Genomic DNA, 113,950 nt, shown 5'->3' on the forward strand with positions numbered 1-113,950 from the left:
GGCGTCATGCTCGTCGGGTTCGCCGAAGGGCTCGGAGCCTCCAGCACCTACGCCGCCCGCGACGGCTACGACATCGACCCGAACCGCGAGCTCGTCGGGCTCGGTGCCGCCAACCTCGGTGCCGGCCTCTTCGGCGGGATGGTCGTCAACGGCAGCCTGTCCAAGACGGCCGTGAACGCTGGCGCGGGCGCCCGGACCCAGGTCTCCGGGCTGGCTGCCGCGGCCCTCACCGTACTGACCCTGCTGTTCCTGACCCGCCTGTTCGAGATGCTGCCCATGGCGACCCTCGCCGCCGTCGTCATCGCCGCCGTCGTCGAGCTGGTCGACCTCGCCGCGCTGCGGCGGCTGTGGCGGGTGCGGACCGGGCGCCTGGCGCGCGTCTACCAGGTGACGGCGCGGGCCGACTTCGCCGGGGCGCTCGCCGCGCTGCTAGGTGTGCTGCTGTTCGAGACCCTGGCAGGGCTCGTGATCGGCGTCGTGGTCTCGCTGCTGCTCCTGCTGGCGCGGGCGTCGCGGCCGCGGGTGACGCCCCTCGCGCCCGTCGGCGACGGGACGGACCGGGTCTGGGTGGACGCCGGCCACCACCCCGGGCTGCCGGTACCGTCCGGGGCGCTGGTCGTGCGCGTGGAGGCGTCGCTGATCTTCGCGAACGCCGACTACGTGCGCCGGCGCGTGCGGGCGCTGGCCCACGACGTGCCGGACCTGCGGCTCGTGGTGCTCGACGTGCGCGACACGCCGTCGATCGACGTGACGGCCGCGGCCATGCTCGCCCAGCTCCGGGCCGACGTGCGGCGCGCCGGGGCGGAGCTGGTGCTGGCGGAGGGGATCGGGCAGGTGCGCGACGTCCTGGCCCGCGCGGGCTCCGCGGACGAGCCGCGCCTGTACGCCTCGCCGGAGGACGCGCTCGCGCACGAGCCGGGCGAGCGGGACGAAGATGGTTCACCGGAAACGGGTGAGGCCGGATCCGCTCGCGCGGGGTGACATGACCTTGTCAGTACCTCCACACCGTCGAACAGGGAGTCCGTCATGGCCAAGGCCACTCTGACCGTCTGGAAGTTCACGAGCCCGGGTGGCGCCGAGGCCGCCTCGGCGACCCTGCAGGGCCTCGCCCGGCAGAACCTCGTCACCCTGCACGACGCGGCGACCGTGTCCTGGGCCGAGGGCGCCAAGAAGCCCAAGACCCGGCAGCTCGCCAACACGACCGCGGCCGGCGCCCTCGGCGGGACCTTCTGGGGCATGCTGTTCGGGCTGCTCTTCTTCGTCCCCCTGCTGGGCGCCGCGATCGGCGCCGCCACGGGTGCCCTCGGCGGCGCGCTGACCGACGTCGGCATCGACGACGACTTCATCAAGCGGGTCCGCGACGAGATCACCCCGGGCACCTCCGCGCTGTTCGTCATGACCTCCGAGGGCGTCGTGGACAAGATCCGCGAGGCGTTCGGCGGCCAGGAGGCGCCCGAGCTCCTCTTCACCAACCTGAGCGAGGACCAGGAGTCCGCGCTGCGCGAGGTCTTCGGCGAGCACTGACCGGCGGACCCGGGGGGACACGGCGGTCTCGCGGCCGGCTCGGCCGTCGGCATGCCGCTGTTCGAGCGCACCTGGGCGCGCACGCCCCCGGCGTCCTGTCCGACGCCGAGCTCGCCGCCGCGAAGGCCGAGCCGCTGACGTGACTCAGCCTTCCCCGCCCGCCGGAGCCGCGGCGCCGGGCACCTCCGCCGCGCCCGCGGGCCGCCGCAGCAGCTCGACGAGCAGGACGGCCACGAGGCTCCCGGCCACGACCCCGACCACCGTGGGCGTCTCCAGCGGCCGCGTCGCCAGCACGACCACCACCGCGACGACCCCGATCGCCGTGCGCACCACTCCGCGCCAGCGCTCGAGGACCACCCCGAACGTGCCCGTCGTCACTCCGTGACGGGCCGCCGCGTCGCGCACCGCCCCGATACCGCTGCCCGCGAGGCCGCGGAACGCGACGGCGCCCCGGGACGGGCCCGCGAACCAGGCCACCACCGCCGTGAGCAGACCGAGCACCACCCCCGCGACCGCCGTCGCCCGCAACGCCTCCACCACCTGCGTGTACAACGCCTCGGCCGCGTCCGCCGGCAGGACCGACGGGCTCACCGACCCGACCACGTACAGCCGCCCGACGCCGATCCCGGCCGCGAGCAGCCCCGTCATCACCGCGAACCCCACCGCGGTCACGACCAGCGCCCTCGAACGCTGCCGCGCCAGCAGGCACCCCGCCGTCGCCAGGGCCGCCAGCACCCAGGGCAGCCAGGTGCCCACCCCGACCGCCAGCGCGTACACCGAGCGTGCGAGCACCAGCCCGTCCGCGTCCGCCACCGGCACGCTCCGCTCCACCACCGGGATCGACGCCGCGAAGTCCAGCCCCTGGTCCACCATCCGCTCCCGCACCATCTCGATCACCGGGCCGAGCTGGACCGTCAGCTCACCCCCGGCCTCCAGCCGGAGCACGCCGTCCGGGTCCGCCTGGATCAGCGCCAGGGCCTCCCGGTGGCTGGCACGCAGCGCCGTCGCCCAGGCGTCCGCGAACTGCTCGCTCGTGACCACCCGCCGCACCGTCCGCTCCACCAGCGCCTCGAACCCCTGCGCCGCGGGACCCTCGAGCCGCTCGAGCGCCGCCGCCGCCCGCGGCGGCAGGTCCAGCGCCCGCATCCCGTCGAACACGTCGGACGTCAGCGCGGGGATGTCGGCCTGCTCCTCGATCGCCGCCGTGACCTGGTCCACCAGGTACTCCTGCACGGCCGGGTCCTGCGCCAGCGGCGCGAACGTCGACACGAACCGGTCCGTGTCGACCAGCTGCCCCCGCGCCCACGTGCTGATCGCCGCCACCGGCGTGAGCAGCAGGGCGACCACGATCAGGGACGCCACGAGCGCCGTGCGCCAGGCACGGCGGCGGCGGGTGGCCCCCGGGCGCTCGCGGAGCGTGCGGTTCTCCGCCTCCAGCTCGGCGATGCGTGCTTCGAGCCGCGATGTCGGAGTGCTCATGCGTCCACCCTCCGTGCGCGCTGCCGTGCGGCGGATCATCCGGAACGGGTGAGCGCCGGGCGCCTACGATGAGCGGGTGAGACCCGAGCGCCGTCTGCCCCGCCGCATCTACAGTTCCGGCACCGAGCCCGACGTCCGGTTCTCGCTCGCCAACGAGCGCACGTTCCTCGCGTGGATCCGTACGTCGCTGGCGTTCGTCGCCGGCGCGGTCGCGCTCGAGGCGCTGGCGTCGCCGCTGGACCCGGCGCTGCGCCTGACCGCTTCCCTGATCCTCGTCGCCACCGGTGTCGCGCTGGTCTGGCAGGCTTGGTTCGGATGGATGCGTACCGAGCGGGCGCTGCGGCACCACCGGCCGCTGCCGTCGCCCCTCTCGGCGCTCCCGGCCGTGATCGGCGTGTTCGTCGTCGCGGTGCTGATCGGCGCCGCGCTGATCGTCGGGCCGCCGCCGTGAGCGTCCCGTGGGACGCCGGGCTCCAGCCGGAGCGCGCGGAGCTGGCCTGGCGTCGCACCATCCTGACCGTCACCGCGGGGACGGTCATCGCGGCGCGCTACCTCGGCCAGAGCCACCCGGTGCTCGGCCTGGCGCTGCCCCTGCTGGCACTGGTCGGCGGGGCGGCGCTGCTGTGGGCCGGGACGCTCCGCTTCCGCGGGCTCGCCGCGCGGCTCCGTGCCGCGGGCCCGCGGCCGGACCGGCCGGTGATGCCCGGCGCCGGGATGCTCGCGGTCCTGACCGGGACATGTCTCGTCATCGGCGCGACGTCGACCGTGTTCGTCGTGGTGACGGCTTTGCGCCAGTAGGTGGTACCGGGGCGTCACGAGCGGCGCGGGCCCCTACAGTGAGCGATGTGAACCCGGCACCGGATCCGCGCGCTGCTGCGGCTGAGCCCCGCCTCGTCGCCGGGCTCTCGGACGCGTACGTGCTGTTCCACGAGTCGGTCGGCGTGCGGCGCGGGCTGTCGCCGGGGGACCACAAGGCCCTGAGCGCCATCGAGCGGAGCGGCCCGCTCACCGCGAGCGAGCTCGCCCGGCGCACGGGGCTCACGGCAGGGGCGGTCACGGGCCTGGTGAACCGCCTGGTCGAGGGCGGCTACGTACAGCGCGAGCCGTTCCCGACGGACGGTCGCCGCGTGCTGATCTCCGCCGTCGGCACGTCGGGGGACCGGGTGCTGTCCGACGCCCGCGCGATCCTGGAGCGCGAGTCGGACGCCCTGCTCGAGGCGTGCGACGAACACCAGCGGACCGCCGTCGTCCACTGGATCAGGACGATGACGGACCACCTGAACGCACAGTCTCGCCGGATCGCCAGATAACGCCGCTCAGGCGCGCTCGCGGTGCGGCAGCGTGTCCAGCCGCTCCAGGATCACGCCCTCGCGCAGGGCCCACGGGCAGATCTCCAGCTCGGTCAGGTCGAAGATGTCCATGCAGGCCTCGGCGACGAGCGCGCCCGGCACGATCTGGTGCGTGCGCTGCGGCGAGACGCCGGGCAGGCCGGCGAGCTGCTTGTGCGTCATCTCCACGAGCCGCGGGATGGTCTCCCGCAGGGTGTCCAGCGGCAGGGCACGGTGGGCGAGCGGCCCGTCCGCCGCGGGTGCCGCGCCGCAGATCCGGGCCAGGGAGCGGAAGGTCTTCGAGGTCGCCACGGCCCGGTCGGGGCTGCCCTCGCGCAGCAGGTTCCCGGCGTCGTGCGCGATCTCGACGCGGATCCGGCGGCGCAGCTCGCGCAGCTCGGCCTGGTCGGGGGGCTCCGTGAGCGTGCGGGCCAGCCGGGCGGCGCCCAGGGGCAGCGACCAGGCGACGTCGGGCAGCTCGTCCTTGCCCGCGGCGATCTCCAGCGAGCCGCCGCCGATGTCGAACACGGCCAGCCGCCCGGCGGACCAGCCGAACCACCGGCGCACCGCGAGGAACGTGAGCCGGGCCTCGTCCTCGCCGTGCAGCACGTCGATCCGCGCACCGGTGCGCTCGGCCACGGTGTCGAGCACCTGCTCGGAGTTCACGGCGTCGCGCACGGCCGACGTCGCGAACGCGAGCAGGTCGGCGCACCCCTTGTCGTCCGCGATCCGCATCGCCTCCGCGGTGAACTCCGCGAGCGCGTCGATCCCCGAGCGTGTCACCGCGCCGGCGTCGTCCAGGTGCTCCGCCAGCCGCAACGGCTGCTTGTACGACGACGCCGGCAGCGGGGCGGCCCCGCCGTGGGCGTCGACCACGAGGAGGTGTCCGGTGTTGGACCCGATGTCGAGGACTGCCAGTCGCATGGGTGCACGGTACAAGCCGGCGGGGCGCTCCTCGTCGCGCGATCAGGGACCATTGACACATTTCCTCCGAAATGCGAGGTTATGGCGACAAGAGATCGCTCTCCGAAGGGGATCATCACCGTGAGACGACGACGTCCGCCCGCGCTGCTCGCCGCGCTCAGCCTGACAGCGCTGGCACTGGCCGGCGCCACCACACCCGCGACCGCCGTCGCGCCCGCCGCCCCCGGCGCCCAGGAGCCCGCCGCCGTCCACGGGCTCCAGGGCGAGTACTTCGCCATGTCCGCGCCCGGCGAGCGCGACTTCGCCACCCTCGGGGGCACGACCCTCGACCCGAACGTCGACTTCGACGACCTGGTCGGCACCTTCACCTCGCTGACCGGCCAGGGCGAGCACACCACGGCCCGCTGGACCGGGACGCTGACCGCGCCCGAGACGGCGTCGTACACCTTCCACGCCATCGGCGACAACGGCTTCCGGATGTTCCTGGACGGCGAGCCGGTCATCGACCACTGGGTGGAGGACTGGGACAACGAGCAGCACAGCGACGTCGTCGAGCTGGTCGCGGGCGAGCCGCACGAGTTCCGCTTCGAGCTGTTCCAGGACTACGGCGGTGCGAACATGCACCTGCGCTGGTCGGCCGACGGCATCGCGAAGCAGGCGGTCCCCCTGGAGGCGTTCACGCCGCCCGAGGACTTCGAGGTCTACCCCCTCGACCTGGACGTCACCGCGGACGGCGGCACCCTCGTCGCCGACCTCGCCGGGGACGTCACCAGCCCCGCGGCACCCGAGAGCCTCACGGTCGAGGTCGACACGACGGACTACCCCGTCGCCTCCGCCACCGTCGACCCGGACGACCCGACCCGCCTCCTGGTCGCCCTGGAGGACACGATCCTCGCCGGCCAGCGCATCAAGGTCGAGTACGACGGCGCCGGCGGGCTGGCCGAGGACGGCGAGCCCGTGCCGCAGATCCTGCGCCACGCGGGCAACTCCTCGACCCAGCGCCTCACCACCACCTGGGGCGAGGACCTCGACCGCGAGCACCCGCTGCCCGAGTACCCGCGCCCGCAGCAGGAGCGCGAGGACTGGAAGAACCTCAACGGCCCCTGGCAGTTCGAGGGCGTCGCCGACGGCGCCGAGCCCGTGTTCGGCGAGGACCTCGACGAGGAGATCGTGGTGCCGTTCGCCGTCGAGTCCCAGCTCTCGGGCATCGAGCGGCACGAGGACCACATGCAGTACCGCCGCACCTTCACCGTCCCCGCCGGCTGGGACGTCGGGGACGGCTCGCGGCTGCGCCTGCATCTCGGCGCCGTCGACCACGAGGCCCGCGTCTACGTCAACGGCCGGCTCGTGGCCGAGCACACCGGCGGCTACACCGCTTTCTCCGCCGACGTGACGGACGCCCTGACCGGCACCGGCCCGCAGGAGCTCGTCGTCGCCGTCACCGACACCACCGGCGCCGAGCAGCCCGTGGGCAAGCAGTCGCGCGACCCGGGCGGCATCTTCTACACGCAGGTGTCCGGCATCTGGCAGACCGTCTGGATGGAGCCCGTCCCGGAGGTCGCCGTCGACGACGTCGTGCTCACCCCGCACGTCGTCGTCCCCGACGGCGGCGGTGCGGCGACGGCGACCCTGGACGTCGAGGTCGTCTCGGCCGACGCGTCGGACGGGGCCACCGCTGCCGCCGTCGTCCGCGACGCCGACGGGACGCAGGTGGGGCGGGCCGACGGGCCCGCGAACGAGACCCTCACGGTCGACGTCGCCGAGCCGCGGCTGTGGAGCCCGGACGACCCGTACCTGTACGACGTCGACGTCGAGCTCACGGACGGGGACGTCACGGACGAGGTCGCGAGCTACGCCGGGCTGCGCACCATCGCCGTCGAGCAGGTCGGCGGACACCCGAAGCTCGTCCTGAACGGTGCGCCGATCTTCTCCCTCGCCACTCTCGACCAGGGCTTTTTCCCCGACGGGCTGTACACGGCCCCCAGCGACGAGGCGCTCGCCTTCGACCTCGAGGCGCACAAGGAGCTCGGCTACAACTCGGTGCGCAAGCACATCAAGGCCGAGTCCGACCGGTGGTTCTACCACGCGGACCGGCTCGGGCTGCTGGTGTGGCAGGACTTCGTGTCCGGCACCTACGACACGGAGGCGGGCCGGGACGCGTTCGTCCGCGAGGGCGAGCGGATCATGGCGCAGCACGCCAGCTCACCCGCCACGATCGGCTGGATCGTGTTCAACGAGGGCTGGGGCGAGTGGGACCGGGACGCCACCGGCGCCCTCGCCGAGCAGGTCAAGGCGGCCGACCCCGACCGCATCGTCAGCGCCCACAGCGGCGTGAACTGCTGCGCGTCCCAGGGCGACTCCGGCGCGGGCGACGTCATCGACCACCACGACTACACCAACCAGGACCCGCCGTTCCCCGACGCGACGCGCATCGCGTTCGACGGCGAGCACGGCGGCTTCACCCTCCGCACGCCCGGCCACATGTGGCCGGGCACCCCGGCGGCCATCTACAGCGGGGTCGCGGACAAGGCCGCGCTGACGGCGAAGTACGTCGAGAACACCGAGGAGTTCTACCTGGCCGAGGCGGGCACGCACCTGTCGGGCTCCGTCTACACCCAGATCACCGACCTGGAGAACGAGCTCAACGGCCTGTACACCTACGACCGCAAGGAGCTGAAGGTCGACCCGGGCCCGGTCCGCGAGATCAACGAGCGTGTCGTCGAGGCGGGCGCGGACGCCGGGTGAGTCCCGTCGCCGGCGCTCACCGGGCCAGGCTGAGCTCGAACGAGGCGCCCCGCGCCCCCGAGAGGTCCGCGTCGATGGTGACGACGCCTCCGTCCGTGGCCGGCGTGAGGCGCGAGTTCGCCCACACGACCCTGTCGTACACCCGGGGCGTCACGATGCGGACCGAGGGGCGTGCGTCCGACTTGGTCGGGTCCGACACCGCGATCCGGGCGACGTCGGCCGTCCCCGTGGCCACGATCGCGCAGGGGGCGTCGGCCTGCACCACGCCGTCGTCGACCGGCTCGAACACGTGGGCGAAGAGGAACCACCGCTTCCCGCGCGTGGCGCGGACGACGTGCGCGCGCGGGTCGCCGCGCAGCACCCGCGTCGCGCTGCCCGTGGCGTGGGCGCGGGTCTTGGACACGGACGCACGGGGGAGGATCACGTAGGCGTACCGGTCTCCGCCCGTGCCGCGCGGGTGCGTGAGCGACAGGGTGGCGTAGGTGCGCGTGCGCGGGGTGGTGGAGCCCGCGGTGTCGCCGCCCCTGTTGATGTCCCACCACGCGCCGGTGCGCTCCCGGACCGACGCCCGCGCGGCGTAGGTCCCGAGGAAGACGTATCCGGCGACACCCTCCAGATGCGCCCACCGGGGCGCGTCGAGGCCGGTGACGTCGCCGACGCCGACCGGGTTCCCGTCCACCTGGAACCGGGGCGAGGCGCCCGCGGGGAACGACCGGTTCTCGACCGTGGTCTCCGCGCCGGGACCGGTGACCACGATCCCGGACCCGACGGCGATGACGGAGTTGCCGAGCAGGAACCACGACTTCTTGCCCCGGACGTCGCCGAGCTCGTTCGTGAGGTCCATCCCGGCGGTGCCCCAGCGGCGCGACAGCACCACTCCGCCGCCCCAGCGGTTGCGCGCGGCCGGGACGGGCGTCCCCCGGCTCGGGCCGGGGTCGCGCTCGCGGAGCGAGGCCGTGGTGCCCGGCAGACGGTAGGGGTCCACGGTGGGCCAGTAGTCGTCGGCGAACTGCCCCGGGTCGCTGTCGAGGTACAGGTAGGAGGCGCCGTCGCCCTGGTGCCAGCCGTACCGGTTCTCGCCGTTGCCCCAGCCGAACCGTCCGATCCGGGCCGACGACGTCGCCACGGTGAACGCCCAGCCCTTGCCCCGGTGCACCATCCGTTCCTGCACGCCGAACTGCACGTGCCCGGTGCCCTCCGGGGCCGGCTTCACGCCCGGGTCGTTCAGCAGCGCCTGGGCGCGCCGGAAGTCCGACAGGGTGGTCGGGCGGTACTCCGCCGAGGAGCGGGACAGCCAGCCCTTCGCCAGCGACCGGAACCGGGAGCGGTACGGCGCGCCGACGTACTCGGCGAGCAGCATCACCGCCTCCGCCGTGTCCGAGGCGTCGCGGTGGTCGGGCTCGTGCTCGCGCGCGACGGCGCGGCCGCGCACGGTCTCCATCATGCGTCCCTGCCAGACGAACGGCGCGAACGTGTGCTTCGGGGTGTCCAGGATCGGCCGCATGAGGTGTGTCGAGACGGCCCACCGGGTGCCGTCCAGCAGCATGACGGCCGGCGCGACGGCGGCCAGCGCCGCCTTGCCGTAGGTGCCGGCCTGGGGGAGCAGCAGGTGGTGGAGGTACGAGCCGTCCGCGTAGAAGCCGTCGCCCGACGTGACGTGGGAGAAGAGGCTGTCGGCCCCGTCGTGCGGCAGGTCGAGGAGCCCGGAGCGGGCGCGCGCCATGTCCGTGGCCGAGCCCGAGGCGATCCCGCGCAGCAGGGTGTGCAGGACCTTGTCGGCCCGGTTCGCGCCGGTGGACGTGAGCCGGCTCGCCTCGATCCGGCTCGGGTACGGCGTGAAGTACCGCATGGCGGCCGTCGCCCGGTCGACGTCGTTGTCGGAGAGCACGTCCTGGAGGATCAGCGTCAGGTCGCCGAGCACGCGCGGGATCCCGATCTCCCAGAACCACCAGTTCCCCACGGGCGTGCCGCCCGAGCGGTACCAGTACCGCGTCATGTGGCGGTACCAGGAGAGCAGGGCCTGCTCGACGGCCTTCTCGTCGTACTGCGCGGTGCCGGGGGTGGCCCAGGCGGTGGCGACCTTGAGGATCCGCCGGTACGTGGTGGTGATGTTCGCCGGGTCGGAGCCGGCCATCGGCAGGTTCGGCCAGATGTCCCCGCCGGGGTCCGGCCACGGGTCGGCGGTCTTGACGGCGCTCGCGGCCGACTTCGACAGGCGCGCGACCAGCTCGGTCAGCGGCGGCGGGGCGATCCCGGTGCCGATGTCGCCGACGATGTGCTTCAGCCAGCGGTCGCGCAGGTCGGTGAAGTCGTCCACCGGGGTGATGCCGCCGGCGGTCCGTGCCGCGGCCCAGGCGTCGGCCGGGGTGCTCACGGCGGCAGCCAGGGATGCCGCGCCGGCGAGGGTGAGGGCGCCACGCCGCGACAGCGGAATGCGGGCGAGGCTCGGCAGCCCGGTTCTCGAGGGGTTGCCGGTCTGTCTCTGCATACGATCTCCCACCTCTGACGTCGTCCGCCGGACGGGTCGGTGCCCCGGCCATCAGGCTGCTCGTGCCAAAGACTGGGGAAAACGTGCCCGTTCCCTTTCGATTTCTCCGGGAATGGCATGTTGCGGTGAATCCGCTTTACCATGAGTTTGCCACGTCCTGGTGCAGATGCACGTCGGAAAGGGCGGGTGGGGTGAGCTCCGGTCGACGCGCGGCGTTCCTGCCGGGCCTCAGCGCGAGAGGGTGGGGGCGTCGCCCGTCGGGGTGGGCGGCGTCGTCCGTTCGGGGGCTGTGCCGCCGACGGCGTCACGCACCGCGTCGTGCCTGCGGCGCAGCTCGGCGTCGTCCAGCGTGCCGGGGTCCGGGTCGCCGGACGTGCCGGTGACGGGGCGCAGCCGGTGCCCGGCCGCGCGGTCGACGGTCGTGGCGGTCCACTCCACACCCGTGACCCGGGCGGCACCGTCGGGACGCTCCTGCGTCACGGTGGCCGTCATCAGCACACCGTTCGACGTCCGCGGGTCGCAGCACTCCGCGCTCTGGTTGGAGATCATGTTCCCCAGCCCGTAGGCCACCCACATCCCCGCGCCGCCGGGCCCGCCGCGGACCCGCGCGACGGGCTGGGGGACGTGGGCGTGGTGCCCGACGACCAGGTCCACCTCGTGCGAGGCCGCCAGCTTGCGCACGGCGGCCCGCTGCTCGTCGGTGGGTGCGGCCTGGTACTCCGTGCCGGCGTGCATGCTCACCACCACGAGCTGCGCGCCGGCCTCGCGCGCCGCCGCCGCCCGGCGCGCGATCCGGTCCGCGTCCAGGAGGTTCACCGACCACGGCCGGTCCTCGGGGACGGAGAGCCCGTTGAGCCCGTAGGTGGCCGACAGGTGCGCGACGGTGAGCGAGCGCCCGCCGCGATCGAGGGTGTAGCGCTGCGGGGCGCTCTCCTTCGCGTCGCGGGCGGTGCCCGCGTGCCCCAGCCCGGCCTCGTCCAGCGCGTCCAGTGTTGCGGCGACGCCGTCCAGGCCCCGGTCCATCGAGTGGTTCGACGCCGTCGAGCAGCCGTCCCAGCCCTGCTCCGCGAGGTCCCGTACGAGCTGTCCGGGCGCCCCGAACGCCGGATACCCGCTCGGCGTGGTGCCCGCTGGCGCGACGGGCGCCTCCAGGTGGCACAGCGCCAGGTCGGCCCCCTGCACCCAGGGGTCGAGCCCGGCCAGGAGCGGGGTGTACTCGAACCGGCCGTCCTGCTCCGCACTCTGGTTCAGCGGGTCGTGCGGCAGGACGTCGCCGGCGGCCACGAGGGTGAACCGCGCCGGCTTCCCCGCGCGCCGGACCGCCCGGTCCGGCGCGGTCCGCGAGGACGGGCCGGCCTCGGAGGCCGCCGGCGGCGAGGAGGGGTCGGGTCCGGCCGGCGGCCGGACCGTCCCCGTGCAGCCCGCGCACGCGAGGAGCACCACGAGCGCCGTCGCGGCCCGGCGGGAACGCCGGGCGCGCGCCCGGCGCGTCCCCGGGGGTGCCTCACGGCCGGTCGGTGTCACGTCCGCGACCGTACCGCGCGGCGCCCCGGACGCATGACAGGCGCGGCTCAGCCGGCGCTGTCGTAGACGCGGACGTAGTCCACGACCATCTCCTGCGGGAACTGGGTCGTCCCGTCGGGCGGGCCCGGCCACTCGCCGCCGACCGCCACGTTGAGGATCATGAAGAACGACTGGTTGTAGACCCACTCGCCGGGGACGTCGGCGGGGGTACGGGTCTGGTAGACCTCGCCGTCGACCGACCAGACGATCTCGTCGGCGTTCCAGTCGATCGCGAAGGTGTGGAAGTCGTCCGCGAACGACCAGCCCTGCGGGTGCTGGTAGGACGCGCCGATGCCGCCGCCGCCCGAGTAGCCGGGGCCGTGCAGGGTGCCGTGCACGAGGTGGGGCTCGTGGCCCACGTTCTCCATGATGTCGATCTCGCCGGAGGAGGGCCACTCGGTGTCGGGGAACTCCGACCCGAGCATCCAGAAGGCCGGCCAGATGCCCTGGCCCCGGGGGATCTGGATGCGGGCCTCGATGCGGCCGTACCGGGGCTCCACCTTGTCCTGGGTGGTCATGCGGGCGGAGGTGTAGCCGCCGTCGGTCTGGCGGGCGGTGATGACGAGGTTGCCGTTGCCGTCGAGCGCGGAGTTCTCGCGGCTGTCGACGTAGTTCTGCAGCTCGCCGTTGCCCCAGCCGTGGTCGCCGAGCTCGTGGGTCCAGCTGTCGGGGTCCGGGGCGGTGCCGGCGGCGCCGTCGAACTCGTCGGACCAGACGAGGGCGAGCTGTCCGGCGCCGTCGTCGGCCGGTGCGTCGTCGGACGACGCCGCACCGGCCGCGGCCGCCGCGCCCGTGCCCAGCAGGGCGACGGCGGACACGCCGGCTGCGACGGCCAGGGTGGCTCGTGAACGGGGGGATCCTCGCATGGCTGCTCCCTTGCAGTGAGGTGTCACCGGCCGTGCGGACAGCGCCCGCCGGCGACACCGAGGCGATCGATGTGCGGTCCCGGAAAATGTCACTGTCCGGAAAGTAACTTCACCCTACGAGCGGGTGCCGCCAGGCACAAGGGGGTGAAATGCATAGTTGACCCCAGCCCGCATCGTGGCAGACCGCGGCCCCGGGACGGAAGGGCGCGAAGGCCCGTGGCGGTGGGTCGCCACGGGCCTTCGCGGAGGGGTGTGCGGTCAGGTGCCGTGTGGTCCGACGTCGTGTGGTCCGACCGGGGGAGCCGTCAGGACGGCAGGCTCCAGGTCTGGACGTTGCTGCCGTCGCAGCCCGCGATCTCGGTGCGGACGCCGTCGTTCTGCGCCCGGCCCACGGGCTGCAGGCAGAGGTCCGACTGCGGGTTGCGCAGCGCGCCGCCGGAGCCGGTCCACTGCTGGGCGCCCGTGCCGTTGCAGGTCCAGAGCTGGACGCGCGTGCCCGGTGCGGTGGCGCCGCCCGCGACGTCGAGGCACTTGCCGAGCGCGCGCACCGAACCGTCGGCGGCGAACGTCCAGCTCTGTGCCGCGTTGCCGTTGCACCACGCGAGCTGGACGGGTGTGCCGTCGGCCGTGCCCGCGCCCGCGACGTCGAGGCACATGCCGTTGCTCGTGGTGACCGTGCCGGTCTGGCCGTTGCCGCCACCGCCACCGCCGTCAGTGCTGTCGTAGACGCGGACGTAGTCGACGAGCATCCGCTGCGGGAACTGGGTGGTCCCGTCGGGGTAGCCGGGCCACTCGCCGCCGACCGCCACGTTGAGGATCATGAAGAACTGCTGGTTGTAGACCCAGCTGCCCGGGACGTCCGCGGGGGTCTTGGTCATGTAGGCGTTGCCGTCGACCGACCAGGTGATCCGGTCCGGCGCCCAGTCGATCGCGAAGGTGTGGAAGTCGTCCGCGAACGACCAGCCCTGCGGGTGCTGGTAGGCGCCGCCGACACCGCCGCCGCCCGAGTAGCCCGGGCCGTGCAGGGTGCCGTGCACGAGGTGGGGCTCGTAGCCGACGTTCTCCATGATGTCGATCTCGCCGGAGTCGGGCCACTGCACGTCCGGGAAGTTCCCGCCGAGCATCCAGAAGGCCGGCCAGATGCCCTGGCCTCGGGGGATCTGGATGCGCGCCTCGATGTGGCCGTACTGCGGCTGGACCTTGTTCTTCGTCACCAGGCGGGCCGAGGTGTAGCCGCCGCCGTTCTGGCGGGCGGTGATGACGAGGTTGCCGTTGCCGTCGAGCGCGGAGTTCTGGCGGTTGTCGACGTAGTTCTGCAGCTCGCCGTTGCCCCAGCCGTGGTCGCCGAGCTCGTGGGTCCAGTTGGCGGAGCTCGGCGCGGTCCCGTCGGGACCGTCGAACTCGTCGGACCAGACGAGCTGTTCGGCGGTGGGCTCGAACTCCGCGGCGGCGACGACGTCGTCGGCGGGATCGGGGGTGTCGGCCGCGTTGGCCGAGGTCACGATCGCCACCGCGCCCGTGGCGGCGAGGGCGACGGCGGACACGGAGGTGACGACGGTGGCTATGGCGCGATTGCGTGGGGTGACGCGCATCGGGCTCTCTCCCTTGGCAGGTGTCGGCATGGACGACGGTGGCCGTGCCGGCCGCACGGTGCTTCGGCCATGGTGGCCGGGGCCGCCTGCCGAGAGCAGGTGACCGGCCAGTAAGTGAAAGTCACCCTAGGGCGGGCCGTACCGCGTGCGCCATTGGGCGAATCCCTTACATCGGCACCGGCGGCGGGGTGACGAGCGTGACACCGGATCGGGGTTCTGCCGCGGTACGGCGCGACCTAGCATCGTAGGGGCCGCGGACCCGGCCGTTCCTGCGCCGAGAGGAGTGACCGTGACCTGGGTGGAGCTCGCCATGGACCTGGTGGGCGTCTTCTTCTTCGCGATGTCGGGCTCGCTGCTTGCCGCCCGCCGGCGCTTCGACATCGTCGGGTCCCTGATGCTCGGCACCTGCGTGGGCCTGGGCGGCGGGATCCTGCGCGACCTCATCATCTCCCAGGGCGTCCCTCTCGCCTTCGCGTCGCCGGTCTACCTGCTGCCGCCGGTGCTCGCGACGGTCCTCGTGTACCGGTTCGCCGCCAGCGAGCACCGCTACCGCAACGCGCTGACCGTGTTCGACGCCGCCGGCATGGCCCTGTTCTGCATCAGCGGCACGCGGATCGCGCTGGCGGCCGGGCTGAACCCGGTCGCGGCGGCGATCCTGGGGCTCATCAGTGCCGTCGGTGGCGGCGTCATCCGCGACGTCGTGGCCAACGAGGACCCCCAGCTGTTCCACCCGCGCGGCCTCTACGCCATCGCGGCGCTGCTCGGTGCGGGCCTGACCAGCGGGGCGGCGTCGCTCGGCTGGATGAATCCCGGCACGGGGCTGGGCATCGCGGTGCTGGTGTTCGCGCTGCGGATGCTGTCGCTGCGCTACCGCTGGGAGATCCCGCTGGCCGGGCGCCGGACCGCGCGGCGCGAGCCCGCCCCGTCGCCCTGAGCAATTCCGGCATTTCCTGGCTTCTGGACGCGGGTCTCGGCATCATGGGGTCGTTCGACGAGCCATGGGAGGACTCGACGTGCCGACCGAGAGCGTGCAGCACGAGAGAGCGGTGGCCCGCGGGAGGTTGCGCGGCTGGCGTCTCGGGGCGCTGATCGCCGGGATCGTCGTGGCGGTCATGGTGGTCCTGTACGGCGTCCTCCTGGTGCTGGCCGGGTGGTGGTTCGCCGACGCGGGCCGGCCGGAGCACGTGGACTGCACGGAGCTCGCGACGGCGGTGGGCCAGGACGCGCTGCCCGACGGCGCCACCGGGGGCCCGTGCGAGTTCGGCGGCTTCCAGGACTGGTTCGTCACGGGCGAGATCCGCACGTCGCGGGCGGCGCTCGAGGAGTGGCTGGCCGAGCTGCCCGGATCGCCGGAGCTCGCGGGCGGCTGCGGTGCCGAGGCGCTCTCCTGCGTCCAGGTCGACCTCACGCAGGAGAAGTCCGCGGACGCGCACTTCCTCGACGTGAACGTCCTCGAGGAGGACGGTGACGCGCTGGTCGTCCAGATGATGGCGGGCACGACCTGACGCCCTGACGCCGCGCCCGCGGGTCCGCGCGCCCGCACCTCACGCCGGTGGCAGCAGGACCCGTGCGAAGAGGCCCGCCAGCTCCGTCGTCGCGCCGAGCGGGAGCACGGCCGCGACGTACTGGTCGGGTCGGACGACGACGACGGCGCCGCCGCGGTCGATCCCGCGCGCGGCGAAGATGTCGTGCGCCGGGTCGGCGGCGTACGCCTTCTCGTAGTCGACCAGGCCGAACGGTCCCACGCGCGGCAGGAAGGCCGCGGGGACGTCGTCCACCTCCACCCGGGTGTGGTCCCGCTGGTAGATCACCTTGGCCTCGAGGACGGCGTCCGGGTCGGCCCCCGCGGGCGTGTACCGCACGAGCGGTGAGTCCGGCGCCGTCGACAGCCATCGCGCCCAGTCCTCGAGCACGGGGGCGTCCGCGCCGTCGCCCGCACCGCCGTCGTCGGCGAACGCGTACACGCGCCACCGGCCGTCGGCGCGGGCGTGGTGCCCGAGGTGCACCGGGTTCCCGTCGGCGACCCGCGTCACCGGCGCGGACCTGAACCGCTTCCCGACCGTGAACCCCGTCGCCAGCCCCTGGTGCTCCGCGGACCCCACGGCCATCGACTCCTCGTACTCCGTGCGGAACCCGAAGAGGAACTCCGTGGTCTGCACGTAGAAGTCCTCCAGGTACGACGGCTCCGGCAGGTCCTCCGGCCGGGCCGCCATGAGCGTGGACCACTCGCGGTCGAAATCGATGAGGTTCCGCGCCACCACCTGCCGCTCGGCCGAATAGGTGTCCAGCAGGGCGGCGGGCGCGCGCCCGGTCAGCACGTGCCCGAGCTTCCACGCGATGTTCCAGCCGTCCTGCATCGACACGTTCATGCCCTGCCCGGCCTTGGCGCTGTGCGTGTGGCAGGCGTCGCCGGCGATGAACACGCGCGGCGTGCGGGTGCCGGTGAGCTCGGCGGGCACGTCGTCGAACTTGTCGGTGAGGCGGTGGCCCACCTCGTAGACGCTGTGCCAGGGCACGTCCTTCACGTCGAGCGTGTAGGGGTGCAGGATGCGGTTCGCGTGCTCCACGATCTGCGCGACGGGCGTCGCGCGGACGGCGCCGTCGTCGTCCTCGGGCACGGCGCCGAGGTCCACGTACCACCGGCACAGGAACCCGCCCTCGCGGGGGATGAGGAGGATGCTGCCGCCGTCGTGCGACTGGATGGCGCACTTGGTCCGCACGTCGGGGAAGTCGGTCACCGCGAGGACGTCGATCACGCCCCAGGCGTGGTTGGCCTGGTCGCCGGAGAGCTCGCGGCCGATCGCCTCGCGCACGGCGCTGCGGGCGCCGTCGGCCCCGAGCACGAACCTGGCGCGCACGGCGCGCTCCGTGCCCTTCCCGGGTCCGGCCGTGCGGCGGAGCCGGACCGTGACGGGGTGCTCCGGGCCGACGGCGGTCCCCGGTGCGGGCCCGTCCCCGGCGTCGTCCACCGTGAGGTCCACGAGCTCCCAGCCGTGGTCCGGCGTGAGCCGGGCGGGGGAGCCGGCCGCGACCTCGGCGAAGTAGTCCAGGACGCGCGCCTGGTTCACGATGAGGTGGGGGAACTCGCTGATGCCGTGCGGGTCGTCGGGCACGCGGGCGGTGCGGACGATGTGCTCCGGGCGGTCCGGGTCCGGCTTCCAGAACGCCATCTCGGTGATGCGGTAGGCCTCGGCGGTGATCCGGTCCGCGAACCCGAACGCCTGGAAGGTCTCGACGCTGCGTGCCTGGATGCCGTCGGCCTGGCCCATCTCGAGGCGGCCCGGCCGCCGCTCGACGACGCGCGTCGTGATCCCGGGGAACTGCGCGAGCTGTGCGGCGGCGATCATCCCGGCCGGGCCGCTGCCCACGATCAGGACGTCCACCTCCGCGGGCAGCTCGTCCGGACGGTCGACCCCGGTGCCCGCCGCGGGGCTGGTCCGCGGGTCGGAGGTCACGTATCCGTGATGGTGGAACTGCATCAGGTCCCCTTCTCCGCTCGACGCCGGTGTCGGCCGGGGCATCGTTGCCGCCCACCACCGGAACATATACGATCTCAGATACGAACGAAAGAGAGCGTGGCGAGCGAAGGGGCTCATGAGCAGCGAAACGCAGCGGGCGGCCGGGGTGCGGCCCGGGAAAGTGATCGCGGTCCACCTGTCCTACGTGTCACGGGCCGAGCAGCGCGGGCGGCGGCCCGAGGCGCCGTCGTACTTCCTCAAGCCCGCCAGCTCGCTGGCGTCGTCCGGGGCCGACGTCGAGCGCCCCGCCGGGACCGAGCTGCTCGCCTTCGAGGGCGAGATCGCGCTCCTGATCGGCACCCCGGCGCGGCACGTGAGCGCCGCGCGGGCGTGGGACCACGTCGCGGGCGTGACCGCCGCGAACGACCTCGGCGTCTACGACCTGCGCTGGGCCGACAAGGGCTCCAACCTGCGGTCCAAGGGGCGTGACGGCTACACGCCGCTCGGCCCGGAGATCATCGACGCGCGCGACGTCGACCCCGCCGCCCTGCGCGTGCGGACCTGGGTCAACGGGGAGCTCGCGCAGGAGGACACCACCGCGCCGGGCCGGCTGCTGTTCCCGCTCCCGCAGCTCGTCGCCGACCTCTCGCAGCACCTCACCCTGGAGGTCGGGGACGTGATCCTCACCGGCACGCCGGCCGGGTCGAGCGTGATCGGGCCCGGCGACGTGGTCGAGGTGGAGGTCGACGTCGTGCCCGGCGGCGCGCCCGGGACCGCGCCCGCCGCACCGTCGTCGGGCCGCCTCGTCACCACCGTCGTGGCGGGCGACGTGCCGTTCGACGACGCGCTCGGCTCGGGACCCCGGGTCGACGACACGCAGCGAGCCGAGGCCTGGGGCAGCCGCACGGCAGCCGGCCTCGCACCTCAAGGAGAAGCGATGAGCACAGCACAGGAGAGCAGCCCGGCCGTGGCGCGGCGGCCGGCCCCGGCCGACCTGCCCGCACGGATCCAGCACTACATCGGCGGCAGGCTCGCCGACTCGGCGGACGGCGGCACGTTCGACGTCCTCGACCCTGTGACCAACCAGGTCTACCTGACCGCCGCGTCCGGGAAGCAGGCGGACGTCGACCTGGCCGTCGCCGCCGCCCGCGACGCCTTCACCGACGGGCCGTGGCCGCGCCTGGTGCCGCGCGAGCGGGCCCGGGTGCTGCACCGGATCGCCGACATCGTCGAGTCCCGCGACGAACGGCTCGCCGAGCTGGAGAGCTTCGACTCGGGGCTGCCGATCACGCAGGCACTCGGCCAGGCGCGACGGGCCGCCGAGAACTTCCGGTTCTTCGCGGACCTGATCGTCGCGCAGGCCGACGACGCCTACAAGGTGCCCGGCCGTCAGATCAACTACGTGAACCGCAAGCCGATCGGCGTGGCCGGGCTCATCACGCCGTGGAACACGCCGTTCATGCTGGAGTCCTGGAAGCTCGCGCCGGCGCTCGCGACCGGCAACACCGTCGTGCTCAAGCCGGCGGAGTTCACGCCGCTGTCGGCGTCGCTGTGGGCGGGGATCTTCGCGGGGGCCGGGCTGCCCGACGGCGTGTTCAACCTGGTCAACGGCCTCGGTGAGGAGGCGGGCGACGCGCTGGTGAAGCACCCGGACGTGCCGCTGATCTCGTTCACGGGGGAGTCACGCACGGGGCAGACGATCTTCGCCAACGCCGCGCCGCACCTCAAGGGGCTGTCGATGGAGCTGGGCGGCAAGTCGCCCGCGGTCGTGTTCGCCGACGCCGACCTGGACGCCGCGATCGACGCCTGCGTCTTCGGCGTGTTCTCCCTCAACGGGGAGCGCTGCACGGCCGGGAGCCGGATCCTCGTGGAGCGCGCCGTGTACGACGAGTTCGTCGAGCGGTACGCGGCGCAGGCCGGGCGCGTGGTGGTCGGGGACCCTGCCGACCCCGCGACCGAGGTCGGAGCGCTGGTGCACCCCGAGCACTACGAGAAGGTGATGTCGTACGTGGAGCTCGGGAGGTCCGAGGGGCGGCTCGTGGCGGGCGGGGGCCGGCCGGAAGGGCTGCCCGCGCGGCTGGCGGCGGGGAACTACGTGGCGCCGACGGTGTTCGCGGACGTGCCGCCCGACGCCCGGATCTTCACCGAGGAGATCTTCGGGCCGGTCGTGGCGATCACGCCGTTCGACACCGAGGACGAGGCGCTCGCCCTGGCCAACGGGGTGAAGTACGGCCTGGCCGCCTACGTGTGGACCAACGACCTGAAGCGCGCGCACAACTTCTCGCACGGCGTGGAGGCCGGGATGGTGTGGCTCAACTCGAACAACGTGCGAGACCTGCGCACCCCGTTCGGCGGGGTGAAGGCGTCCGGCCTCGGCCACGAGGGCGGCTACCGCTCGATCGACTTCTACACCCAGCAGCAGGCGGTGCACGTCGCGCTGGGCACCGCCCACACCCCGACGTTCGGCAAGGGAGCCTGACATGACCGACCCGACCACGGCCGCCGTCGCCGGCGAGATCCCGGCGCCCTCCGTGCCGCCGCCGGACATCGTGCGGTGCGCGTCCATGGAGCTGGTCGTGACGGACCTCGCCGCGTCGCGGGACTTCTACGTGAACGTGCTGGACCTCGTCGTGACCGAGGAGGACGGCGACGCTGTCTACCTGCGGACCCTCGACGAGTTCATCCACCACAACCTGGTGCTGCGACAGGGCGACGTGCCCGCGGCGGCAGCGTTCTCCTACCGGGTGCGCGGCCCCGAGGACCTCGACCGGGCGGTCGCGTTCTACCGGGAGCTCGGGTGCCGGGTGGAGCGGCGGGCGGAGGGCTTCGCGAAGGGGGTCGGGGACTCGGTGCGGGTGACGGACCCGCTGGGGTTCCCGTACGAGTTCTTCCACGACGTCACCCACGTCGAGCGGCTCACCTGGCGGTACGACCGGCACACGCCGGGCGCCCTCGCCCGGCTGGACCACTTCAACCAGGTGACGCCGGACGTGCCGCGCGCGGTGGGGTTCATGGAGAGCCTCGGGTTCCGTGTCACGGAGGACATCCAGGACGACGCCGGCACCCGGTACGCCGCGTGGCTGCGGCGCAAGCCGACCGTGCACGACACCGCCATGACCGGCGGCGACGGCCCCCGCATGCACCACGTCGCGTTCGCCGCGCACGAGAAGCACAACATCCTCGCCGTGTGCGACAAGCTCGGCGCGCTGCGCCTGTCGGACCACATCGAGCGCGGACCGGGCCGGCACGGGGTCTCGAACGCGTTCTACCTGTACCTGCGCGACCCGGACGGGCACCGCGTCGAGCTGTACACGCAGGACTACTGGACCGGCGACCCCGACAACCCCGTGGTCACCTGGGACGTGCACGACAACCAGCGCCGCGACTGGTGGGGCAACCCCGTCGTGCCGTCCTGGTACACGGAGGCGTCGCTCGTGCTGGACCTGGACGGCGTCCCGCAGCCCGTCGTGGCCCGCACCGACTCCTCGGAGATGGCGGTGACGATCGGCGCCGACGGCTTCTCCTACACCCGCGAGGGCGAGGACCTGCCCGCGTGGAAGCGGGGCGAGTACAAGCTGGGGCACCAGCTCTGAGCCCCGGGCGGCCCGGCCACGGCCGCCGAGGGAAGCGGCCCCGCCCCGGCCCGCTCCCTCGGCGGCCCCGGCGGCGTCAGCCGGCGGGCGCGTCGACCCAGTCGAACGTCTTCGTGACCGCCTTCTTCCAGCTCCGGTACAGGCGCTCGCGCTCGTCGTCGGCCATCGACGGGGACCAGCGGGCGCCCTCCGCCCAGTTGGCCGTGACGTCGCTCTCGCCGGACCAGAAGCCGACGGCGATCCCGGCGGCGTACGCGGCGCCGAGCGCCGTCGTCTCCGCGACCTGCGGACGGACGACGTCGACCCCGAGCTGGTCGGCCTGGAACTGCATGAGCAGCTCGTTGGCGACCATGCCGCCGTCGACCTTCAGCTCGGTGAGCTCGACGCCCGAGTCGGCACGCATCGCGTCCACCACCTCCCGGGTCTGGAAGGCCGTCGACTCCAGGGCGGCCCGGGCGATGTGGTTGCGGTTGACGTACCGGGTGAGCCCGACCAGCGCGCCGCGCGCGTCGGCCCGCCAGTACGGCGCGAACAGGCCGGAGAACGCGGGCACGAAATACGCCCCGCCGTTGTCCTCCACCTTGTGCGCGAGGTACTCCACGTCGGGGGCGTCGGCGAACAGCCCGAGGTTGTCGCGCAGCCACTGCACCAGGGAGCCGGTCACGGCGATCGATCCCTCCAGCGCGTACACCGCGTCCGCCTCGCCGATCTTGTAGCAGACGGTGGTCAGGAGGCCGTTCTTCGAGGGGATCTTCTCCGTGCCGGTGTTGAGCAGCATGAAGTTGCCCGTGCCGTACGTGTTCTTGGCGGTGCCCACCTCGAAGCACGCCTGGCCGAACGTCGCCGCCTGCTGGTCGCCGAGGATCCCGGCGATCGGCACGCCCGGCACCATGCCGTGCGGCCGCCCGTTGCCGTACACCTCGGACGACGACCGGATCTCGGGCAGCATCGACATCGGGATGCCCATGTCCGCGGCGATGTCCTCGCGCCAGGACAGGGTGTCCAGGTCCATGAGCATCGTGCGCGACGCGTTGGTGACGTCCGTGACGTGCACGCCGCCGTCGACCCCGCCGGTCATGTTCCACAGCACCCAGGCGTCCGTGTTGCCGAACAGGAGGTCGCCGCGCTCGGCGGCGGCCCGTGCGCCCTCGACGTTGTCGAGGATCCACTTCACCTTGGGGCCCGAGAAGTAGGTGGCCAGCGGCAGGCCGACGACGCTCTTGTACCGGTCCGCCCCGGCGGTGCCGCCGAGCTCGTCGACGATCGCCTGCGTGCGCGTGTCCTGCCAGACGATCGCGTTGTACACGGGCTTGCCGGTGTGCCTGTCCCACACGACGGTGGTCTCGCGCTGGTTGGTGATGCCCACCGCGGCGAGGTCCGTGTGGTTGACGTTCGCGCGGGTCAGCGCCATCCCCACCGCCTGGCGGGTGTTGTCCCAGATCTGCGCCGGGTTGTGCTCCACCCACCCGGGCTGCGGGAAGATCTGGTCGTGCTCCAGCTGGCCGGTCGAGACGATGGTTCCGGCGTGGTCGAACACGATGGCCCGTGTGCTCGTCGTGCCCTGGTCGATGGCGAGGACGTAGTCAGCCATGATTCTCCTTCTTCACTTCGTTGTGCGTGCGGTTCGTGCGGACTTCTCGGAGCGCTCAGCCGAACGCCACGACGGGGGCGAGCAGGCCGGCGAGGACACCGCCGACGATCGGGCCGACGACCGGGACCCAGGAGTAGGACCAGTCGCTACCGCCCTTGCCCTTGATGGGCAGGATCGCATGCGCGATGCGCGGACCGAGGTCGCGGGCGGGGTTGATGGCGTAGCCGGTCGGTCCGCCGAGGCTCGCCCCGATCCCGACCACCAGCAGGGCCACGGCGAGCGGCCCCAGGTCCCCGGGCCAGTTCGCGAACGACAGCACCACGAACACGAGCACGAACGTGCCGATGATCTCGGTCACGAGGTTCCAGCCGTACGAGCGGATCTCCGGGCCGGTGGAGAACACCGCCAGCTTGGTCGCGCCCGGGGCCTCCTGGTCGAAGTGCTTCTTGTAGGCGAGGTAGGTGAGCACGGCGCCGAGGACGCCGCCCGTCAGCTGCGCGGCGATGTAGACCACCGCGTTCCCGGCCGTCGCCGGGATGCCGGGGCCGAGCTCCTCGGCACCGCTGGCCATGAGGCCGATGGTCACCGCCGGATTGATGTGGGCACCGCTCTTGAACGCCACGAAGACGCCGGCGAACACGGCCAGGCCCCAGCCGAAGCTGATCAGGAGCCAGCCGGCCCCGGCCCCGGATCCCTTGGTCCCGGGCAGGATGGCGTTGGCGACGACGCTGCAGCCGAGCAGCAGGAGCATCGTGGTCCCGAGCATCTCGGTGACGAACAGCTGGGCGATCGACATGGGTCTGCTTCCTCTCGTCTGACTTCGTTGTCATCCGGTGCGCCGCGGCGCACCGGTGGTCCCGGGCGGGCCAGGTGGTCCCGGGGTCGGCGGGCCCGGGAGGTTCAGGCGGGCAGGGGCCGCATCGGTGCGACGCCGGCCGCGCGACGCCGGACGCCGGCGGCCGCGGCGTCGTCCCGCTCGCGGGCGGCGGCCGTCTCGGCCCGGACGGTCGACGCGTAGGACTCGATCTCCGCCGCCCGGGTGGCGTCGTCCCAGCCGAGCACCGGCGCGACGACGGCGGCGATCTCGTCGACGGCCGCCAGCCCGCCCTCGGGCACCTCGTAGACGAGACGGGTCCGGTGCGTCATGACGTCCTCCAGGTGGATCGCGCCCTCGTGGCTCGCGGCGTAGTGCACCTCGGCACGCAGGTAGGCGGGGGCGTGCTCGAGCGGCCGGGCGAGCGCGGGGTCCGCCTCGCACAGCGCGGCGATCTCGAACAGGCTCGCGCCGTACCGGTGCAGCAGGTGGTCCACCAGCGCCGCGGTCCACCCGTGGCGCCGTGCCCAGGTGGTGGCCTCGCTCCGGGCGGCGTCCAGCCCGTCCGCGCCCAGCAGCGGGATCTCGTGGGTGATGCTCGGCCGCGCCGCGGCGGCGTCGTCCCCGAGCGCGAAGTCGACGGCGTCCTTGGCCATGACGCGGTACGTGGTCAGCTTGCCGCCGGCGATCACGGTCAGGCCGGGGGTCGGCCGTGCGACGGTGTGCTCCCGCGAGACCTTCGCGGACCCGGTGCCCTCCTTCGTCCCCGGCTGCAGCAGGGGACGCAGCCCGGCGTACGTCCCGATGACGTCGTCGCGCGTGAGCGTGCAGGACAGCACGGCGTTGGCGTGGTCGAGCACGTAGTCGACGTCGTCCGCCGTGGCCACCACCTGCGCCGGGTCGAGGTCCCACGGGGTGTCGGTGGTGCCGATGATCCAGTAGCGGGACCACGGGATCACGAACAGCACCGACTTCTCGGTCTGCAGGATCAGCCCCACCTCGCCCCGGATCCTCTCCCGGGGCACCACCACGTGGACGCCCTTGGACGCCAGCACCCGCAGCCCGCCCGGGTCCCCGGCCAGCGCCTCGGTGTCCTCGGTCCAGACGCCGGTCGCGTTGATGACGCGCCGTGCGCGGACGGTGAGCTCGCGGCCGGCCTCCAGGTCGACGACGACGGCGCCGTCGACGGTGCCCGCGGCGTCCTTGGTGAGCCGGGTCACCTGGGTCCGCGAGGCCGCGTGCGCCCCGTGGCCGGCGGCGGTCCGCACCAGGGTGGTGACGAGCCGGGCGTCGTCGACCGACGCGTCCCAGTACTGGACCGCGCCGACCGCGGCCCCGTGGGCGAGGTCGGGGAACCGCTCCGCGAGGCGGCGGCGCGTCAGGTGCCGGTGCCACGGCATGGCGCGGCGGCCGCGGCCGATGGTGGCGAGGGTGTCGTAGAGCGCGATGCCTGCGCCGACGTAGGCCCGCTCCCAGACCCGGTGCTCCAGGGGGTAGAGAAAGGGCACCGGCCGCACGAGGTGGGGGGCGAGCTCCTTGAGGAGGAGGTCGCGCTCGGTGAGCGCCTCCCGCACGAGGTGGAAGTCGAGCATCTGCAGGTAGCGCAGACCGCCGTGCACCAGCTTGCTGCTCCGGCCCGACGTGCCCGAGGCCCAGTCCTGCGCCTCGACCACCGCGGTGGTCAGGCCGCGGGTCACGGCGTCGAGCGCGATGCCGGCGCCGGTCACGCCACCGCCGATGACGAGGACGTCCAGCGCGTCCGCGGCGTGCGCGGACCGCTCGAGCGCGGCGAGCGCCCGGGTCCGGGACTCCGGGGTGAGCCGGGTAGAGACCATGACCGTTCCTTCCGCTGGCATTCCGTGTTCTTGCTCGTCGTCCGGGCTGATCCTGGGGTGACGGACTGCTGGGTCAAGAGCACACCTGGATGGACGGACGTGCAAGCCATGTGCACGAACGTGCAAATATTGGCGGCGCCGTGCGGGGCGGCCGTCGAAATTACCGGGAGGAACGGGACATGCCGGACAGAGAGCGGGATCTGGTGAACGCCGCGACCATGTACTACCTGCAGGACGTGAAGATGGAGGCCATCGCCAAGCACCTGCACACCTCGCGGTCCACCGTGTCACGTCTGCTGAAGCGGGCGCGCGCGGAGGGGATCGTGGAGATCACGCTCCGCCCCGCGCACTCCCGGGCGCCGAGCCTGGGCCGGCACATCGCCACCACGTTCGGCGTCAGCGCCTACGTGGTCCCGGTCCCCGACTCCGCCGGCCAGGCGGACCGCCTGGACCAGGTGGCTCTCGCCACGGCGCGGCTGGTGGGGCGCTGGTTCGACTCCGAGATGGTGCTCGGGATCGCCTGGGGGACGACGCTCGCCGCCATCGCGGGCCATCTGCCGCACAAGCCCACGCGCGGGTCCGAGATCGTGCAGCTCAACGGCGCGGCGAACACACGCACCTCCGGCATCTCCTACGCGGGCGACCTGGTCGCCGGGTTCGGCTCGGCCTTCGACGCGCACGTGCACCACTTCCCCGTGCCGGCGTTCTTCGACTACGCCGCCACCAAGGAGGCGATGTGGCAGGAGCGGTCCGTGCGGCGGGTCCTCGACGTCCAGTCCCGGATCGACGTCGCCCTCTTCTCGGTGGGTGCCGTGGTTCCCGGCGGGCTGCCGTCGCACGTGTACGCGGCCGGCTACCTCGAGCCGCGGGACACGGCGGTGCTCGACGCCGAGGGGGTCGTCGGCGACGTCTGCACCGTGTTCCTCCGGGCCGACGGCAGCCACGAGGACATCCCGATCAACGCCCGGGCCACCGGGCCGACCCCACGCCAGCTGCGCCGGATCCCCCGGCGGCTGTGCGCCGTGGCGGGCGACAACAAGGTCCCGGCGCTGCGGGCCGCACTGGCGGCGGGCGTGGTCACCGACCTCGTGCTCGACGAGCGCACGGCCGCGCGCCTGGTGGGGGCGTAGAGAGTCCTGCGGGGGTTATGTTGCCCGCGTGAACACGACTCCCGCCGCTCCCCGGCCGGCCGCCACGGTGATCCTGCTGCGCGACCGTCCCGACCCCGCCGGCGTGCGCGCCCCGCTCCAGGTCTTCCTGCAGCGCAGGGTGCCGACGATGGCGTTCGCCGCCGGCATGACCGTCTTCCCCGGCGGCGCCGTCGACCCCGGTGACGCGACCGTGCCGGCCCGCGTCCGGGGCCTGTCGCCCGCCGGGTGGGCACGGCGGCTCTCCTGCACGCCCGGCGAGGCGACCGGTTTCGTGGGCGCCGCCGTGCGCGAGACGTTCGAGGAGTGCGGGGTGCTGCTCGCCGACGCCGGTGCCGGCGGCCCGCTGCCTGACACCGCCGCGCTCGGCGCGGCCCGCGCCGCCCTGCTCGACCGGAGGGCCGGCCTGGCCGAGGTGCTCGACGACGCCCGCCTCACCCTGCGCGCGGACCTCCTGCGCCCGTGGGCCCGCTGGATCACCCCCGAGCAGGAGCCCCGGCGCTACGACGCCGCGTTCTTCGTCGCGGCGCTCCCCGCCGGGCAGTCCGCCGACGCCCGCACCACGGAGGCGGTCGAGGCCGGCTGGTGGTACCCGGCCGACATCCTTGACGAGCACGCGACCGGTGCCGCGCGTCTCATGCCGCCCACCTGGCAGACGCTCACGGAACTCACCGCCTTCGAGCACGCCGCCGCGGTCGTCGCGGCCGCCGCGGACCGCCTCGTCGAGCCGGTCCGGCCCGCTCTGGTACGCAAGGACGGGCGCACGGTCGCCGTCGTCGGCGGCCGGGAGATCCCGCTGCCGTAGGACAGCCGTGACAATTCCGGCGGTGGACATCGTGACCGAATCGGGCAGGGCCGGTAACGGCAGGGTTTCGCCGGGAAACCTGCGCGGAAAAATTACGGCGAGTTCCTTGACCCGAAGGCCGCACGGCAACTAGATCTAGGCCATGGAGGTCTTCGAGAAGTGGGAGTCCGAGATCCGGGGCTACAGCAGGACGTGGCCCACGGTGTTCAACTCGGCGTCGAACGCACGTCAGGTCGACGAAGCCGGTAAGAGCTACATCGACTTCTTCGCTGGTGCGGGGGTGCTCAACTTCGGGCACAACAACGAGCGAATGAAAAGGGCGGTCATCGCTTTTCTCGAGGCGGACGGCATCGTCCACAGCCTCGACATGGCGACGACGGCCAAACGCGAGTTCCTCGAGGGGTTCGCCGACACGGTCCTGGCCCCGCGCGGCATGACCATGCGCATGCAGTTCATGGGACCCACGGGCAGCAACGCCGTGGAGGCCGCGCTCAAGCTGGCCCGCCGGGTCACGGGGCGGCGGGACGTCGTCGCGTTCACGCACGGGTTCCACGGCATGACGCTCGGTTCCCTCGCGCTGACCGCGAACGAGTACTTCCGGAACGCCGCCGGCGTCCCGCTCGAGAACGTGGTCCGGCTGCCGTTCGAGACCGCCCCCGGGGGCGGGACGGAGTCCCTCGACACGTATCGTGCCCTGCTCGCCGACGGCTCCAGCGGGCTCCGGCCCCCGGCGGCCTTCGTGGTGGAGACGATCCAGGCCGAGGGCGGGGTCAACGTCGCGAGCCGCGAGTGGCTGCAGGCGGTGCAGCAGCTGGCGCGCGACGTGGACGCGCTGTTCGTCATCGACGACATCCAGGTCGGCTGCGGCCGCACGGGCAGCTACTTCAGCTTCGACGGCATGGACCTGGACCCGGACATCGTGTGCCTCGCCAAGGGCATCGGCGGCTTCGGGACGCCGCTGGCGATGAACCTCGTCAAGCCCGAGCACGACGCGCGCTGGTCGCCCGGCGAGCACACGGGCACGTTCCGCGGCCAGGGCCTGTCGTTCGTGGCAGGCCGCGAGGCGCTGCGGTACTTCGACGACGACGTGCTCATGACGCAGGTGCGCACCAAGGGCGAGACCATGGTCAACGCGCTGCGGATGATCGCCCGCGACGCGGGCAAGGGGTTCGAGGTGCGCGGGCGCGGGATGGTCCAGGCGCTCGACCTGGGCGACGGTGCCCTCGCCAAGGCGGTCACCGCGGAGTGCTTCGAGAACGGCCTGCTGGTCTGCCCGTGCGGCACCGGCGGCCGGGTGCTCAAGGTGATCCCGCCGCTCACCATCGGTGACGACGACCTGGCCGACGGCCTGGAGATCCTCGCCGCGGCCGTGAAGCACACGATCTGAGCGCGGCACGACCGCGACGCCGTGAACCGACACCACCACGAGGGGAGGCCCTGAGATGAGACAGCGTGAAGACATGACGTTCCCGTTCGAGGAGTACCAGAGGCGTTTGGCGGAGCTGCGCACACGCATGGCGGACCGGCTGCTGGACGCGGTGGTGATCACCGACCCCGAGAACCTGATGTACCTGACGGACTACCAGACCACGGGCTACTCCTTCTTCCAGGCCCTGGTGGTGCCGCTGGAGCTCGAGCCCTTCATGATCACGCGCGCCATGGAGGAGTCCAACGTCATCGAGCGCACCTGGGTGGAGGTGACGCGGCCCTACCCGGACACCGGCGACGCCATCCAGAGCCTGATGCAGGCGCTGCGGGAGTTCGGGCTGCACACCAAGGACGTGGGGTACGAGCGCAACAGCTACTTCTTCCCGGCCTACCACCAGGACTACATCCACACGGCGTTCACCGAGGGACGCCTGCTGGACTGCTTCGGGATCGTGGAGGAGGGCCGCGTGCGCAAGTCCGCGGTCGAGATCGAGATCATGTCCCGGGCCGCCCTGGCGACCGAGGCCGGGATGCGCGCCGGGATCGAGGCGTGCGCGGCAGGGGTGACGGAGAACGAGATCGGCGCGGAGATCAGCGCCGGGATGTTCCGTGCCGGGGGCGAGCCGCCGGCCGTCATGCCGTACGTGGTCTCCGGCCCGCGCACGATGATCGGGCACGCGACCTGGGAGGGCCGGACGGTGCAGCCCGGCGAGCACGTGTTCATGGAGGTGGGCGGCTGCTTCCGGCGGTACCACACCGCCATGATGCGCACGGTGGTGCTCGACGAGGCGTCCGACTCGATGCTCGTCGCGCAGGAGCGGATGAAGCTCGCCCTGCGCGAGGTGAAGGCCGCGATCCGGCCGGGACTGACGGTGTCCGACGCCGACAACATCGTGCGCAACATCATCTCGGACAACACGGTGGGCGCGCGCCTCATCACCCGGTCGGGCTACTCGATCGGGATCGCCTTCCCGCCGAGCTGGGACGAGGGCTACATCGCGAGCCTCAACCAGGGGAACCCGATGATCCTGCGCGAGGGCATGACGTTCCACATCCTGCCGTGGATGTGGGGGGTCGACGGCGACAAGACGGTCGGCATCTCGGACACGATCCACGTGACTGCCAACGGCTGCGAGTCGTTCTTCACCCTGGACGAGGACTTCGTGTGCAAGCCGGAGCACGCGGCGGCGCCGGCGGCGCCGTCCGCCGTCCCCGAGCCCGCGGGCGTCGTCCCGCACGAGGACCCAGGACCAGGCGACGACGACGTCGAGGCCCCGACCCCCATCCGCCCCGGCGTCGCGGAGATCGCGTGAGCCCGGACCCTTTCGAGGAGGTACCTATGCTGACTGCCATCGATCCGAGCAACGGGCAGGTCGTGGCCGAGCAGGACCCGGCCGGCCCCGAGCAGGTCGACGCCGTGCTGGACGCCGCACGGGCGGCCTGGCCGGCGTGGCGCGACCGGGGTATCGCGGGGCGGGCCGAGGTGCTCGCGGCCGTGGGAGCCTACCTGCGCGAGCACACCGACGAGCTCGCGCCGCTGATGACCGCCGAGATGGGCAAGCCGATCACGGAGGCGCACGGGGAGGTCGCGAAGGCTGCCTGGTGCCTCGAGCACTACGCGGAGCACGCGGCGGAGTACCTGGCTCCGGAGGTGCTGGCGTCCGACGCGACGCGCAGCTACGTGCAGCACCTGCCGCTGGGCACGGTGCTGGGCGTGCTGCCGTGGAACGCGCCGTTCTGGCTGGCGGCGCGGTTCGCGGCGCCGGCGCTCATGGCGGGCAACACGTGCGTCATGAAGCACGACCCGCACGTGCCCGGGTGCGCGCAGGCGATCGCGGACGCGTTCGTGGCGGCCGGCGTGCCCGAGGGGGTGTTCGCGAACCTGCCGCTGGAGACCGCGGCGGTGGAGGGCGTGATCCGGGACCGGCGGGTGCAGGCGGTGTCGTTCACGGGGTCGGCGCGCGCGGGGTCGGCCGTGGCGGGTGTCGCGGGGAGCGAGATCAAGCCGGTCGTGCTGGAGCTCGGCGGCAGCGACCCGTGCCTGGTCCTGGCCGACGCCGACCTGGACGCGGCGGCCGAGGTCATCACGCTGTCGCGGATCATCAACGCGGGGCAGTCGTGCATCGCGGCGAAGCGGATCGTCGTCGAGGCGCCGGTGTACGACGTGATGGTCGAGAAGCTGCAGAGGCGGCTGGAGAAGCTGGTGGTGGGGGACCCGCGGGACGCGGGCACGCAGGTGGGGCCGATCGCCCGTGCCGACCTGCGCGACAACCTGCACCGCCAGGTGACCGAGACCGTGGACGCGGGGGCGCGGCTGCTGCTCGGCGGCGAGCTGCCCGAGGGAGCCGGGTTCTTCTACCCGGTCACCCTGCTCGCCGACGTGACCCCGGACATGACGGCCTGCCGCGAGGAGACGTTCGGGCCGGTCATGGTCGTGATGAAGGCCGACGACGCCGAGCAGGCCCTGGCCGTCGCGAACCACACCGACTTCGGGCTGGCGGCGAGCGTGTGGTCGACGCCGGAGCGCGGCGAGGCGCTGGCGGCCCGGATCGAGGCGGGACAGGTCGCGGTGAACGGCATCGTGAAGACCGACCCCCGCCTGCCGAGCGGTGGCATCAAGCGCTCGGGCCTGGGCCGCGAGCTGGGCCCGCACGGCATCCGGGAGTTCGTCAACGCGCAGCAGGTGTGGGTGGGCCCGAAGCAGGAGTAGCCTGCTGCGGACCTTGCTTGTCGGACATGCCTGGAGGGCTTCCCGTGACCGCCGATGACGACCTGACCGCCACGTTCCACGAGTTCGACGCCGACGACGACGGCCACATCACCGTGGACGAGTTCCGCCAGGCGATGGGCGGCCGGGGCGAGGAGGTCTCGAACGACGACCTCACCTCGATCTTCGTGCACGCCGACGCCGACGGCGACGGCAAGATCGACCTGGAGGAGTTCACGAAGGCCTGGAACGGCTGACCCCGCTGTTCCCGGTGAGGCGGCGGCGCAGGTGGGCCGCCGCCTCTTCCGGGTCGTCGGCCCGGGTGATGGCGCGCACGACGACGACCCGGGTGGCGCCCGCCGCCAGGACCTGGTCCAGGCGGGTGGTCCCCGGGCCGTCGTCGTCGATGCCGCCGATCGCGAACCAGGGGGTCACGGGCCGCGCCGCGGCGACCTCCCGCAGCAGGTCCAGCCCGACCGCCGGGCGGCCGGGCTTCGTGGGGGTGGACCAGAGGGGACCGACGCAGAAGTAGTCGACGCGGTCGTCGGCCTCGGCGGTCATGGCCTCCCCGAACGCATGGGTGGACCGCCCGAGGACCGGGCCGTCGCCCAGGAGCGTGCGTACGTCGGCCGGCGAGAGGTCGTCCTGCCCCATGTGCACGACGGGCGCGCCCGCGAGGCCGGCGACGTCGGCCCGGTCGTTGACCGCCCACAGCGCCCCGTGCTCCGCCGCCACCCGCGCCACCAGGGCGTGCAGCTCCAGCTCGCGCGCGGCGTCCAGCGACTTGTCCCGCAGCTGCACGACGTCGACCCCGCCGGAGAACACCCGGTGCAGGAACGGCTCGAGATCGCCCGAGGACTCCCGGGCGTCGGTGCACAGATAGAGCCGGGCGTCGGCGAGCCGCGTTCGAGGATCCACGGCACGCAGTGTAGGTGGGCGGTGCCGGCGGGGTTATGGTTGCTCACGACATGCACGGGAGCCCCCGCGGGGCTGAGAGGGCGCAGGAGCGCCGACCGTCGAACCTGATCCGGATCATGCCGGCGAAGGGAGCAACCATGGAGCACCGCCGTGCGCCCGCCGTCGTGGTCGTGGGCGCCGGGATCATCGGGCTGACCGCCGCCTGGTGCGCACTCGACGCCGGGGCGCAGGTCACCGTCCTCGACCCGGCCCCCGGTGACGGCGCCACCCACGCCGCGGCCGGCATGCTCGGACCCGCGATGGAGGCGGAGTTCGGCGAGGAACGCCTCGCACGGATCGGCGCGGAGTCCGCCCGGCGGTGGCCGTCGTTCGCCGCCGGCCTGGAGCGGGCGGCCGGGCTCCCGCCCGGGACGCTCGGCCTCGACACGACCGGCACCCTCGCCGTCGCGTACGACGCCGACGACGCCGCCCTGCTGCGCCGCCGCCTCGCGCTGCACCACGACCTGGGCCTGGATTCCCGGGAGATCACCCTGGCCGAGGCGCGGGACCGGGAACCGTCCCTCGGACCGCGCGTCTCCGCCGCCGCGTGGATCCCCGGCGACCACCAGGTCGACCCGCGCGCCGTGCACCGGGCCCTCCTCGGCCTGGTGCGCGGCCACCCGGCGGCGACCCTCGTCGCACGGCCCGTGACCTCCCTGGTCCGGTCCGGCACGGACCGTGCCGTGACCGGCGTGGTCGACGCCGCCGGGACCGAGCACCGGGGCGGGGTCGTGGTCCTCGCCGCCGGGCACGCGAGCGCCGCGCTGTACGGCGGAGCCCCGACGAGACCCGTGCCAGGCACCACCCTCCGGCTCGAAGCCGAGGCCGACGCCGGCCCCGCCACCGTCGTGCGCGGCACCGTCCAGGGCCGGCCCGTCTACGTGGTGCCCCGGCGCGCCCGGCCCGAGGGGCGCCGGGAGATCGTCGTCGGCGCCACGTCCGACGAGCGCGCCGCCACCACCCGCACCCGCGCGGGCGACGTGTTCGCCCTGCTGCGCGACGCGCGAGCCCTCCTGCCCGCCCTGGACGAGGCCGACCTCGCCGAGACGACGACCCGCTCCCGCCCGGGCACCCCGGACAACGCCCCGCTGCTCGGCGAGGCCGCCCCCGGCCTGGTCCTGGCCACGGGCCACTACCGCAGCGGCATCCTCCTGACCCCGCACGCCGCCACCATCCTCACCCCCCACCTTTCTCCCGCCCCCACCCCCCGAGGAGCATCCGCATGACTGCCGTACCGACCGACCGGACCGCCGTCGTGAACGGTGAGCCGTACCCGCTGGACGGGCCGCTGCCCGTGACGGAGCTCGTGGCACGCCTGCTGCCCGAGGTGGTGGTCGACGGCGTGCCGCAGGGCGTCGCCGTCGCCGTCGACGACGCCGTCGTGCCCCGCGGGGCCTGGGACCGCACCGAGATCCGCCCGGGGGCGCGCGTCGAGGTCGTCGCCGCCGTGCAGGGAGGATGACCATGACCCCCACCGACGGCACGGCCCCGGCCCTCGCCACGACCGCGCCCGCCGAGGCACCCCTGACCGTCGCCGGCGTCCCGCTCCGGTCGCGGCTCGTGATGGGCACCGGGGGAGCGGCGAGCCTGCTGGCGCTCGCGGACGCGCTGACCGCGTCGGGGACTGAGCTGACCACGGTCGCGATGCGGCGGGTGGCGCGGCCCGCGCCCCGGGGCGCCGCGGAGGGCCCGGCCGGCGGCCCCCGCGTCCCCGGCGACACCTCGATCTGGGGCATGCTGGACCGCCTGGGCATCCGTGCCCTGCCCAACACCGCCGGCTGCTTCACCGTCCGGGAGGCGGTGCTGACCGCGCGGCTCGCGCGCGAGGCGTGCGGCACGGACTGGGTCAAGCTCGAGGTCGTCGCCGACGACGTCACCCTCCTGCCCGACCCGATCGGGACCGTCGAGGCCGCGCGGATCCTGGTCGAGGACGGTTTCACCGTCCTGCCCTACACCAACGACGACCCGGTCACCGCCCGCCGCCTGGCCGACGCCGGCTGCGCGGCCGTGATGCCGCTCGGGTCGCCGATCGGCTCCGGGCTCGGGATCGCGAACCCGCGCAACATCGAGGCGATCGCCGCCGAGGCGCCCGTGCCGGTGATCCTCGACGCGGGGATCGGGACGGCGTCGGACGCGGCGCTGGCGATGGAGCTCGGGTGCGACGGCGTCCTGCTCGCCACGGCCGTGACCCGCGCGGCGGACCCGGAGCGCATGGCGCGCGCGATGCGCCTCGCGGTCGAGGCCGGGTACGACGCCGCCCGCGCGGGCCGCATGCCCCGGCGGGAGCGCGCGCTGGCGTCCTCGCCGGCCGAGGGCCGGGTGGCGGTCGGCGACCACCCTGCCTCCGGCGCCCGGGACAACCTGGACCTCGCCCTGTGACCGTCGCGGGAGCGCCGTCGCGCACCCGGCGGCAGGACGGGCTCGCGCCGGTCGTGGACACCGGGCAGGAGCTCGGGCGCGCCGAGCTCGCGCGGTACGCGCGGCATCTCTCGCTGCCCGGGATCGGCACGGACGGGCAGCGGCGGATCCGCGCCGCCCGGGTGCTCGTGGTGGGCGCGGGCGGGCTCGGGAGCCCCGCGCTGCTGTACCTCGCCGCGGCGGGCGTGGGCACGCTCGGCGTCGTCGACGACGACGCCGTGGAGGCCTCCAACCTGCAGCGGCAGGTGATCCACGGGCAGGAGGACCTGGGGCGGCCGAAGACGGCGTCGGCCCGCGAGACGCTGGCCGGGACCAACCCGCACGTCCGCGTCGTCGAGCACCGGGAGCGCCTCACGCGGGACAACGCGCTGGACGTGCTGGCCGGGTACGACCTGGTCCTGGACGGCTCGGACGCGTTCGCCACGCGCTACCTGGTCTCGGACGCCGCGGAGGTCCTGGGCCTGCCGTGCGTGTGGGGCGCGCTGCACCGGTTCACGGGGCAGGTCTCGACGTTCTGGGCGGCGCCGCGCGCAGCCGGCGACGCAGCCGGCGGCACCGGCGCGCCCGAGGGGATCACCTACCGCGACGTGTTCCCGGTCCCGCCGCCGCCCGGCGCCTCGCCGGACTGCGCGACCGCCGGCGTCCTGGGCGCCGTCTGCGGCACGATCGGCACGCTCATGGCGACCGAGGCGATCAAGCTGATCACGGGGGCCGGCCGGACGCTGCTCGGACGCCTCCTCGTGCATGACGCGCTCGACGTCACCTGGCGCACCCTCACGGTCCGGCCCGACCCGGACCGTGCGCCGGTCACGGCACTCCTGGGCGCCCCGGGGGGTGCGGCCGACCCGTACGCGGTGTTCTGCGGGGTCGGCGACGGTGCCGGCGGTGCCGGCCCGGCCGGGGTCTCGGTGGCGGACCTGGCCGCGGCGCGCGAGCGCGACGCCGGTGTCCTCGTGCTCGACGTGCGGGAGACCTGGGAGGCGGCGGCCGACCCGTTCCCGGGGGCCCGGGTGGTCCCGTCGGGGGCCTTCGCCGGCCAGGACGCCGGCCGGGTCGTGTCCGACGTCGCCGGATGGGCGAGCGGCGGCACGGTGCACGTGCTGTGCGCGTCGGGTGCCCGCTCCGCCCGCGTCGCGGGCACGCTCCGCGCGGCGGGCGTCACCGCCCGCTCGGTCGAGGGCGGCATGCGCGCCCGGGGCTAGGGTACGTCCCGCAGGGGTGGGAGCTGCGGGCCCGGGAGGAAGAACGCGGGGGCGAGCAGGTTGGGGTTCGAGAAGGTGACCAGGTCGTCGTCGTAGGCGATGCGGCAGCGCGGTGGCGTGTGGCGCACGCCCTCGCGTGCCAGGTCCTGCGAGGTGATCGCCGGGGCCGCCTGCACGCAGGCTTCCGCCAGCATCGTCGCCTCGTCCTTGTCGAGGGCCTGGCTGATCGTCACCCCGTGGTCCTGCACCAGCAGGAGCCGTCCATGGGCCGCGTGCACCGTGCCGGGGTCCGGCTCGTCGCCCCGCGCCCGCAGGCTGGTCCCGACCGTCCCGACGCGGCCGCCGGTCCGGATGTCGAACAGTGCCAGCCGGGTGCCTTCGTTCCGCACGACGAGCCCCGGCTCGGCCAGGACCGTCAGGACCTCGCCGTGGGTGCCCGGGGACAGCAGGGGCAGGAGCGGGGCCTTCTCGGCGACGACTCCCGCACGGACGGAACCGTCCTGCGCGAGGGCGACCAGCCGGGGCCGCCTGTCCTCGTCGTCCCACAGTGCCGGGACGAGGTGCACCTGTGCCATGGCGCCGCCCCGCACGTCCCAGCCGGGGCTCGGGCTCGTGAGGTCGAGCACGCGCAGCGCCCGCCCGCGCGGGGCGACGGCCAGCCAGTGGCCGTCGTCGTCCACCGAGACCCGGCCCGGCTCGTCCCACGGCGGGGCGATCGGCTCGCCGATCCCGAGCTCGTCGGGCACGTAGCGGGGTGTCCCGCTCAGGCCGGGGTCCATGAGGTAGACGCCGCCCGTGGAGTCCACGAGCACCAGGTGCTCCGCCGTCCGGTAGGCGCCCACCAGCACCGGGCAGACCCAGTCGGCGTCGTCGAGCCGGCGTGGGAGGCAGCCGTCCACCTCCAGCGTGGTGAACGCCGCGTGGGCGCTGCGCAGCAGGTCGCGCAGGTCCAGCGGCTGCGCGGGCGGGCCGAGCGTCCCGCGCACCCCCGGACGCAGCCCGTCGGTCCCGGTGATCCAGGCGCGGCCGTCCGGCGCCAGGAGCAGCAGGTCCCCGGTGTCGGGCTGCGCGGCGCCGTCCTGCGTGGACGGCGGCGTGAGCCACACCGGGAGCAGGCGCTCGCCGTCCGCGCCGGGGATCTCGAGGGGGCCCTTCTCGTGGACCTGGACGGTGCCGTCGGGCCAGGACAGCGCCGTCGTCGCCGCGTGCTCCGGCAGGCGGTCGCGTGAGCGGGAGGCCACGACCGGCGCGGCGGCCGGATCCTCGGCGGCGCCCGGCGGGAAGTCCAGGTCGCTGCTCTCCTGCGTGGTGCGCCACAGCGAGAGCTGCTCGCCGTCGGCGGCGACCACGCGGTCGTCGGGCGCGAGCACGGCCAGCGCGTGGCGCCGGGCGCCGGTCAGGTGCCAGGTGCGGGTCTGCGGCCAGAGCATGTCGCGGGGGGCCGTGCAGGCGACCAGCCCGTCGCCGGTGCGGACGAGCGCGCGCGTGGCGTCCTCGTCCACCCCCGCGACCTCGGGGTTCCGCCACTCGTGGGGCACGGGGCAGGGCATGGTGTCCGGCGTGGCGCCGCCCGTCCCGCTCAGGGGGTGCTGGAGCTCCACCTGCGTGGCGGTGCCCCGGCCGGTCAGGCCGGCCCACGTGGTCAGCGACGGCGCGGGGACGGTCCCGGCCGCGGCCCGCTGCGGCAGGCCGTCCGACGGCGGTGCGAGGGTGTCGGCGTCCAGCGTCCGGGACTCGCCGGTGCGCGGGTCGGCGACGATCACGCGGTTCGTCTCGTCCACCGACAGCGCGGTGACCGGGATGTCCACGGTGGCCGCCAGGACCGGGGCGGCCGGGTCCGAGCCGAAGGCGCACCGGGAGGCCGGGCTGTCGAAGAAGCCGTGCACCCGGTCGGCGACCGTCTCCAGGTCGAGGTCCCCGTCCGGGCCGCTCAGCGCGACGCGCAGCACCTGGTCGCGGTCACCCCCGGAGCAGGTGCCCCGCGTCTCGTAGCCGACGAACAGCACGTCGCCGGCCGGGGAGAGCGTGACGGCCGTCGCGTCCAGGCGTTCGGGCGCGCCGTTCTGGGCCAGGAGCACCGGACGGTAGAGGCGCGCCAGGTCGCCGTCGTCGGCGAGGGGTCCGGTGTCGTCGGAGAAGCGGCCGAGGACGACGCCCGCGGCGTCCACCGCGGCGACCACGCGGCCGTCGTCGCTGCCGACGACGGCGGTGGTCCCGTCGGGCAGGTCGGGTGCGGGGAGGCTCGAGCCCGCGCCGGGCAGGGCCTCCGGGTCGCCGTCCTGCGGGTTCCAGCGCAGGAGGCCGCCGGTCGCGGTCCGGCCGACGACGCCCGTCCCGGTGGCCGCGAGCGCGGTCACCCCGGGGGTGTCGACGGTGCGCATGAGGTGCTGGTCGTCGTGCGGGGTGTCGAGGGCGGCGGTGAGGAAGGCGTGCCGCGTCGGGGTCCCGGGTTCCCGGTGGTAGGCCTCGGCGGCGAGGTACTTGGCGAAGTCGGGGTCGTCGGCGCGGTGCGCGTGCGAGGCGGCGGCGAGCAGGTAGGCGTCGCTCTTGTACGACGCCGCGGCCTCCCGCTCGGCGGAGTAGCTCGCCAGGACGCCGTTGACCACCGAGATCGCCAGCAGCACGGACAGCGCCGAGGTCAGCGCGCGGGCGCGCCGGTTGACGAGGCGCTGCGCGGTGATGTGGGCGCTGAGCACGTCCTCCTTGGCGGCGTTGCGCAGCGGCGCCGCGAGCTCGGCGAGGGCGTTGGGCAGCTCTGGGTGGTTGCGGCGCGCGGGCTCGCGGCGAGGGCCGCGCAGGTCGACCCAGCGGGGCTCGCGATCGAGGTGCTCGATGAGGGCGGGGGGCAGGGCGTCGGTGGCGTCGGCGTCGATCCGGCCGGCGTCGTGGTCGAAGACGATCTCACCGCTGGTCAGGGCGATGTAGACGGTGTGGATGCTGCGTTCGGCCAGCCACCAGCGGACCTCCTTGTCGACCCACTCGGACGCGGCGGCGCCGGGGGAGGCGAACACGATGAGGCGGTCGGAGGCCTCGAGGCAGTTCTTGATCTCCAGCCACAGGTGGGGGTGCGCGGCCAGGCCGGAGCGGTCCACGAAGAGCCGCAGGTCGCGGTTGTCGGACGGGCCCGCGGCGCCCTTGCCGAAGCCGCGCAGCATGGCCTGCACCCGGGGGACGAAGTCGCCCTCGGCGCTGCGGCTGTAGGAGAAGAACGCGTCGTAGTGCCTGCGGCGAGATCGGTCCTGCCGCTCGTGCGGGGTGGGCTTGGGGGCGGGGTCCGGCATCGAGCTCCCTCGGTCGATCGCACGGAGGAGGATATCGGGGGAACCGGTCGCGGTGCTGGTGAAGGGGGTCGAGGAGGGTGGTGGGAGGGACGGTGGCGCGGCGTCCTGGCGCGGTGTGGTGGCGCGCGGGCGGGGTCGGGTCGCCGGGCGTGTCGTGGGTGGGGCGGGGGTGTGTGTCGGTGGGGGCGGCTACGGTGCGGCGGAGTCCGGGCGGAGGCTGCGGCGTCGCGGGCACCGGCCACGCCTACAGGGTGCTGCGGGCCGTCGGCGGCGTCCGGCCGGGCGCCGCCGTGCGGTGCGGCTCGGACGCGGGGCGCCGGTCATCAAGGTTATCCACAGATGCTAGTTTCGGGTCGCGTTATCTGCCTGGCGTTCGTAGGATCGAACGTATGAGCGAGTCGTAGCCGGCGGGCCGTCGGCCTCGCCAGGAGAGGGGGTGGTATCGATGCGCGACGCGATGTTCGGCGAGACAGGGCTGTGCGGCGAGGACGCCGAGCTGGTGGACGAGCGCGGGCTGCCGGTGCCCGTCCCGGACCACTCCGAGGCCGAGCTGGCGGCGATCTTGGCGACCGATCCGATGAACGATCCGGTGTTCGCCGCGGGGTTCGCGGCGCGGGACGTCGGTCCGGACGGGCTGCCGGGCCGGGTCGTGCCTGCTGCGGAGTGGCTGAGCGAGGACGTGCAGGTCCTGGGGCCGGGGACGGCGCTGGCCGGCTCGCTGGCGAGGCTGACGGGTGTGGAGCCGCCCTCCGGGCTCCCGGCCGCGGGGATCGACGCGACGGATGGTGATGCTTCTGGTCTCGAGGAGCTGGAGGCCGGTGAGCTGCGCCGGGTGGTGGCGGGCTGGGAGCGGGTGGTCTCGTGGGCGCGGGCCGCCCAGGCGCGGGTGGCGCGCGAGCTGATGGCGCGGACGGACGGTGTGCTGGAGCGGGACTCGGTGGCCGGGGAGGTCTCTGCGGAGCTCCACGTGACCGCGGGTGAGGGCTGGCAGGTCGCGGCGCGGGGCGAAGGGCTGGGCCGGTATCCGCTGCTCGGTGCGGACCTGGCCGGTGGCCGCGTCGATGCGAAGAAGGCCGACACGTTCCTGCGTGCCGGGGTCGGCCTGACACCTGCTGAGCGGGGCGAGGCGATCGAGGATCTGCTGCCGGCCGCGCGCACGCGGACGTGGAGGTGGGTCAGCGAGCAGCTGAACGCGCGTGCTGTCAGGTTGCACGGCAGGAGGGCACGTCGGGGTGACGTCATCGACCGGTGCGGCGTGTGGGCCGAGCAGGCGGGCCCCGGCACGGGCCGCATCGTGGCGGACCTGCCGGTCGTGGAGGCGGCTCGTACGTTCAACACGGTCCAGGCCGCGGCCAGGGCTCTGAAGGACGTCCCCGGGGAGAACCGGCCCCTGGGCGCGCTGCGCGCCGCGGCGTTCACCGCCCTGGTCACCGGCGACCTGGTGCTGCCCTGCGAGGACACTGCCGAGAGCGACGACCACGTCGACCCCGTCGACCCCGTCGGGCGGGGCGCCGGCGTGCACGTGAGCCTGCTCGAGCCGCCGCGGCTGGTCGAGCCCGTGCTGGACACCGACCTGATCCCCGTCCCGGACGACCCGCACGGGCCGGCGCTGACCCGGCCCGCGCCGACCGGTACCCGCCTGCGTGTCATCGAGGTCCCCTCGACCGTGCACGTGACGGTACCGGCCACCGTGCTGCTGGACCCCGACGAGCACGTGCCCGGAATCCTGGACGGCATCGGCCCGATCCCGGCCGACGCCGCCGCACGCGTCGCCGCGGACGGCACCTGGCGGCGCCTGCTGACCGACCCGGCCACCGGCGTCCTGACCGACTACTCCACCCGCACCTACAGCCCGGGCGCGGTCCTGCGCGCCGCGGTCACCACCCGTGACCGGTCCTGCCGGTTCCCCGGCTGCGACCGGCCCGCGTCCAGCGGTGGCAGCGCGAACCTCGACCTGGACCACATCGACCCGTTCGACCACGACAACCGTCACCGGCCCGGCCGGCCGGGACAGACGCGCGCGACGAACCTGCATCCGTTGTGCAGGAAGCACCACAACCTGAAGACCCACGCGAGCTGGCAGGTCACTCGTGACCCCGGGACCGGGGCCACCCGCTGGACCGCACCCACCGGCACGTCCACCGTCGTCGACCCCGCTGTCGTCGACCCCACCGTCCGCTACGCGCACACCCGCGGCATGACGCTCGCCAGACGGCCCGGCCCACCGGCAGCCGAGGCCTCGACACCCGGCACGCCACCAGGAACAGGCCCGCCGCCCTTCTGAGGGCCGTCCCGGCTGCGTGAGATCCGCGTAAGAACCGCATAACCAGGCTGTAAGGGTCATCCGGGCCTTCCGGGCCATAACGTCAGTGGCATGAAGATCACCCGGAGCCGCCGCGTCGCGGCCGTCGCCCTGTCCGCTCTCACGGCCGCCACTCTGCTGGCCGGCTGCAACGACTCCGAGCCTGTCGGGGACGACGCGTCCCCGACGAGCACGGAGATGTCGGACGAGGAGACGTCGGGCGAGCAGATGACCGACGAAGAGATGTCCGACGAGGAGATGTCGGACGAGGAGATGTCCGAGGACGAGATGTCCGACGAGGAGTCGATGGACGAGGAGTCGATGGACGACGACGAGCACATGGACGACGGGGAGTCGATGGACGACGACAGCTGAGTCGTCCCTCGCTCGCCGTCAGCGGACGGCTGCCGCCGGTCTCCGCGCCGTCACGGCGGCCGTCCGCGTTCCGCCGCGCGTGTCGCCACCCTGGCCGTCGTCGGGGGCGACATGGGACGATGCCGGCGTGAACCTCCCGCCGGAGCAAGGCCCGCCGATGTCGCCCGGCCCCGCGGTGCCGCCGGCAGGCACGGTGGGCGCAGGGCCCCGGATCCTCACGTTCTCGGGCGTGGCCGTGCTTCTGGTGGCGGTCGCCGCGGGCGTGCTGGCGGCGGTCCTGTTCGCCCGGGCGGTCCCGTTCGACCTCCTGACGCCGTCGGGCGAGCCGGGGCCGGGAGCGCTGGGCGTCGCGGACGTGCCGGGCTCGACGGACGCGGTCCTCCCCGAGACCGGGACGTACGCGATCTGGGAGGTCGGCCCGGACCCGGAGGCCCGTGCGGTCTCCGCCGCCGACATCACGGTCGCCGACCAGGCAGGCACGACGCTCCCGGTCGGCCGTGCCGCGTTCTCGGGCGACGTCAGCGCGGGCGGCGCCCACGGCCGGCTGGTGGCACAGTTCCGGGCCGACGCCGGGCCTGCCACCGTCGAGGTGTCGAGCGCCGGCGCGCCCGACGGCACCTACGTCGTCGTCGCCGAGAGCCAGGACTTCGGCGGTTTCTTCGCGACGCTCGGCGGGTCGGTCGTCGCCTGGTTCGTCGCCCTAGGCGGCGGGATGCTCGGTCTCCTCGTGACGGCCGGTGGCATCGTCTGGTGGGTCCTGCGCCGCAACGCCGGCCGCCCTGCGGGCGCGGCTCCCCGTAACCTGGACGGATGAACTCACCCGAGGCCCTGGCGGCGGCGCTGGGGGAGGCGGGCTACCTCGCCGACGAGGACCTCGCCACCGTCGCGCACCTCGCCCGGGCCATGGAGCGGCCGCTGCTCCTGGAGGGCGAGCCGGGCACCGGCAAGACGGCGCTCGCCGAGGCGCTGGCCCAGGTCACGCACGCGCCCCTGATCCGGCTGCAGTGCTACGAGGGCATCGACGCCACCCAGGCCCTGTACGACTGGGACTTCGGCCGGCAGATCCTGCACCTGCGGACGCTGGAGGCGGCCGCGGCGTCGTCGGACGCGGACGCCCTCGACCCGGAGACCACCGAGCGCTCCCTGTTCGACGAGCGCTTCCTCCTGGCCCGCCCCGTCCTCCAGGCGCTGCGGACCACGCCGTCCGTCCTGCTCGTGGACGAGATCGACCGCGCCGACGACGAGTTCGAGGCCTTCCTCCTGGAGGTGCTGTCCGGCTGGACGGTCACCGTCCCGGAGCTCGGCACGATCCGCGCGGCGACGCCGCCCATGGTCGTCCTCACGTCGAACCGGACGCGAGAGCTGCACGACGCGCTCAAGCGCCGCTGCCTCTACCACTGGATCGACCACCCGGGCCTGGAGCGCGAGGTCGCGATCGTGCGGTCGCGCCTGCCCGAGGTCGCCGAGACCCTGGCCCGCCAGGTCGCCGGCTGCGTGCAGCGCCTGCGCGGCGAGCCCCTGCTGAAGCCGCCGGGCGTCGCCGAGACCCTGGACTGGGCCCGCGCCCTGGAGCGCCTCGGCGCCGCGTCGCTCGACCTCGACGCGGCCTCCCGCACGCTCGGCGCGGTCGTCAAGTACCGCGAGGACACGATCCGCGCCCGCGAGGCCCTCGCCCGGATCCTGGGGGAGTGACGTGCCCGCCGTGCTGCTCGGGTTCGCGCGTGCGCTGCGCGCGGCCGGGGTCGGCGTGACGCACGACCGTGCCACCGCGTTCCTGCGGGCCACCGCCGTGCTCGGGGCGGGTAGCCCCGTCGCCGCCTACCGCGCCGGGCGGGCCACGCTGTGCGGGGGGCCCGACGATCTGGCCCGGTTCGACCAGGTGTTCGCCGCCTGGTTCGGGGCCTCGACCGTCGGGCTGCCGGTGCCGCGCGCAGGACGTGCCGGGAGCTCCGCGGGGCCCTCGGCGGACACCGTCGCCGCGTCGCGCACGGACCGGGCCGACGTCGGCGTGCCCACCGCCGTCCTTCCCTCCGGCCGCGACACCACGCCTCCCGTCCCCGGCGAGCCGCCCCGCCCCGAGCCCGCGCGGCCCGACGTCGTCCCCGTGCTCGCCGACGACCGCGAGGTCCTCCGCCACCGCGACGTCGCCGGGCTCACCGAGGCGGAGCGCCGCGTGCTCGCCGTGCAGATCGCCGCCCTCCGCCCCCGCCCGCCGCTGCGCCGTGCCGCTCGCGCCCAGCCGTGGCGGCGCGGGCGCCCGGACCTGCACCGCACGCTGCGTGCCTCGCTGCGCCGGGCGGGCGAGCCGGCCCGGGTCGAGCGCCGCCGCCGCGCCCGCACGCCCCGCCGCGTGGTGGTGCTGCTGGACGTGTCGGGCTCGATGCGGCCCTACGCGGAGGCGCTGCTGCGGCTCGCGCACGCCGTCGTGCGGCCGGCCGGCCCCGGGGCGCGTCCCGCCCGCCCGCGCGCGGAGGCGTTCACCCTGGGCACCCGGCTGACCCGCGTCACCGACGCCCTGCGCACCACCGACCCGGAGCGCGCGCTGGCCCGTGCCGGCGACCTCGTCCCGGACTGGGCCGGCGGCACGCGGCTCGCCGAAGCGCTCGGCACGCTGACGGACCACCACGGCGCGCGGCTGCGCGGGGCCGTCGTCGTGGTCTGCAGCGACGGCTGGGAACGCGGCGACGCCGCGGACCTGGCCGACCGCGCTGCCCGCCTGCACCGCCTGGCCCGTACCGTGGTGTGGGTCAACCCGCACCGCGGCAAGAGCGGCTACCGGCCGGTGCAGTCGGGGATCACGGCCGTGCTGCCGTGGGTGGACCACTTCCTCGCGGGGCACTCCCTGGCGACGTTCGAAGAGGCGCTGGAGGTGATCGCTCGTGCGTGACGTGCTGGACGAGCTGCTGGCGTGGTGGCGTGAGGGCCACCCCGTCGCCATGGGCACGGTCGTGGCCACGTTCCGGTCGGCGCCGCGTCCGCCGGGCGCGGCGATGCTGGTCGGGCCGGGGGACGCCGGCGCGCTGCCCGTCGCGGTGGGCTCGGTCTCGGGCGGCTGCGTGGAGGGTGCGGTGTTCGAGCTCGCGAGCGAGGTGGCCACGACCGGCAGGCCGGTGCTGCAGCGGTACGGCATCTCCGACGACGACGCGTTCGCCGTCGGCCTGACCTGCGGCGGGATCCTGGACGTGTTCGTGGAGCGGATCGACCGCGGGACCTTCCCCGACCTGGACGAGATCGCCGCCGACATCTCCGCGGGCCGCCCCGTGGCCGTCGCCACGGTCGTCGAGCACCCCGACGAGCAGGTCCTCGGCCGCCGCCTGGTCGTCCGGCCCCCCGCCGCCCTCGCCCCCGGCGCGGCCCCCGCTCTCGCGAGCGCCCGCATGGACGACGCCGTCACCGACGACGCCCTCGGCCTGCTCGCCGCCGGCCTCAGCGAGACCCTCACCTACGGCCCGGACGGCGAGCGGCGCGGCGAGGGCTGCCGCGTGTTCGTCTCCTCCCACGCGCCGCGTCCGCGGATGCTCGTGTTCGGTGCGATCGACTTCGCGGCGGCCACGGCGCGCGTCGGCTCGTTCCTGGGCTACCGCGTCACGGTGTGCGACGCCCGGCCGGTGTTCGCGACCGCGACGCGCTTCCCGGACGCGGACGAGGTGGTGACCGGCTGGCCCCACCGCTATCTCCGGGCCGAGGCGGACGCGGGCCGGATCGACGGCCGCACGGTGGTCTGCGTGCTCACCCACGACCCGAAGTTCGACGTCCCGGTCCTGGAGCTGGCGCTGCGCCTCGACCTGGCGTACGTCGGTGCCATGGGCTCGCGCCGTACCCACGACGACCGCCTCGCCCGGCTCCGTGCGGCCGGCACGCCCGACGACGTCCTGGCGCGCCTCCGCAGCCCCATCGGCCTCGACCTGGGCTCGCGCACGCCCGAGGAGACGGCGGTGAGCATCGCCGCGGAGATCGTCGCGACCCGCTGGGGTGGCTCGGGCCGCGCCCTGACGGCGACGGACGGGCGGATCCACCACTCCGGAGCCCACCCTGACTAGGGTCCGCACCATGACGTCGTCCCTCTTCCGGCCGCCTGCCACGCACCGGCCCGACCCCTCGTTCGCCCACCGGCGCGCGGACGCCCGCCTGACCCTGCACGGCCCCGGCGGGGATCCGCTGGCCGGGACGGACGTCCTGGTCCGCCAGACCCGGCACGCGTTCTGGTTCGGCTGCATCGGGTTCGACCTGGTGGACCTCGCGAACGGCGACTCCCGTGACCAGGATCACGACCAGCGCCTCGCCGACGCCTGGCTGGGTGTCTTCAACCAGACCACGCTCCCGTTCTACTGGGGCACCTTCGAGCCGGAGCGGGGCGCGCCGCGGACCGCGCGGCTGCGCCGGGCCGCCGAGTGGTTCGCGGAGCGTGGCGTCACGGTCAAGGGGCACCCGCTGGTGTGGCACACGGTCCAGCCGGGATGGCTGCTCGACGTCGCCCGCGAGTCCGGCCCGGACGAGGTGGAGCGGCTGCTGCGCGAGCGCGTCCGGCGGGACGTCGCGGACCTGGCGGGCGTCGTCGACACCTGGGACGCGATCAACGAGGTGGTGATCATGCCGGTCTTCGCGGCCGAGGACAACGCGGTCACGCCGCTCGCCCGTGCGCGCGGCCGGGTGAAGATGGTCCGGATGGCCATGGACGAGGCGCGGGCCGTCAACCCGTCCGCGACGCTCCTGCTGAACGACTTCGACATGTCCACGGCGTACGAGTGCCTCGTCGAGGCGGTGCTGGAGGCGGGCATCCGGATCGACCGCCTCGGCCTGCAGTCCCACATGCACCAGGGATGGTGGGGCGAGGAGAAGACGCTCCGCGTCCTGGAACGGTTCGGCCGCTACGGCATACCGATCCACCTCACCGAGACGACGCTGCTGTCGGGCGACCTCATGCCGGAGCACGTCGTGGACCTCAACGACTGGCAGGTCGACGAGTGGCCCAGCACCGCCGAGGGCGAGGCCCGCCAGGCCGAGGAGCTGGAGGCCCACCTGCGGCTGCTGCTCGCCGACCCGGGCGTGGAGGCGTTCACCTACTGGGGGCTGAGCGACCGCGGCATGTGGCTGAACGCGCCCGGCGGGCTGCTGCGCGCGGACGGCTCGCCCAAGCCGGCCTACGAGCGCCTCCGCGACCTGGTCCGGGGCGAGTGGTGGCTGGAGCCCACCCTCCTGCGCACGGACGACGGCGGCCGCGTGGACGTGTCGGGCTTCCTCGGCGACTACGAGGTCTCGCTCCCCGGGACGCGGGGCGGGACGCCGGTCCCCTTCTCCCTGGACACCCCCGGACGCACGGAGCGCACGCTGCGGTTCGCGTGAGGCGTCATCGCTGCCCATCTGTGGCGCGGGACGGTCCCCGCGGCGTACCGTGATCCGTGTCACACCGCAGTGGCTACGTGAGGAGCGTCCATGACCAGGATCGAGCTCACCGTCGACGGCGTACGAGTGGCCGACGACGTCGAACCCCGCGTGCTGCTCGTGCAGTACCTGCGCGAGCACCTCGGCAAGACCGGCACCGTGATCGGCTGCGACACCGCGAGCTGCGGCGCCTGCACCGTCCACCTGGACGGGCACAGCGTGAAGTCGTGCAACGTGCTCGCGGTGCAGGCCGACGGCGCCGAGGTCACCACCGTCGAAGGACTCGCCCCCGCCGGCGCGACCGACGGCGAGCTGCACCCCGTCCAGGAGGCGTTCCACGAGTGCCACGCCCTGCAGTGCGGGTTCTGCACGCCCGGCATGATCATGCAGACCGCGGACCTGCTCGCGCAGAACCCCCACCCGACGGAGGACCAGATCCGCCAGGGCCTGGAGGGCAACCTCTGCCGGTGCACCGGTTACCACAACATCGTGCGCGCGGTCCAGCACGCGGCCGACGGAGGTGCCGCATGACCGCCACCGAGGAGGCCCCGGCCACCGAGATCGGCCGCGACCGGCGCCGCAAGGAGGACCGGCGGCTCCTCACCGGACGCACCCGCTGGACCGACAACATCGCGCCGCCCGGCACGCTCCACCTCGCCATGGTGCGCAGCCCGTTCGCCCACGCGAACATCACCGGCATCGACACCCGGGCCGCCGCGGGGTCCGCGAACGTCGTCGCCGTGCTCACCGGCAGCGACCTCGCCGGCACGCAAGGCGTCCTCGCCAACGCCTGGCCCATCACGCCCGACCAGGTCACGCCCGAGCACAAGCCCGTCGCCGTCGACCGCGTCGCGTTCGCCGGGGAGATCGTCGCCGTCGTCGTCGCCCGCAGCGCCGCCGCGGCCGTCGACGCCGCCGAGCTGGTCGACGTCGACTACGACGAGCTGCCGCCCGCCCTCGACCTCAAGGCCGCCGCCGCGGCCACCCCCGAGAACGGCGGTGCCATCGCGCACCCCGACCTGGGCACCAACGGCTCCGCCCGGTGGATCTTCGACTCCGCGGACGCCGGCACCGGCGGCGACGTCGAGGACGCCGTCGCCGCCGCCCGCACCGACGGCATCGTCATCGAGCGGGAGTACCGCCAGCAGCGGCTCATCCCCGCCTTCATGGAGCCGCGCTCCGTCGTCGTCGACCCCACCGGCGAGCAGATCACCCTCTGGTCCGCCACCCAGATCCCGCACATCACCCGCTTCCTCCTGGCCGCCACCACCGGCGTTCCCGAGTCGAAGATCCGGGTCATCGCGCCCGACGTCGGCGGCGGGTTCGGGGGCAAGCTGCAGACCACGCCCGAGGAGTGGACCGCCTTCGCCGTCGCACGCCGCCTCGGCAAGCCCGTCAAGTACACCGAGACCCGGTCCGAGTCCCTCCAGTCCGGCCACCACGGCCGCGACCAGTGGCAGAAGCTCACCCTTGCCGCGCAGCGCGACGGCACCGTCACCGGCCTCAAGGTGGAGCTCCTCGCCGACCTGGGGGCCTACGTCGCGCTCGTCGGCGGCGGCGTGCCCGTGCTCGGCGCCTTCATGTTCAACGCCATCTACAAGTTCCCCGCCTACCGGTTCGACTGCCGCACCGTCCTGACCAACAAGACCTGGACGGACGCCTACCGCGGCGCCGGACGCCCCGAGGCCACCTTCGCCATCGAGCGCCTCATGGACGAGCTCGCCGCCGAGCTCGGCCGCGACCCCCTCGAGGTGCGCCGGCAGAACTGGATCACCCACGACGAGTTCCCGTTCACCACCGTCGCCGGACTCACCTACGACTCCGGCGACTACGAGTCCGCCACCGCCCAGGCCGTCGACACCTTCGGCTACGAGGACCTCCGCGCCGAGCAGACCCGGCGCCGCGAGGAGGGCGACCCCGTCCAGCTCGGCCTCGGCATCTCCACCTTCACCGAGATGTGCGGCCTCGCCCCGTCCCGCGTGCTCGGCAGCCTCGACTACGGCGCCGGAGGCTGGGAGCACGCCGCGATCCGCATGCTCCCCACCGGCAAGGTCGAGGTCGTCACCGGCGCCAGCGGTCACGGCCAGGGCCACGAGACCGCGTTCAGCCAGATCGTCGCCGACCGCCTCGGCGTCCCGTTCGAGGACGTCGAGGTGCTGCACGGCGACACCCAGGTCGCTCCCCGCGGACTGGACACCTACGGGTCACGCTCGCTCACCGTCGGCGGCGAGGCGCTGGCGCTCGCGGCGGACAAGGTGGTGGCCAAGGCCCGGCCGTGGGCCGCCCACCTGCTGGAGGCGAACCCCGACGACGTCGAGTTCTCCCGCGGGAAGTTCGCCGTGGCCGGCACGAGCGAGGGCAGGACCATCCAGGAGATCGCCCTGGCCGCCTTCGCCGCCCACGACTACCCCGAGGGCATCGAGCCCAGCATCGACGCCGAGGTCACGTTCGACCCCGTGAACTTCTCCTTCCCGCACGGCACGCACCTGTGCGCCGTCGAGGTGGACACGGAGACCGGTGCCGTGCGGTTGCGCAAGTACGTGTGCGTCGACGACGTCGGAACCGTCATCAACCCCCTCATCGTCGCCGGGCAGGTGCACGGGGGGCTCGTGCAGGGCATCGCCCAGGCCCTGTGGGAGGAGGCCGTGCACGACGACACCGGCACCCTGCTCACCGGCACCCTCGCCGACTACCTCGTGCCGAGCGCCGCGGACCTCATCAGCTTCGACACCGCGCACCGCAGCACCGCCGCGACCTCGAACTCGCTGGGCGCCAAGGGCGTCGGCGAGGCCGGGACCATCGCGTCCACGCCCGCCGTGGTCAACGCCGTCGTCGACGCGCTGCGGCCGTACGGCGTGCACGACGTCGAGATGCCCTGCACGCCCGCGCGCGTCTGGCACGCCATCCAGGAAGGGGGCGCGGCATGATCCCCGCACCGTTCGAGTACGCCCGGCCCACGAGCGTCGACGAGGCGCTCGGCCTGATCGCCGGGTCCGACGACGTCAAGGTCCTCGCCGGCGGCCAGTCCCTCCTGCCCGTGCTGCGCATGCGGCTCAACGCGCCGGAGCTCGTGGTCGACATCGGCCGCATCGACGCGCTGCGCGGCATCCGCGAGATCGCGGGCGGCGGTGCCGTCGCCGGGGGCGGGGGCGCCCTCGAGATCGGCGCCATGACGCCTTACCACGAGCTCCTCGCCTCCTCGCGGGTCCGCGCCGAGCTCGGCCTCCTGCACGACGCCGTCGCCGAGGTGGGCGACCCGCAGATCCGGCACCGCGGCACCCTGGGCGGCTCCCTCGCCCACGCCGACCCCGCCGGGGACTGCGGGGCGGTGGCGCTGGCCCTCGAGGCCGAGATGGTCGTCGCCGGTCCGGCGGGGCAGCGGGTGGTCCCCGCCGCCGACTTCTTCCAGGACCTGTTCACCACCGCCGTCGGGGAGGACGAGCTGCTCGTCGCGATCCGGTTCCCCGTGCACCCCGGCTGGGGCTCCCGCTACGAGAAGTTCGTGCGCACCTCCCAGCAGTGGCCCATCGTGGCCGTCGGCGCGGCCGTGCACCTGGCGGACGGCAGGACCATCTCCGCCGCGCGGATCGGCCTGACCAACATGGGCCCGACCCCGCTGCGGGCACGTGCCGTGGAGGAGGCGCTCGTCGGCCTGGAGCCGACGGCGGAGGCGGTGGGCGCGGCCTGCGCCGCCGTGGCCGACGGCACCAGCCCGCCGTCGGACCTCAACGGGGACGCCGACTACCGGCGGCACCTCGTGACCGTGCTCGCCCGCCGGGCCGTGCTCGCGGCTGCGGGGGCCGCCTGATGGAGCTGACCCACGAGTTCACCGTCCCGGCGGACGTGGCGACCACGTTCGCCGCGTTCGCCCAGGTCGAGTCCATGGCCGAATGCTTCCCCGGCGCGCAGGTGACGTCGGTGGACGGCGACGCGTTCACGGGGTCGGTGAAGGTCAGGCTCGGCCCGATCGCGCTCACCTTCAACGGCGCCGGGGAGTTCACCGAGAAGGAGCTCGCCGAGGACGGCGGCTCCGGTCGCATGGTGCTGTCCGCGAAGGGCAAGGACAGGCGGGGCAACGGGACGGCCGGCGCGGAGGCCGTCGTCGTGCTGCGCCCCGCGCCCGGCGGGGTCGGCGGGGTCGGCGGCGGCCCGGCCACCGAGGTCGAGGTGACGACGGACCTCCAGATCGGTGGCAAGGTCGCGAGCATGGGCCGCGGCCTGGTCCAGGACGTCTCCGACAAGATGCTGGGCCGCTTCACCGACTGCCTGGAGCAGAAGCTGACCGGGTGAACCGCTACGCCGGCGTCGTCGGGAAGGCCCGGCGTGCGGCGAGCACGATGCCGAGCGCCACCACGACCAGCAGCCCGCCGGCGAACGGCACGGCCCGCAGGCCGGCGCCGTCGAGCACGAGCGCGCCGAGCGCCGCGCCCACCGCGATGCCGACGTTCGCGGTGGCGTTCACGAGCGCGCCGACGACGTCGGGAGACGCCCCGCGCGTCTTGATGGCCCCGGTCTGGAAGACCGCGGCGACGGCGCCGAACCCCACGCTCCACAGGGCGGCGGCCACGAGGGTCCCCGCGGCGCCGGGGAACGCCAGGCCGAGGAGCAGGACGGCGCCGGAGACCACGACGAGGGTCGTGATCGCCGTGCGCCGGGGCCTCCGGTCGAGCCGCGCGGCCGCGTACGCGGTGCCCACGAGCCCGAGGCCGCCGAGCACCAGGAGGACGGGCCCGAGCGTCGCCGGCGCCAGCCCCGTGGCGAGCAGCAGCACGGCGACGTACGTGTACACGGTGTAGTGGCCCAGGTAGACGAGCGCGTTCGTGCCGACCACGGTGGCCAGTGCGGTGCGGCGGGCGCCGCGGGCGCCGTCGGCCGGGGGAGCACCGCCGCCGGGCACGGCGGGCAGCAGGACCACGGTGAGCACGCCGGCCACGGCGCACGCGACCGCCAGGCCCAGGAACGCCGCGCGCCAGCCGACGGCTGTGCCCAGCGTCGTCGACAACGGCACGCCCAGCACGAAGCCGGCCGAGGCGCCGAGCGTGACCAGCGACAGGGCGCGCCCCGCGAGACTCGGGCGCACGAGGCGCGACGCGTACCCGATGCTCACCGAGAAGAAGACGGCGTGCGCGAGGCCGCCCAGCGCCCGGGCGCCCGCCACGAGCGCGAACGTCGGCGCGAGCGCGACCACCGCGTTGCTCAGCGTGTAGAGCGCCAGGGTACCCAGCAGCAGACCCTTGCGGGGCAGCCGCCGTGTCCCGTACGTCAGCGGGACGGCGAGCGCCGCCACCATGACGGCGTACGTCGTGACGAGCAGCCCCGCGCGCGACTCGGAGACGGCCAGGTCCGCGCTGATCAGCGGCAGGAGCCCCACCGGCGCGAGCTCGGTGGTGATCGCGGCGAACGTCGCGAGGCTGAGCGAGACGAGGCCGCCGGCGGCCTGGCGGACGTCTCCGGGCTGCCAGGTCATGCGAGGGAGACGAGCTCCGCGTAGCTCTCGTTCCAGAGGTCCTCGTCGCCGTCGGGCAGGAGCAGGACACGCTCGGGCTCCAGGGCGTCCACGGCGCCGTCGTCGTGCGTGACCATCACGACCGCGCCCTCGTACGTCTTCAGGGCGCCGAGGATCTCCGCGCGGGAGGCGGGGTCGAGGTTGTTCGTGGGCTCGTCGAGGAGGAGCACGTTGGCGCTGGAGACGACGAGCGTCGCCAGGGCGAGCCGCGTCTTCTCGCCGCCGGACAGGACGTGGGTGGGCTTGTCGGCGTCGTCCCCGGAGAAGAGGAACGAGCCGAGCGTGTTGCGCACCTGCGTGTCGGTCAGGTCGGGGGCGGCGTGCCGCAGGTTCTCCACGACGGTCACGTTCATGTCGAGGGTGTCGTGCTCCTGGGCGTAGTAGCCGAGCTTGAGCCCGTGACCGGCGTCGACGGTCCCGGAGTCGGGCGTCTCGACGCCACCCAGCAGGCGCAGCAGCGTCGTCTTGCCGGCGCCGTTCAGCCCCAGGATGACGACGCGCGACCCGCGGTCGATCGCCAGGTCCACGCCCGTGAAGACCTCGAGCGACCCGTACGACTTCGACAGGCCCGTCGCGGTGATCGGTGTCTTCCCGCAGGGGGCCGGCGTCGGGAACCGCAGCTTGGCGACGCGGTCGGCCTGCCGCACGCCCTCGGCGCCGTCGAGCATCGACTCGGCGCGGCGGATCATGTTCTGCGCGGCGGTCGCCTTGGTGGCCTTCGCCCGCATCTTGTTCGCCTGGGCCATGAGCGTGGCCGCCTTCTTCTCGGCGTTGTCCCGCTCCCGGCGGCGGCGGCGCTCGTCCGTCTCCCGCTGCTTCTGGTAGTTGTCCCAGCCCATGGCGTACTGGTCGAGCTCGCCGCGGTTGGCGTCGAGGTGGAACACCTTGTTGACGCAGGCGCGCAGGAGCTCGACGTCGTGCGAGATCACCACGAAGCCGCCGGAGTACGCCTTGAGGTAGTCGCGCAGCCAGGAGATGGAGTCGGCGTCGAGGTGGTTGGTCGGCTCGTCGAGCAGCAGGGTCTCGACGCCGGAGAACAGGATGCGCGCCAGCTCGATGCGGCGGCGCTGACCGCCCGACAGGGTGTGCAGCGGCTGGGCGAGGACGCGCTCGTCGAGGCCGAGGTTCGCGGTGATGACCTGCGCCTCCGACTCGGCGGAGTAGCCGCCGGCGGCGAGGAAGCGCGCCTCCAGCCGGGGGTAGCGCTCCAGGGCGGCGGTCATGGTGTCCGGGTCGGCCGACGCCATCGCGCCCTCGGTCTCGCGCATCTGGGTGACCAGACGGTCCAGCCCGCGGGCGGACAGGACGCGGTGCATCGCGATGACGTCGAGGTCGCCGGTGCGGGGGTCCTGGGGCAGGTAGCCGATCTCGTTGCCGCGGCTGACCTGACCGGCGGCGGGGAGGGACTCGCCCGCGAGGGTCTTGGTGAGCGTCGTCTTGCCGGCACCGTTGCGGCCCACCAGCCCGATGCGATCGCCCGGGCCGACGCGGAACGTCGCGGGGTTCAGCAGTGCGCGGGCGCCGAAGCGCAGCTCCACGCCATGGGCGGTGATCACGGGATGAGGGTCCTTCGAGCTCGGGGGAGTGCAGGCCCATGGCGCTGGGCCGATCGGGGCCGGGCCAGTCTACGCAGTCGACGCGGCCGGGCACAGTGAGATGCGTCGCGGCGCGGGGCTCGGCGGAGCTGGGGGTCGATCAGCGGAGCTGGGAGTCGATGAGCGCGTCCTCGTCGTCGGAGTCGGCGGTCGGCCGCGCGAGGAGGCCGCGGCGGCCGCCGGCGGAGCCCTCGCGCCGCGCCCGCGACGTCGTCCCGCCGGTGGCGGCGTCGACGTCGGGCGCGGCGAGCAGCAGGTCCCCGGCCGACACCGTCTCGCCCCGCAGCGCCCCGCGCTCGCGCCGCCACAGCAGCACGTACCCGGCGAGCGCGCCCACCGAGAACACCCCCCACTGGAAGGCGTAGCTCAGGTGCGAGCCGGGGTCCGTGGAGGGCTCGGGGAGCGCGGCCGGCGCCGTCGCCGGCCGCGGCGTCTCGGTGCGCAGCGCCCCGTAGGCGGCGACGGTGCGGCCGTCGGCCCAGGCGGCACCGTCGGGCCCGGCGGCCAGCACCTGCTGCGTCGAGATCGCCTGCACCTGCCCGTCGGGGGCACCGCGGGACGAGGACGGCTCGTCCGCGCGCAGCGACACCGTCACCTCCACCTCGCCCGCCGGGGCGTCCGGCACGGCGGCCGGGGCGCTCCCGTCGGTGCCGAGCGGCACGAACCCGCGGTCGACGACCATGACGACCCCGTCCGGGGCGTCCGGGTGCTCCGCCACGAACGGCACGAGCACGTGGAAGCCGGGCGTGGAGCGCACGGGCCGGTTGCGCAGCAGGGCGGTCGCCTCGGGCGCGTAGCGGCCGCGGAGCGTGACGGGCTGCCAGACCGCGTCGCCCGGCAGGGTCGCTCCCGGCCCGTCCAGGACGTCGCCGAGCGGGAGCGGCGCGGCCGACCAGTTCGCCTCGATCAGGTCGATCTGCGCGCTGCGGTCCTCGTACCGGTTCCACTGCCAGCGGCCCGCGACCAGGCACAGCGCCGCGAGCAGCACGGCCGCGACCCCGAGGATCACCCACTGCCTCGCCGTGCGGGGGGCGCGCGCCTGGCCGGCAGCGCTCATGCGGGCTCCTGGTGGTCCAGCTCGCCGGCGGGGACCGTCTGCCTCCAGAAGCTCCGGGCGGACAGGAACTGCTCCAGGTGCTCGCGGTGGTCGTCGCAGGCGAGCCACACCTTGCGGCGTTCCGGGGTGTGCAGGCGCGGGTTGTTCCAGAGCAGGCCCCACGTCGCGGTGGCGCGGCAGCCCTTGGCGCTGCAGATCAGCTCGCCGACGGCGTCGGGCGCGCCGCCGAGTCCGAGGACGTCCATCAGCTCTTCTTCTCCACCGGTTCGTCGTGCACGTCGTCGAGCAGGGCGTCGCCGTCGATCACGGTGCGGGCCCTGCCCGGTGGCGGGGCCGGGTCGTCGTCCGCGTCGCTGGCGGCCGCGCCGAGCGCCGCGGGCGGGGCCGGGACGTAGGCCTGCGCGTCGTGCGGCGTGCGGTCCGGTCCCGCGTTGGCGAAGACGACCGCCGTGTACGGCAGCACGACCGCGCCGGCGGCGAGCGTCCAGCCCAGCCAGGCGGGCCCCGTGGTGAGGCAGAAGATCGCGCCGGCGAAGCACGCCAGCCGGATGGCCATCTGGATCAGGTACACCTTCGCGCGCCGGGCCTGGTCGACGTCGAGCGACTCGGAGACCGACGTGATCGACTGCACCCCGGGCTCGTCGGAGCGGGAAGCCTTGCTCATCGCTCCAGTCTACGAGCCCTCGCCGGCGCCCCGGTCTCAGCCCTGCGGGCGGCCCACGTGGGTCAGCACGGCCGAGGACCGTTCCCACGCCGACCACGGCGCGCCCGCCGCGGACTCCAGCAGGGAGTACGTCGCGGTCGGCACGCCGGCGCGCACCTGGGCGAGCGCGGCGTCGTCGGACCCGGGGCCGGCGAGGAAGGACGCGGTGGCGGCCATCGTGGGCTCGTGGCCGATCACGAGGACCGTGCGGACACCGTCGTCGAGCTCGCCGACGAGCGAGAGGACGTCGCCCACGCGGGCGTTGTACAGGTCGTCGGTGACGACGACGCGCGGGCCCTCGTCGCGCCGGCCGTTGAACCCGCTCCTGGCGAGGTCCCACGTCTGACGCGTGCGGAGCGCGGAGGAGACGAGGACGACGTCGGGCAGGGCGCCCAGCGCGACGAGCGCCGCGCCCAGCCCGGCCGCCTGCGTCCGCCCGCGCAGGGCGAGCGGACGCAGGGCGTCGTCGGAGGTCGTGGCCGGCTCAGCCTTGGCGTGGCGCAGCAGGACGAGCCGACGGATCGGCGCTGTCGCCGCCACCTCCTCGCGATGCCTGGTCACGATAGTTCCCCTTCCGGTGCGTGCGGACGACTACTGCCCCATGGCGTGCACGCCGCCGTCGACGTGCACGATCTCGGCCGTGGTGGCCGGGAACCAGTCGCTGAGCAGGGCCGCGACGGTCCGTGCGGTCGGCTCCGCGGTGGTCTGGTCCCAGCCGAGCGGCGCGCGCTGCGGCCAGTTGGCCTCCATCTGCTCGAAGCCGGGGATCGACTTCGCGGCGGTCGTCTTGATCGGGCCGGCCGACACCAGGTTGCAGCGGATGCCGTGCGGGCCCAGGTCGCGCGCCAGGTAGCGGTTCGCGGCCTCCAGGCCGGCCTTCGCCACGCCCATCCAGTCGTAGACCGGCCAGGCGAACTCGCCGTCGAACGTCAGCCCCACGACGGCGCCGCCGTCGGTCATCAGCGGCTGGGCGGCCACGGCGAGGGCCTTGTACGAGTACGTGGAGATCTGCAGCGCGGTGGCGACGTCCTCCCAGCTCGCCGAGAGGAAGTTGCCGCCCATGACGCTCTGCGGCGCGAAGCCGATCGAGTGCACGACGCCGTCGAGCCGGTCGAGGCCGGCCTCGCGCACGGCGTCGGCGAGGTTGTCGAGGTCCTCCTGGCTCGTGACGTCGAGCTGGACCACGGGGGGAGGTGTGTCACCGGGCAGACGCTTCGCGAACGCGCTCGTCAGCCTCATCTGGCGGCCGAACGACGAGAGGACCACCTCGGCGCCCTCCTCGATCGCCAGGCGCGCCGTGTGGAACGCGATCGACGAGTCGGTGAGAACTCCGGTGATGAGAAGCTTCTTGCCTTCGAGGAGACCCATGTTGTCCTTCCGGTGATCGTGCGCGGGCGCGACATGCCGTGCCCCGCACTGGGTGTGAGCGTAACCGTGCGACCGGCGCGGAGGAAAACTCCGGACCGGCGCGGGTGGTGGAGAGATGTTCGTCAGTGTGCGGCGGGCGGGTGGCCCGCGGAGCGGAACGGCGGGTCAGCGCCTCGTCAGTGCCCCATGCCCATGCCGCCGTCGACGGGGAGGACGGTGCCGGTCACGTACGCGGCGGCGTCGGATGCGAGGAACGTCACGACGGCCGAGACCTCGTCCGGGCGGGCGAACCGTCCGGCGGGGATCGACTGGAGGTAGAAGTCCCGCCGGGCCTCGGGCAGCTCGGCGGTCATGTCGGTCTCGACGAAGCCGGGGGCGACGACGTTGGCGGTGATGCCGCGCGAGCCGAGCTCGCGGGAGATCGAGCGGGCCATGCCCACGAGCCCCGCCTTCGACGCGCCGTAGTTCACCTGGCCCTGGCCGCCGTAGAGGCCCACCAGGGAACCGACCAGCACGATGCGGCCGTAGCGCTTGCGGATCATGCCCTTGCTGGCCCGCCGCACGCAGCGGAAGGTGCCCGTCAGGTTCACGTCCACCACCTGCTCGAACTCCTCGTCGGACATGCGCATGAGGAGCTGGTCCCGCGTCACGCCGGCGTTGGCGACGAGTACCTGGACAGGGCCCAGGTCGTGCTCGATCTGCGTGAAGGCGTCGTTCACGGCCTCGGTATCGGTGATGTCGGCCTTGTAGCCGTGCACGCCGTCGGGCAGGTCGCCTCCGCGGTAGAGCGTGGCGACGCGGTCGCCGTCGGCGACGAAGCGCTCGGCGATCGAGCGGCCGATGCCGCGGGCAGCCCCGGTCACGACGACGACGCGGCCGGAGGCGTTGTCCTGGTTCTCGGTCATGGTTCGACGCTACCGGTGCGGCCCGCGGCGGGGCGCGCGCGACGTGCTACGCGCGGTGCGTCCCACCTTGTGGGGTTCCGACAACCGGCTATCGGGCGGCGGTCACGCGCCGGTAGACGTCCAGCGTGCGGTCCGCGATCGCCGTCCAGGAGAAGTGTTCCTGCGCGCGACGGCGGCCCGCCTCGCCCATCGCGGCGGCGCGCGCGGGGTCGGCCACGACCCGGTTCAGCGCCTCGGCCAGCGTCGCGACGAAGCCGTCGGGGTCGAGCGGAGTCCCGGTGCCGTCGTCGGCCTGCTCGATCGGGACGAGCGCGCCCGTCACGCCGTCGGCCACCACCTCCGGGATGCCGCCCGTCGCGGTGCCGACCACCGGGAGCCCGACGGCCATCGCCTCCAGGTTCACGATGCCGAGCGGCTCGTACACGCTCGGGCAGACGAACGCGGTGCCCGCCGCGAGCACGGCGACGAGCTCCTCGCGCGGCAGCATCTCCTCGATCCACACGATGCCGCCGCTCGCGCCCGACGCCGCACCCCGCGCCGTGCGCAGCCCGTCGACCAGGGACTTCACCTCGCCCAGCAGCTCGGGGGTGTCAGCCGCCCCGGCGCACAGCACGAGCTGGACCTCGTGCGGCAGCTCGGCGGCGGCCCGCAGCAGGTAGGGCAGCCCCTTCTGCCGCGTGATCCGGCCCACGAACACGACGGCCGGCCGGTCCGGGTCGATCCCGAGCCGCCGCACGGTCTCCTCGGCGCGGGCGAGCGCGGCGCCGCCGGCGGGCCGCTGCCAGCCGGCCAGGTCGATCCCGTTGTGCACCACGTGCACCCGGTCGGGGTCGAGCTCGGGGTAGCAGCGCACGATGTCGTCCCGCATCCCGGCCGAGACCGCGATGACCGCGGACGCGCCCAGGTACGCCGTGCGCTCCGCCCAGGACGACACGGCGTACCCGCCGCCGAGCTGCTCCGCCTTCCACGGCCGCAGCGGCTCCAGCGAGTGCGCGGTCACGACGTGCGGCACGTCGTGCAGCAGCCCCGCCAGGTGTCCGGCCAGGTTCGCGTACCAGGTGTGGGAGTGCACGACGTCGGCCCCGGCGCAGTCCTGCGCGATCGCCAGGTCCGTGCCGAGGGTGGCCAGGGCCGCGTTCGCGCCGCTCAGCTCCGCGGGCGGCGCGTAGCCGGTCACGGCCGGAGCACCGGCGCCACCGTCCTCCCGCCCGGCGCGCGGCGGCACCTCGGCCGCGGGGCGGAAGCACCGCACCCGCACGTCGGCGAGCGGCGCGAGCACGCGGCCGAGCTCGGTGACGTGCACCCCCGCACCGCCGTACACGTGGGGCGGGTACTCGCGGGTCAGGAGATCGACGGTGGGACGGGACGACGACGGCTGCGGTTCCGGTGCGCTCACCGCCCCGACGTTACCGAGGATCCGGCGCCGGCATTTCCCCGGCCCGGGTTCCGTCGGAGCAGCCCGAGGCCATATCGTCTGAGCCATGGCCGCCCCCCGTGTTCTCGCGATCGTCCTCGCCGGAGGCGAGGGAAAGCGCCTCATGCCCCTGACGGCCGCTCGCGCGAAGCCGGCCGTCCCGTTCGGCGGGATCTACCGCCTGGTGGACTTCGCCCTCTCCAACATCGTCAACTCCCGCTACCTGCACGTCATCGTGCTGACCCAGTACAAGTCGCACTCGCTGGACCGGCACATCTCCAAGACGTGGCGCATGTCGCCCCTGCTGGGGAACTTCGTGGCGCCGGTCCCCGCGCAGCAGCGCGTCGGCAAGCACTGGTACCTCGGCAGCGCCGACGCGATCTACCAGTGCCTCAACATCATCGACGACGAGCGGCCCGACATCGTCGTCGTCGCCGGCGCGGACCACGTGTACCGCATGGACTTCTCCCAGATGGTGGACTCGCACATCGAGTCCGGCGCCCGTGCGACGGTCGCGGCGATCCGCCAGCCCGTCTCCATGGCGGACCAGTTCGGCGTCATCGACGTGCAGCCCGACGACCCGACCCGGATCCGGGAGTTCCTCGAGAAGCCGACCGACCCCGTGGGCCTGGCGGACGCGCCCGACAAGGTGCTGGCGTCCATGGGCAACTACGTGTTCGACGCCGACGCCCTGGTCGAGGCCGTCACCCGGGACGCGTCGGACAGCGGCTCCCGGCACGACATGGGCGGGGACATCATCCCGGCGTTCGTCGAGCGGGGCGAGGCCGGCGTCTACGACTTCATCCACAACGACGTGCCCGGCTCCACCGACCGGGACCGCGACTACTGGCGCGACGTCGGGACCATCGACTCGTTCTTCGAGGCGAACATGGACCTCATCTCGGTGCGGCCCGTGTTCAACCTGTACAACGACGAGTGGCCGCTGCTGACCGGCTACACGGGTCTGCCGCCCGCGAAGTTCGTGCACGCGGGCCCGGGGCGGATGGGGCACGCCGTCGAGTCGATCGTGTCGCCGGGCGTGCTGATCTCCGGCGCGCAGGCGGCGGGCTCCGTGCTCTCCCCGGGCACGCACCTGCACTCGTGGTCGTCGGTGGGGAACTCCGTGATCATGGACGGCGTGCAGGTGAACCGGTACGCCCAGGTGCACCGGGCGATCCTGGACAAGAACGTGGTCGTCTCCGAGAGCGCCCGCATCGGCGTCGACCACGAGGAGGACCGGGCCCGCGGGTTCACGGTCACCGAGTCCGGCCTGACGGTGGTGCCGAAGGGCAGCGTCGTCAAGTAGGGCACCTCACGGGTAGGGCACACTGTTGCGCGTGAAGCGCCTGATCGTGACCGACGTCGACTCCACCTTCTTCCAGCAGGAGGTCATCGAGCTCATCGCCGACCACGCCGGCACCCGCGACGAGGTCGCCGCGGTGACCCGGCGCGCGATGCGCGGCGAGCTGGACTTCGCGGGGTCGCTGCGCGCGCGGGTCGCGACCCTCGCCGGGGTCCCGGCCGGCGCCCTGGACGCGGTGCGCGACGCCGTCGAGCTCATGCCCGGCGCGGCCTCGCTCGTGGCGGGGTGCCGCGCGCGCGGCTGGGCGTTCGGGCTGGTCTCGGGGGGCTTCGAGGAGATCGTGCGGCCCGTCGCGGACGGCCTCGGGATCCGCCTGGTCCGCGCGAACCGCCTCGAGGTGTCCGACGGCGTCCTGACCGGGCGCACCCTCGGCCCCGTGATCGACCGGGCGGCGAAGGCCGCGACGCTGCGCGAGTGGGCGGCCGCCGAGGGCGTCGGGATGAGCGCGACGGTCGCGGTGGGCGACGGCGCGAACGACCTCGACATGATCGCCGCGGCGGGCGTCGGGGTGGCGTTCCGGGCGAAGCAGGTCGTCCGGGACCAGGCGCCGCACCACCTGGACGGCGACCTCGACGAGGTGCTGACGCTCCTGGACGCCTGAGTCAGGGGATCTGGCCGTAGGTGGCCGCGCTCATCGCGTGCCGGGCCGTGCGGTCCACCTCGCGCAGGGCCGTGCTGCGCTGGTCCGCCTGCCAGAGGTTGACCGCGCCGCCGTCGTCCACCGCCCCGAGCGCCACGATCGCGCGGAGCCGTGCGGCGAGCTGCAGGACGCGGGCGCGGCGCCCGTCGAGCCGGGGGACCGGCCACTCGTCGGTGCTGGTCGAGCGGAGGCGCTCGATGGCGTCGGCGGCGTCGTCGCGCCAGCGGGCGACGTCGAGCGAGTCCAGGGCGTCGGTCGCGGTCATGAGGCTCGTGCGCAGCGCACGCTCGGCGTCGGACACGGAACCGATGGTGCCGAACAGGCTCGTGCTCCAGTCCGTGACCGGCTGCACCTGCCACTCGACCAGGTAGCCGGGCTCGAGGTGGCTGCCGAAGCCGGTGACGGTCGGCACGGCCGCCCAGCTGCCCTCGTGCGTCGTGACCACGACGCACTCGCCGGACTCCGTCGCGCCGTGGTTCACCGCCGCCGGGACGCCGGCGGGGTCGCCGGGCACCGGGAGCAGGGCGGCGACCGTGCGCGGCCCGCGGGTCCACAGGGCCAGCAGCGTCCCCAGGTCCGTGCTGTCCCACACCCCGGGCAGGCCGTGGACCCGGTGCGGCTCGTCGTCGCCCTGCACCGCCCCCGCGGCGTCGGACGTGTCGCCGACGCCCTGCAACCACAGGGCGAGGACGACGCTGCGCGGCAGGTCCGGCGGGTTGTTCATCGACCACACTGTAGAAGATCCGTCGGTTAGTGTTGTGGACCATGAGCACGGTTCTCGACCTTTCGGACGTCACTGTCCGGCGCGGCACCACGACCATCCTCGACGCCGTGGGCTGGCGGGTGAACGAAGGCGAGCGCTGGATCGTCCTGGGGCCGAACGGCGCGGGCAAGACGACGCTCCTGCAGATCGTCGCGACCCGCATGCACCCCACCGCGGGCCGCGCCGAGGTGCTCGGCGAGGTGCTCGGCCGCACCGACGTGTTCGAGCTGCGCCCGCGCGTCGGGCTGTCCTCGGCGTCGCTCGCCGACAGCATCCCGCGCGGCGAGACCGTGCGCGACGTCGTCCTGACCGCCGCGTACGGCGTCACGGGCCGCTGGCAGGAGGCGTACGACGACGTCGACGAGCAGCGGGCCGGCGACCTCCTCGCGGCGTTCGGTGTCGCGAAGCTGGCCGACAGGCACTACGGCACCCTGTCCGAGGGCGAGCGCAAGCGCGTGCAGATCGCCCGCGCCCTCATGACCGACCCCGAGCTGCTGCTGCTCGACGAGCCCGCCGCCGGGCTGGACCTCGGCGGGCGCGAGGAGCTGGTCGAGGCGCTGCGCGAGCTCGCCGACGACCCGGCGTCCCCGGTGCTGATCCTGGTCACGCACCACGTGGAGGAGATCCCGCCGGGCTTCACGCACGTGCTGCTCATGGGGCGCGGCCGCATCCACGCGGCCGGACCGATCGACGAGGTGCTCACCGCGGACAACCTCTCGGCCGCTTTCGGGCTGCCGCTCGTCGTCGCGCACGGCGGCGGACGCTGGCTGGCCCGGGCCGCACGCTAGGCGCACGGCGGAGCCCGGCCGGGGGCGTTACCGAACCGACGTGAGATCTCGGGCGATTTTACTGGCCCGGAGGGTGTGCCATTGGTAATCTTCGGGCAAAGGCGCCAGGTGGCGCCAAGCCTCGGGAAGGGGATTCCGATGGAGTGGTTGTGGTGGGTCGGTGCGGCCCTGATTCTCGGACTGATCGAGATCACGACTCTCGACTTCGTCTTCATCATGTTCGCCGGCGGCGCGCTCGCGGCCGCCGGGGCCAACGCGGCGGGACAGCCCCTGTGGGTCCAGGTGATCGTGTTCGCGGTCGTCGCGACGATCCTGCTGGTGACCCTGCGTCCGCCGCTCAAGCGCTACCTGTCCAAGGGCGGCGCGGAGAGCCTGACCAACGCCGAGGCCCACGTCGGCCGGACGGCGTCCGTGATCGAGGAGGTCACCCAGGTGGGCGGCCTGGTCAAGCTCATGGGTGAGGTATGGACGGCGCGCGCGGCGGACGGCTCGCCACCGCTGTCGGTGGGGGCTACCGTGCAGGTGGTGCGCATCGACGGTGCGACTGCCGTGGTCGGCCCGAAGGGCGCCGACCAGTCCGCCTGACCGTCGGCACCGCCGTATCCCGGCTACGTACACACACATATCGCTCGAGCGGGTGCACCCGCGGTAGGAGAAGCACGTGGAACAGATCGGACTATGGATAGTCCTCCTCATACTCCTCATCGTCGTCGTCGTGGCGCTGTCGCGCGCCGTGCGGATCGTGCCGCAGTCGGTCGCCCTGGTCATCGAGCGGCTCGGTAAGTACCACGACACGTTGACGCCAGGATTCCACCTGCTGGTCCCGTTCATCGACAAGGTGCGTGCCGGCGTCGACATGCGCGAGCAGGTCGTCTCCTTCCCGCCGCAGCCGGTGATCACGAGCGACAACCTGGTGGTCGAGATCGACACGGTCATCTACTTCCAGGTGACCGACGCCCGGTCGGCCGTCTACGAGATCGCGAACTACATCACGGCGATCGAGCAGCTGACCGTCACCACGCTGCGTAACGTCATCGGCTCGATGGACCTGGAGCAGACGCTCACCAGCCGTGACCAGATCAACGGCCAGCTCCGCGGCGTGCTGGACGAGGCGACCGGCCGCTGGGGCATCCGCGTCAACCGCGTCGAGCTGAAGTCGATCGAGCCGCCGCAGTCCGTGCAGGGCGCGATGGAGCAGCAGATGCGCGCCGAGCGCGACCGCCGCGCCGCGATCCTCACCGCCGAAGGTGTCAAGCAGTCGGCGATCCTCACCGCCGAGGGTGAGAAGCAGTCGGCGATCCTGCGGGCCGAGGGTTCGGCGCAGTCCCAGATCCTCGAGGCCGAGGGTGAGGCGCGCGCGATCCTCCAGGTCTTCGAGGCCATCCACCGCGGCAACGCGGACCCGAAGCTGCTGAGCTACCAGTACATCCAGATGCTGCCGCAGCTCGCGAACGGCACCTCGAACACCAACTGGGTCATCCCCACCGAGTTCACTGCCGCGATGTCGAGCATCGCCAAGGGCTTCGGTGGTGGTGGCGGCGCGGCGTCGGGCGACGACGGCTCGAACCCGCCCCCGGTCACGCCGACCACGGACCTTCTCACCGGGGGCGGCATCCTGCCGAGCCCCGGCGAGGCCCTGGCCGAGGCGCAGCGCCAGGCGGAGGCCGCCACCGCCGACGCGACCGAGTCCGGCACGCGCTCCGGCGACCCGTTCGACCCGGGCGCCGAGCGGGGCCAGCGGCCCACCGGCTCGACGCCGTCGCGCCGGTCGCGGACGCAGCCGCCGCCCCGCCCGGTCGACGGCGGGCAGGGCGAGGTCCCGCCGCCCCCGCCGCCGCAGCAGTAGCAGGTCGGTACGGAGCCGCCGGGGCGGCCACTCCTTCGGGAGCGGTCGCCCCGGCGGCTCCGTGCTGTCCGGCCGGCCCGCGCTGCTCTGAGCGAAACGCGTTGCCGAGTGAGTGCTCACTCATTTATCGTCCCGAGTATGTCTTCGGAGCCAGAGGGAGCGCGCACGGACCGTCGCCGGGCGGCGCCGATGTCCCCGGACGATCGCCGGGCGGCGATCGTCGAGGCCGTCATGCCGCTGGTCGCCGAGCGCGGCGTGGAGGCGACGTCCCGGGAGCTGGCCGACGCCGCCGGCGTCGCCGAGGGGACCCTGTTCCGCGCGTTCGGCGACAAGGTGTGCCTGATCGGCGAGGTCGCCCTGACGGGGCTGCTGCGCGCGTCGGACCCGATGGTCACCCGCACCGACCTCGAGTCCGTCGACGCGCGGCTCCCGCTCGTGGAGCGGGTGCAGCAGGTCATCGAGCGCGGGCAGCAGCGCTCCGAGGAGGCGGTCGCGTGGGTCACGGTGCTGCGCGCCGTGCACGCCCGCAACGCCCTGGACGAGCAGCACCACGCCCACCGCGAGCGCGCCGAGGACATGCGGTCGCGGCTCGTGGCGCAGCACGAGATGCGCCGCACGGTGGTGGAGGAGAGTCTGGGGCGCGTGCTGGCACAGGACCTGGGCCGCCTGCGCGTCCCGATCGCGGTGGCCGTCTCGCTGATCGAGGCGGCCACGGCCCACCGCCGGCCCGGCCCGGAGCAGCTGGAGCCGCCCCTCCCGGCCCGGGTCCTGGCCGACGCCCTGGTGAACGGGATCGTCGGCGAAAATCCTTCGCCCGGCCCGCAGGTTCCTGATACCCACTACTCACCCCCGGCCGACGCCCCCGGTGCCGAGGCGGCCCACCATCACAGCGAGGAACACTGAATGCTCGTCACGCTCATGCGCAGATATCTGCGCCCGTACGGAGCGGCCGTCGCCCTGCTGCTCCTGCTCCAGCTCTTCCAGACGCTGGCCAACCTCTACCTGCCGTCGCTGAACGCGGACATCATCGACTCCGGGGTGACCCAGGGCGACATCGCCTACATCTGGCGCACCGGCGGCTGGATGCTCGGCGTGAGCCTGCTGCAGGCCGTGGCTGCGATCGGCGCCGTGTACCTCGGCGCGAAGGCGGCCACCGCGTTCGGGCGTGACGTGCGCCGCGAGCTGTTCTCCACGGTGCAGACGTTCAGCGCCCGCGAGGTGGGGCAGTTCGGCGCGCCGACCCTCATCACCCGCACCACCAACGACGTGCAGCAGGTCCAGCAGGTGCTGATCATGATGTTCACCATCATGGTGATGGCGCCGATCATGCTGGTGGGCGGCGTGTTCATGGCGCTGCGGGAGGACGTGGAGCTGTCCGGGCTGCTGCTGGTCGTGGTGCCGGTGCTCGGGGTGTGCGTGGGCCTGCTGATGTGGCGCATGGTGCCGTACTTCAAGGCCATGCAGGGCCGCATCGACGTGATCAACGGCGTGCTGCGCGAGCAGATCACCGGCCTGCGTGTGGTGCGCGCGTTCGTGCGGGAGCAGCGCGAGGCCGAGCGGTTCGACGAGGCCAACACGGCCCTCTACGACACGTCGCTCGGGGCGGGCAAGCTCATGGCGATGGCGTTCCCGGTGGTCATGCTCATCATGAACCTGTCGAGCGTGGCCGTGCTCTGGTTCGGCGCCGGGCGCATCGACTCGGGCGAGATGCAGGTCGGGGCGCTGACGGCGTTTCTCGCGTACCTGATGTTCATCCTCATGGCCGTGATGATGTCGACGATGATGGTCATGATGGTGCCGCGCGCCGCCGTCGCCGCCGACCGCATCCTGGAGGTGCTCGGCACGGAGACGTCGGTGGTGGAGCCGTCCGTCCCGGCTCCGCTGAGCAGCCTGTCCGGCGGCGCCGGCCCGCGCGGGCTCGTCACGTTCGACGACGTCACCTACGGGTACCCGGGAGCCGAGGAGCCGGTGCTGCACGGGCTGAGCTTCACGGCCCGCCCGGGCGAGACGACGGCGATCATCGGGTCCACCGGTTCCGGCAAGACCACGCTGCTCAACCTGGTGCCGCGGCTGTTCGACGTCACGGGCGGCCGCGTGCTGGTCGACGGCGTGGACGTGCGGGACCTGAGCACCGACGACCTCGGCTCGCTGCTCGGCGTGGTGCCGCAGAAGGCGTTCCTGTTCAGCGGGACGGTCGCCACCAACCTGCGGTACGGCAAGCCGGACGCGAGCGAGGACGACATGTGGCAGGCGCTCGAGGTCGCGCAGGCGCGCGGCTTCGTCGAGGCGCTGCCCGAAGGGCTCGAGGCCCCGGTGGGCCAGGGCGGCAGCACGTTCTCCGGCGGGCAGCGGCAGCGCCTGGCGATGGCGCGCGCCGTGGTGCGCGACCCGCTGGTGTACCTGTTCGACGACTCGTTCTCCGCGCTGGACTACGCCACCGACGCCCGGCTGCGGGCGGCCCTCGCGCCACGCACCGGGGACGCCACCGTGATCGTCGTCGCGCAGCGCGTGGCGACCATCCGGGACGCCGACCAGATCCTCGTGCTGGAGCACGGGCGGATCGTCGGCCGCGGGCGGCACCACGAACTGCTGATGCGGGACCACCCGGACTACAGCGAGACATACGAGGAGATCGTGACCAGCCAGATGACCCTGGAGGAGGCGGCATGAGCGCGCAGAGCGACCAGGAGACGACGCGCGAGGCGGCGCGCAGCGGTGCGCGCCGCGGGCCGGGCCCGACGGGCAGCATGGGGATGCCGGCCGAGAAGGCCCTCGACTTCTCCGGGTCGCTGAGGCGGTTCGCCGAGGTCATGCGGCCGGAGCGGGCACGCGTCATCATCCTGACGCTGTGCGGCGTCGTCTCGGTCGCGCTCACCGTCGCCGGCCCGAAGCTCCTGGGCGAGGCGACGAACATCATCTTCGACGGCGTGATCGGCAGGATGCTCGCCGGCCAGGTGCCGGCGGGCACGCCGGCCGACGAGGTCGTGGCGGGGCTGCGGGCCCGGGGCGACGACCAGCTGGCGGACCTGCTCTCGGGCATGCCCGAGGTGGTGGTCGGCCAGGGGGTCGACACGGGCCGGCTGGTCATGGTGCTGGCGTGGGCGGTGAGCGTGTACGTGGCCGCGTTCGTGTTCGGCTGGGTGCAGGCGCGGATCACGGCGGTCGCCGTGCAGAACACCATGCGCCGGCTGCGGGACGACGTCGAGGCCAAGCTGCACCGGATCCCGCTGTCGTACGTCGACAGGCAGCGGCGCGGCGAGATCCTGTCCCGCGTCACCAACGACATCGACAACGCGTCCCAGACGGCCACCCAGACCCTGGCGCAGCTGGTCACGTCCCTGCTGACGGTGGTGGGCGTGCTGGCGATGATGTTCTGGATCTCGTGGATCCTGGCGCTGGTGGCGCTCGTGACGGTGCCGCTGTCGGTGCTGGTCACGATGCAGATCGCCAAGCGCAGCCAGCCGCAGTTCATCAAGCAGTGGAGCAGCACCGGGAAGCTGAACGCGCACATCGAGGAGATGTTCACCGGCCACGCGCTCGTCAAGGTGTACGGGCGGCAGCGGGCGGCGTCGGCCACGTTCGCCGAGGAGAACGAGCGGCTGCACGATGCGACGCGCAAGGCGCAGTTCATCTCGGGCACCATGCAGCCGTCGATGGGCTTCATCGGGAACCTCAACTACGTGGTGATCGCCGTGGTAGGTGGCCTGAGGGTGGCGTCGGGCCAGCTGAGCATCGGTGACGTGCAGGCGTTCATCCAGTACTCGCGCCAGTTCACGCAGCCGCTGACGCAGATCGCCGCGATGATGAACCTGCTGCAGTCCGGCGTGGCGTCGATCGAGCGGGTCTTCGACCTGCTCGACGCCCCGGAGCAGGAGCCGGACCCGGCGGACCCGGTCACGCCGGGTGACGGCGGCCCGGTGCGGGGCCGTGTGGAGTTCGAGGACGTCGAGTTCGCGTACAGCCCGGACGAGCCGCTGATCACGGGCCTGGACCTGACGGCGGAGCCGGGGCAGACGATCGCGATCGTCGGGCCGACGGGTGCGGGCAAGACGACGCTCGTGAACCTCCTGATGCGGTTCTACGAGGTGAACGCCGGGCGCATCCTGCTCGACGGCGTCGACGTGCGCACCATGACCCGCGACACCCTGCGCGGCAGCATCGGGATGGTGCTGCAGGACACGTGGCTGTTCCAGGGGACCATCGAGGAGAACCTGCGCTATGGCGTGCGGCGCGAGATCACCCACGAGGAGTTTCTCCGGTCCGTGCGTGCCACGCACGTGGACCCGTTCGTGCGGACGCTCCCGGACGGCTACGACACCCAGCTCGACGACGAGGGCTCGAGCCTCTCGGCGGGGGAGAAACAGCTCCTGACGATCGCCCGGGCGTTCCTCGCCGACCCGGAGATCCTCGTGCTCGACGAGGCGACGAGCTCCGTCGACACCCGCACCGAGGTGCTGGTCCAGGAGGCGATGCACCGCTTGCGGCAGGGCCGTACGGCGTTCGTCATCGCCCACCGGCTGTCCACCATCCGTGACGCGGACGTGATCCTCGTGATGGAGCACGGTGACATCGTGGAGCAGGGCTCCCACGCGCAGCTCCTGGCGGCGGGCGGCCCGTACGCACGGCTCTACGACAGCCAGTTCGCGGCCCCGCTCGCGCACGACGAGGAAGAGGAGGCCCCGGCTCCCGCCTGACGGCTCCGCCCGGCCTTCCGTGCCGGGGCGTGGAACTGGCGCACTTGTGTTGTCTGTCCTAGTTTGGCTCTGTTCCACTGTCCTGACCCCGTCACGGAAGGCACGCATGAGCCACGTGCACGAGCCGGAGCCCGCCGGGCAGCAGCCCGCGCAGGAGCCCGCGGTCCTCGCGCAGTCCGCCCCCGCGGAGTCGCAGTCCTACCGCCGCCGCGAGCCGCGGGGCCGGCACATCCCCGCCGTGCCCGGGCAGGACGTCCTGGAGTTGCGCATCCACGGCGTGGCGAACACGCCGCCGCACGGCATCCTCGACCTGGCCGCCGACGAGGTGGTGCAGACCGACGGCGACGGCCTCGGCAGCTTCTGGGTGCCGACCCCGGAGGCCGACGCCCGCGACCGCGCGCCGGCCCCGGGCGACGTGCGGGACCGCGAGGTCCCGCCGGGCGACCCGCACGAGATCCCGAACGACGTGCGCCGGGAGGCCTACTCGTGGGGCGCGATGTCGCGCCTGGGCCGCCTGCCGTTCGGCGGGCTGCTCGGGCTGGTCGGCACGCTGGCCACGCGGGTGATGTGGGTGGCGATGGTGCCGTTCGGCCTGGCGAACGCGGCGTACTGGGCCCGCCGCATCCCCGAGGCACCGGCGGCGACCCCGGCGGGCGCGCGGCTCCTGCCCGACGCGTCCGCAGCGCTGACCAGGGTCTTCGCCCTGTTCCTCACGCTCCTGTTCACGACGACGACGGCCACCGTCGCGTTGTCCACCATCGGCACCCGGTGCATGGGACTGATCACGGACGGCACCGTCCCGGTCTGCGCACGCGTCCCGGACGGGCTGTACTGGCTGGCCCGCACGGACCACGGCGACCGGCTCGGCTGGCTGTCGCTCGTACCCGTGGTCGCCGTCGTCGTCCTCGTGCTCATCGCGCACGGCGGCAGCGTGAAGTTCGAGTCCCGCGTGTCCTCGCTGCGCGCCGGGGAGACGGTCGCGCCGAGCGGCGGGCCGGCGCTGCGCCGCGCGGGCTTCTGGTCCCGCCGCACCGGCACCGGGGCGCTGTACAACCACCTCGCGGCCGCGCTCGGGCTGCTCTCGGCGCTCCTGCTGTGGACCTCGGAGCGCACGGCCTGGGCCGCCGCGCCCGGCTTCGCCGTGACCCTGGCCGCGACATGGCTCGTCACCCTGCGCACCGACGACGACGGCGTGCAGGAGGGCGTGCCGCGCTGGAAGCCGCGCGCCGCGTTCGCCCTGCTCCTGGCCGGCCTGGCGGCCTGGGCCGGGGCATGGGTCACGCTGGCCCGCTCCGGGACGCCGACGGCCCTGCCCTGGATGATCGGCATCGAGGCGGCGCCGGGCCTGCTCGTGGTCGCGCTCACGGGCATCGCGTCCACGGCGCTCGTGTGGCGCCGTGCCCGGCGTACCGGGCCGGCGCAGGCCCTGCTCTGGTCCCTCGTGCCGCTCACCGCGACGGCCTGCACCGCCGTGGCCACGCTCGCCGCGCCGCAGGGCCGTCCGCTCCCGCTCACCGTCCGCGTGGTGCTCCTCGGGCTCGCGGTCGTGGTGCTGGCGGTCCCGGCGTGCTGGGCGGTGGCGCGCCGCCGGGCCGGCGGCTCCCGGGCCGAGGGCTGGGGAGGGGCCGGGCCCGGGGTCTTCCTGCTGCTGTCCACGGCCGCCGCGGCCGTGTTCTCGAGCCTCGTCGTGGTGGGCGTCCAGTGGTACCTGCGCTCCGCGCCGCCGCCCGTCGTCGCCCCGGGGGCCGGCGGCGGGCTGTTCGTCGAGGTCGTGGCGAACGTCCCGCCCCGCGAGATCGTGCCCGTCCCGCCCGTCTACACCGAGTTCGGCGCGAGCGTCGCGGTGATCGTCGTGATGTTCCTGCTCCTCCTGGGGACCCTGGTGGCGCCGTCGGTGGTGGACGCCGTGCGCCGGGGCACGCTCTGGATCCCGCCCGCGCCCGACACCTCGGGCCCTCGCCGCGGCCCCGGGGCGCTCGCCGCGCGCGCCGCCGGCCGGAGCCTGCCCGGGGCGCGCACCGGCGACCTCGTCGACCCCGACACGCTTCCCCAGGCCGCCCGCCGCGCGCTCGGGGCACGCCAGCTCGCCGCGATGAGCCACCGCTCCGAGCTCGTGGTCTCGGCGCTGGCCGTCGCGTCCTGGATCGCGCTGGTCGCCACGATCCCGCTCGCGGTGCCGTCGGACGACTCCGACGCCCCCGGCACCGTCGGGCTGCCGACGTTCCTCGGCGACCCGTCGGGACTGTTCGCCGTGCCCGCCTGGCTCACCGACCTCGCGGTGCCGATGCTCGGCACGCTGGCCGTCGCGCTGGTCGTCAGCGCGCTGACCGGGACTGTCGACAACGCCACCCGGCCGTGGGGTCTGCTGTGGGACGTCATGTGCTTCCTGCCCCGCAGCGCCCACCCGTTCGGCCCGCCGAGCTACGCCGAGCGTGCCGTCCCGGAGGTGCGCAGCCGCGTGGACTCGTGGCTCCAGGCACTGGACGTCGACGACGAGGCGTACCGCGCCGCCGTCGCCCGGCGCCGGCGCGTCGTGCTGTCCGCGCACTCGATCGGTGGGGTCATCGCCGCCGCGGTGGTGCTCATCAGGTCCGGCAACCCGGTGGTGCGGCAGGTCCCCGTGGCGGGCCGGGTCGGCCTGCTCACCTACGGCGTGCAGCTGCGCCCCTACTTCGGACGGTTCTTCCCGGAGCTGTTCGGTCCGCGCGCGCTGGGCGTCCCGCCGGTCGGCCCGCCGTCGTGGACGGGCGACCCGTGGAGCGGGGGCGACGTCGAGCGGCCGCCCGTCCGCGCGCACGACAAGAGCCTGCGCGACCTGCTCGTGGCAGAACGGGACGGCGCGGGGCAGGACGACGACGTGCCGGCGTGGATCAACCTGTGGCGGCGCACGGACTTCCTGGGGTTCCCGGTGCTGGGGTACGGGCCGAACGAGATCGACCGCGGCGCCGAGGAGGTCGACCGCTCGGCCTACCTGTTCCAGCTGGGCCTGCACGGGGGATACCCGCGCACGACGGCCTACCAGGAGGCGTTCGACGAGGTCCTGCGTCGGCTGGACCGCGAGTAGCCCGGCCGGGGCAGAGGGTCACGGATCCTCGCGGGCCGGCGGCGCGACCCCGTTGTCGGGTCGCCGGCCCGCGAGGGTTCGCGCACCGGAGTGCGCCCTCGGGGGAGTCTGGGATCTTGCGGGGCGGTCGCGGCCGCCGTTCAGGCCACGGCCGGCAGGGGCGCCACGACGCCGCGGAGGTGGAGCAGGGCCTCGTTGAGGATCTGCTGCACGCGCTCCCGGGTCACGCCGAGCCGGCGGCTGATCTCGTCGAGCGTCCTGCTGGTGCCGTCCACGAGCCCGAACCGCATCTCGAGGACCTTGGTCTCGACGGCGTCCAGGTGGGCGAGCGCCTGGCGGACACGGCGGCGCAGGAGGGACTGCTCGGCGCTGGGCGTGCCCGGGCCGGACGACCCGCTGTCCTGCCCCTCGGACCGTGCCCCGGCGGCGATCGCCCGGACCACGGAGCGACGCACCCAGCGCGCGGCGAAGGCGGCGAACGTGCCGTGGGCCGGGTCGTAGTTCTCTGCGGCGCGCACGAGGCCGACGTTGCCCTCCTGCACGAGGTCCATGAACGGCAGGCGCCCGGTGTACGCCGTCACGACGTCGGGCACGATGCGGAGGTGGGCGAGGACGAGCCGCTCCTTCGCGTATTGCCCGGCCTTGACCCGGCTTTCGAGCTCGGTGCGCAGCGTGGGCGAGACCGCAGTCTTCGCGAGGGTGCGTGCGGCGGCCGTTCCGAGGGCCGCGCGCTCCAGGAGCGCTCCTTCCTCTGCCGGCTCGAGCAACGGCGTACGCTCGATGATCTCCTGGTAGGAGGGCGGGAGCGCGGGATGCGCGCCGGAACTCCGGGAACGACGGGTCCGAGACGGTCTGGCGGTTCTCATCACTGATCTCCTTCGTCGTGTACGAAGTTGCCTTGGTGGGGACATTAGCGAACCATTGGTCTCCATGGGAAGACCCAGACGTTCGCTGTGAGTGATCACGGCGAGATCACGCGCTCGGGCCCCGGGGCGGGCGGGAGAGAATCGGAGACGTGATCACCTCCGACGTCGTCCACCTCGACGACCCGGCCGACGAACGGCTCGCCGACTACACGCGCCTGACCGAGGTCGCCCTGCGCAGCAAGCACGAACCGGCCAAGGGCCTCTACATCGCCGAGAGCACCCAGGTGATCCACCGGGCGCTCGAGGCCGGCCACCGCCCCCGGTCCTTCCTCATGGCGCCCAGGTGGCTCGACACGATGGCGGACGCGCTCGCGGCCTGCCCCGGCGTGCCCGTCTACGTGGCCGACGAGCCCGTGCTCCAGGAGATCACCGGCTTCCACCTGCACCGGGGCGCCCTCGCCGCGATGCACCGCCCGCCGCTCGCCCCGGCGGCCGAGGTCCTGGCCGCCGCGCGCGGGGGCGCGAGGGACCGGCGGTCGCGGGTCGCGGTGTTCGAGGACCTGGTCGACCACACCAATCTCGGAGCCGCCTTCCGCAGCGCCGCGGCGCTCGGTGTCGACGCCGTGCTGGTGACGCCGCGCTGCGCGGACCCGCTGTACCGGCGGTCGGTGCGGGTGTCGATGGGGACGGTGTTCCAGGTGCCGTGGACGCGCGCCGAGTCGTGGCCCGGTGATATCGAGGTGCTGCGGGAGGCGGGCTATGTCGTGGCGGGCATGACGCTGGGGGAGGGGGCGATCACGCTGGACGAGCTGGTCGCCCGCGACCATCAGGACCTGGCGCTGGTCTTCGGGACCGAGGGGCACGGGCTGAGGGCGGCGACCGACCGGCTGCTCGACGCGCGGGTCACGATCCCCATGCTGAACGGCGTCGACTCGCTCAACGTCGCGATGTCCGCGGCGGTGGCGTTCTACGCGACGCGGTAGTCGGCCGACGCCCCCGGCCCCTCAGCGTGCCGGTGGCATCGGTGGCATCGGTGGCGGCATCAGCGGAACGGGGCGCGCCGGCCCTCTCCCCGTTCCGGCTGCTGAGGCTGTCCCTTGACCTGCTGCCGCTCGGTCCAGGCGTGGAACTCGGCCTGGACCACCATCTCCGAGGCGCTCGGCCAGGCGGCCGCCACGATCAGCAGCGCCAGCGTGCTGGCCACGATCCCGGTCACCAGCGGGACCAGGAGCTGCGTGGCGGGCATCCCGATCGCGGGGGTCTCGATCGACATGCCCGGGCCGCCCGGGACCACGCTCATCGCGGCCATGCCCGTGTAGTGCATGCCGGACACGGCGATGCCCATCACGATCGTCGCCGCCGTGCTCGCGCCGATGCCGTGCACCCGGGTGGAGAGCCAGAGCGCCGCGGTGCCGGCCACCACGGCGATGATCACGGAGGTGATGACGAGCAGCGGGTTGTAGGCGAAGTCGACGCCGGCGTGCATGGCCGCCATGCCCATGTAGTGCATGGCGGCGACGCCGAGGCCGGCGATGGCCCCGCCGGTCAGGAGCGTGCGGTAGCCACCCTGCCTGCGGTGCACGAGGAAGATGCCGATCGAGACGACGACCACGGCCAGGAGCATGGACGCGATCGTGGTGAGCATGTCGTAGTGGATCTCGGCGCCCGTGACGGAGAAGCCGAGCATCGCGACGAAGTGCATGACCCAGATCCCGGTGCCGCCGATGGCGACGGACCCGAGCAGCAGCCAGATCGTGCGGGCGAGCCCGGAGGCCACGCGGGCGCGCGCGGTACAGGACAGGCCCACGCCGCAGCCGGCGCAGGACAGGATGAAGGACAGCACCGGCGTCAGGGCGCCGTAGGTGAAGTGGTCGATCATGGCGTTGCCTTACCTCTGCCGCTCCGGGTCTCGGCCTCTGGGTGGCCGATCTGGGGTGCCCCGGAAGGGTATTCACTCAGAGGTTAGGGGTGCTGCGTGAACAAAGCAGGGTAAAAAGTTCGCTACGTCTGATATGCGCCCCAGAGTTCACCCAGGATCAGGGGCAGATTCATCCATTTCATCCACGGCGCTCTACCAAGGGCGTGACCGGGGGAGGTCCTGCCGTCCCCCGCTTCCCGCCTGCCGGTCCCGCAGCTCCCGCTGCCGCTCGGCCCAGGCGTCGAACTCCGCCTGGACCTCCATCTCCGAGGCGCTCGGCCACGCGCCGGCCACGATGACGAGCGCGACCGTGCTCGCGACGATCCCGATCACCAGGGGGACCAGGAGCTGCGTGGCGGGCATCCCGATCGCGGGGGTCTCGATCGGGTTTCCCGCCTGGTACGCGGTCACGCTCATCGCGGCCATGCCCGTGTAGTGCATGCCCGACACGGCGATGCCCATCACGGCCGTCGCCACCGCCCCGGCGCCGAGGCCTCGCACCCGCGCGGCGAGCCAGAGGCCCGTCGTCGCGGCGACCACCGCGACCGCGACGGACATCCCGACCAGCACCGGGTCGTAGGCGATGTCGACGCCCACGTGCATGGCGGCCATGCCCATGTAGTGCATGGCGGCGATGCCCAGGCCCGCGATGACCCCGCCGGTCAGGAGGGCGCCGGTACCGTCCTTCCTGCTGTGCACGAGGAAGAGCCCGACGGCGACCACGGCCACCGCGAGGATCATGGAGGACACCGTGGTGAACACGTCGTAGTGGATCTGCGCGCCGGCGATCGAGAAGCCGAGCATCGCGACGAAGTGCATGACCCAGACGCCGGTGCCGCCGATGGCGACGGCCCCGAGGAGCATCCAGATCGTGCGCGCGACACCGGTGGCCACGCGGGCGCGCGCCGTGCAGGACAGGCCCACCGCGCACCCGGCGCAGGACAGGACGATGGACAGCAGCGGCGTCAGGGCACCGTAGGCGAAGTGATCGATCATGAAATTGTTGAACCCCCCGGCCTGTTGTGGCCCTCGGCCCTGGGTGGCCGAGTTGGTCGGTCGTCCATAACAGGCGCTCTCGCGAAGGAAAGGCTAGAGGCCATGAGGGGTTCTTGCCCGATGAATGGAGATTTGTGCGACACATGTCCCAAATTTTGAGACGCCAGATGTGCCATGTCCCACAACGGGCGGTGGCGAGAAGCCTTCGAAGTTAGGCTAGGCTCACCAACGTGACGACCCAGAACGTTCCGACGGCACGGCAGCGCGAGCGCGAGAGCACGTCGACGACCCCGTGGCGGATGTTCGACGTCGAGGTGTCCCGGGTGACGCGGCTGTGTCCCTCCTTCGTGCGGGTGACCTTCACCGGCGCCGAGCTCGACCGGTTCGCGGACAACGGGCACGACCAGCGCATCAAGCTGCTGCTCCCGGCCCCCACGGGCGGCTGGGACCACCTGCTGCGGGACGACCCGGACTGGTTCACCGCCTGGCGCGAGCTCCCGCCCGAGCGGCGCAACCCGCTGCGCACCTACACGGTCCGCGCGGTGCGGCAGGACCTGCGCGAGGTCGACGTCGACATGGTGCTCCACGGCGACTCCGGGCCGGCGTCGCGCTGGGCCACCGCGGCCCGCAAGGGCGAGCCCCTGGTGATCATGGGGCCGGACGCGCGCCACGACGGGCCGCACGGCGGGCGCGAGTTCACGCCGCCGTCGCGCAGCCACGCCCTGCTGCTGGCGGGCGACGAGACCGCCGTGCCGGCGATCGCGTCCATCTGCGAGGCGCTGCCCGCGGACGCGGTCGGCGAGGTCTTCCTCGAGGTGCCGCACCCCGAGGACGGCTGGGTGATCGCCGCGCCGCAGGGCGTGCGCGTGCACTGGCTCGCGCGGGACGGTGCCGAGCACGGCGACCTGCTGGTCCCCGAGGTGCGGGCCGCCGCGGACCGGATGCTCGCGATGGGCGTGCGCCCCTCGTCGGAGCCCGGGCACGTCCCGGCCGAGCCGGCGGACGTCGACGTGGACTCCGAGATCCTCTGGGAGGTCCCCGTCGACGCCGCCGGCAACCCCCTGACGCAGGAGACCGTGCTGTACGCGTGGCTCGCGGGCGAGGCCGGCGTCATCAAGACGCTGCGGCGCTACCTGGTGGGCGAGCGCGGGGTGGACCGCAAGGCGGTCGCGTTCATGGGGTACTGGCGCAAGGGCCGCAGCGAGATCTGAGCCCGGCCCGGGCGTGCCCCGGCCCCGTCACCTGCTGTAGGTGGCCGTGAGGGTCGCCCGGCCCAGCAGGTGGAAGTAGACGGTGAAGTGCACCTGCGCGTTCGTGCTGTCGGGGCCGAGGCCGAGCTCGCCCGGGGCGGCGTCCAGCGCGTGCACCGCGAAGACGTAGCGGTGGTCGTGGTCGCCGGGCGGCGGGCCCGCGCCCTCGAAGCCCGGCTCGCCGCCGTCGCTGCGGACCTGGAACGCGCCGGCGGGCACGCCCGAGCCGCCGGCGCCGCGCGACAGGGAGGTGACCTCGGCGGGGACGTCCACCAGGTTCCAGTGCCAGTAGCCCGACGGCGTCGGCGCGTCCGGGTCGTAGCAGCTGACGACGAACGAGCGGGTGCCCTCCGGGGCGCCCGACCAGGCGAGGGCGGGGGAGACGTTCTCGCCGTCGGCGGCGTGCGTGGCGGGGAGCCGCTCGCCGTCGGTGACGTCGGCGCTGGCCAGAGTGAAGGTCGCGGGGGCCGGGAGCAGGGAGTACGGGTCCGCGGGGACCGGTCGGGTGAAGTCCATGGGCCCACTCTGCCGAATCGTCCCGGCAGGTGCCAGAGCCGCCCGCGCGCGTCTTTGACATCGCCTCGCGCGTCGGCGAATCTTGGGGCGCACGTCGTGAATACCGCCACATGTCCGGCCGGATGATCCTGCCTGGGGTCGCGACGGAGGGAGTCCTGGAGGACATCATGGAGCTGCTCGCGCCGGCGGACCCGCGGGTCGTCGGTCCTTATCGTCCCCGCGCCGTGCTCGGCGAAGGCGGCATGGGCAGGGTCTATCTCGCGACGGGGCCGTCCGGCGAGCGCGTCGCCGTCAAGCTGGTCCGGGACACGTACTCCGTGCACGACGCCGGGTTCCGCAGCCGGCTGCGCCGCGAGGCCGACGCCGCGCGCCGGGTGCGCAGCCCCCGCACCGCCCAGGTGGTCGCCGCGGACACCGAGGCACCCATCCCCTGGCTGGCCTACGAGTTCCACCACGGGCCCGCGCTGTCCCAGGCCCTGCGGTCCACCGGCCCGCTGCCCGAGGACGCCGTGCTGTACCTGGCCCGCGGGCTCGCCGAGGCCCTGCGCGACATCCACGCCGCCGAGCTCGTGCACCGCGACCTGTCGACGGGGAACATCCTGCTCGGCCCGGACGGCCCCGTGGTGATCGACTTCGGGATCGTCCGCAACGCCGCGACCGGCGGCGACGCCGGCGAGATCACGACGGTGACCCGCCCGGGCACGCTCGTGGGCGCCCCCGGCTTCATGTCGCCCGAGCAGGCGGCGGGCATGGACCTGACGCCGGTGAGCGACGTCTTCTCGCTCGGCACGATCCTCCTGACCGCCGCCACCGGCCAGAACCCGTTCCGCGACTCGTCGCCGAGCGAGACCCGCCGGCGCGTCATCGAGACGACGCCGCGGCTGCCCCTGCACGACGAGCGCCTGCGGTCGGTCGTCGGGGCCTGCCTCGCCAAGGACCCGGCGGCCCGGCCCACCGCCGACACGCTGCTCGCCTCGCTCGCGGACGTCCCGGCCGGGGCGGCGCCGCCCCCGTGGCCCGAGGCGGTCCGCCGGATCGCCACCGAGCAGCAGGAGCAGGTCTACTGGCTCACCCACGGCGACCCGAACGCGCCGCTGCCGGGCCCGCAGGAGCTGGACCCGGCGGCGGTCTTCGGGCAGCCGGCACCGCCCGCGACCGGCGCCACGCCCGCGGTGATCGACGCCGTGCCCCCGGCGGGCCCGGCCTTCGAGCCCGTCCCTCCGGGCGGCCCGGCGGCGGACGCCCGCCACGCCGAGGGCCGCGTGGACATCACGCCCGTCGCGGACGACGGGCGGCGGCGCCGGATCGGGCTGTGGGTCGGTGCCGGGGCGGCCGTCGTCCTGGCCGTGGTCGTCGCGCTGGGCCTGACCGTGTTCCGTGGTCTGCTCCCGGCCCCGCCGCCGGCGACGCCCGTCGCGGCGCCCTCGTCGTCGGCGGCACCGGCGTCGGCGGCACCGGCGTCCGGCACGCCGTCGCCCTCGGGGAGCGTGGGCGGGAACCCGATGTCGGACCAGCCGGCGTTCGTGGCGCAGAAGGGCGAGTGCGTCGACGGCGACCCGCAGGAGGAGGCGGTCTGGAACCTCGCCGACGACTGCGGCGCCGGGTCCTTCGAGGTCGGGGCGCGGGCCGAGGGGGAGGATGCCGCGGACGCGTGCCCCGGCAGGTACCACTACGAGCGCTACTTCGGGCCCGCGGACGACCCGGCCCACGACGTGCGCCTGTGCCTGACGATGAACTTCCCGGGCGACGCGTGGGAGGCGTCCAAGGGTGACTGCGTGTACCGGCCGGGCCCCGTCGACTCGACGACGTTCACGATCGTCGGCTGCGGACAGAAGCGCGCGAACGGGCGCGTCACGAAGCTCATCCACGAGTTCGACGTCCCGGAGGACTGCCCGCCGGGCGGCTTCTACACGACGTGGCGCCCCTTCGGCTTCGACGAGCTGGCGTACACGATGTGCTACCGGAAGGCCTGACGGCACCCTCTCCTGCCTCCACGGGGCCCCTGGCCAGCGCGGTTGACAGGGGGGTCCGCGGGGCGCTGTACTGAAACAGTGATCGAACACGTGTTCGACACGTGTCACCGTCTTCGCCCGGCCCGTTCCGGCAGGCACCATCGCTGGAGGGCAGATGACCGCCATCCCCGAGACCGCCCACGAGCGGGCGCTCAGCGCCCTGCGGGCCGTCGAGACCCGTACCGGCGTCGGCTCGCGGGGTCCCGTCGCACCGGGGACGGGACAGGGCGTCGCGGTCCGCCCGGTGCGGCCCGAGGTGGCCGGCCTGCTGCCCGACGGCGGCCTCGCCGCCGGCACCACGGTGGTGGTCGCCGGGTCGACCACGCTGCTGCTGGCCCTGCTCGCCGCGCCGTCGCGCGCCGGGGCGTGGACCGTGTTCGTGGGGCATCCCGAGGTGGGGCTGGCCGCCGCCGTGGACGCGGGCTGCGACCTGGGCCGCACGGTGTGCGTCCCGGACCCCGGCCCGGACGCCCCCGCCGTGCTCGCGGCGCTGCTGGACGGGATGGACCTCGTGGTCGCCGGGCCCCGCGCCGCGCTCCTGGACGCGGACCGTCGCCGGCTCACCGCGCGCGCCCGGGAACGGGGCGCGGTGCTCGTCGTCGCGCAGGAGAGCACCGTGCGGCAGGAGAGCACCGTGCGCGCGGTCCCGGCCTGGCCCGGTGCCCAGGTGGTGCTCACCGCGGGCCCGGGTGGCTGGGAGGGTCTCGACCACGGTGCCGGCCGGCTGCGCCGTCGCACCCTCACGGTGCGCCGTACCGGCCGGGGGAAGGCCGCACGGCAGGCCGACCTGCGGTGCGTGGTGGCGGCATGAGGACCGCCGCCACCCGCACCGCCGTTCTCTGGGTCCCGGACTGGCCGGTCGTCGCGGCGATGGCGGCGTCGGGCACGGACGCCCACGCGCCCGCGGCCGTGCTGCGCGGCTCGTCGGTCGTCGCGGTCAGCGCGCCGGCCCGCGCGGCCGGGGTGCGGCGCGGCATGCGGCGCCGCACGGCGCAGCAGCACTGCGCCGGTCTCGTGCTCCTGCCCGCCGACGACGCCCGCGACGCCGCGCTGTTCGAGCCCGTCGCCGCCGCGGCCGAGACCGTCGTGGCGGGGATCGAGATCGCCCGCCCGGGGCTGCTGCTGCTCGGGGCGGACGGCGCTGCTCGTTACCACGGCTCCGAGCCGGACCTGGCGCGCGAGCTCGCCGAGGCGACGGCGCGCGACTCCGGCCACGAGTGCCAGGTGGGCGTCGCCGACGGCTTCCTCGCGGCGGTGCTCGCCGCGCGGGACGAGACGGTGGTGCCGGCGGGAGCCTCGGCCGCGTACCTCGCGCCCCGGCCCGCGGCGCACCTGCGGCACGCCCGCCCGGACGGTCCGGAGCTGGCCGACCTCCTCGACCTGTGGCACCGCCTCGGCCTGCACACCCTCGGGGACGTGGCACGCCTGCCCGCCGGCAGCGTGCAGGCACGGTTCGGGCCGCTCGGCGTGTGGGCGCGGCGGCTGGCCCGCGCCGACGACGTGCGCCCGCCCGCCCGCCGCCGCGCGGAGCACGACCTCACGGCGACCGCCGAGCTCGACCCGCCCGCCGCACGGGTCGACGTCGCCGCTTTCGCCGCCCGCCGTGTCGCCGAGGACCTGCACGGGCAGCTCACCGCCCGCGGGGTGGCGTGCGGACGCGTCGTGGTGACCGCCGACGCCGTCGACCCCGTCACCGGCGAGCACCGCACGTGCGAGCGGACCTGGCGCACGGACGACGCCGGAGGGATGTCCGCCGCGCGGATCACCGACCGCGTGCGGTGGCAGCTCGCGGGCTGGCTCACGCACGCCCGGCCGGAGCCCGCGCCGATCACCCGGCTGACGCTGCGCGCCGACGAGGTCGCGCCCGCCGGCGCCACCCAGCCCGGCCTGTGGGGCCCCTCGGCGGGCGAGGGGCTGCGCGCCCGCCGCGCCGTCGAGCGCGTGCAGGCCCTGCTCGGCGCCTCGCGGGTGCTGGCGCCACGCCTGCAGGGCGGCCGCGACCCGCGCTCCCGGATACAGCTCGTGCCGTTCGGCGAGGACGTCCCGCTCGAGCGCGACCCGGACCGGCCGTGGCCGGGCGCGCTCCCGCCGCCCGCGCCGTCCGTCGTGCTGGCCGAGCCCGTCCCCGCGCGGGTGCTGGACGCGGCCGGTGCCGACGTCGTCGTCGACGTACGCCTCGCGATGAACGCGCCGCCCGCGCTCGTGCGCAGCGAGCGCGGCACCGTGCGCGTGACCGACTGGGCCGGGCCCTGGCCCGTCGCCGAACGCTGGTGGCGGCCCGACGGCTCCCGCCGCGTCTACCTGCAGGTGCTGACCGACGACGGTGCCGGTCTGCTGCTCGCCCAGACCACGGGCACCTGGCGGCTGGAAGCGCTGTATGACTGACTACGCCGAGCTGCACGCGCACTCCGCCTACAGCTTCCTCGACGGGGCCTCGCACCCCGAGGAGCTGGCGGCCGAGGCGGCACGGCTCGGGCTGGCGGCGCTCGCCCTCACCGACCACGACGGGCTGTACGGCGTGGTGCGGTTCTCCGAGGCCGCCAAGCGGGTGGGGCTGGCGACCGCGTTCGGCGCGGAGCTGCACCTGCCGGCCCCCGGGGCCGCCGGCCCGGTGCTCGACCCGCCCACCGGCGTCCCCGACCCGCGGGCCACGCACCTGCTCGTCCTGGCCCGGGGAGCCGGCGGCTACCGGCGCCTGTCCTCCGCCATCGGCACCGCCCACCTGGACGCGGGCACCAAGGGCGCCGCGCACTACACCCTCGGCGACCTCGGGGAGCGGGCGGGCGGCGAGTGGCTCGTGCTCACCGGCTGCCGCAAGGGGGCGACCCGCCGCGCGCTCGCCGGGCCCGGCACGCGCGCCGCCCGCCTGGACGCCGCCCGCCGCGAGCTCGGCGCGCTGACCGACGCGTTCGGCCACGACAACGTCGCCGTCGAGGTCACCGCCACCGGCGACCCCCGCGACGCCGGCCTGCACGACGCGCTGGCCCTGCTCGCCGCCGAGGCCCGGCTGCCCCTGGTCGCGACCACCGCCGCGCACTACGCCCGCCCGTCGGACGCCGACCTCGCCGGGGCGCTCGCGGCGGTGCGGGCCCGCTCGTCGCTCGACGACCTGGACGGCTTCCTGCCGGGCGCGCCCGTGGCCCACCTGCGCTCGGGTGCCGAGATGACGCGCCTGCACGCCCGCCACCCCGAGGCCGTGGCGCACGCCGCTCGTCTCGGCGCCGAGTGCGCGTTCGACCTGGACCTCATCGCCCCGGACCTGCCGCCCCACCCCGTCCCCGACGGCCACGACGAGGCGAGCTGGCTGCGCGAGCTCACCTACCGCGGGGCCGAGGAACGCTACGGCGGGCGGCCGGGGACGGCGGCGGGCGACGACCTCGTCACGCGCGCCTGGGACAAGATCGACCACGAGCTGAGGATCATCACCGCGCTGCACTTCCCCGGGTACTTCCTCGTCGTCCACGACCTGGTGGAGTTCTGCCGCCGCCGCGGCATCCTGTGCCAGGGGCGGGGGAGCGCGGCGAACTCGGCGGTCTGCTACGCGCTGGGCATCACCGCCGTCGACGCCGTCCGGCACGGCCTGCTGTTCGAGCGGTTCCTCGCGCCGGAGCGGGACGGCCCGCCGGACATCGACCTGGACATCGAGTCGGTGCGCCGCGAGGAGGTCATCCAGCACGTGTACGAGAAGTTCGGCCGCACGCACGCCGCGCAGGTCGCGAACGTCATCACGTACCGGTCCCGGTCCGCGGTCCGCGACGCGTCCCGTGCGCTCGGGTACGACGCCGGGCAGGCCGACGCCTGGTCCCGGAGCATCGAGCGGTGGGGCAGCCTGAAGCCGCAGGACGCCCCGGCGCCGTCGTCGGGCAGGTTCGTGGACGTCCTCGCGGACGAGCCGCGCGGGCCGGGGCAGCCGCGGTCCGACGACGCGCACGACGTCGTGCCGTTCCGCACGCCGCCCTCGGCCGCCGAGGACGGCGAGATCCCGGCCGACGTGATCGACCTCGCCGACCGCATGGTCCGCCTGCCCCGCCACCTCGGCATCCACTCCGGCGGCATGGTGATGTGCGACCGGCCCGTCATCGAGGTGTGCCCCGTGGAGTGGGCCCGCATGCCCGGGCGCACCGTGCTGCAGTGGGACAAAGAGGACTGCGCCGACGCCGGGCTGGTGAAGTTCGACCTGCTCGGGCTCGGGATGCTCACCGCCATCCGTTACGCGTTCGAGTCGGTCGAGGAGCACGGCGGGCCACGGCTGTCCCTGCACGGGCTGCCCGACGACGACCCGGCCGTCTACGACCTGCTGTGCGCCGCCGACACCGTCGGCGTGTTCCAGGTGGAGTCCCGCGCCCAGATGGCGACCCTGCCGCGGCTGCGGCCCCGGACGTTCTACGACATCGTCGTCGAGGTCGCGCTCATCCGGCCCGGGCCCATCCAGGGCGGGTCCGTGCACCCGTACATCGAGCGGGTGCGCGGCCGGCAGCCGGTCACGTTCCTGCACCCCCTGCTGGAGAAGTCGCTGGGCCGCACCTACGGCGTGCCGCTGTTCCAGGAACAGCTCATGCAGATGGCGATCGACGTCGCGGGCTTCACCCCGCAGGACGCCGACCAGCTCCGCCGCGCCATGGGCTCCAAGCGGTCCGCCGAGCGGATGGCGGCGCTGCGCGAGCGCCTGGACGCCGGGATGACGCGCAACGGCGTCCCGGCGGACGCCCGGCACGAGATCTACGAGAAGCTCAAGGCCTTCGCCGACTTCGGCTTCCCCGAGTCGCACGCCTACTCCTTCGCCTACCTCGTGTACGCCAGCGCCTGGCTCAAGGCGCACCACCCCGCCGCCTTCTACGCCGGGCTGCTCGCCGCCCAGCCGATGGGGTTCTACTCGCCGCAGTCGCTGGTCGCCGACGCCCGCCGGCACGGCGTGCGGGCGCTGCGCCCCGACGTGACCGCGTCGCGGGCGCTCGCCGGCGTGGAGCGGACCCGCGAGGGGGCGCTCGCGGTGCGGATGGGGCTTGCCGAGGTGACGGGGATCGGGAAGGACCTCGCCGCGGAGGTCGTGGCGGCCCGGGGCGCCGGGGGCGCCTTCGGTGACCTGCGGGACCTGGTGCGGCGCGTGGGTCTGACGACCGCCCAGCTCGAGGCGCTGGCGACCGCGGGCGCGCTGGGGTCGCTGGGCGTCACGCGCCGCGAGGCGCTGTGGGCGGCGGGCGCCCTGGGGCAGGAGGGGCCGGGGACGCTGCCGGGAGTGAGCGTGGGAGCGGACGCCCCCGGGCTGCCGGACATGACCGGGACGGAGACGGCCCGGGCGGACGCGTGGGCGACGGGCGTCACGCCCGACTCCTACCCGACGCAGCACGTGCGCGAGGGGCTGCGGGCGGCCGGGGTGCTCACCGTGGCGGAGGTGGTGGCGACGGAGTCGGGGCGGCGGGTCGCCGTCGGCGGCGTGGTGACGCACCGGCAGCGGCCCGGCACCGCGGGCGGCGTGACGTTCCTGTCGCTCGAGGACGAGACGGGGCTGCTCAACGTGATCTGCACGGCCGGGCTGTGGCGGCGGTTCCGGCGGGTGGCGCGGTCGGCGCCGGCGATGGTGGTGCGGGGACGCGTGGAGTCTGCCGACGGCGCGGTGAACCTCCTGGCGGAGCACCTGGCGCCGCTGAGCCTGGCGACCCCGGGACGGTCGCGGGACTTCCGGTGAAGGTCGGACCAGCCCGAACTACCGGATCACGCGTTCATCTCACAGAATGCCGGGTTGACCGCTATTGTGCCCGTCATGGACGAGCAGACAGGGGGCCGGCGTCGTCGCCAGGGACTGGCGATCGCGATCGTGGCGAGCGTGGTGCTGGGGGTCGTCGTCTGCAGCGTCGGCCTCGTGCTCGCGAACCGCGGCGAGGACCCCGAGCGGACCCCGTCCCTCGCGGTCGTCAGCCCGCTGCCGATCCCGATGATCGTCTCCTCCGACGACCTGGACGTGGCGGGCGCCGACCTGCCCGCCCGGGTCGCGAAGGCGGCCGAGCGCCTCGCCGAGACCGTCGAGGCCGGCGAGAAGGTCTACGAGGCGGCCCGCCCGACGGCGCCGCGGCCCGCGCTGCGCCGGCTGCGCACCGCGCTCGACGAGGCGACCGACGCGCTGGGGCACGAGGGCGTCGGGGACACGCCCACGAAGCGGCTGAAGGCGCTGAAGACGCTGCGCACGAACATCCTCGACGCCGCGAGCGAGATCACCGACGTGCGGGACGTCCCGGGCTCCGAGCTCCCGGAGGGGAAGACGACGGCGACCGTCACGCCCGGGGGGACCGGTGCCACCCCGTCGCCGGACGACACGTCCGACAGCACCGGCCCGAGCATCTCGCACGGCGGCACGTCCGGCGGGAGCGGTGACGGGAAGACCGGCGGGACGGGCGACGGCGACGACGATGGCGGGAACGACGACGGCGACGACAACGATGGCGGGAAAGACGGCGGCGAGAACGGCGAGGACGAGCCCCAGCCGACCACGCCGGCGCCCGGACCGACCGTGACCGTCTCGCCGTCGCCGTCCCGCTCCGCGACGTCGGACCCTTCGCCGCCGGCTCCCGCGGCGTCGGTGTCGTCGCCGGGCTCGTCGCTGAACCCCGCGCCGCCCCCGGCGGCGTCGCCCGCGGTCTCCTAGCTAGCCCCCGCCGCCGGCCGGCGTGACCGGGCCGCCGGGCCAGGAGGCGAAGACGAGGTCGGTCTGGACGCGGCCCACCTCGCGCCGGGCGGTCAGGTCGAGCACGAGGTGCTGGAGGTCGTCGGTGTCGGCGCAGGCGACGTGCACCAGGAAGTCGTCGGGCCCGGTGACGTGGTGCACCGCCCGGGTCTGCGGGAGCTGCCGCGCCCACTCGACGAACGGCCCCAGGAGCGGGCGGGAGTGCGCGGCGAGCCGGATCGCCAGCACCGCCTGCAGCCCGCGCCCGACGGCCGCCGGGTCGATCTGGGCGTGGTAGCCGCGGATCACGCCGGCGTCCTGCAGCCGCTGGGTCCGGGCGAGGCAGGTCGACGGCGCGACGCCGACCCGCTGCGCGAGCGCCTTGTTCGCCAGGCGCCCGTCGTTCTGCAGCTCCGTCAGGATCGCCAGGTCCACCGAATCCAGGCGCACGTCTTGGGTCATGGACCGAATCTCTACCAGACGGCGGCCGGGAAGCCCGCATCCTGTGCGGACAGTACGCCATGGATTCGCACACCGGGCCCGCGGCACCCCACGCGCTGAGCACGCGCGCCGTGCACGCCGGCAAGGACGACCTGACCGACCTCGGCCTGCACGCCCCGCCCCTGGACCTGTCCACCACGTACCCGTCCCGGGACGTCGTCGCGGAGGCGGCGCGGCTGGACGCGTACGCGCGCGGCGAGGACGACGGCGGCCCGCCCATCTACGCCCGTGCCGCCAACACGACGGTGCGCCGGTTCGAGCGGGCGCTGGCCGAGCTGGAGGGCGCGGAGGCGTCCGTCGCGTTCGCCAGCGGGATGGCGGCGCTCGCGGCGGTCCTGCTGGCGGGGGTGTCGGCGGGCCGCCCGCACGTCGTCGCCGTGCGTCCGCTGTACGGCACGAGCGACCACCTGCTGAGCTCCGGGCTGCTGGGCAGCACGGTCACGTTCACGTCGGCGGCCGAGGCGCCGTCGGCCGTCACCGCCGACACGGGGCTGGTCGTCGTGGAGACGCCGGCCAACCCGACGCTGTCGGAGGTCGGGATCCGGGAGCTGGCCGAGGCCTGCGCGCCCGTGCCGGTGCTGGTGGACAACACGTTCGCGACGCCGGCGCTGCAGCGGCCGCTCGCGCACGGTGCGGCGCTGACGCTGCACAGCGCCACCAAGTACCTGGGCGGCCACGGCGACGTGATGGGCGGCGTGGTCGCGTGCTCCGAGGAGCTCGCCCGCACGCTGCGCCAGGTGCGGTTCGTCACCGGGGGAGTGCTGGACCCGCACGCCGGCTACCAGCTGCACCGCGGGCTGTCGACGCTGCCGCTGCGGATGGGCGCGCAGTCGGCGAGCGCGGCGGAGCTCGCGCGCCGGCTGGCGCGGCACCCGGGCGTGCCGCGCGTGCACTACCCGGGGCTGCACGGCGCCGCCCGCCCGGCGGACCAGATGACGGGCGGCGGCGCGATGGTGGCGTTCGAGACGGCGGGCGACGCCGCCGGCCTGATCGGGGCGGTGCGGCTGATCACCCCGGCGGTCAGCCTCGGCAGCGTCGACAGCCTCGTCCAGCATCCCGCGTCGATCAGCCACCACATCATGGACCCGGGGTCCCGCGAGGACGCGGGCATTCCGGACAGCCTGGTCCGCCTGTCGGTGGGGCTGGAGGACGTCGAGGACCTGTGGGCGGACCTGGACCAGGCGCTCGGGAAAAGTGTGCCAAGCGCGTAGCGCGACGTCAGCCCGCCGTGCGGTCCTGCCCCCGGCGGGGCTCCCGCGCCGTCCGGCGCCGCTCCCGCTTCCCGCGGGCGAGCTCCGTGGCGAGGGCGTCCAGCGGCTGGGCGAACGTGTCCTCGAAGCGGGCGAGCCAGGCCCGCGCGGCGGCGGTGCCGTCGTCGTCCACCGTGTAGAGGCGGCGCGTGCCCTCGGCGCGGACGCGGACCAGGCCGGCGTCCCGCAGCACGCGGAGGTGCTGCGAGACGGCCGGCTGGGAGATCCGCACGCGCGTCCGCAGCGCGTCGACGAGCGCCCCGGCGGGCTGCTCGCCGTGGGCGAGGAGCTCGAGGAGGCGCCGGCGCACCGGGTCGCCGAGAGCCTCGAAGACGCCCGCGCGGGCGGAGTCGGGGGAGCGCCCCTGGCTCATCAGGCCTCCGGCGGCGCGGCCGGTGTGGTGAAGAAGGCGAAGGCGCCGTCGGAGGCCTGGCGCATCGTGTCCGCGTCGTCGCCGGAGGCGATCGCGGCGTCCGCCCAGCCGTCGGCGGCCGCGCGGAAGAACTCCTTGCCCTCCGGGCCGACGGACCAGGCCTCGAACGCGGCCTGCTCCACGCCGGGGGAGGCGCCCGTGCTCAGGTGGAGCCCCAGTCCCATGAGCGAGGCGTCCCAGCCGAGGCCGACCGCGCCCGGCCCGAACTGTGTCCAGAAGTCCGGGTCGACGCCCGACTCGTGCGTGAGCTCCAGCACGGTGCCGCCGTCGCCGGCCTCGGTGAGGCGGACCGTGACCCAGGACGTCCCGCCGCCGAACTCCCACGTGATCCCGAAGGACTCGGGCGCCGTGCAGCTCTCGACCGTCCCCTCCGCGTTGCCCTCGATCTGGTAGCGCCCGCCGAGGCTGAGCTCGCCGCTGACCGGCGCGAACCAGCGGGGGAGGCGCTCCGCGCTGGTGACGGCGTCCCAGACGTCCGCGCGCGCGGCGTCGTACGTGCGGCGGGCGACGGCGACCTTCGTCGGCGTGCCGCCCCGCTCGCCGTCGCGGACCTCGCGCGTGACGAGCCCCGCGGTCCCGGCGGGGTCGATGATGATGGTCATGGCGCATCCTTCCTGGGGAAATATAAGACGCAGCTTATATTACTCCCCGGGCGCTAAAATGTCGCCCGATGAGCAACTGGGGACCGGTCCGCGAGTGGGCCCATCGACGGGGCTCCGCCGCCGTCGTGGCGGTGGGCGCCTGCGCGCTCGCGGTGACGATGCTGAGCGTCGGCGGGGCGTGGGCCCTGATGTCCGGGGAGCGCCCCGGCGACGAGGTCGTCTCCGAGCCCGACGTCGAGACCGTGACGATCCCCGCCATCCTGACCTCGGACTCCGCCCTCGGCACGCACGACGGGGCGACCGGCTCCATCGACCGGCTGCTCGGCGAGTCACGCACCCGCTCCGTGGAGACCATCGAGGCCGGTGAGGTCGTCTACGCGGCGGCCGGCCCGTCCGCCGACCTGCTCGTGCTGCATCGGCTGCGCGGCGCGATCGACCAGGCGGCGGCCGGGCTGGACGACGACCTGCCCGACCACGCGAGCACTGCCCGGCGCGAGCGGCGCCTCGCGGAGCTCGCGGCGCAGCGCACGTCCATCCTCGACGCCGCGTCCGTGATCACCGAGGTGCGCCGCGTCCCGGCCGAGGAGCTCCCCGCGGGGACGACGACCACCACCGAGCCGGTCGTCGACCCGACCTCCGGCCCCCCGGACGCGCCGACGGCCGACCCGACCACCGACCCGACGCGGGAGCCGACCGACGGCCCCACCCCCGGGCCCTCCGCCGACCCCACCGCGGACCCGGACACGCCGACGTCCGACCCCTCCGGGGAACCCAGCGGCGAGCCGACCGGGACCCCGTCCCCCGAGCCCACCGGGGACCCCACGACCGACCCCACGACCGACCCGACGCAGGACCCGGGGGGCACCCCGACGGACACCCCGGCCGCCAAGGGCTCCGGCGGCCTGCTGCCCGGCGACCCGGTCCTGCCGCCGAGCGACGCCCCGACGGACTGACCGGCCGGCGGGCCGCCCGGCTCACCAGGCCTGCGCCAGCAGGTCCGCGAACAGGACGTCCGGGTCCCGGTCGAGGCCGCGCGAGGCGAACCAGGCGCACATGTTGCGGCAGTCGCGCAGCAGCATCTCGGACGCGAACGGGTTCGACGCCAGGTCCACCACCTGCGGCAGGTCGATGATCACGAGACGCTCACCGTGCGCCAGCACGTTGTACGGCGACAGGTCGCCGTGCGCGTACCCGAGCCGGGCCAGCACCGACATGCCGTCGGCGAGCTGCTCCCAGTACGACTCCAGCAGGGCCGCGGCCGGGCGCTCGCGGGTGAGGCGGGGTGCCGCGACCAGCTCGCCGGTGTCGGGGTCTGCGTCGCCGACGAACTCCATGAGGATCTCGGTGCCGTCGACCTGCGCCGGGTAGGGGACCGGCGCGCCCGCCTCCCAGGCGCGAGTCATGGCGCCGAACTCGGCGTCGGCCCACTGGGTGGCCGCCACGGCGCGGCCCCAGCGGGACTTGCGGTCCTCGACGGCGCGCTGGTCGCGGGTGCGCCGGGAGCGGCGGCCCTCGGTGTAGTCGCCGTCGCGGTGGAACGTGGTGTGCTCGTGGCCGCGGTAGCGCTTGGCGACCAGCAGGCAGGAGCGCGCCGGTCCGGCGTCGTCGGGCAACGGGTCGTCGGGCAGGGCGACGCCGGCCGGGACGGCGCGCTCGATCAGGAACGCGTCCGCCTCCTTGCCGGTCTTCAGGACGCCGAGCTCGGTGTCGAGCGCGGCGTCGGAGGTGACGAGCCAGCCGGGGCGAGGCTCGGGACCGCGCCGGCCCTTGGCGACGGACCGCCAGGTGGACCAGCGCTGGTCGGGACCGGGCTCGACGACGACGGGCGCGTCCACGCCGGACCGCGCACCACGGGTGCGGCGCTCGGTGAGGTAGCGGGACTCGGGTACTGCGGGAAAGCGGGACAAGGGTGCTCCTCGGAAGGACGGAGCACTGCGCCCGGCAGGTCAGCCGATCGGCGCGTGCTCCGGGTGTGCGGTGGCGTCTGCCGCAGCCCCGTCCGGGGACCGTGACGCCTACCCTGGTACCCGCCCCGGGGCGGGCGCCAGCGTTTTTCCGCTCACGTGCTCAGCGTGAGCCACACCGCGAAGGCTGTCACCAGCAGCGCGCCGAGCACGTAGAACCACACGCGCATCCGGTGTCCCGCGGACCGCAGCATGATGGCGACGATCAGCGCGACCACCGCGATCAGCGGCCCGTCGGCGTACGCGACCATCCTGATCGGCAGGTCCGTCACGTAGGCCAGCCAGGGCACGATCCTGGTCGGCCCGACGGAGAACGGCGCCCAGGGCGTCTCGCCGGCCGCGAGGACCACGGCCGCGAGCAGCAGCAGGCGCGGTACCCACCGCAGCAGCGCGCCGACGGCCCCCGGCCGCTGCCGGGGCACGGCGGGAGCGGGCGGAGCCACCTGTCGTGGCGGCGGCGCTGCTTGTCGTGGCGGCGCCGGCTGTGGCGCGGCCGGCTGCACGGGGGGCAGCGGGCGGGTCGAGCCGATGTCGGTCGCCGCGGGTGCGGGTGCGGGTGCCGCCGGCCGCGGCCGGAGCGACGGCGGCTTCGAGCGCGGCGGCGTGACGGCGGTCGGCGCCGGCCCGAGGTGCTGCACCGGGCTGGGGCGCTTCGCCGGGCCGGGGTGCTTCGCCGTGCCGGGGCGCGGCGTCGGCCCGAGGTGCTGCACGGGGCTCTTGCGCGGCGCGTACGACGGCGGGGTGGGCTCGTTCGGCGCCCGCGCCGGGGCCTGCTGCTGGGTGGGCGCGGGATCCGGCTTGCGGAACCTGCGCCAGCCGCGCAGGGTGTCCGCGTGCCCGTCCGGGGGCGTCGCGGCCCGCCACAGCATCGCCTGCCAGATCCAGTCCTTGATCTCGGCGGGGGTGCGGCCCTCGGCGGCGTCGGCGCCGAGCTGCGCGACGTGGTCGGCGATCACCTGGGACGCGGCGCCGTCGAAACCGTCGGCGTGCACCTCGGACAGCACGTTCATGAGCTCCCGGTCGTACACGAGGGCGTGCCACGGCTCCGGGGCGCGCAGCGCGCCGCTGTCGGCGGAGTCGTCGCCGACAGCGTGGCCGAACATCTTCGTCGGCCGTTCGAAGGGCGCTGCCAGCCGCATCGTCGCCGGGAGCACGGCGCGCTCGGCCTCGGTGACGCCGTCGGCGACCACCTGTTCCGCGATCATGAGTGTCGGGTCGGCGTCCTCGCCCCCGAGCCTGGCCCGCACCACGCCCGCGATGTTCGTCAGCGGCGGGCGGTGCGCCGGCTGGTAGCGCGTCATCGCCAGGATCAGGGGGAGCAGGTGGCGGTCGATCTCGGGCGGCTCGTCGCGGCCTGGCGCGGCCTCGACCAGGTCGGCGGCGGTGAGGTCCCGCCCGAGGAAGTTCAGGTCCGGCGGGAGCGTGCCCGTCGTCGCGTACACGAGCAGCAGGCCCAGGCTGTACACGTCCGACCGGGGGTGCACGCGGCGCCCGAACAGCTCCGGCGCCATGTACGACACCGTCCCGGCGGGCTGCGTCGACGTGGCGGCGTCGAAGATCTTGGCGATGCCGAGGTCGATGAGGACGGCGCGGTCGCCGTCGACCATGATGTTCGCCGGCTTGAGGTCGCGGTGCAGGCAGCGCTCGTCCTGGAGCACGAGCAGCGCGTCGACCACCTGCTCGGCGAGACGCAGCGCCTCCCGGCCGGACAGCGGCCCCTCCGCCCGGACCCGCTCCAGCAGGGTGCTGCCCGGCACGAGCTCCATCGCGAACCAGGGCTGCGCCGCTCTCATGTCCGACGCGGCGAAGCGGGGGAAGCCGCGCCCGTCGAGCCGTTCGAGGAGCTGCGCCTCCTGCTCGAATCGCTCCCGGGCGTCGTCGGGCAGGCCGGTCAGGATCTTGACGGCGACCTCGTCGCCGTCGTTCGCCTCCGCCCGGTACACGTGCGCGAACCCGCCGTGGCCGAGCGACTCGCCGAGCGTGTAGCCCCCGACCTGCTCTCCGCTCGCGGGGATGCGCCGCACCGGTCGCACGGGCAGCGGCGGGTGCTCGGGTTCTTCTTCCTGGTCAGGCGGCGGTCCAGCGAAACCCTCAACCACTGGTGGAGAGTCGGTCTCAACCAATGGTCGAGACTTGGCGCCGGGCTCGGCCGGGCCGGGATCCGCACCCTCGACCTGAGGTTCAACGTCTGGAACGTCAGGTTCGACTGGTTCGTCCGTGGCGTCGGGCTTGGCAGGCTCGGGCTCGGGCTCGGGCTCGGGCTCGGGCTCGGGCTCGGCGGGCTCGGCCGCGGGATCCGCGGCGAGACCCGCCTCGGGACCGGCACCCACCTCGGTCTGCGGCCTCTGCACGGCTCGGGGAAGGGTCTCCGCGTCCTCTGCGTCGCCCGGCCGGAGGTCGGCGTCGGGCCGAGCTTCCGCGACTGCTTCCGGCACCGCCTGACCCGCCGTCTCCGCCTCGTCCGCCACCTCGGCCCCGTCCTGCGGTGGATCTACCGCGGGGGGCGGTGGCGGTGGAGGCGGCGGTACCGGCCCGGGGCCGACGGCGGACGCGGGCACGACGGCGTCGACGTCCGGTTCTTGGGGAATCTGATCGGCCCGGGGCATGTGCGCAAGGTACCAAGAGGGCGCACAGGTTTCGGGATAAATCGCTGCGGGGGCCCGATCCGCGACCGTCCGCCCGGCAGGGTCAGAACGGCCAGACCGAGTCGAGGAAGTCCTCACCCGAGTCCTGGATGCTGTCCTGCTGCTCCCGGATAGTCTCGTCGACCTGGTCCTGGAGGTAGCCCTGCTGGTCGTCGATGCCCTGCTCGACGCTCCGGCTGAGGTCCTGCCGGGCGTTCTCCACGCCCTCGTTCACCGCCGCGACGATGCCCTGCACCCCGAGGACGATCACCCAGACGGTGATCGTCAGGAAGTACGGCCACAGGCGCCGGCGGCGCTCCCCGGCCTTGCCCGCGAACCGCGCCACCATGTTCAGGACCCCTGCCAGCACGAGCCCGAGCAGCGGGATCGCGAGGTTCGCCGTCGTGCCGGACCATTCCAGCGGCAGGTTGAGCGTGAGCAGGAGCCAGTCGCCGAGCGCGCGGAAGATCGGCGCCTGCGACATGTCCGGCATGTTGTCGAAGCCGGGGATGAGCCGGATCACCTGGTACACCGCGATCCCCAGCAGGACGGCGGGGATCACTCCCAGCAGCGTGCTGACGATCTTCCAGCCCGCGCCGTCGTCCTGCTCCCGCTCGCTGCGCCGCGACTGCTGAGGCTCGGGGTACGACGACGGTTGCGGGCGGGCCGGCTGCTGCGGCTGCACGGGCTGCTGCGGCGGGAACGGCTGCTGCTGCGCCGGAGGCTGCGGGTACACGGGCCGCTGCGGCTGCGTCGGATAGCCCTGCTGCGTCCCATAGCCCTGCTGGACCGGAGGCTGCTGCTGGGTGGGGGCGTGCTGCTGACCGGGCGGCTGCGGGCGGATGGACGCCGGCGGCGGGCCGGCCGGTGCCGGAGCGGCCGCCTGCTGGGTCGCGCCGAGAACCGCGGTCTGCGCGGCGGCAGGACCCGCCCCGGCCGCGGCTCCTGCGGCGAGGCTGCCCGCCGTGACCATCTCGGTGACCACGTCGCGCTCGGTGCGCGTGGTCTCGGCGGCGTGCAGCAGGCCCGGCTCGGGCGACTGCTGGGCGGCGACCGACATCACCGCGCGGGCGATGTTGTGCAGGGGCGGTCGTTCGGTCGGGTCCTGCCGGGTCATGGCGAGCACGAGCGGCAGGATTGCCGGGTCGACCGGCCCGACGTCCTCGGCGGTGAGGTCGCGGCCCGCGAAGTTCAGGTCCGCCGGGAGCGAGCCGGTGGCACAGAAGATGAGCAGCAGCCCGAGGCTGTACACGTCGGAGCGCGGGTGCGGCTTGCGCACGAAGAGCTCGGGTGCCATGTAGGAGATGGTGCCGGCGGCGTGGGTGGACGTCTGCGAGCCGTGGCCCTTGACGATGCCGAGGTCGATGAGCACGCAGTGCCCGTCGGACACGATGATGTTGGCCGGCTTCACGTCGCGGTGCAGGTAGTGCTCCTCCTGGAGCACCGACAGGGCGCCGGCGACGTCGTCGGCCACGCGGAGCAGGTCCTGGCGGGGGAGGGGGCCGTGCTCGTGCACCACCTGCGCGAGCGTGCGGCCCGGGACGAGCTCCATGGCGAACCACGGCGTGGAGTCCTCGAGCCCCGCGCGGACGAACCGCGGGAACCCGCGGCCCCCGAGCTGCTCCAGGAGGCCGGCCTCGGTGACGAAACGCTCGCGGGAACCCGCCTCGGAGTTCGTCAGGACCTTGAGCGCCACGACGCCCTCGGCTGCGGACTCGGCCCGGTAGACGTGGGCGAACCCGCCGTGCCCGAGCGACTCGTGCAGCACGAACCCGCCGAGCACCTCGCCCGTCGCGGGGACGTGGCCCGAGGTCCGGGAACCGGGGCTCTGGGTCGCCTGGGCCCGAGTCGCCGGAGCCTGGGGTGGGGCCTGCGGGACCGACGGCCGGACCTGCGTGGCGTACGGGTCGCCGGTGGTCGCAGCGGCCGAGGTCTGCGGGAGCACCCGGGTTCCGTACGGGTCCGGCACGGTCCCGGGCGGGGGTGGCGGGACATGCGCGATCGGGGGCTGCACGCGGGTCTCGTCCGGGTCCGGCGGGACCGCGCCATGAGTCGGGCGGTACGGCTCGTCGGACATGAGAACTCCTCGGTGCGGGACAGAAAACGCAGGTCAGCCCATGGAGCAACTTACCAGCGCGGAAAGGCTGCCAGATGGATCATCCGCAAACAACTTCAAGGCTCTCGCGGAACGTTCACCCGCCGGCGCCCTGGCCGTCCTCGACCTTCTCCTTCGCCGCGTCGCTCGCGTCGTCGGTCAGCTGGTCGACCTGCTCGTCGAGGGTCTCGTCGACCTGGTCCTGGATGCTCTGGTTCAGGTTCTCGGTCGTGTCGGAGGCGAACGCCGCGAGGCCCGACGCCGCGAAGACCGCGACCCATGCCCCGATGACGAGCGTGTACGGCCAGGCGCGCAGCCGGCGGTCGCGCCGCAGCGGCGTGATGACGTTGAGGAGCGTCACGAGCACGACGCCGAGCACCGGGATCGTGAGGTTCGCGGCCTGGTCGCTCCAGTCCGGGTCGAGGTTGAGCACCCCCAGCACGGCGTCGCCGATACCGTGGAACGGTCCCCACGCGGCGGCGTCGGGCATCTGCTCGAACCCGGGGATGAGCCGGACCAGCTGGTAGACCGACAGCGCGAGCAGCGCCCGCGGCACCAGCGCCAGGATCCCGCCGAGCACCCGCGCGCCCGAGCCGCCCTCCGGGCCTCGGTCCGCGGGACCGCCGGCCGGGCTCGGAGCGGTCGGCGACGTGCCGGGCTGCGTCGGCGGCTGCGCCGGTGCCTGCGGCCGGTAGCTCTCGGGCGGGTGCATGACCTCGGTGTTCGCGCGCACCGACTGGCGCAGGGAGTGGAGGTCACCGTGCGGTGCGGCGGGCACGCCGGCGTCGCCCCACTGCATCTGCTGCCAGATGTACTCCTTGATCTCGCGCGGCGTGCGCCCGCCCGCGCGATGCCTGCCGACCTTGACCAGGTGCTCCGCGATGACCTGCTCGGCGCGGTTGCTGAACCCGCCCTGCAGCAAGGCCTGGAGCCTGCCGACCAGCTCCTGGTCGAAGACCAGCGTGGTCATCGGCTCACCCGGCTGGACCGGCCGGGGCGGCATCCCCGGGGTGAACTGGACGGTCGGGTCGGACACTGATGACTCCTCGTGCACGGCGCCCGGCGGATGCCGGGTGAGTTGAGGCAAACTACCAGCCGGTCACGACGTCGTTGAAGCGCCGGACGTGGCACGGTGCAGATGCGACACACCGCAGATCCGGTCGCTTTCGGGGCCAAGATGGCGGAGGCTGGGGCACAGCGAGACGAACAGCAGAGCCGAGGAGCACGCGCATGAGCGCTGAGACCGTGCGGAGGTGGCCTCAGATCGAGGCCGTGGTCAGGACTGACGGGTCCGGGGAGGTCAGGATCGACGGTACCGCCTATCCGGTGACCGCCGGCAGCCTCGAAGAGGCGCGGATCGAGGTGCTGCGCCGGGTCACCGAGAACGCGGTCCAGATCGGCCGGCCCGTGCGCGCGAGCGCCGAGGGCCCGGAGGGCATCTGGCGGCTCGTGGTGCATCCGGACGGCACGGTCGTGCCGGAGGACGACGGCCCGGTGCCGACGGGGGCGACGCCGGTCGTCGAGCCGGAGCTGGACATGACGGTGCCGCGCGTCCCGGACCTGGTCGACCACGTCCCGAGCACTCCGGAACCGATCGACACGTCCCCGGCTCCGGTCGCACAAGCGCCAGCCGAACAAGCGCCGCCGGACCGGCCCGCGCCGGCAGAGGCGCCCTCCCGCAACGGCGGACCGGCCGAGCAAGACCTCTCCGAGCAGGCCCCCTACGACGACGTGCCACGCAACGGCGCCCGACACGACAGCGCCTCCCACGACGCGGCTCTGCACGACGCGGCCTCCCACGACGCGGCCCCGCACGACAGGGTCCTGCACGACACGGCGCCCGACGACACGCCTGACGACACCGTCTACGACACGTCCTTCCCCGGCACCGCACCCGCCCGCGCCGACCATCCCGACCATCCCGACCACCCCGACCACCCTGCCCGCCCCGACCACTCCGCCCGCCACAGCAACGCGCCCGTCTCGGCCCCCACCCCGTCGATCCCCGTCTCGCCGGGTCGTGCCGCGCCCGAACCGTCGGGCGTCGCCGACTTCGTCCGCGAGGAGGAGGGCGCGCGCGGTCACGAGCCTTCGGGCGCGGTCACGGCCGACCCCGGCACGCGGCGCGACGCGCGCACGTCGTTCCTCACGCAGGTGTCGGTGGAGGAGCCGGCCGAGCTCGGCTTCCGCGGCGTGCTGACCCGCATGGGGCTGCGGGTGGGGCCGAACGCGGCGGAGCGTGCCGAGCGCTCGGACGAGCGGGCCGTGAGCCAGCACTGGCCTGGCCCGCGCACGATCTCGATAGTGAACGGCAAGGGCGGGGCCGGCAAGACGCCGTCGAGCGTGCTGCTGTCGGCGGTGTTCGCGCAGTTCGGCGGGGCCGGCGTCGTCGCCTGGGACAACAACCAGACGCGCGGCACGCTCGGCTGGCGCACGGAGAAGGGTCCGCACGACGCCACGCTGCTGGACCTGCTGCCCAGGACGGACCACCTGCTCGGGCCGGCGGCCCAGGCGGCCGACCTGGCGCGCTACGTGCACCACCAGACGCGCGACCGGTACGACGTGCTGCGCTCCAAGCCGATGGCGATGGCGAACGAGCAGCGCATCGACCCCTCCGACGTGGACGCGATCCACGCCGTGCTGAGCAAGTACTACCGGCTGATCATCATCGACTCGGGCAACGACGAGTCGGACCCGATGTGGCAGCGGATGATCGACCACACCGACCAGCTCGTGATCGCCACGACCACCCGCGACGACCACGCCGAGGCGGGCGCGCTGCTCCTGGAGGGCCTGGCGGAGCGCGACGGGCGCTCCGCCTACCTGGCGCAGCAGGCCGTGGTCGTGGTGAGCCAGGCGGACCAGAAGGCGCCCGCCGAGGAGACGAGGAAGGTCGCCGGCGGGTACCGGTCCATCGCGCGGGAGGTGGTGACGGTGCCGTTCGACCCGGGCATGGTCGACGGCCACCTGCGCTACGGCGCGCTGCGGGCCGCGACCCGCCGGGCCTGGCTCGCCGCCGGCGCCGCGGTGGCGACGGGGCTCTGAGCCCGGCGGCTCGGGAAGCCGTCAGACCCAGGCCGTGATCTGCTCCCAGAAGGGCATCGTGTCGTAGCCCATCTGGTTCAGCAGCGCCCACACGATGCCGACCACTGCGTACGCCGAGACCGGGACCAGGACGATCCACTCGCGCACCGACCCGGCGTTGCCGAGGATCGGGAGGGCGATGTTGCCGCTGCGCCTCCAGAAGCTGTCGAGCTCGATGCCCCGGCCGTCACGCATCCAGTAGGGGGACTTGAACTTCAGCGGCCACACGAGCGGGACACCGTTCGTGGTGACGAAGTCGCCGACGATGTGCACGATGCAGCCCAGCGCGACGCAGAACGGCATCCAGAACCATTCCTCGGGCGCGAAGATCGCGATGAGCGCGGCGAGCGTCACCGAGGTCGTCCAGGGCAGGACCTTGGTGTCGCGGGTGATCTTGAGGGCCTTCAGGGCGAAGGAGACCAGCAGCACGCACATGATGCCCGGGCCGACCAGCACGGTCCCGACGGCCTCGATGCCCGTGTCCACCGACAGCAGGCTCAGCAGCCAGGCGATCGCGGTGAACACCACCACACCCAGGATCGAGTGCGTGCCCCGGCGGTGCCCGCCGGAGAGCTTCGCGACGACGTGGACCACCCCGTTCGAGACGGGCGAGAGCGAGTTGGCGATCGTGCCGCTGTGGTGGTCGGTGTCGGGCAGCAGCGCGGCGCCCGCGCACACCAGGGCGCCGGCGAGGACGCCGGTATGGGACACCCCCTCGTACCAGCCGAAGGCAAATGGCGCGGTCGAGGTCACGGCGACCCAGGCAGCGGCGCCGGTCGCGGCGTGATGTCCTCCCATCATGGGATGTGGGCTCCTTCCAGCCAACTGTCCGTTCCGACCGGAAACGCCCGGCCAAAGAGCAACCGTAGCCTGAGTCACTGCCAGGCTCCGTGATCAGGGCCGACGTGCGACCGCCCGGCGTGTCGCCCAGCGGAGGGCCCGCGTTTGATGAATTCTTGGGAACAGATTCGCGAAAAGGCATGGACGTGCCAAGCCTGCGTGTGTACCTTTTTTCACGACGGGGTCAACCGGCCGCGTCACCTGGCTGTACGTACACGAGAGGACGAGAGCCCCATGATCCGCTGCGCACGCTCCTCGTCCCGCCCGACCACCGCGCAGCATCTGCTGGACGGCCGCGAGGCCCTCCGAGGCGCGATACGTGGCTGACCCGGCGCTCGCCGGACCAGCACTCGTGTGCCGCCTGGAGGACTTGCGTCCTGGGGCGGCTTTTTCTTTGCACCGAAGTTTCCAAGAACGAACTTTCACCTGAAGGGAGCGGACCCGTGGCCGACGTCCTCGTACTCAATGCCGGCTACGAGCCGCTGCACCGTGTATCGGTCAGGCACGCCATCGGGATGCTCGTACGGGAGGTCGCGGTCGTGGAGGAGGCGGTCGACGGCCGCACCTTCGGACCGTTCCCCTTACCGCGCGTGCTGCGCCTGGTCCGGTACGTCGCGATGCGGTGGCTCTACAAGCGCAACGGTGCCCCCGCCTGCACCAAGCAGGGGGTGCGTCGTCGGGACGGCTCGTGCGCCTACTGCGGCGGCCCCGCGGACACCGTGGACCACGTCGTCCCCCGTTCGCGCGGCGGCCCCTCCACCTGGCTGAACCTCGTCGCCGCCTGCTACGAGTGCAACTCGTTCAAGGCGGACCGGACGCCCGCCGAGGCCGGCATGCTGCTCTACGTCACGCCGTACGTGCCGCGGACCGAGCACGCGCGGTCACGCCTGCACCGCGCCGCCCGCATCGCGTAGCCGCGTGACTCGACGCCGGGCGCCCGGGCTGTACTCTGTGCCACACCGCGGGTGAATTACCTCGCGGTCCGGGCCCGGGGCAGGGCCCGGCGTCCGGTTCGCGAGATGTCGAGGGGGCAGGCGCATGAGCGTCGGCGCGACGCCAGGCTGGGATCGCGTCCAGGCCGTCGTCCGCGAGGACGGCAGCGGCGAGGTGCACATCGGCGGGATCTCGTACCCCGTGTACATGACGACGCTGGGTCAGGCACGGACCGAGGTGATGCGGCGCGTGGTCGAGCACGCGGCCGCCGTCGGGCAGCCCGTGCCCCTGTCCGCCTCGGGCCCCGAGGGCATCTCCGAGCTCGTGGTCCACCCCGACGGCACGGTGCGGCAGGGAGAGGCGCCCGCGTACCAGGAGCCCGTGTACCAGGAGGCACCCGCGAACCCGCACGCGGACGCCTTCCCGGAGCACTCCCTGCAGCACCAGACCGTGCCGGACTTTCCCTTCCCGCCGCGGCCCGAGACCCCGGCCCCGTTCCCGCAGCCGCAGGCCCCCGCCGCGCCGGCCCCCGAGGCCGACTCCCCGTTCCCGCCCAGGACCGACCTGCCCGGCGGGCACCCGCCGTCGCCCCCCGGGGCCGAACGGCGCACGTTCCTCGTCCAGGAGCACAGCGAGGACGCCGCCCGGCGCGGCCTGCGCGGAGCCCTGTCCCGTGTCGGGATGCGCCTCCCGCCGAGCGCCGAGGAGCGTGCGGAGCGCGCCGACGAGGCCGCCGTCGCCCAGCACTGGCCCGGGCCGCGCACCGTCGCCGTCGTCAACGGCAAGGGCGGCGCCGGCAAGACGCCCGGCACCGTGCTGCTCAGCTCCGTCTTCGCCGCGCTCGGCGGCTCCGGCGTCGTCGCCTGGGACAACAACCAGACGCGCGGCACCCTCGGCTGGCGCACCGAGCAGGGCATGCACGACGCGACCCTGCACGACCTGCTGCCCCAGATCGACCACTTCCTCGGCCCCACCGCCCAGCTCGCCGACCTGGCCTGGTACGTCCACCACCAGTCCCGCGACCGGTTCGACGTGCTGCGCTCCAAGCCCATGGTGCTCGCCGACGAGCAGCGCATCTCCTCCACCCACGTCGACGCGGTCCACGCCGTGCTGAGCAAGTACTACCGGCTGATCTTTATCGACTCGGGCAACGACGAATCGGACCCGATGTGGCTGCGGATGATCGACCACACCGACCAGATCGTCGTCGCGACCACCACCCGCGACGACCACGCCGAGGCCGGCGCGCTCCTGCTCGAGGCGCTCGCTGCCCGCGACCGGCGCAGCGCCGAGCTGGCGCGCGGCGCCGTGGTGCTCGTGAGCCAGGCCGACCCGAAGGCCACCCCGGCGGAGATCCGCCAGGTGGCGCGCGGGTACCGGAGCCTCGCCCGCGAGGTGGTGACCGTGCCGTTCGACCCGGGCATGGTGGACGGGCAGCTCAGCCTGCGGTCGCTGCGCCAGCAGACGCAGCGCGCGTGGCTGGCCGCGGGCGCGGCGGTGGCGCGGGGCTTCTAGAACCTGTCATGATCGCCCGCGTGTTCATCGACGTGCGTGACGTGACCGATGCCGACCTCGACGCCGTCGCCGGCCTGTTCCGGCAGTACCTGGCCTTCTACGAGCACGAGGCCGACGAGCAGCGGGCCCGGGAGTTCCTCACCGGGCGCTTCGCCTCCGACGACACCGTCCTGCTCGTGGCCCAGGAGCGCGACGACGACGGCACCACCGGCGCGATCGTCGGGTTCGCGCAGGCGTACCGGTCCTGGTCGTCGGTGAGTCTCGGACCCGTGTGGGTGCTCAACGACCTGTTCGTGGACCCGGAGGTCCGCGGGACCGGGGCGGGCCGCGCGCTCGTGCGGGGCATCTGCGAGCGCGCGGCGGAGGCGGGCGCGATCCGCGTCTCCCTGGCCACGGCCTGGGACAACGTCACCGCCCAGGGGCTTTACGAGTCCGAGGGTTTCGCCCGTGACGTCGCCTTTCTGCACTATGTGAAGGTCACGGGCGCCTGAGGTCGATCACCAGCGGCTCGAACCGCGTGCCGGCCGGGTAGTTCCCGCCCCACAGGTTCTCGCCCGTCGTGCTGACCTCGACCCGGGACCAGGTGAGCCGGCTCCCGCCGTCGCTCGGCTCGGGGGCGCCGGCCAGCCGGAACGCGTCCGTCCGGACCCCGGACTCGCGGTCCAGGATCGACATCGTCCAGTCGCTGTGGGGCCCGGTGCCGTCGGCCCGGACCTCGGGGTCGCCGATCTCGCCGACGAAGGAGCCGAAGTGCCCGAAGAAAGCGATCGAGCCGCGGAAGGCGAACGCGCGCGCGTCCGGCGTCGTCCCGCCGTCGTCCAGGGCCGCGGAGCGCTCCTCGTCCAGCCCGAACCGGAACGACGCGCCCTCACCCCCGACCTCGGGGTCGACGGCGAGGCGGCCACCCGGGGCCCCCGCGACGTACATGAGCAGGCTCGGCTTGATCTCCCAGTCCAGATGCACGCGACGACCCTAACGGAGCGTCGTACGACGTCCTGCATGAGACGGTGTCCTGCATGAGACCATCTGCCGCCTACGGTGTGCACTCCGAGGTGGGACGGCTGCGCAAGGTGCTGGTCTGCGCGCCCGGGCAGGCGCACCGCCGGCTCACCCCGTCCAACTCCGACAGCCTCCTGTTCGACGACGTCCTCTGGGTGGAGCGTGCCCAGGCCGACCACGCCGCCTTCGTCGAGGAGCTGACCTCGCGCGGCGTCGAGGTCGTCGAGCTGCACGCCGTCCTGGCCGAGACGCTGCGCGTGCCCGGCGCGCGCGACTGGCTGCTGGACCGCAAGATCGTGCCGCAGAGCGTCGGCGACGGTCTCGTCGACGCCACCCGCGAGTACCTCGAGTCGCTGCCTCCGCACGTCCTCGCCGAGCACCTCGTCGGCGGGCTCGCCGTCTCCGACGTCCCCGAGCTGCCGCCGGGGCACCGGGCGCTCGCGGCGTTCTCGCCGGACGAGCGCGAGTTCCTCATGCCGCCGCTGCCGAACACGCTGTTCACGCGCGACACGACGTGCTGGCTGTACGGCGGGGTCACGCTGAACCCGCTCTACTACCCGGCACGGCGCGACGAGACGCTGCTGATGAAGGCGGTGTACGAGTTCCACCCGGACTTCATCGGGTCGCACGTGTGGTGGGGTGACCCGGAGCAGCGGCACGGCCAGGCCACGTTCGAGGGCGGCGACATCATGCCGGTCGGGAACGGCACGGTGCTCATGGGCATGGGGGAGCGGACCTCGCGGCAGGCGATCACGCAGGTCGCGGCACGGCTGTTCGCGGGTGGCGCGGCGCAGCGGGTGGTCGTGGCCGGGATGCCGCGCCTGCGCGCCGCGATGCACCTGGACACGGTCATGACGTTCGTGGACGTGGACACGGTGACCGTGTACCCGCGGATCGTGGACGGCGTGCACCCGTTCGTGCTGCGACCGGGGGACGACGGGGACGTTGTCGTGTCCGACATCGGCGACAAGCCCTTCCTCGACGTCGCCGCGGACGCGATGGGGCTGGACTCGCTGCGCGTGATCGAGACCGGCGGCGACAGCTTCGAGTCCGAGCGGCAGCAGTGGGACAGCGGCAACAACGCCGTCGCCGTCGAGCCCGGCGTCGTGTTCACGTACGACCGCAACACCACCACGAACGACCTGCTGCGCAAGGCGGGGATCGAGGTGCTCGAGATCGCGGGGGGCGAGCTGGGCCGGGGCCGGGGCGGTGGGCACTGCATGACCTGCCCGATCATCCGGGACGCGGTGTGACGGCGCTGTGTGTGACGGCGCTGCGCGGCGAGCGGGCCGCGGTCAGTGCTCCGCGCCGAGCCGGCCGGAGAGGCGGTCGAAGCGGTCGGTCGTGTCGGGGTTCATCCCCGTGATCGTGACGTTCTTGCCCTTGCGCTCGTACTTGGTGCGCACGGCGTCCAGCGCGGCGACGCTGGACGCGTCCCACACGTGGGCCTCGGACAGGTCGATGACGATGTTGTTCGGGTCGCCCGAGTAGTCGAACTGGTAGACGAGGTCGTTGGAGGAGGCGAAGAAGAGCTCGCCCTGGACCGCGTAGACGCGCTCGTCGTCGGCGTCGGAGGCGTCGAGGCGCGTGACGGACGTCAGGTGGGCGACGCGGCGCGCGAACATGACCATCGCCACCAGGACGCCGGCGATGACGCCGTAGGCGAGGTTGTGCGTGGCGACGGTGACCACGACGGTGACGACCATGACCGAGGTCTCCGACCGGGGCATGCGGCGCAGCGTGGCGGGGCGGACCGAGTGCCAGTCGAACGTGCCGACCGAGACCATGATCATGACGGCGACGAGCGCCGCCATCGGGATCATCGCCACGACGTCGCCCAGGCCGACGACGAGGACCAGCAGGAACACGCCGGCCAGGAACGTGGAGACGCGGGTACGGGCACCGGACGCCTTCACGTTGATCATCGTCTGGCCGATCATGGCGCAGCCGCCCATGCCGCCGAAGAACCCGGTGACGATGTTCGCCACGCCCTGGCCCCAGGACTCGCGGGATTTGTCGGAGTGGGTGTCGGTGATGTCGTCGACCAGCTTGGCCGTGAGCAGCGACTCCAGGATGCCGACCAGCGCCATCGCGACGGCGTAGGGGGCGATGACGCGCAGGGTGTCGAGCGTGAGCGGCACGTCCGGGAAGGCCAGGGCGGGCAGGGAGTCGGGCAGCGCGCCCTCGTCGCCCACGGTGGGCACGGCGATGCCGGCGGCGATGACGACGACGGTCAGCAGCGCGATGGAGATCAGCGGCGCGGGCACGACCTTGGTCAGCCTCGGGAAGAACACCATGATCGCGATCCCGACCGCCACGAGGGGGTAGACCGCCCACGGCACGCCGGTCAGGTGGGGGACCTGGGACAGGAAGATCAGGATGGCCAGGGCGTTGACGAACCCGACCATCACCGAGCGCGGGATGAACCGCATCAGCTTGGCCACCCCCAGCACGCCGAAGATCACCTGGATGATCCCGGCCAGGATGACGGTGGCGATGAGGTGGTCGAGGCCGTGCTCGCGCGCGACCGGCGCGACGACCAGCGCGATCGCGCCCGTGGCGGCCGAGATCATGGCGGGGCGGCCGCCCACGAACGCGATCGTCACCGCCATGGTGAACGACGCGAACAGGCCGATGCGGGGGTCCACCCCGGCGATGATCGAGAAGGCGATCGCCTCGGGGATCAGCGCCAGCGCGACGACGAGCCCGGCGAGCACCTCGGTGCGCAGCACGCGCGGGGAGCGCAGCGCGGCGAGCGTGCCGCGCAGCGAACCGTCGGCCTCCGGGGCGCCCGTGGGCGGCACCGGGGCGTGCTCGGGGTCGGTGATGTTGGCAGGCTCGGTCGAGGGACCTGTGGTGTTCGGCACGCAGCTCTCCGCGGTGGCTCGATGGTTCTGGGCACGCGGCACTGCGCACGAGGAAGGGTAGGGGCGGCTTCCGCAGCGGCGCCAGGGATGGCGGCGACGTGCGGCCGGCCGGGCCCTACCCTACCTGGGTGGAGCCTGGGAGCGGAAACGGGTCTTGATCACACCCGGTGGCTCAGAAGTCGAACAGCTCGCCGAGCCAGGACTCCTTGCGCTTGCGCTTGTCGTAGCGCGGGTCGTAGGCGTGGTCGCCGTGGTGGCCGTCGTGCCCGTACCGTGCCGGGGCGACGGGTGCTGCCGGGGGAGCGGGAGCTGCTGCCGGGACCGCCGCCGGGGCGAGGGGCCGACGGGTGTTCTCCGCGGCGATCTCGGCGTCGATGGAGCGGTCGATGATCTTGTCGAGCTCGCCGCGGTCGAGCCACACGCCACGGCACTGCGGGCAGTAGTCGATCTCGACCCCCTTGCGCTCGGACATGACGAGGTTCGCCTGATCGATCGGGCACTGCATGCGGACTCCTTCGGTCGCGTACTTGCTTGATCAGGCTCAACGAGCCCGGGGCCGGGGTGGTTCCGGCCGGGACGTCAGGGTGCCGCGCCGGGCTGGGTGAATCCTGGAAGTGGAGAGCAGCGGACCCGGGGATGTCGGTCTCCCCGTCTACCGTGGGGCCGTGGGTAGCGAAGAGGTTTCCGAGGGCACGGCGTTCGTGGTGTTCCCGACGTCGCTGGGGGACTGCGCGATCGTCTGGCGGCCGGACGGTGGCGCCGTCGTCGGCTCGACGCTGCCCCAGGGCGGCGCGGACCAGGTACGGGCGGCCGTACGGCGCTGGTACCCGGGTGCCCGCGAGACGGAGCCGACGCCGTCCCTGGCGGCGGCGGTCGCGAGCGTGACGCGGCTGCTCGACGACGGCGGCAGCGGTGGCAGCAGCGGCAGCGGTGCCGGAACGGCGCCGGTGGAGGGCATCGCGCTGGACATGGCCGCGGTCCCGGAGTTCGACCGCCGTGTCTACCAGGTCGTGCGCGAGATCCCGCCGGGGGCGACGCTCACGTACGGGGAGGTCGCGGCCCGGGTAGGGGCTCCCGGGTCGGCGCAGGCCGTGGGGCAGGCGCTGGGCCGCAACCCGTTCCCGCCGATCGTCCCGTGCCACCGGGTGCTGGCGGCGGGCGGGAAGATCGGCGGGTTCTCGGCGCGCGGCGGCGTCCGGACGAAGCAGCGCATGCTGGAGCGCGAAGGCGCGATCGCGGAGCAGCCGGCGCTGTTCGACCTCTGATCCGCTGCCGGCCGTCAGCGTGTCGGCGGCGGACCGGGTCTACGACGACGCGTGCGGCGTCCAGTGCCCGAAGGACAGGAATCCGATGTGCTTCACGAGGCCAGCCTGCCTCACAGCGGGACGGTGCTGGTCCTTCGGCGGTCGGGTCAGAACGGCGGGTCGCCGTGCGCGGAGGGCCGCTCGGCGACGTCACCGGTCCGCGGCGTCCGAGGACGCGCCACGGTGAGGTCCGGGACCAGGCCGCCGGTACCGAGCCGTGCGGGGATCTCGCGGATCGCCGGGTAGCGGGCGGCGGGATCGACGGGATCGGGCCGGCAGGCCTCGACGTGGCCCGTCGGGCTGGCCCAGGTCTCCGCGCCCGTGACCGGGTCGCGTTCGACCTGCCATCCGGCCAGGGTCTTGAGGTTGTGGTGCTTCCTGCACAGCGCGTGAAGGTTCGACGCGCGGGTCTGTCCGGGTTCGCCGGGCCGGTAGGTGTGGTCCCCGTCGAAGGGCTCGATGTGGTCCAGGTCGCACCGTTCGGCCGTCCTGTCGCAGTGCGGGTGGGCGCACACGCCGTCGCGGGCCTGGATCGCGGTGCGGAGCCGTGGCGGGGGCTGGTAGGCAGTGGTGGAGTAGTCGGTGAGGATCCCGGTGACCGGATCCGTGACCAGGCGGTACCAGAGGCCTTCGGCGGCGATCTGCCGGGCGGTCTCGGCCGGCACGGGCCCGAGGAGGTCCAGGATGCCCGGGGTGTCGTCGCCCGGGTCTGCCAGCACGGTGGCCGGAACGGTGACGCGCACGGTGGCGGGGGCCTCGATGCCGCGCACGACCACGCCGGCCTCGACCTCCGCACAGGTGGGCGCGGGGACGGTGGACAGCACGCCGTCGTCCTCGGCCGGGACGGGCACGAGGTCGGTGTCGAGGACGGGCGGGACCAGGACGCCCGGTGCGGTGGTGGGGACGGTGACGCCGGTACCGGGCTCGGCCTCCGCGGAGGTCTCGTCGACGGGATGAGGGACCATACGCCCGGTGACCAGGGAGGTCAGAGCGTCGGCGCGGCACTGGCCGCGGCGGCGGGCCCGGCCTGGCCCGCGCAGGAGCTGGTCGGCGCCGACCTGGACGGCGTTGAACACGCGCGCGCCGTCCTTGGCCGGCAGCAGCGCGGTGAGCAGGGCCATGCCGGGGCCGGCGGACTCGAGCCACACGTTCGACCCGGCGGCGGCCTGCGACAGCTCCTCGCCGCCGCCGTGCAGGCGGGCGGCAAGGGCGTTGAGCTGGTCGGACAGCCACTTCCAGGTGCGGGTCGGGGCTTCGGGCAGCAGGGCTTCGATCGCCAGGTCCCGCTCGTCGTCGGTCAGCTCGGCACCGGCACCCAGGAGGGTGTCGGCCTTGCGGACATCGACGTGGCCGGCCTCCAGCGCCGCAAGGACGGCAGGGAAGCGGGTGCAGCGGTCGGCGCGGTTCGTGATGGCGCTGCCCTCGCGGACGGTGACGTGCAGGCGGTCCTTGACCACCGCGGCGGCCTGATCGATCCCCAGGATCCCGCCCTGGGCGGCCACCAGCGCCGCACCCGCACGCGCCTGCAGGCTCTGTGCCCACCCGGCCACCCGCTGCGCGCCCGCCACCACGGCGGCCAGGTCGGCCGGACCCAGCCGGTCGAGGACGGCCGCGTCGGCGTCCGCGGGCGTGGCGCTGGGAGTGGCGCCGGGAGTGGTCAGGGACGACAGCACGCCGGCGAGCCATGGGCCCGGCTCGCTGGAACGTACCTGTGCCATCAGGGTGTCGATCGCCTCGGGGTCGAGGTGCGGACCCACTTCCGTGGCCGGGTCGCCCCACGGGGCCTCCGGCAGTACGACCTCAGGGAACGGCGGCACACCGCCGTGCAGTGCCGACCTCACCATCACGATCGCCTCCCTCCGCGTCCCCGGCTCCTGGTTCCCGGAGTATTCTCTAGGCATTCCTTCTGTGTTCGATCCTATGCCTGACCAAGTCGTACCGCCATCCGAGCCCTGAATCTGTGGACAACCCGGCCTGACGCCGTGGTCACGGCATGATCCGTTCCCCAGGGCTGTCCGCACGCTAGCCGGAGACACCGACACCGTGCGGCTCCGCAGGCCCGGGAGGCGCCCGTACCGGATACGCTTGAGGCGTGACCAGTTCCGGCCGTCCCACTCCTGGCCCGCCGATCATGCTCGAGCTCGTCGACGAGGCCGGGGCGACGATCGGAACCGCGGAGAAGCTGTCCGCGCACCGTGCCCCAGGACGGCTGCACCGAGCCTTCTCGGTGTTCCTGCTCGACGGCGACGGCCAGATGCTGCTCCAGCGCCGGGCCCTGAGCAAGTACCACTCGCCCGGGGTCTGGTCGAACACCTGCTGCGGGCATCCCTACCCTGGCGAGCCGCCCTTCTCGGCGGCCGCTCGGCGCGTGGGGGAGGAGCTCGGCGTCGGCCCCGACCTGATGCGCTCGGCGGGGACGGTCCGGTACAACCATCCGGACCCGGCCTCCGGGCTGGTCGAGCAGGAGTTCAACCACCTGTTCGTCGGGACGGTGCAGGCCCGGCTCCGCCCCGACCCGGACGAGGTCGCCGAGACGTGGTTCGCCGGCCCCGCCGGGCTGGACCGACTCATGGCCGGGCAGCCCTTCTCGGCGTGGTTCCCGACGGTGCTGTCCGCGACCCGCCCCGCCCTGCGCGAGCTCGCACGCGACGCGGGCTGGTAGCGCCCCCTCCCGCTCGCGCCCCTCCTGTGGTACGTTCACTTCCACAAACCGACCAGCCGGTATGGAGGTAGTCCGTTGCAGAGGTTCGAGGGCAGAGTCGCCCTGATCACCGGGGCGAGCCGAGGGATCGGATTCGCCGTCGCCCAGCGGATCGTGGCCGAGGGAGGCTCGGTGGTCATCACCGGGCGCAACGAGGACAGCCTGAAGGACGCGGTGACCCGGCTCGGCGACCGTGCCGCGGGCGTCGCCGGCAAGGCCGACGACGCCGAGCACCGCACCGCCGCGATCGCGCACGCGATCGAGAGGTTCGGAACCCTGGACCACCTCGTCAACAATGCCGGGATCAACCCCGCCTGGGGCCCGCTGACCACACTCGACGCGAGCCTGGCCCGCAAGATCTTCGAGGTCAACGTCGTCTCCGCGCTCGAATGGACGCGCGAGGCGCTCGCGGCGGCGCCCGCCGGCCCGGGCCTCCGCTCGGTCCTGAACATGGCCTCGATCGCCGGGACGTCTCCCGGCCCGAACATCGGCTTCTACGGCGTCTCCAAGGCCGCCCTCATCAACCTGACCGTGCAGCTCGCGCACGAGCTCGCGCCGTACGTGCGCGTGAACGCGCTCGCGCCGGCCGTGGTCAAGACCCGGCTGTCGCGCGCCCTGTACGAAGGTCGCGAGGAGGAGGTCACCGCGCAGTACCCGCTCGGCCGACTCGGCGCGCCCGACGACATCGCCGGCGCGGCCACCTTCTTCCTGTCCGACGACGCCGCCTGGGTGACCGGGCAGACGCTCCTGGTCGACGGCGGCGCGAGCCTCCGCCCGATCGGCTGACGGTCCGCAGCGGGCGAAGCATCCGGGGAAAGGGGCAAGGATGGAGGTCATGCGCACAACGAACGTCGCCGAACAGGTCACCCAGGCCGCCCTGGACCTGTTCTCCACCCAGGGCTACACCAGCACCAGCGTGCAGCAGATCGTGGCCGCCGCCGGCGTCACCAAGGGCGCCATGTACCACTACTTCACGTCGAAGGACGACCTCCTCTTCGCGATCTACGAGCGTCTGCTCTCCCTGCAGAAGGGCCGCCTCGACGAGATCACCGCGAAGGGCGGCCCGGCCGTCGACGTGCTGCGGGAGGTGTGCGAGGACGTCATCGTGACGTCGATCGACTCCCTGCCCGAGGGCACCGTCTTCTTCCGGAGCATGCACATGCTCACGCCCCCGCGGCTCAAGGAGGTCAAGCGCCGGCGGCGCGAGTACCACGACGAGGTCGCGGAGCTGATCGAGCGCGGGCAGGCGGAGGGCTCGTTCCGCACGGACGTCCCCGTCCCGCTGCTCATCGCGCACTTCTACTCCGACGTGCACTACCTGTCGCACTGGTACTCGCCCAGCGGCCCCGAGGACAAGCACGAGGTCGCGAGCCAGCTCACCGCCCTCTTCCTGCGAAGCATCGAGAAGGAGTGATCCATGCGTGACGACGGCGTCACCGCACCGCCCGAGACCATGAAGGCCTGGCAGGTCACCGCCAACGGCGAGCCCGAGGAGGTCATGGAGCTCGCCGACGTGGCGGTCCCCTCGCCGGGGCCCGGCGAGGTCCTGATCCGGGTGCGCACCGTTGCGGTGAACTTCCCCGACGTGCTGCTCGCCCGCGGTGAGTACCAGGTGCGTCCCGACATCCCGTTCACCCCGGGGGTGGAGGCGTGCGGCGAGGTCGTCGCGCTCGGCGAGGACGTGTCGCACCTTCGCCTCGGCACGCGCGTCGTGGGCTCCAAGATCGGCGTGCTCGCCCAGTACGCGACGGCCCCGGCCCGCGACGTGCGCGAGGCGCCCCCGTCGCTCGACGACGCCCAGGCCGCCGGCCTGACGGTCGCCTACCAGACCGCGTGGTTCGCGCTGCACCGGCGCGCCCGCATCGCTGCCGGCGAGACCCTGCTGGTGCACGCCGCCGCCGGTGGCGTCGGCTCAGCCGCCTGCCAGCTCGGCAAGGCGGCCGGTGCGCGCGTGGTCGGCGTCGTCGGCAGCACGGCGAAGGCCGAGGTCGCCCGGGCCGCGGGAGCCGACGTCGTGTACCTGCGCGACCAGGACGACTGGGCCCGCGAGCTCAAGGCCGACGGGGGAGCGGACGTCGTCTTCGACCCCGTCGGCGGTGACGCGTTCGAGGGCTCGACCCGGTGCGTCCGGTTCGAGGGACGCATCGTCGTGGTGGGCTTCGCGAGCGGCCGGATGCCGAAGGTCCGTGCCGACCTGGCGCTGGTGAAGAACTACGGTGTCCTCGGCCTGCACTGGGGCCTCTACGCGACGCAGGATCCGTCGCTCGTCGACGAGGCGCACTCCGAGCTCGTCCGTCTCGCGGCGGAGGGCGTCGTGCGGCCGGTCGTGGACGACGTCCTCGGGTTCGACGACGCGCCGCGCGCCGTGGCGCGGCTCGCCACCGGGTCGACGACGGGCCGCCTGGTGATCCAGGTGGAGGACGGGGCGAGGGCACGATGAACCTCACCGACCTGACCGGCCGCACTGCCGTCGTCACGGGCGGCGCCCGCGGCATCGGCGAGACCTACGTG

General features: G+C 73.9%; 98 protein-coding genes and 1 riboswitch (2 of these 99 cut by a window edge). Of the genes, 60 read left to right on the forward strand and 38 right to left on the reverse strand.

Translation table 11 applies throughout. The features are described from left to right. Together ACYU96_RS09420 and ACYU96_RS09425 are read left to right on the forward strand one after the other, a co-directional pair. On the forward strand, positions 1-981 hold the 3' portion of the coding sequence (locus ACYU96_RS09420; protein ID WP_460752121.1) for a SulP family inorganic anion transporter. 759 nt of this gene lie to the left of the window's left edge; the window shows 981 of its 1,740 coding nt (coding positions 760-1,740); the start codon falls outside the window, past its left edge; it ends in the stop codon at positions 979-981. A gap of 45 nt (positions 982-1,026) precedes the next feature. After that, positions 1,027-1,524, forward strand: a complete 498-nt coding sequence (locus tag ACYU96_RS09425) for a DUF1269 domain-containing protein (RefSeq protein ID WP_460752124.1) — start codon at positions 1,027-1,029, stop codon at positions 1,522-1,524. Between the two features lie 144 nt (positions 1,525-1,668). Here the strand turns inward: ACYU96_RS09425 and ACYU96_RS09430 are convergent, their stop codons facing one another. Continuing rightward, positions 1,669-3,003, reverse strand: coding sequence for a hypothetical protein (locus ACYU96_RS09430; protein WP_460752126.1), 1,335 nt, complete (start codon positions 3,001-3,003; stop codon positions 1,669-1,671). A 76-nt stretch (positions 3,004-3,079) separates the two neighbouring features. Here ACYU96_RS09430 and ACYU96_RS09435 point away from each other — a divergent pair, with 76 nt between their 5' ends. From ACYU96_RS09435 to ACYU96_RS09445, 3 genes are read left to right on the forward strand one after another with little or no spacing between them, the layout of a single operon-like run. Next, a complete protein-coding gene (locus ACYU96_RS09435) occupies positions 3,080-3,454 on the forward strand; it encodes a YidH family protein (protein ID WP_460752129.1) in 375 nt (124 codons plus the stop codon). Beyond that, a complete protein-coding gene (locus ACYU96_RS09440; protein ID WP_460752132.1) occupies positions 3,451-3,801 on the forward strand; it encodes a DUF202 domain-containing protein in 351 nt (116 codons plus the stop codon). The genes ACYU96_RS09435 and ACYU96_RS09440 overlap by 4 nt, the downstream gene beginning before the upstream one ends. A gap of 47 nt (positions 3,802-3,848) precedes the next feature. Further along, positions 3,849-4,313 (forward strand): MarR family winged helix-turn-helix transcriptional regulator, encoded by a 465-nt coding sequence (locus ACYU96_RS09445; RefSeq protein WP_460752135.1) that lies wholly within the window; start codon positions 3,849-3,851, stop codon positions 4,311-4,313. Positions 4,314-4,319: 6 nt separating this feature from the next. Here the strand turns inward: ACYU96_RS09445 and ACYU96_RS09450 are convergent, their stop codons facing one another. Beyond that, the gene (locus ACYU96_RS09450) at positions 4,320-5,255 is read right to left on the reverse strand and encodes a Ppx/GppA family phosphatase (RefSeq protein WP_460752138.1); all 936 of its coding nucleotides are present in this window, start codon (positions 5,253-5,255) and stop codon (positions 4,320-4,322) included. Positions 5,256-5,375: 120 nt separating this feature from the next. On the opposite strand from ACYU96_RS09450, the gene ACYU96_RS09455 reads away from it, so the two are divergent. Further along, positions 5,376-8,000, forward strand: coding sequence for a PA14 domain-containing protein (locus ACYU96_RS09455; protein WP_460752141.1), 2,625 nt, complete (start codon positions 5,376-5,378; stop codon positions 7,998-8,000). A 16-nt stretch (positions 8,001-8,016) separates the two neighbouring features. Here ACYU96_RS09455 and ACYU96_RS09460 read toward each other — a convergent pair whose 3' ends face one another. The 4 genes from ACYU96_RS09460 to ACYU96_RS09475 all read right to left on the reverse strand — a co-directional run bounded on the left by ACYU96_RS09460 (position 8,017) and on the right by ACYU96_RS09475 (position 14,509). After that, the gene (locus ACYU96_RS09460) at positions 8,017-10,488 is read right to left on the reverse strand and encodes a polysaccharide lyase 8 family protein (protein WP_460752144.1); all 2,472 of its coding nucleotides are present in this window, start codon (positions 10,486-10,488) and stop codon (positions 8,017-8,019) included. Between the two features lie 228 nt (positions 10,489-10,716). After that, entirely contained in the window at positions 10,717-12,012 is a 1,296-nt protein-coding gene (locus ACYU96_RS09465; RefSeq protein ID WP_460752146.1) for a CapA family protein, read from the reverse strand. Between the two features lie 47 nt (positions 12,013-12,059). Beyond that, positions 12,060-12,917: a glycoside hydrolase family 16 protein gene (locus tag ACYU96_RS09470; protein WP_460752149.1), complete on the reverse strand. Its 858-nt coding sequence runs from the start codon at positions 12,915-12,917 to the stop codon at positions 12,060-12,062. A 305-nt stretch (positions 12,918-13,222) separates the two neighbouring features. After that, on the reverse strand, positions 13,223-14,509 hold the full coding sequence (locus ACYU96_RS09475; RefSeq protein WP_460752151.1) for a family 16 glycosylhydrolase: 1,287 nt from the start codon (positions 14,507-14,509) through the stop codon (positions 13,223-13,225). 289 nt (positions 14,510-14,798) lie between these two features. On the opposite strand from ACYU96_RS09475, the gene ACYU96_RS09480 reads away from it, so the two are divergent. Both ACYU96_RS09480 and ACYU96_RS09485 read left to right on the forward strand, forming a co-directional pair. Continuing rightward, the gene (locus tag ACYU96_RS09480) at positions 14,799-15,443 is read left to right on the forward strand and encodes a trimeric intracellular cation channel family protein (RefSeq protein ID WP_460752154.1); all 645 of its coding nucleotides are present in this window, start codon (positions 14,799-14,801) and stop codon (positions 15,441-15,443) included. 79 nt (positions 15,444-15,522) lie between these two features. Beyond that, positions 15,523-16,014: a hypothetical protein gene (locus ACYU96_RS09485; protein ID WP_460752156.1), complete on the forward strand. Its 492-nt coding sequence runs from the start codon at positions 15,523-15,525 to the stop codon at positions 16,012-16,014. Positions 16,015-16,053: 39 nt separating this feature from the next. Here the strand turns inward: ACYU96_RS09485 and ACYU96_RS09490 are convergent, their stop codons facing one another. Then, on the reverse strand, positions 16,054-17,988 hold the full coding sequence (locus ACYU96_RS09490) for an FAD-binding monooxygenase (protein ID WP_460752159.1): 1,935 nt from the start codon (positions 17,986-17,988) through the stop codon (positions 16,054-16,056). 115 nt (positions 17,989-18,103) lie between these two features. On the opposite strand from ACYU96_RS09490, the gene hpaE reads away from it, so the two are divergent. Both hpaE and hpaD read left to right on the forward strand, forming a co-directional pair. After that, on the forward strand, positions 18,104-20,446 hold the full coding sequence (gene hpaE / locus ACYU96_RS09495; protein WP_460752162.1) for a 5-carboxymethyl-2-hydroxymuconate semialdehyde dehydrogenase: 2,343 nt from the start codon (positions 18,104-18,106) through the stop codon (positions 20,444-20,446). 1 nt (position 20,447) lies between these two features. After that, complete coding sequence (hpaD, locus tag ACYU96_RS09500; protein WP_460752165.1) at positions 20,448-21,560, forward strand: 3,4-dihydroxyphenylacetate 2,3-dioxygenase; 1,113 nt, start codon at positions 20,448-20,450, stop codon at positions 21,558-21,560. 76 nt (positions 21,561-21,636) lie between these two features. Here hpaD and glpK read toward each other — a convergent pair whose 3' ends face one another. The 3 genes from glpK to ACYU96_RS09515 all read right to left on the reverse strand — a co-directional run bounded on the left by glpK (position 21,637) and on the right by ACYU96_RS09515 (position 25,800). Continuing rightward, positions 21,637-23,151: a glycerol kinase GlpK gene (glpK, locus tag ACYU96_RS09505; RefSeq protein ID WP_460752168.1), complete on the reverse strand. Its 1,515-nt coding sequence runs from the start codon at positions 23,149-23,151 to the stop codon at positions 21,637-21,639. A gap of 55 nt (positions 23,152-23,206) precedes the next feature. Further along, entirely contained in the window at positions 23,207-23,947 is a 741-nt protein-coding gene (locus tag ACYU96_RS09510; RefSeq protein ID WP_460752170.1) for an MIP/aquaporin family protein, read from the reverse strand. 104 nt (positions 23,948-24,051) lie between these two features. Continuing rightward, positions 24,052-25,800 (reverse strand): glycerol-3-phosphate dehydrogenase/oxidase, encoded by a 1,749-nt coding sequence (locus tag ACYU96_RS09515; RefSeq protein WP_460752173.1) that lies wholly within the window; start codon positions 25,798-25,800, stop codon positions 24,052-24,054. Positions 25,801-25,979: 179 nt separating this feature from the next. Here ACYU96_RS09515 and ACYU96_RS09520 point away from each other — a divergent pair, with 179 nt between their 5' ends. From ACYU96_RS09520 to ACYU96_RS09545, 6 genes are all read left to right on the forward strand, one after another. Beyond that, positions 25,980-26,930 (forward strand): sugar-binding transcriptional regulator, encoded by a 951-nt coding sequence (locus tag ACYU96_RS09520; RefSeq protein ID WP_460752176.1) that lies wholly within the window; start codon positions 25,980-25,982, stop codon positions 26,928-26,930. Positions 26,931-26,958: 28 nt separating this feature from the next. Then, the gene (locus tag ACYU96_RS09525; RefSeq protein WP_460752178.1) at positions 26,959-27,753 is read left to right on the forward strand and encodes an NUDIX hydrolase; all 795 of its coding nucleotides are present in this window, start codon (positions 26,959-26,961) and stop codon (positions 27,751-27,753) included. Positions 27,754-27,895: 142 nt separating this feature from the next. After that, positions 27,896-29,140: a diaminobutyrate--2-oxoglutarate transaminase gene (locus ACYU96_RS09530; RefSeq protein ID WP_460752181.1), complete on the forward strand. Its 1,245-nt coding sequence runs from the start codon at positions 27,896-27,898 to the stop codon at positions 29,138-29,140. Between the two features lie 55 nt (positions 29,141-29,195). Continuing rightward, positions 29,196-30,494 carry an ectoine hydrolase gene (doeA, locus tag ACYU96_RS09535; protein WP_460752184.1) on the forward strand — a complete coding sequence of 433 codons (1,299 nt, stop codon included), beginning with the start codon at positions 29,196-29,198 and terminating at the stop codon, positions 30,492-30,494. Between the two features lie 26 nt (positions 30,495-30,520). Further along, entirely contained in the window at positions 30,521-31,891 is a 1,371-nt protein-coding gene (locus tag ACYU96_RS09540) for an NAD-dependent succinate-semialdehyde dehydrogenase (RefSeq protein ID WP_460752186.1), read from the forward strand. 44 nt (positions 31,892-31,935) lie between these two features. Then, positions 31,936-32,145, forward strand: a complete 210-nt coding sequence (locus ACYU96_RS09545; RefSeq protein WP_460752189.1) for an EF-hand domain-containing protein — start codon at positions 31,936-31,938, stop codon at positions 32,143-32,145. On the opposite strand, the gene thiE is transcribed toward ACYU96_RS09545, so the two are convergent. Next, complete coding sequence (gene thiE, locus ACYU96_RS09550) at positions 32,123-32,815, reverse strand: thiamine phosphate synthase (protein WP_460754556.1); 693 nt, start codon at positions 32,813-32,815, stop codon at positions 32,123-32,125. The genes ACYU96_RS09545 and thiE overlap by 23 nt on opposite strands. A 35-nt stretch (positions 32,816-32,850) precedes the next feature. Beyond that, positions 32,851-32,954: riboswitch (TPP riboswitch) on the forward strand. Here thiE and thiO point away from each other — a divergent pair. The 4 genes from thiO (at position 32,944) to ACYU96_RS09570 (ending at position 36,465) form a co-directional block, all read left to right on the forward strand. After that, entirely contained in the window at positions 32,944-34,071 is a 1,128-nt protein-coding gene (gene thiO / locus ACYU96_RS09555) for a glycine oxidase ThiO (protein ID WP_460752191.1), read from the forward strand. Its footprint overlaps the riboswitch before it by 11 nt. After that, on the forward strand, positions 34,068-34,307 hold the full coding sequence (thiS, locus tag ACYU96_RS09560) for a sulfur carrier protein ThiS (RefSeq protein WP_460752194.1): 240 nt from the start codon (positions 34,068-34,070) through the stop codon (positions 34,305-34,307). The genes thiO and thiS overlap by 4 nt, the downstream gene beginning before the upstream one ends. Before the next feature lie 2 nt (positions 34,308-34,309). Further along, a complete protein-coding gene (locus tag ACYU96_RS09565; protein WP_460752197.1) occupies positions 34,310-35,224 on the forward strand; it encodes a thiazole synthase in 915 nt (304 codons plus the stop codon). Next, positions 35,221-36,465 carry a ThiF family adenylyltransferase gene (locus ACYU96_RS09570; protein ID WP_460752199.1) on the forward strand — a complete coding sequence of 415 codons (1,245 nt, stop codon included), beginning with the start codon at positions 35,221-35,223 and terminating at the stop codon, positions 36,463-36,465. Before ACYU96_RS09565 ends, ACYU96_RS09570 begins: the two co-directional genes overlap by 4 nt. Here the strand turns inward: ACYU96_RS09570 and ACYU96_RS09575 are convergent. Beyond that, positions 36,462-39,746: a hypothetical protein gene (locus ACYU96_RS09575; RefSeq protein ID WP_460752202.1), complete on the reverse strand. Its 3,285-nt coding sequence runs from the start codon at positions 39,744-39,746 to the stop codon at positions 36,462-36,464. The two genes, ACYU96_RS09570 and ACYU96_RS09575, sit on opposite strands and share 4 nt — an antisense overlap. A gap of 436 nt (positions 39,747-40,182) precedes the next feature. Here ACYU96_RS09575 and ACYU96_RS09580 point away from each other — a divergent pair, with 436 nt between their 5' ends. From ACYU96_RS09580 to ACYU96_RS09630, 11 genes are all read left to right on the forward strand, one after another. Beyond that, the gene (locus ACYU96_RS09580; RefSeq protein ID WP_460752205.1) at positions 40,183-42,030 is read left to right on the forward strand and encodes an HNH endonuclease signature motif containing protein; all 1,848 of its coding nucleotides are present in this window, start codon (positions 40,183-40,185) and stop codon (positions 42,028-42,030) included. Positions 42,031-42,120: 90 nt separating this feature from the next. Further along, complete coding sequence (locus ACYU96_RS09585; protein ID WP_460752208.1) at positions 42,121-42,423, forward strand: hypothetical protein; 303 nt, start codon at positions 42,121-42,123, stop codon at positions 42,421-42,423. A 127-nt stretch (positions 42,424-42,550) separates the two neighbouring features. Beyond that, entirely contained in the window at positions 42,551-43,237 is a 687-nt protein-coding gene (locus ACYU96_RS09590) for a hypothetical protein (RefSeq protein ID WP_460752211.1), read from the forward strand. Continuing rightward, positions 43,234-44,115 carry an AAA family ATPase gene (locus ACYU96_RS09595; protein WP_460752214.1) on the forward strand — a complete coding sequence of 294 codons (882 nt, stop codon included), beginning with the start codon at positions 43,234-43,236 and terminating at the stop codon, positions 44,113-44,115. The genes ACYU96_RS09590 and ACYU96_RS09595 overlap by 4 nt, the downstream gene beginning before the upstream one ends. 1 nt (position 44,116) lies before the next feature. Beyond that, on the forward strand, positions 44,117-45,310 hold the full coding sequence (locus tag ACYU96_RS09600; RefSeq protein WP_460752216.1) for a vWA domain-containing protein: 1,194 nt from the start codon (positions 44,117-44,119) through the stop codon (positions 45,308-45,310). After that, complete coding sequence (locus tag ACYU96_RS09605; protein ID WP_460752219.1) at positions 45,303-46,463, forward strand: XdhC family protein; 1,161 nt, start codon at positions 45,303-45,305, stop codon at positions 46,461-46,463. Before ACYU96_RS09600 ends, ACYU96_RS09605 begins: the two co-directional genes overlap by 8 nt. A 10-nt stretch (positions 46,464-46,473) precedes the next feature. Further along, on the forward strand, positions 46,474-47,766 hold the full coding sequence (locus tag ACYU96_RS09610) for an endo-1,4-beta-xylanase (RefSeq protein WP_460752222.1): 1,293 nt from the start codon (positions 46,474-46,476) through the stop codon (positions 47,764-47,766). Positions 47,767-47,856: 90 nt separating this feature from the next. After that, positions 47,857-48,336: a (2Fe-2S)-binding protein gene (locus tag ACYU96_RS09615; protein ID WP_460752225.1), complete on the forward strand. Its 480-nt coding sequence runs from the start codon at positions 47,857-47,859 to the stop codon at positions 48,334-48,336. Beyond that, on the forward strand, positions 48,333-50,732 hold the full coding sequence (locus ACYU96_RS09620) for a xanthine dehydrogenase family protein molybdopterin-binding subunit (RefSeq protein WP_460752228.1): 2,400 nt from the start codon (positions 48,333-48,335) through the stop codon (positions 50,730-50,732). Before ACYU96_RS09615 ends, ACYU96_RS09620 begins: the two co-directional genes overlap by 4 nt. Further along, the gene (locus ACYU96_RS09625; RefSeq protein WP_460752231.1) at positions 50,729-51,613 is read left to right on the forward strand and encodes an FAD binding domain-containing protein; all 885 of its coding nucleotides are present in this window, start codon (positions 50,729-50,731) and stop codon (positions 51,611-51,613) included. The genes ACYU96_RS09620 and ACYU96_RS09625 overlap by 4 nt, the downstream gene beginning before the upstream one ends. Further along, positions 51,613-52,095 (forward strand): SRPBCC family protein, encoded by a 483-nt coding sequence (locus tag ACYU96_RS09630; protein WP_460752234.1) that lies wholly within the window; start codon positions 51,613-51,615, stop codon positions 52,093-52,095. The genes ACYU96_RS09625 and ACYU96_RS09630 overlap by 1 nt, the downstream gene beginning before the upstream one ends. 4 nt (positions 52,096-52,099) lie before the next feature. Here ACYU96_RS09630 and ACYU96_RS09635 read toward each other — a convergent pair whose 3' ends face one another. The 9 genes from ACYU96_RS09635 to glgA form a co-directional block, all read right to left on the reverse strand. Further along, complete coding sequence (locus tag ACYU96_RS09635) at positions 52,100-53,272, reverse strand: MFS transporter (RefSeq protein ID WP_460752236.1); 1,173 nt, start codon at positions 53,270-53,272, stop codon at positions 52,100-52,102. After that, complete coding sequence (locus ACYU96_RS09640; RefSeq protein ID WP_460752239.1) at positions 53,269-54,867, reverse strand: ABC-F family ATP-binding cassette domain-containing protein; 1,599 nt, start codon at positions 54,865-54,867, stop codon at positions 53,269-53,271. The genes ACYU96_RS09635 and ACYU96_RS09640 overlap by 4 nt, the downstream gene beginning before the upstream one ends. 139 nt (positions 54,868-55,006) lie before the next feature. Further along, positions 55,007-55,963 (reverse strand): SURF1 family cytochrome oxidase biogenesis protein, encoded by a 957-nt coding sequence (locus ACYU96_RS09645; protein ID WP_460752241.1) that lies wholly within the window; start codon positions 55,961-55,963, stop codon positions 55,007-55,009. After that, entirely contained in the window at positions 55,960-56,208 is a 249-nt protein-coding gene (locus ACYU96_RS09650; protein WP_460752244.1) for a hypothetical protein, read from the reverse strand. The genes ACYU96_RS09645 and ACYU96_RS09650 overlap by 4 nt, the downstream gene beginning before the upstream one ends. Then, positions 56,208-56,627 (reverse strand): DUF3099 domain-containing protein, encoded by a 420-nt coding sequence (locus tag ACYU96_RS09655; protein WP_460752247.1) that lies wholly within the window; start codon positions 56,625-56,627, stop codon positions 56,208-56,210. The genes ACYU96_RS09650 and ACYU96_RS09655 overlap by 1 nt, the downstream gene beginning before the upstream one ends. Before the next feature lie 36 nt (positions 56,628-56,663). Then, the gene (locus ACYU96_RS09660) at positions 56,664-57,227 is read right to left on the reverse strand and encodes a SixA phosphatase family protein (RefSeq protein ID WP_460752249.1); all 564 of its coding nucleotides are present in this window, start codon (positions 57,225-57,227) and stop codon (positions 56,664-56,666) included. Positions 57,228-57,257: 30 nt separating this feature from the next. Further along, the gene (gene fabI, locus ACYU96_RS09665; RefSeq protein WP_460752252.1) at positions 57,258-58,034 is read right to left on the reverse strand and encodes an enoyl-ACP reductase FabI; all 777 of its coding nucleotides are present in this window, start codon (positions 58,032-58,034) and stop codon (positions 57,258-57,260) included. 176 nt (positions 58,035-58,210) lie between these two features. Further along, entirely contained in the window at positions 58,211-58,939 is a 729-nt protein-coding gene (locus tag ACYU96_RS09670) for a beta-ketoacyl-ACP reductase (protein WP_460752255.1), read from the reverse strand. Positions 58,940-59,027: 88 nt separating this feature from the next. Then, positions 59,028-60,335, reverse strand: coding sequence for a glycogen synthase (gene glgA, locus ACYU96_RS09675; RefSeq protein WP_460752258.1), 1,308 nt, complete (start codon positions 60,333-60,335; stop codon positions 59,028-59,030). Between the two features lie 85 nt (positions 60,336-60,420). Here glgA and glgC point away from each other — a divergent pair, with 85 nt between their 5' ends. Together glgC and serB are read left to right on the forward strand one after the other, a co-directional pair. After that, positions 60,421-61,659 (forward strand): glucose-1-phosphate adenylyltransferase, encoded by a 1,239-nt coding sequence (glgC, locus tag ACYU96_RS09680; RefSeq protein WP_460752261.1) that lies wholly within the window; start codon positions 60,421-60,423, stop codon positions 61,657-61,659. Between the two features lie 25 nt (positions 61,660-61,684). Next, positions 61,685-62,317: a phosphoserine phosphatase SerB gene (gene serB / locus ACYU96_RS09685; RefSeq protein WP_460752263.1), complete on the forward strand. Its 633-nt coding sequence runs from the start codon at positions 61,685-61,687 to the stop codon at positions 62,315-62,317. A 1-nt stretch (position 62,318) separates the two neighbouring features. On the opposite strand, the gene ACYU96_RS09690 is transcribed toward serB, so the two are convergent. After that, positions 62,319-63,080, reverse strand: a complete 762-nt coding sequence (locus ACYU96_RS09690) for a hypothetical protein (RefSeq protein ID WP_460752266.1) — start codon at positions 63,078-63,080, stop codon at positions 62,319-62,321. 41 nt (positions 63,081-63,121) lie between these two features. On the opposite strand from ACYU96_RS09690, the gene ACYU96_RS09695 reads away from it, so the two are divergent. The 7 genes from ACYU96_RS09695 (at position 63,122) to ACYU96_RS09725 (ending at position 73,511) form a co-directional block, all read left to right on the forward strand. Next, the gene (locus ACYU96_RS09695) at positions 63,122-63,907 is read left to right on the forward strand and encodes an ABC transporter ATP-binding protein (RefSeq protein ID WP_460752269.1); all 786 of its coding nucleotides are present in this window, start codon (positions 63,122-63,124) and stop codon (positions 63,905-63,907) included. Between the two features lie 138 nt (positions 63,908-64,045). Next, positions 64,046-64,492, forward strand: coding sequence for an NfeD family protein (locus ACYU96_RS09700; RefSeq protein ID WP_460752272.1), 447 nt, complete (start codon positions 64,046-64,048; stop codon positions 64,490-64,492). A 76-nt stretch (positions 64,493-64,568) separates the two neighbouring features. Then, positions 64,569-65,753, forward strand: coding sequence for an SPFH domain-containing protein (locus ACYU96_RS09705; RefSeq protein ID WP_460752275.1), 1,185 nt, complete (start codon positions 64,569-64,571; stop codon positions 65,751-65,753). 138 nt (positions 65,754-65,891) lie between these two features. Beyond that, positions 65,892-66,656: a TetR/AcrR family transcriptional regulator gene (locus tag ACYU96_RS09710; protein ID WP_460752278.1), complete on the forward strand. Its 765-nt coding sequence runs from the start codon at positions 65,892-65,894 to the stop codon at positions 66,654-66,656. Further along, positions 66,657-68,423 (forward strand): ABC transporter ATP-binding protein, encoded by a 1,767-nt coding sequence (locus ACYU96_RS09715; protein ID WP_460752281.1) that lies wholly within the window; start codon positions 66,657-66,659, stop codon positions 68,421-68,423. Then, positions 68,420-70,447, forward strand: a complete 2,028-nt coding sequence (locus ACYU96_RS09720) for an ABC transporter ATP-binding protein (protein ID WP_460752283.1) — start codon at positions 68,420-68,422, stop codon at positions 70,445-70,447. The genes ACYU96_RS09715 and ACYU96_RS09720 overlap by 4 nt, the downstream gene beginning before the upstream one ends. 106 nt (positions 70,448-70,553) lie before the next feature. Then, positions 70,554-73,511, forward strand: a complete 2,958-nt coding sequence (locus ACYU96_RS09725; RefSeq protein WP_460752286.1) for a hypothetical protein — start codon at positions 70,554-70,556, stop codon at positions 73,509-73,511. Between the two features lie 140 nt (positions 73,512-73,651). Here the strand turns inward: ACYU96_RS09725 and ACYU96_RS09730 are convergent, their stop codons facing one another. After that, complete coding sequence (locus ACYU96_RS09730; protein WP_460752289.1) at positions 73,652-74,377, reverse strand: sigma-70 family RNA polymerase sigma factor; 726 nt, start codon at positions 74,375-74,377, stop codon at positions 73,652-73,654. 149 nt (positions 74,378-74,526) lie between these two features. Between ACYU96_RS09730 and ACYU96_RS09735 the strand changes: the two genes are divergently transcribed. Next, a complete protein-coding gene (locus tag ACYU96_RS09735; protein ID WP_460752292.1) occupies positions 74,527-75,360 on the forward strand; it encodes a TrmH family RNA methyltransferase in 834 nt (277 codons plus the stop codon). A 59-nt stretch (positions 75,361-75,419) separates the two neighbouring features. On the opposite strand, the gene ACYU96_RS09740 is transcribed toward ACYU96_RS09735, so the two are convergent. Both ACYU96_RS09740 and ACYU96_RS09745 read right to left on the reverse strand, forming a co-directional pair. Then, positions 75,420-76,256 carry an MHYT domain-containing protein gene (locus ACYU96_RS09740; protein WP_460752295.1) on the reverse strand — a complete coding sequence of 279 codons (837 nt, stop codon included), beginning with the start codon at positions 76,254-76,256 and terminating at the stop codon, positions 75,420-75,422. Positions 76,257-76,448: 192 nt separating this feature from the next. Then, on the reverse strand, positions 76,449-77,291 hold the full coding sequence (locus ACYU96_RS09745) for an MHYT domain-containing protein (protein ID WP_460752298.1): 843 nt from the start codon (positions 77,289-77,291) through the stop codon (positions 76,449-76,451). Between the two features lie 299 nt (positions 77,292-77,590). Here ACYU96_RS09745 and ACYU96_RS09750 point away from each other — a divergent pair, with 299 nt between their 5' ends. Then, a complete protein-coding gene (locus ACYU96_RS09750) occupies positions 77,591-78,502 on the forward strand; it encodes a siderophore-interacting protein (protein WP_460754559.1) in 912 nt (303 codons plus the stop codon). A 27-nt stretch (positions 78,503-78,529) separates the two neighbouring features. Here ACYU96_RS09750 and ACYU96_RS09755 read toward each other — a convergent pair whose 3' ends face one another. Further along, entirely contained in the window at positions 78,530-79,057 is a 528-nt protein-coding gene (locus ACYU96_RS09755) for a YbhB/YbcL family Raf kinase inhibitor-like protein (RefSeq protein WP_460752301.1), read from the reverse strand. Between the two features lie 110 nt (positions 79,058-79,167). Here ACYU96_RS09755 and ACYU96_RS09760 point away from each other — a divergent pair, with 110 nt between their 5' ends. From ACYU96_RS09760 to ACYU96_RS09780, 5 genes are all read left to right on the forward strand, one after another. After that, positions 79,168-81,030: a serine/threonine protein kinase gene (locus tag ACYU96_RS09760; RefSeq protein WP_460752303.1), complete on the forward strand. Its 1,863-nt coding sequence runs from the start codon at positions 79,168-79,170 to the stop codon at positions 81,028-81,030. A 154-nt stretch (positions 81,031-81,184) separates the two neighbouring features. Next, the gene (locus tag ACYU96_RS09765) at positions 81,185-81,880 is read left to right on the forward strand and encodes a hypothetical protein (protein WP_460752306.1); all 696 of its coding nucleotides are present in this window, start codon (positions 81,185-81,187) and stop codon (positions 81,878-81,880) included. Beyond that, positions 81,877-83,454 (forward strand): DNA polymerase Y family protein, encoded by a 1,578-nt coding sequence (locus ACYU96_RS09770; protein ID WP_460752309.1) that lies wholly within the window; start codon positions 81,877-81,879, stop codon positions 83,452-83,454. Before ACYU96_RS09765 ends, ACYU96_RS09770 begins: the two co-directional genes overlap by 4 nt. Then, complete coding sequence (gene dnaE, locus ACYU96_RS09775; RefSeq protein ID WP_460752311.1) at positions 83,447-86,755, forward strand: DNA polymerase III subunit alpha; 3,309 nt, start codon at positions 83,447-83,449, stop codon at positions 86,753-86,755. Before ACYU96_RS09770 ends, dnaE begins: the two co-directional genes overlap by 8 nt. Before the next feature lie 75 nt (positions 86,756-86,830). Continuing rightward, positions 86,831-87,709, forward strand: coding sequence for a hypothetical protein (locus ACYU96_RS09780; RefSeq protein ID WP_460752314.1), 879 nt, complete (start codon positions 86,831-86,833; stop codon positions 87,707-87,709). On the opposite strand, the gene ACYU96_RS09785 is transcribed toward ACYU96_RS09780, so the two are convergent. Next, a complete protein-coding gene (locus ACYU96_RS09785; RefSeq protein WP_460752317.1) occupies positions 87,710-88,189 on the reverse strand; it encodes an Lrp/AsnC family transcriptional regulator in 480 nt (159 codons plus the stop codon). It lies immediately after the preceding gene. Between the two features lie 59 nt (positions 88,190-88,248). On the opposite strand from ACYU96_RS09785, the gene ACYU96_RS09790 reads away from it, so the two are divergent. Next, on the forward strand, positions 88,249-89,439 hold the full coding sequence (locus ACYU96_RS09790) for a trans-sulfuration enzyme family protein (protein ID WP_460752320.1): 1,191 nt from the start codon (positions 88,249-88,251) through the stop codon (positions 89,437-89,439). A 7-nt stretch (positions 89,440-89,446) separates the two neighbouring features. Here ACYU96_RS09790 and ACYU96_RS09795 read toward each other — a convergent pair whose 3' ends face one another. Then, positions 89,447-89,851 carry an ArsR/SmtB family transcription factor gene (locus ACYU96_RS09795; RefSeq protein ID WP_460752323.1) on the reverse strand — a complete coding sequence of 135 codons (405 nt, stop codon included), beginning with the start codon at positions 89,849-89,851 and terminating at the stop codon, positions 89,447-89,449. After that, positions 89,851-90,513: an SRPBCC family protein gene (locus ACYU96_RS09800; protein ID WP_460752327.1), complete on the reverse strand. Its 663-nt coding sequence runs from the start codon at positions 90,511-90,513 to the stop codon at positions 89,851-89,853. The genes ACYU96_RS09795 and ACYU96_RS09800 overlap by 1 nt, the downstream gene beginning before the upstream one ends. Before the next feature lie 68 nt (positions 90,514-90,581). Here ACYU96_RS09800 and ACYU96_RS09805 point away from each other — a divergent pair, with 68 nt between their 5' ends. Next, entirely contained in the window at positions 90,582-91,466 is an 885-nt protein-coding gene (locus ACYU96_RS09805) for a hypothetical protein (RefSeq protein WP_460752329.1), read from the forward strand. A 21-nt stretch (positions 91,467-91,487) separates the two neighbouring features. On the opposite strand, the gene ACYU96_RS09810 is transcribed toward ACYU96_RS09805, so the two are convergent. The 4 genes from ACYU96_RS09810 to ACYU96_RS09825 form a co-directional block, all read right to left on the reverse strand. Beyond that, entirely contained in the window at positions 91,488-92,420 is a 933-nt protein-coding gene (locus tag ACYU96_RS09810; protein ID WP_460752331.1) for a serine protein kinase RIO, read from the reverse strand. 152 nt (positions 92,421-92,572) lie between these two features. After that, entirely contained in the window at positions 92,573-94,576 is a 2,004-nt protein-coding gene (locus ACYU96_RS09815; protein ID WP_460752333.1) for a serine/threonine-protein kinase, read from the reverse strand. Positions 94,577-95,165: 589 nt separating this feature from the next. Next, positions 95,166-97,178 carry a serine/threonine protein kinase gene (locus ACYU96_RS09820; RefSeq protein ID WP_460752336.1) on the reverse strand — a complete coding sequence of 671 codons (2,013 nt, stop codon included), beginning with the start codon at positions 97,176-97,178 and terminating at the stop codon, positions 95,166-95,168. A gap of 115 nt (positions 97,179-97,293) precedes the next feature. After that, positions 97,294-98,232 carry a hypothetical protein gene (locus tag ACYU96_RS09825; protein WP_460752339.1) on the reverse strand — a complete coding sequence of 313 codons (939 nt, stop codon included), beginning with the start codon at positions 98,230-98,232 and terminating at the stop codon, positions 97,294-97,296. A 194-nt stretch (positions 98,233-98,426) separates the two neighbouring features. Here ACYU96_RS09825 and ACYU96_RS09830 point away from each other — a divergent pair, with 194 nt between their 5' ends. Then, the gene (locus ACYU96_RS09830) at positions 98,427-100,241 is read left to right on the forward strand and encodes a MinD/ParA family ATP-binding protein (RefSeq protein ID WP_460752340.1); all 1,815 of its coding nucleotides are present in this window, start codon (positions 98,427-98,429) and stop codon (positions 100,239-100,241) included. Between the two features lie 21 nt (positions 100,242-100,262). Here ACYU96_RS09830 and ACYU96_RS09835 read toward each other — a convergent pair whose 3' ends face one another. Next, a complete protein-coding gene (locus ACYU96_RS09835) occupies positions 100,263-101,081 on the reverse strand; it encodes a metal-dependent hydrolase (protein ID WP_460752343.1) in 819 nt (272 codons plus the stop codon). Between the two features lie 482 nt (positions 101,082-101,563). On the opposite strand from ACYU96_RS09835, the gene ACYU96_RS09840 reads away from it, so the two are divergent. The 3 genes from ACYU96_RS09840 (at position 101,564) to ACYU96_RS09850 (ending at position 104,059) form a co-directional block, all read left to right on the forward strand. Then, positions 101,564-102,034, forward strand: coding sequence for an HNH endonuclease (locus tag ACYU96_RS09840; RefSeq protein ID WP_460752345.1), 471 nt, complete (start codon positions 101,564-101,566; stop codon positions 102,032-102,034). 124 nt (positions 102,035-102,158) lie between these two features. Continuing rightward, a complete protein-coding gene (locus ACYU96_RS09845) occupies positions 102,159-103,568 on the forward strand; it encodes a MinD/ParA family ATP-binding protein (RefSeq protein WP_460752348.1) in 1,410 nt (469 codons plus the stop codon). A gap of 8 nt (positions 103,569-103,576) precedes the next feature. Continuing rightward, on the forward strand, positions 103,577-104,059 hold the full coding sequence (locus ACYU96_RS09850) for a GNAT family N-acetyltransferase (RefSeq protein ID WP_460752350.1): 483 nt from the start codon (positions 103,577-103,579) through the stop codon (positions 104,057-104,059). Here the strand turns inward: ACYU96_RS09850 and ACYU96_RS09855 are convergent. Then, positions 104,046-104,531, reverse strand: a complete 486-nt coding sequence (locus tag ACYU96_RS09855; protein WP_460752353.1) for an HtaA domain-containing protein — start codon at positions 104,529-104,531, stop codon at positions 104,046-104,048. The genes ACYU96_RS09850 and ACYU96_RS09855 overlap by 14 nt on opposite strands. 53 nt (positions 104,532-104,584) lie before the next feature. Here ACYU96_RS09855 and ACYU96_RS09860 point away from each other — a divergent pair, with 53 nt between their 5' ends. After that, positions 104,585-105,820 (forward strand): arginine deiminase, encoded by a 1,236-nt coding sequence (locus ACYU96_RS09860; RefSeq protein WP_460752356.1) that lies wholly within the window; start codon positions 104,585-104,587, stop codon positions 105,818-105,820. Positions 105,821-105,862: 42 nt separating this feature from the next. Here the strand turns inward: ACYU96_RS09860 and ACYU96_RS09865 are convergent, their stop codons facing one another. Together ACYU96_RS09865 and ACYU96_RS09870 are read right to left on the reverse strand one after the other, a co-directional pair. Further along, complete coding sequence (locus tag ACYU96_RS09865; RefSeq protein WP_460754562.1) at positions 105,863-107,395, reverse strand: SulP family inorganic anion transporter; 1,533 nt, start codon at positions 107,393-107,395, stop codon at positions 105,863-105,865. A 211-nt stretch (positions 107,396-107,606) separates the two neighbouring features. Next, a complete protein-coding gene (locus tag ACYU96_RS09870) occupies positions 107,607-107,939 on the reverse strand; it encodes a TFIIB-type zinc ribbon-containing protein (RefSeq protein WP_460752359.1) in 333 nt (110 codons plus the stop codon). 160 nt (positions 107,940-108,099) lie between these two features. Between ACYU96_RS09870 and ACYU96_RS09875 the strand changes: the two genes are divergently transcribed. Beyond that, positions 108,100-108,699 carry a methylated-DNA--[protein]-cysteine S-methyltransferase gene (locus ACYU96_RS09875; protein ID WP_460752361.1) on the forward strand — a complete coding sequence of 200 codons (600 nt, stop codon included), beginning with the start codon at positions 108,100-108,102 and terminating at the stop codon, positions 108,697-108,699. A 146-nt stretch (positions 108,700-108,845) separates the two neighbouring features. Here ACYU96_RS09875 and ACYU96_RS09880 read toward each other — a convergent pair whose 3' ends face one another. Then, entirely contained in the window at positions 108,846-110,582 is a 1,737-nt protein-coding gene (locus tag ACYU96_RS09880; protein WP_460752364.1) for an HNH endonuclease signature motif containing protein, read from the reverse strand. 248 nt (positions 110,583-110,830) lie between these two features. Between ACYU96_RS09880 and idi the strand changes: the two genes are divergently transcribed. From idi to ACYU96_RS09905, 5 genes are all read left to right on the forward strand, one after another. Beyond that, on the forward strand, positions 110,831-111,400 hold the full coding sequence (gene idi, locus ACYU96_RS09885; RefSeq protein ID WP_460752367.1) for an isopentenyl-diphosphate Delta-isomerase: 570 nt from the start codon (positions 110,831-110,833) through the stop codon (positions 111,398-111,400). A gap of 75 nt (positions 111,401-111,475) precedes the next feature. After that, positions 111,476-112,225, forward strand: coding sequence for an SDR family oxidoreductase (locus tag ACYU96_RS09890; RefSeq protein ID WP_460752369.1), 750 nt, complete (start codon positions 111,476-111,478; stop codon positions 112,223-112,225). A gap of 49 nt (positions 112,226-112,274) precedes the next feature. After that, the gene (locus tag ACYU96_RS09895) at positions 112,275-112,853 is read left to right on the forward strand and encodes a TetR/AcrR family transcriptional regulator (protein WP_460752372.1); all 579 of its coding nucleotides are present in this window, start codon (positions 112,275-112,277) and stop codon (positions 112,851-112,853) included. A 3-nt stretch (positions 112,854-112,856) separates the two neighbouring features. After that, positions 112,857-113,879, forward strand: a complete 1,023-nt coding sequence (locus ACYU96_RS09900) for an NADPH:quinone oxidoreductase family protein (RefSeq protein WP_460752374.1) — start codon at positions 112,857-112,859, stop codon at positions 113,877-113,879. Continuing rightward, a protein-coding gene (locus ACYU96_RS09905) for a glucose 1-dehydrogenase (RefSeq protein WP_460752377.1) crosses the window boundary here: on the forward strand, positions 113,876-113,950 show its beginning. The gene runs 666 nt beyond the window's last position; only the first 75 of its 741 coding nucleotides appear in the window; the start codon lies at positions 113,876-113,878; its stop codon lies off the right edge, out of view. Before ACYU96_RS09900 ends, ACYU96_RS09905 begins: the two co-directional genes overlap by 4 nt.

This window comes from Myceligenerans cantabricum (genome assembly GCF_054777735.1).

Bases quoted from the DNA above. Each gene is read 5' to 3' on its own strand.
- ACYU96_RS09425 (WP_460752124.1), top strand. From the start codon at position 1,027: ATGGCCAAGGCCACTCTGACCGTCTGGAAGTTCACGAGCCCGGGTGGC.
- ACYU96_RS09430 (WP_460752126.1), bottom strand. From the start codon at position 3,003: ATGAGCACTCCGACATCGCGGCTCGAAGCACGCATCGCCGAGCTGGAG.
- ACYU96_RS09450 (WP_460752138.1), bottom strand. From the start codon at position 5,255: ATGCGACTGGCAGTCCTCGACATCGGGTCCAACACCGGACACCTCCTC.
- ACYU96_RS09460 (WP_460752144.1), bottom strand. From the start codon at position 10,488: ATGCAGAGACAGACCGGCAACCCCTCGAGAACCGGGCTGCCGAGCCTC.
- ACYU96_RS09470 (WP_460752149.1), bottom strand. From the start codon at position 12,917: ATGCGAGGATCCCCCCGTTCACGAGCCACCCTGGCCGTCGCAGCCGGC.
- ACYU96_RS09475 (WP_460752151.1), bottom strand. From the start codon at position 14,509: ATGCGCGTCACCCCACGCAATCGCGCCATAGCCACCGTCGTCACCTCC.
- ACYU96_RS09490 (WP_460752159.1), bottom strand. From the start codon at position 17,988: ATGCAGTTCCACCATCACGGATACGTGACCTCCGACCCGCGGACCAGC.
- hpaE (WP_460752162.1), top strand. From the start codon at position 18,104: ATGAGCAGCGAAACGCAGCGGGCGGCCGGGGTGCGGCCCGGGAAAGTG.
- hpaD (WP_460752165.1), top strand. From the start codon at position 20,448: ATGACCGACCCGACCACGGCCGCCGTCGCCGGCGAGATCCCGGCGCCC.
- glpK (WP_460752168.1), bottom strand. From the start codon at position 23,151: ATGGCTGACTACGTCCTCGCCATCGACCAGGGCACGACGAGCACACGG.
- ACYU96_RS09510 (WP_460752170.1), bottom strand. From the start codon at position 23,947: ATGTCGATCGCCCAGCTGTTCGTCACCGAGATGCTCGGGACCACGATG.
- ACYU96_RS09515 (WP_460752173.1), bottom strand. From the start codon at position 25,800: ATGGTCTCTACCCGGCTCACCCCGGAGTCCCGGACCCGGGCGCTCGCC.
- ACYU96_RS09520 (WP_460752176.1), top strand. From the start codon at position 25,980: ATGCCGGACAGAGAGCGGGATCTGGTGAACGCCGCGACCATGTACTAC.
- ACYU96_RS09530 (WP_460752181.1), top strand. From the start codon at position 27,896: ATGGAGGTCTTCGAGAAGTGGGAGTCCGAGATCCGGGGCTACAGCAGG.
- doeA (WP_460752184.1), top strand. From the start codon at position 29,196: ATGAGACAGCGTGAAGACATGACGTTCCCGTTCGAGGAGTACCAGAGG.
- ACYU96_RS09540 (WP_460752186.1), top strand. From the start codon at position 30,521: ATGCTGACTGCCATCGATCCGAGCAACGGGCAGGTCGTGGCCGAGCAG.
- thiO (WP_460752191.1), top strand. From the start codon at position 32,944: ATGGAGCACCGCCGTGCGCCCGCCGTCGTGGTCGTGGGCGCCGGGATC.
- thiS (WP_460752194.1), top strand. From the start codon at position 34,068: ATGACTGCCGTACCGACCGACCGGACCGCCGTCGTGAACGGTGAGCCG.
- ACYU96_RS09565 (WP_460752197.1), top strand. From the start codon at position 34,310: ATGACCCCCACCGACGGCACGGCCCCGGCCCTCGCCACGACCGCGCCC.
- ACYU96_RS09575 (WP_460752202.1), bottom strand. From the start codon at position 39,746: ATGCCGGACCCCGCCCCCAAGCCCACCCCGCACGAGCGGCAGGACCGA.
- ACYU96_RS09585 (WP_460752208.1), top strand. From the start codon at position 42,121: ATGAAGATCACCCGGAGCCGCCGCGTCGCGGCCGTCGCCCTGTCCGCT.
- ACYU96_RS09595 (WP_460752214.1), top strand. From the start codon at position 43,234: ATGAACTCACCCGAGGCCCTGGCGGCGGCGCTGGGGGAGGCGGGCTAC.
- ACYU96_RS09610 (WP_460752222.1), top strand. From the start codon at position 46,474: ATGACGTCGTCCCTCTTCCGGCCGCCTGCCACGCACCGGCCCGACCCC.
- ACYU96_RS09615 (WP_460752225.1), top strand. From the start codon at position 47,857: ATGACCAGGATCGAGCTCACCGTCGACGGCGTACGAGTGGCCGACGAC.
- ACYU96_RS09620 (WP_460752228.1), top strand. From the start codon at position 48,333: ATGACCGCCACCGAGGAGGCCCCGGCCACCGAGATCGGCCGCGACCGG.
- ACYU96_RS09625 (WP_460752231.1), top strand. From the start codon at position 50,729: ATGATCCCCGCACCGTTCGAGTACGCCCGGCCCACGAGCGTCGACGAG.
- ACYU96_RS09630 (WP_460752234.1), top strand. From the start codon at position 51,613: ATGGAGCTGACCCACGAGTTCACCGTCCCGGCGGACGTGGCGACCACG.
- ACYU96_RS09635 (WP_460752236.1), bottom strand. From the start codon at position 53,272: ATGACCTGGCAGCCCGGAGACGTCCGCCAGGCCGCCGGCGGCCTCGTC.
- ACYU96_RS09645 (WP_460752241.1), bottom strand. From the start codon at position 55,963: ATGAGCGCTGCCGGCCAGGCGCGCGCCCCCCGCACGGCGAGGCAGTGG.
- ACYU96_RS09650 (WP_460752244.1), bottom strand. From the start codon at position 56,208: ATGGACGTCCTCGGACTCGGCGGCGCGCCCGACGCCGTCGGCGAGCTG.
- ACYU96_RS09655 (WP_460752247.1), bottom strand. From the start codon at position 56,627: ATGAGCAAGGCTTCCCGCTCCGACGAGCCCGGGGTGCAGTCGATCACG.
- fabI (WP_460752252.1), bottom strand. From the start codon at position 58,034: ATGGGTCTCCTCGAAGGCAAGAAGCTTCTCATCACCGGAGTTCTCACC.
- ACYU96_RS09670 (WP_460752255.1), bottom strand. From the start codon at position 58,939: ATGACCGAGAACCAGGACAACGCCTCCGGCCGCGTCGTCGTCGTGACC.
- glgC (WP_460752261.1), top strand. From the start codon at position 60,421: ATGGCCGCCCCCCGTGTTCTCGCGATCGTCCTCGCCGGAGGCGAGGGA.
- ACYU96_RS09690 (WP_460752266.1), bottom strand. From the start codon at position 63,080: ATGAACAACCCGCCGGACCTGCCGCGCAGCGTCGTCCTCGCCCTGTGG.
- ACYU96_RS09695 (WP_460752269.1), top strand. From the start codon at position 63,122: ATGAGCACGGTTCTCGACCTTTCGGACGTCACTGTCCGGCGCGGCACC.
- ACYU96_RS09700 (WP_460752272.1), top strand. From the start codon at position 64,046: ATGGAGTGGTTGTGGTGGGTCGGTGCGGCCCTGATTCTCGGACTGATC.
- ACYU96_RS09710 (WP_460752278.1), top strand. From the start codon at position 65,892: ATGTCTTCGGAGCCAGAGGGAGCGCGCACGGACCGTCGCCGGGCGGCG.
- ACYU96_RS09715 (WP_460752281.1), top strand. From the start codon at position 66,657: ATGCTCGTCACGCTCATGCGCAGATATCTGCGCCCGTACGGAGCGGCC.
- ACYU96_RS09720 (WP_460752283.1), top strand. From the start codon at position 68,420: ATGAGCGCGCAGAGCGACCAGGAGACGACGCGCGAGGCGGCGCGCAGC.
- ACYU96_RS09725 (WP_460752286.1), top strand. From the start codon at position 70,554: ATGAGCCACGTGCACGAGCCGGAGCCCGCCGGGCAGCAGCCCGCGCAG.
- ACYU96_RS09730 (WP_460752289.1), bottom strand. From the start codon at position 74,377: ATGAGAACCGCCAGACCGTCTCGGACCCGTCGTTCCCGGAGTTCCGGC.
- ACYU96_RS09740 (WP_460752295.1), bottom strand. From the start codon at position 76,256: ATGATCGACCACTTCACCTACGGCGCCCTGACGCCGGTGCTGTCCTTC.
- ACYU96_RS09745 (WP_460752298.1), bottom strand. From the start codon at position 77,291: ATGATCGATCACTTCGCCTACGGTGCCCTGACGCCGCTGCTGTCCATC.
- ACYU96_RS09750 (WP_460754559.1), top strand. From the start codon at position 77,591: ATGTTCGACGTCGAGGTGTCCCGGGTGACGCGGCTGTGTCCCTCCTTC.
- ACYU96_RS09755 (WP_460752301.1), bottom strand. From the start codon at position 79,057: ATGGACTTCACCCGACCGGTCCCCGCGGACCCGTACTCCCTGCTCCCG.
- ACYU96_RS09760 (WP_460752303.1), top strand. From the start codon at position 79,168: ATGTCCGGCCGGATGATCCTGCCTGGGGTCGCGACGGAGGGAGTCCTG.
- ACYU96_RS09765 (WP_460752306.1), top strand. From the start codon at position 81,185: ATGACCGCCATCCCCGAGACCGCCCACGAGCGGGCGCTCAGCGCCCTG.
- ACYU96_RS09770 (WP_460752309.1), top strand. From the start codon at position 81,877: ATGAGGACCGCCGCCACCCGCACCGCCGTTCTCTGGGTCCCGGACTGG.
- dnaE (WP_460752311.1), top strand. From the start codon at position 83,447: ATGACTGACTACGCCGAGCTGCACGCGCACTCCGCCTACAGCTTCCTC.
- ACYU96_RS09780 (WP_460752314.1), top strand. From the start codon at position 86,831: ATGGACGAGCAGACAGGGGGCCGGCGTCGTCGCCAGGGACTGGCGATC.
- ACYU96_RS09785 (WP_460752317.1), bottom strand. From the start codon at position 88,189: ATGACCCAAGACGTGCGCCTGGATTCGGTGGACCTGGCGATCCTGACG.
- ACYU96_RS09790 (WP_460752320.1), top strand. From the start codon at position 88,249: ATGGATTCGCACACCGGGCCCGCGGCACCCCACGCGCTGAGCACGCGC.
- ACYU96_RS09795 (WP_460752323.1), bottom strand. From the start codon at position 89,851: ATGAGCCAGGGGCGCTCCCCCGACTCCGCCCGCGCGGGCGTCTTCGAG.
- ACYU96_RS09800 (WP_460752327.1), bottom strand. From the start codon at position 90,513: ATGACCATCATCATCGACCCCGCCGGGACCGCGGGGCTCGTCACGCGC.
- ACYU96_RS09805 (WP_460752329.1), top strand. From the start codon at position 90,582: ATGAGCAACTGGGGACCGGTCCGCGAGTGGGCCCATCGACGGGGCTCC.
- ACYU96_RS09820 (WP_460752336.1), bottom strand. From the start codon at position 97,178: ATGTCCGACGAGCCGTACCGCCCGACTCATGGCGCGGTCCCGCCGGAC.
- ACYU96_RS09830 (WP_460752340.1), top strand. From the start codon at position 98,427: ATGAGCGCTGAGACCGTGCGGAGGTGGCCTCAGATCGAGGCCGTGGTC.
- ACYU96_RS09835 (WP_460752343.1), bottom strand. From the start codon at position 101,081: ATGATGGGAGGACATCACGCCGCGACCGGCGCCGCTGCCTGGGTCGCC.
- ACYU96_RS09845 (WP_460752348.1), top strand. From the start codon at position 102,159: ATGAGCGTCGGCGCGACGCCAGGCTGGGATCGCGTCCAGGCCGTCGTC.
- ACYU96_RS09850 (WP_460752350.1), top strand. From the start codon at position 103,577: ATGATCGCCCGCGTGTTCATCGACGTGCGTGACGTGACCGATGCCGAC.
- ACYU96_RS09860 (WP_460752356.1), top strand. From the start codon at position 104,585: ATGAGACCATCTGCCGCCTACGGTGTGCACTCCGAGGTGGGACGGCTG.
- ACYU96_RS09870 (WP_460752359.1), bottom strand. From the start codon at position 107,939: ATGCAGTGCCCGATCGATCAGGCGAACCTCGTCATGTCCGAGCGCAAG.
- ACYU96_RS09880 (WP_460752364.1), bottom strand. From the start codon at position 110,582: ATGGTGAGGTCGGCACTGCACGGCGGTGTGCCGCCGTTCCCTGAGGTC.
- ACYU96_RS09895 (WP_460752372.1), top strand. From the start codon at position 112,275: ATGCGCACAACGAACGTCGCCGAACAGGTCACCCAGGCCGCCCTGGAC.
- ACYU96_RS09900 (WP_460752374.1), top strand. From the start codon at position 112,857: ATGCGTGACGACGGCGTCACCGCACCGCCCGAGACCATGAAGGCCTGG.